General features: G+C 68.4%; 104 protein-coding genes, 3 rRNA genes and 1 pseudogene (1 of these 108 running past the window's edge). 40 read left to right on the plus strand and 68 right to left on the minus strand.

What is annotated here, in order from left to right; translation table 11 throughout:
• From treY to P3102_RS23755, 9 genes are all read right to left on the minus strand, one after another.
• Positions 1 to 2,060 carry the 5' portion of a malto-oligosyltrehalose synthase gene (gene treY, locus P3102_RS23715; RefSeq protein WP_276361864.1) on the minus strand. 223 nt of this gene lie to the left of the window's left edge, so 2,060 of the gene's 2,283 nt are visible here — the first part of the coding sequence; its start codon is at positions 2,058 to 2,060; the stop codon falls past the left edge of the window.
• A complete protein-coding gene (gene glgX, locus P3102_RS23720) occupies positions 2,060 to 4,177 on the minus strand; it encodes a glycogen debranching protein GlgX (RefSeq protein WP_276361865.1) in 2,118 nt (705 codons plus the stop codon). The genes treY and glgX overlap by 1 nt, the downstream gene beginning before the upstream one ends.
• 80 nt (positions 4,178 to 4,257) lie before the next feature.
• Positions 4,258 to 6,213 carry a 4-alpha-glucanotransferase gene (malQ, locus tag P3102_RS23725; RefSeq protein ID WP_276361867.1) on the minus strand — a complete coding sequence of 652 codons (1,956 nt, stop codon included), beginning with the start codon at positions 6,211 to 6,213 and terminating at the stop codon, positions 4,258 to 4,260.
• A gap of 136 nt (positions 6,214 to 6,349) precedes the next feature.
• Entirely contained in the window at positions 6,350 to 7,762 is a 1,413-nt protein-coding gene (locus P3102_RS23730; protein ID WP_276361868.1) for a M1 family metallopeptidase, read from the minus strand.
• Between the two features lie 21 nt (positions 7,763 to 7,783).
• Positions 7,784 to 11,677, minus strand: coding sequence for a Pls/PosA family non-ribosomal peptide synthetase (locus P3102_RS23735; RefSeq protein ID WP_276361870.1), 3,894 nt, complete (start codon positions 11,675 to 11,677; stop codon positions 7,784 to 7,786).
• Between the two features lie 247 nt (positions 11,678 to 11,924).
• On the minus strand, positions 11,925 to 13,433 hold the full coding sequence (der, locus tag P3102_RS23740) for a ribosome biogenesis GTPase Der (RefSeq protein WP_276361871.1): 1,509 nt from the start codon (positions 13,431 to 13,433) through the stop codon (positions 11,925 to 11,927).
• Positions 13,420 to 14,112 carry a lysophospholipid acyltransferase family protein gene (locus tag P3102_RS23745; protein ID WP_276361873.1) on the minus strand — a complete coding sequence of 231 codons (693 nt, stop codon included), beginning with the start codon at positions 14,110 to 14,112 and terminating at the stop codon, positions 13,420 to 13,422. Before P3102_RS23745 ends, der begins: the two co-directional genes overlap by 14 nt.
• Complete coding sequence (gene cmk, locus P3102_RS23750) at positions 14,109 to 14,813, minus strand: (d)CMP kinase (protein ID WP_276371317.1); 705 nt, start codon at positions 14,811 to 14,813, stop codon at positions 14,109 to 14,111. The genes P3102_RS23745 and cmk overlap by 4 nt, the downstream gene beginning before the upstream one ends.
• Before the next feature lie 92 nt (positions 14,814 to 14,905).
• The gene (locus P3102_RS23755) at positions 14,906 to 15,484 is read right to left on the minus strand and encodes a TetR/AcrR family transcriptional regulator (RefSeq protein ID WP_276361874.1); all 579 of its coding nucleotides are present in this window, start codon (positions 15,482 to 15,484) and stop codon (positions 14,906 to 14,908) included.
• A gap of 248 nt (positions 15,485 to 15,732) precedes the next feature.
• Between P3102_RS23755 and P3102_RS23760 the strand changes: the two genes are divergently transcribed.
• Positions 15,733 to 16,215: a cation:proton antiporter regulatory subunit gene (locus tag P3102_RS23760; protein WP_125786286.1), complete on the plus strand. Its 483-nt coding sequence runs from the start codon at positions 15,733 to 15,735 to the stop codon at positions 16,213 to 16,215.
• A 6-nt stretch (positions 16,216 to 16,221) separates the two neighbouring features.
• Positions 16,222 to 17,418, plus strand: a complete 1,197-nt coding sequence (locus P3102_RS23765) for a cation:proton antiporter (RefSeq protein WP_276361877.1) — start codon at positions 16,222 to 16,224, stop codon at positions 17,416 to 17,418.
• 84 nt (positions 17,419 to 17,502) lie between these two features.
• Here P3102_RS23765 and P3102_RS23770 read toward each other — a convergent pair whose 3' ends face one another.
• The 7 genes from P3102_RS23770 to xerD all read right to left on the minus strand — a co-directional run bounded on the left by P3102_RS23770 (position 17,503) and on the right by xerD (position 24,374).
• Positions 17,503 to 19,377 (minus strand): Xaa-Pro dipeptidyl-peptidase, encoded by a 1,875-nt coding sequence (locus tag P3102_RS23770; protein ID WP_276371319.1) that lies wholly within the window; start codon positions 19,375 to 19,377, stop codon positions 17,503 to 17,505.
• 146 nt (positions 19,378 to 19,523) lie between these two features.
• Positions 19,524 to 20,276, minus strand: coding sequence for a pseudouridine synthase (locus tag P3102_RS23775; protein WP_276361878.1), 753 nt, complete (start codon positions 20,274 to 20,276; stop codon positions 19,524 to 19,526).
• Complete coding sequence (scpB, locus tag P3102_RS23780; RefSeq protein ID WP_276361880.1) at positions 20,266 to 21,009, minus strand: SMC-Scp complex subunit ScpB; 744 nt, start codon at positions 21,007 to 21,009, stop codon at positions 20,266 to 20,268. The genes P3102_RS23775 and scpB overlap by 11 nt, the downstream gene beginning before the upstream one ends.
• Complete coding sequence (locus tag P3102_RS23785) at positions 21,006 to 21,941, minus strand: segregation/condensation protein A (protein ID WP_276361882.1); 936 nt, start codon at positions 21,939 to 21,941, stop codon at positions 21,006 to 21,008. Before P3102_RS23785 ends, scpB begins: the two co-directional genes overlap by 4 nt.
• Positions 21,941 to 22,366, minus strand: a complete 426-nt coding sequence (locus tag P3102_RS23790) for a cobyrinic acid a,c-diamide synthase (RefSeq protein WP_276361883.1) — start codon at positions 22,364 to 22,366, stop codon at positions 21,941 to 21,943. The genes P3102_RS23785 and P3102_RS23790 overlap by 1 nt, the downstream gene beginning before the upstream one ends.
• A complete protein-coding gene (locus P3102_RS23795; protein WP_276361885.1) occupies positions 22,363 to 23,379 on the minus strand; it encodes an AAA family ATPase in 1,017 nt (338 codons plus the stop codon). The genes P3102_RS23790 and P3102_RS23795 overlap by 4 nt, the downstream gene beginning before the upstream one ends.
• Positions 23,380 to 23,471: 92 nt before the next feature.
• Positions 23,472 to 24,374: a site-specific tyrosine recombinase XerD gene (xerD, locus tag P3102_RS23800; RefSeq protein WP_276371321.1), complete on the minus strand. Its 903-nt coding sequence runs from the start codon at positions 24,372 to 24,374 to the stop codon at positions 23,472 to 23,474.
• Positions 24,375 to 24,493: 119 nt separating this feature from the next.
• Between xerD and P3102_RS23805 the strand changes: the two genes are divergently transcribed.
• Positions 24,494 to 24,979 (plus strand): DUF1707 domain-containing protein, encoded by a 486-nt coding sequence (locus P3102_RS23805; protein WP_276361886.1) that lies wholly within the window; start codon positions 24,494 to 24,496, stop codon positions 24,977 to 24,979.
• A gap of 105 nt (positions 24,980 to 25,084) precedes the next feature.
• Here the strand turns inward: P3102_RS23805 and P3102_RS23810 are convergent, their stop codons facing one another.
• Positions 25,085 to 25,711: an NUDIX hydrolase gene (locus P3102_RS23810; protein ID WP_276361888.1), complete on the minus strand. Its 627-nt coding sequence runs from the start codon at positions 25,709 to 25,711 to the stop codon at positions 25,085 to 25,087.
• Positions 25,708 to 27,411 (minus strand): CTP synthase, encoded by a 1,704-nt coding sequence (locus tag P3102_RS23815; protein WP_276361889.1) that lies wholly within the window; start codon positions 27,409 to 27,411, stop codon positions 25,708 to 25,710. Before P3102_RS23815 ends, P3102_RS23810 begins: the two co-directional genes overlap by 4 nt.
• A gap of 88 nt (positions 27,412 to 27,499) precedes the next feature.
• Between P3102_RS23815 and aroA the strand changes: the two genes are divergently transcribed.
• Positions 27,500 to 28,789, plus strand: a complete 1,290-nt coding sequence (aroA, locus tag P3102_RS23820; RefSeq protein ID WP_276361891.1) for a 3-phosphoshikimate 1-carboxyvinyltransferase — start codon at positions 27,500 to 27,502, stop codon at positions 28,787 to 28,789.
• Here aroA and P3102_RS23825 read toward each other — a convergent pair.
• From P3102_RS23825 to P3102_RS23870, 10 genes and pseudogenes are all read right to left on the minus strand, one after another.
• Positions 28,786 to 29,721: an aminoglycoside phosphotransferase family protein gene (locus P3102_RS23825; protein WP_276361892.1), complete on the minus strand. Its 936-nt coding sequence runs from the start codon at positions 29,719 to 29,721 to the stop codon at positions 28,786 to 28,788. The genes aroA and P3102_RS23825 overlap by 4 nt on opposite strands.
• A 23-nt stretch (positions 29,722 to 29,744) precedes the next feature.
• Positions 29,745 to 30,026, minus strand: a pseudogene (locus P3102_RS23830) (FCD domain-containing protein); the annotation flags it as partial.
• A 90-nt stretch (positions 30,027 to 30,116) separates the two neighbouring features.
• Positions 30,117 to 31,064: a copper transporter gene (locus tag P3102_RS23835; protein ID WP_276361895.1), complete on the minus strand. Its 948-nt coding sequence runs from the start codon at positions 31,062 to 31,064 to the stop codon at positions 30,117 to 30,119.
• Complete coding sequence (gene steA, locus P3102_RS23840; protein ID WP_276361897.1) at positions 31,061 to 32,245, minus strand: putative cytokinetic ring protein SteA; 1,185 nt, start codon at positions 32,243 to 32,245, stop codon at positions 31,061 to 31,063. The genes P3102_RS23835 and steA overlap by 4 nt, the downstream gene beginning before the upstream one ends.
• Before the next feature lie 103 nt (positions 32,246 to 32,348).
• A complete protein-coding gene (recN, locus tag P3102_RS23845; protein ID WP_276371322.1) occupies positions 32,349 to 34,145 on the minus strand; it encodes a DNA repair protein RecN in 1,797 nt (598 codons plus the stop codon).
• Positions 34,146 to 34,248: 103 nt separating this feature from the next.
• Positions 34,249 to 35,160: an NAD kinase gene (locus tag P3102_RS23850; RefSeq protein ID WP_276361898.1), complete on the minus strand. Its 912-nt coding sequence runs from the start codon at positions 35,158 to 35,160 to the stop codon at positions 34,249 to 34,251.
• Positions 35,157 to 35,972 carry a TlyA family RNA methyltransferase gene (locus tag P3102_RS23855; protein WP_276361900.1) on the minus strand — a complete coding sequence of 272 codons (816 nt, stop codon included), beginning with the start codon at positions 35,970 to 35,972 and terminating at the stop codon, positions 35,157 to 35,159. The genes P3102_RS23850 and P3102_RS23855 overlap by 4 nt, the downstream gene beginning before the upstream one ends.
• A gap of 3 nt (positions 35,973 to 35,975) precedes the next feature.
• A complete protein-coding gene (locus tag P3102_RS23860; RefSeq protein ID WP_276371649.1) occupies positions 35,976 to 36,182 on the minus strand; it encodes a hypothetical protein in 207 nt (68 codons plus the stop codon).
• Between the two features lie 88 nt (positions 36,183 to 36,270).
• On the minus strand, positions 36,271 to 37,260 hold the full coding sequence (locus P3102_RS23865) for an HAD-IIA family hydrolase (protein ID WP_276361901.1): 990 nt from the start codon (positions 37,258 to 37,260) through the stop codon (positions 36,271 to 36,273).
• Positions 37,253 to 37,765, minus strand: coding sequence for a hypothetical protein (locus P3102_RS23870; RefSeq protein ID WP_276361903.1), 513 nt, complete (start codon positions 37,763 to 37,765; stop codon positions 37,253 to 37,255). Before P3102_RS23870 ends, P3102_RS23865 begins: the two co-directional genes overlap by 8 nt.
• Here P3102_RS23870 and P3102_RS23875 point away from each other — a divergent pair.
• Positions 37,757 to 39,244, plus strand: coding sequence for a hypothetical protein (locus P3102_RS23875; RefSeq protein ID WP_276361904.1), 1,488 nt, complete (start codon positions 37,757 to 37,759; stop codon positions 39,242 to 39,244). The two genes, P3102_RS23870 and P3102_RS23875, sit on opposite strands and share 9 nt — an antisense overlap.
• A 186-nt stretch (positions 39,245 to 39,430) precedes the next feature.
• On the opposite strand, the gene rrf is transcribed toward P3102_RS23875, so the two are convergent.
• The 5 genes from rrf to P3102_RS23900 all read right to left on the minus strand — a co-directional run bounded on the left by rrf (position 39,431) and on the right by P3102_RS23900 (position 46,902).
• Positions 39,431 to 39,547, minus strand: a 5S ribosomal RNA gene (gene rrf, locus P3102_RS23880).
• A gap of 82 nt (positions 39,548 to 39,629) precedes the next feature.
• Positions 39,630 to 42,768, minus strand: a 23S ribosomal RNA gene (locus P3102_RS23885).
• 333 nt (positions 42,769 to 43,101) lie between these two features.
• Positions 43,102 to 44,616, minus strand: a 16S ribosomal RNA gene (locus P3102_RS23890).
• Together the 16S, 23S and 5S rRNA genes form the textbook arrangement of a ribosomal RNA operon.
• Before the next feature lie 343 nt (positions 44,617 to 44,959).
• Complete coding sequence (gene tyrS, locus P3102_RS23895; RefSeq protein WP_276361906.1) at positions 44,960 to 46,234, minus strand: tyrosine--tRNA ligase; 1,275 nt, start codon at positions 46,232 to 46,234, stop codon at positions 44,960 to 44,962.
• Between the two features lie 32 nt (positions 46,235 to 46,266).
• Positions 46,267 to 46,902, minus strand: coding sequence for a DNA-3-methyladenine glycosylase (locus tag P3102_RS23900; protein WP_276371324.1), 636 nt, complete (start codon positions 46,900 to 46,902; stop codon positions 46,267 to 46,269).
• Positions 46,903 to 47,015: 113 nt separating this feature from the next.
• On the opposite strand from P3102_RS23900, the gene P3102_RS23905 reads away from it, so the two are divergent.
• Genes P3102_RS23905 through P3102_RS23915 form a run of 3 tightly spaced genes read left to right on the plus strand, consistent with a single transcriptional unit; the run spans position 47,016 to position 48,897 of the window.
• Positions 47,016 to 47,591: an SRPBCC family protein gene (locus P3102_RS23905; RefSeq protein ID WP_276361907.1), complete on the plus strand. Its 576-nt coding sequence runs from the start codon at positions 47,016 to 47,018 to the stop codon at positions 47,589 to 47,591.
• Positions 47,588 to 48,259 carry a DUF4166 domain-containing protein gene (locus tag P3102_RS23910; protein ID WP_276361909.1) on the plus strand — a complete coding sequence of 224 codons (672 nt, stop codon included), beginning with the start codon at positions 47,588 to 47,590 and terminating at the stop codon, positions 48,257 to 48,259. The genes P3102_RS23905 and P3102_RS23910 overlap by 4 nt, the downstream gene beginning before the upstream one ends.
• On the plus strand, positions 48,259 to 48,897 hold the full coding sequence (locus tag P3102_RS23915; RefSeq protein ID WP_276361910.1) for a TetR family transcriptional regulator: 639 nt from the start codon (positions 48,259 to 48,261) through the stop codon (positions 48,895 to 48,897). The genes P3102_RS23910 and P3102_RS23915 overlap by 1 nt, the downstream gene beginning before the upstream one ends.
• A gap of 72 nt (positions 48,898 to 48,969) precedes the next feature.
• On the opposite strand, the gene argH is transcribed toward P3102_RS23915, so the two are convergent.
• The 8 genes from argH to argC all read right to left on the minus strand — a co-directional run bounded on the left by argH (position 48,970) and on the right by argC (position 56,586).
• Complete coding sequence (gene argH, locus P3102_RS23920) at positions 48,970 to 50,385, minus strand: argininosuccinate lyase (RefSeq protein WP_276361912.1); 1,416 nt, start codon at positions 50,383 to 50,385, stop codon at positions 48,970 to 48,972.
• A 27-nt stretch (positions 50,386 to 50,412) separates the two neighbouring features.
• Positions 50,413 to 50,766 (minus strand): argininosuccinate synthase domain-containing protein, encoded by a 354-nt coding sequence (locus P3102_RS23925; RefSeq protein ID WP_276361913.1) that lies wholly within the window; start codon positions 50,764 to 50,766, stop codon positions 50,413 to 50,415.
• Positions 50,756 to 51,277 (minus strand): arginine repressor, encoded by a 522-nt coding sequence (locus P3102_RS23930; protein ID WP_276361915.1) that lies wholly within the window; start codon positions 51,275 to 51,277, stop codon positions 50,756 to 50,758. The genes P3102_RS23925 and P3102_RS23930 overlap by 11 nt, the downstream gene beginning before the upstream one ends.
• Positions 51,278 to 51,350: 73 nt before the next feature.
• Positions 51,351 to 52,277 (minus strand): ornithine carbamoyltransferase, encoded by a 927-nt coding sequence (gene argF / locus P3102_RS23935; protein WP_276361916.1) that lies wholly within the window; start codon positions 52,275 to 52,277, stop codon positions 51,351 to 51,353.
• Positions 52,278 to 52,293: 16 nt separating this feature from the next.
• A complete protein-coding gene (locus P3102_RS23940) occupies positions 52,294 to 53,487 on the minus strand; it encodes an acetylornithine transaminase (RefSeq protein ID WP_276361918.1) in 1,194 nt (397 codons plus the stop codon).
• Entirely contained in the window at positions 53,484 to 54,404 is a 921-nt protein-coding gene (gene argB / locus P3102_RS23945; protein ID WP_276361919.1) for an acetylglutamate kinase, read from the minus strand. The genes P3102_RS23940 and argB overlap by 4 nt, the downstream gene beginning before the upstream one ends.
• On the minus strand, positions 54,401 to 55,561 hold the full coding sequence (gene argJ / locus P3102_RS23950; RefSeq protein WP_276361921.1) for a bifunctional glutamate N-acetyltransferase/amino-acid acetyltransferase ArgJ: 1,161 nt from the start codon (positions 55,559 to 55,561) through the stop codon (positions 54,401 to 54,403). The genes argB and argJ overlap by 4 nt, the downstream gene beginning before the upstream one ends.
• Positions 55,558 to 56,586 carry an N-acetyl-gamma-glutamyl-phosphate reductase gene (gene argC, locus P3102_RS23955; RefSeq protein WP_276361923.1) on the minus strand — a complete coding sequence of 343 codons (1,029 nt, stop codon included), beginning with the start codon at positions 56,584 to 56,586 and terminating at the stop codon, positions 55,558 to 55,560. Before argC ends, argJ begins: the two co-directional genes overlap by 4 nt.
• Positions 56,587 to 56,676: 90 nt before the next feature.
• On the opposite strand from argC, the gene P3102_RS23960 reads away from it, so the two are divergent.
• Entirely contained in the window at positions 56,677 to 57,642 is a 966-nt protein-coding gene (locus P3102_RS23960; RefSeq protein WP_276361924.1) for a YafY family protein, read from the plus strand.
• Between the two features lie 42 nt (positions 57,643 to 57,684).
• Here the strand turns inward: P3102_RS23960 and P3102_RS23965 are convergent, their stop codons facing one another.
• Positions 57,685 to 58,179, minus strand: coding sequence for a helix-turn-helix domain containing protein (locus P3102_RS23965; protein ID WP_276361926.1), 495 nt, complete (start codon positions 58,177 to 58,179; stop codon positions 57,685 to 57,687).
• A gap of 350 nt (positions 58,180 to 58,529) precedes the next feature.
• Positions 58,530 to 60,116 carry an alpha/beta hydrolase gene (locus tag P3102_RS23970; protein ID WP_276361928.1) on the minus strand — a complete coding sequence of 529 codons (1,587 nt, stop codon included), beginning with the start codon at positions 60,114 to 60,116 and terminating at the stop codon, positions 58,530 to 58,532.
• A 194-nt stretch (positions 60,117 to 60,310) separates the two neighbouring features.
• Here P3102_RS23970 and P3102_RS23975 point away from each other — a divergent pair, with 194 nt between their 5' ends.
• Positions 60,311 to 61,003, plus strand: a complete 693-nt coding sequence (locus P3102_RS23975; protein ID WP_276361929.1) for a DNA alkylation repair protein — start codon at positions 60,311 to 60,313, stop codon at positions 61,001 to 61,003.
• On the opposite strand, the gene P3102_RS23980 is transcribed toward P3102_RS23975, so the two are convergent.
• The 7 genes from P3102_RS23980 to infC all read right to left on the minus strand — a co-directional run bounded on the left by P3102_RS23980 (position 60,984) and on the right by infC (position 70,513).
• Entirely contained in the window at positions 60,984 to 64,382 is a 3,399-nt protein-coding gene (locus P3102_RS23980) for a tetratricopeptide repeat protein (protein ID WP_276361931.1), read from the minus strand. The two genes, P3102_RS23975 and P3102_RS23980, sit on opposite strands and share 20 nt — an antisense overlap.
• Before the next feature lie 146 nt (positions 64,383 to 64,528).
• The gene (gene pheT, locus P3102_RS23985) at positions 64,529 to 67,099 is read right to left on the minus strand and encodes a phenylalanine--tRNA ligase subunit beta (RefSeq protein ID WP_276361932.1); all 2,571 of its coding nucleotides are present in this window, start codon (positions 67,097 to 67,099) and stop codon (positions 64,529 to 64,531) included.
• Positions 67,100 to 68,164 carry a phenylalanine--tRNA ligase subunit alpha gene (gene pheS, locus P3102_RS23990; RefSeq protein ID WP_276361934.1) on the minus strand — a complete coding sequence of 355 codons (1,065 nt, stop codon included), beginning with the start codon at positions 68,162 to 68,164 and terminating at the stop codon, positions 67,100 to 67,102.
• Between the two features lie 237 nt (positions 68,165 to 68,401).
• Positions 68,402 to 69,235 carry an RNA methyltransferase gene (locus P3102_RS23995; RefSeq protein ID WP_276371325.1) on the minus strand — a complete coding sequence of 278 codons (834 nt, stop codon included), beginning with the start codon at positions 69,233 to 69,235 and terminating at the stop codon, positions 68,402 to 68,404.
• Positions 69,232 to 69,609, minus strand: coding sequence for a 50S ribosomal protein L20 (gene rplT, locus P3102_RS24000; RefSeq protein WP_125795399.1), 378 nt, complete (start codon positions 69,607 to 69,609; stop codon positions 69,232 to 69,234). The genes P3102_RS23995 and rplT overlap by 4 nt, the downstream gene beginning before the upstream one ends.
• 63 nt (positions 69,610 to 69,672) lie before the next feature.
• On the minus strand, positions 69,673 to 69,867 hold the full coding sequence (gene rpmI / locus P3102_RS24005; protein ID WP_007028043.1) for a 50S ribosomal protein L35: 195 nt from the start codon (positions 69,865 to 69,867) through the stop codon (positions 69,673 to 69,675).
• A 70-nt stretch (positions 69,868 to 69,937) separates the two neighbouring features.
• On the minus strand, positions 69,938 to 70,513 hold the full coding sequence (infC, locus tag P3102_RS24010; protein WP_051071860.1) for a translation initiation factor IF-3: 576 nt from the start codon (positions 70,511 to 70,513) through the stop codon (positions 69,938 to 69,940).
• 268 nt (positions 70,514 to 70,781) lie between these two features.
• On the opposite strand from infC, the gene P3102_RS24015 reads away from it, so the two are divergent.
• The 3 genes from P3102_RS24015 to P3102_RS24025 all read left to right on the plus strand — a co-directional run bounded on the left by P3102_RS24015 (position 70,782) and on the right by P3102_RS24025 (position 72,902).
• Positions 70,782 to 71,141, plus strand: a complete 360-nt coding sequence (locus P3102_RS24015; RefSeq protein ID WP_276361948.1) for a DUF1844 domain-containing protein — start codon at positions 70,782 to 70,784, stop codon at positions 71,139 to 71,141.
• Between the two features lie 121 nt (positions 71,142 to 71,262).
• A complete protein-coding gene (locus P3102_RS24020; protein ID WP_276361949.1) occupies positions 71,263 to 71,910 on the plus strand; it encodes a GntR family transcriptional regulator in 648 nt (215 codons plus the stop codon).
• Positions 71,907 to 72,902 carry a 1-aminocyclopropane-1-carboxylate deaminase gene (locus P3102_RS24025; protein WP_276361951.1) on the plus strand — a complete coding sequence of 332 codons (996 nt, stop codon included), beginning with the start codon at positions 71,907 to 71,909 and terminating at the stop codon, positions 72,900 to 72,902. The genes P3102_RS24020 and P3102_RS24025 overlap by 4 nt, the downstream gene beginning before the upstream one ends.
• A 76-nt stretch (positions 72,903 to 72,978) precedes the next feature.
• Here the strand turns inward: P3102_RS24025 and P3102_RS24030 are convergent, their stop codons facing one another.
• The 3 genes from P3102_RS24030 to P3102_RS24040 are packed head-to-tail and all read right to left on the minus strand — an operon-like array spanning position 72,979 to position 75,097.
• Positions 72,979 to 73,362 (minus strand): Rid family detoxifying hydrolase, encoded by a 384-nt coding sequence (locus P3102_RS24030; RefSeq protein ID WP_276361952.1) that lies wholly within the window; start codon positions 73,360 to 73,362, stop codon positions 72,979 to 72,981.
• Positions 73,359 to 74,123: an IclR family transcriptional regulator gene (locus tag P3102_RS24035; protein WP_276361954.1), complete on the minus strand. Its 765-nt coding sequence runs from the start codon at positions 74,121 to 74,123 to the stop codon at positions 73,359 to 73,361. The genes P3102_RS24030 and P3102_RS24035 overlap by 4 nt, the downstream gene beginning before the upstream one ends.
• Positions 74,120 to 75,097, minus strand: a complete 978-nt coding sequence (locus tag P3102_RS24040) for a sugar kinase (RefSeq protein WP_276371327.1) — start codon at positions 75,095 to 75,097, stop codon at positions 74,120 to 74,122. Before P3102_RS24040 ends, P3102_RS24035 begins: the two co-directional genes overlap by 4 nt.
• 269 nt (positions 75,098 to 75,366) lie before the next feature.
• On the opposite strand from P3102_RS24040, the gene P3102_RS24045 reads away from it, so the two are divergent.
• The 10 genes from P3102_RS24045 (at position 75,367) to P3102_RS24090 (ending at position 87,608) form a co-directional block, all read left to right on the plus strand.
• Positions 75,367 to 76,671, plus strand: a complete 1,305-nt coding sequence (locus P3102_RS24045) for an amino acid deaminase (RefSeq protein WP_276361955.1) — start codon at positions 75,367 to 75,369, stop codon at positions 76,669 to 76,671.
• 34 nt (positions 76,672 to 76,705) lie between these two features.
• Positions 76,706 to 78,301: a D-aminoacylase gene (locus P3102_RS24050; RefSeq protein ID WP_276361957.1), complete on the plus strand. Its 1,596-nt coding sequence runs from the start codon at positions 76,706 to 76,708 to the stop codon at positions 78,299 to 78,301.
• On the plus strand, positions 78,298 to 79,686 hold the full coding sequence (locus P3102_RS24055; RefSeq protein WP_276361959.1) for a gluconate:H+ symporter: 1,389 nt from the start codon (positions 78,298 to 78,300) through the stop codon (positions 79,684 to 79,686). The genes P3102_RS24050 and P3102_RS24055 overlap by 4 nt, the downstream gene beginning before the upstream one ends.
• Before the next feature lie 27 nt (positions 79,687 to 79,713).
• Positions 79,714 to 80,844 (plus strand): lactonase family protein, encoded by a 1,131-nt coding sequence (locus P3102_RS24060; protein WP_276361960.1) that lies wholly within the window; start codon positions 79,714 to 79,716, stop codon positions 80,842 to 80,844.
• A gap of 10 nt (positions 80,845 to 80,854) precedes the next feature.
• Positions 80,855 to 82,138 carry an extracellular solute-binding protein gene (locus P3102_RS24065; RefSeq protein WP_276361962.1) on the plus strand — a complete coding sequence of 428 codons (1,284 nt, stop codon included), beginning with the start codon at positions 80,855 to 80,857 and terminating at the stop codon, positions 82,136 to 82,138.
• Positions 82,139 to 83,098, plus strand: coding sequence for a sugar ABC transporter permease (locus P3102_RS24070; RefSeq protein ID WP_276361963.1), 960 nt, complete (start codon positions 82,139 to 82,141; stop codon positions 83,096 to 83,098).
• Positions 83,089 to 83,973, plus strand: coding sequence for a carbohydrate ABC transporter permease (locus P3102_RS24075; protein ID WP_276361964.1), 885 nt, complete (start codon positions 83,089 to 83,091; stop codon positions 83,971 to 83,973). The genes P3102_RS24070 and P3102_RS24075 overlap by 10 nt, the downstream gene beginning before the upstream one ends.
• Before the next feature lies 1 nt (position 83,974).
• Positions 83,975 to 85,387, plus strand: a complete 1,413-nt coding sequence (locus P3102_RS24080; protein WP_276361966.1) for a beta-N-acetylhexosaminidase — start codon at positions 83,975 to 83,977, stop codon at positions 85,385 to 85,387.
• A gap of 111 nt (positions 85,388 to 85,498) precedes the next feature.
• Positions 85,499 to 86,080 carry a hypothetical protein gene (locus tag P3102_RS24085; protein WP_276361967.1) on the plus strand — a complete coding sequence of 194 codons (582 nt, stop codon included), beginning with the start codon at positions 85,499 to 85,501 and terminating at the stop codon, positions 86,078 to 86,080.
• A gap of 274 nt (positions 86,081 to 86,354) precedes the next feature.
• Positions 86,355 to 87,608: a choice-of-anchor Q domain-containing protein gene (locus P3102_RS24090; RefSeq protein ID WP_276361969.1), complete on the plus strand. Its 1,254-nt coding sequence runs from the start codon at positions 86,355 to 86,357 to the stop codon at positions 87,606 to 87,608.
• 54 nt (positions 87,609 to 87,662) lie between these two features.
• Here P3102_RS24090 and P3102_RS24095 read toward each other — a convergent pair whose 3' ends face one another.
• Positions 87,663 to 88,211, minus strand: a complete 549-nt coding sequence (locus tag P3102_RS24095) for a snapalysin family zinc-dependent metalloprotease (RefSeq protein WP_276361970.1) — start codon at positions 88,209 to 88,211, stop codon at positions 87,663 to 87,665.
• Positions 88,212 to 88,506: 295 nt separating this feature from the next.
• On the opposite strand from P3102_RS24095, the gene P3102_RS24100 reads away from it, so the two are divergent.
• The gene (locus tag P3102_RS24100; protein ID WP_276361972.1) at positions 88,507 to 89,088 is read left to right on the plus strand and encodes a DUF6000 family protein; all 582 of its coding nucleotides are present in this window, start codon (positions 88,507 to 88,509) and stop codon (positions 89,086 to 89,088) included.
• Here the strand turns inward: P3102_RS24100 and P3102_RS24105 are convergent.
• Positions 89,078 to 89,479 (minus strand): helix-turn-helix domain-containing protein, encoded by a 402-nt coding sequence (locus P3102_RS24105; protein ID WP_276361973.1) that lies wholly within the window; start codon positions 89,477 to 89,479, stop codon positions 89,078 to 89,080. The two genes, P3102_RS24100 and P3102_RS24105, sit on opposite strands and share 11 nt — an antisense overlap.
• On the opposite strand from P3102_RS24105, the gene P3102_RS24110 reads away from it, so the two are divergent.
• Complete coding sequence (locus P3102_RS24110) at positions 89,463 to 89,759, plus strand: hypothetical protein (protein ID WP_276361975.1); 297 nt, start codon at positions 89,463 to 89,465, stop codon at positions 89,757 to 89,759. The two genes, P3102_RS24105 and P3102_RS24110, sit on opposite strands and share 17 nt — an antisense overlap.
• On the opposite strand, the gene P3102_RS24115 is transcribed toward P3102_RS24110, so the two are convergent.
• Genes P3102_RS24115 through P3102_RS24130 form a run of 4 tightly spaced genes read right to left on the minus strand, consistent with a single transcriptional unit; the run spans position 89,738 to position 92,180 of the window.
• Entirely contained in the window at positions 89,738 to 90,442 is a 705-nt protein-coding gene (locus P3102_RS24115) for a carbon-nitrogen hydrolase family protein (RefSeq protein WP_276361976.1), read from the minus strand. The genes P3102_RS24110 and P3102_RS24115 overlap by 22 nt on opposite strands.
• 9 nt (positions 90,443 to 90,451) lie before the next feature.
• On the minus strand, positions 90,452 to 90,925 hold the full coding sequence (locus P3102_RS24120; protein WP_276361977.1) for an SRPBCC family protein: 474 nt from the start codon (positions 90,923 to 90,925) through the stop codon (positions 90,452 to 90,454).
• The gene (locus tag P3102_RS24125; RefSeq protein ID WP_276361979.1) at positions 90,922 to 91,632 is read right to left on the minus strand and encodes a zf-HC2 domain-containing protein; all 711 of its coding nucleotides are present in this window, start codon (positions 91,630 to 91,632) and stop codon (positions 90,922 to 90,924) included. Before P3102_RS24125 ends, P3102_RS24120 begins: the two co-directional genes overlap by 4 nt.
• The gene (locus P3102_RS24130) at positions 91,629 to 92,180 is read right to left on the minus strand and encodes a sigma-70 family RNA polymerase sigma factor (protein ID WP_276361980.1); all 552 of its coding nucleotides are present in this window, start codon (positions 92,178 to 92,180) and stop codon (positions 91,629 to 91,631) included. Before P3102_RS24130 ends, P3102_RS24125 begins: the two co-directional genes overlap by 4 nt.
• Positions 92,181 to 92,241: 61 nt before the next feature.
• Here P3102_RS24130 and P3102_RS24135 point away from each other — a divergent pair, with 61 nt between their 5' ends.
• Positions 92,242 to 92,634: a hypothetical protein gene (locus tag P3102_RS24135; protein WP_276361981.1), complete on the plus strand. Its 393-nt coding sequence runs from the start codon at positions 92,242 to 92,244 to the stop codon at positions 92,632 to 92,634.
• Here P3102_RS24135 and uvrA read toward each other — a convergent pair.
• Both uvrA and P3102_RS24145 read right to left on the minus strand, forming a co-directional pair.
• Positions 92,631 to 95,486: an excinuclease ABC subunit UvrA gene (uvrA, locus tag P3102_RS24140; RefSeq protein WP_276361983.1), complete on the minus strand. Its 2,856-nt coding sequence runs from the start codon at positions 95,484 to 95,486 to the stop codon at positions 92,631 to 92,633. The genes P3102_RS24135 and uvrA overlap by 4 nt on opposite strands.
• A gap of 77 nt (positions 95,487 to 95,563) precedes the next feature.
• On the minus strand, positions 95,564 to 96,787 hold the full coding sequence (locus P3102_RS24145; protein ID WP_276361984.1) for an acyltransferase: 1,224 nt from the start codon (positions 96,785 to 96,787) through the stop codon (positions 95,564 to 95,566).
• A gap of 107 nt (positions 96,788 to 96,894) precedes the next feature.
• Between P3102_RS24145 and P3102_RS24150 the strand changes: the two genes are divergently transcribed.
• The 3 genes from P3102_RS24150 (at position 96,895) to P3102_RS24160 (ending at position 98,938) form a co-directional block, all read left to right on the plus strand.
• Positions 96,895 to 97,572, plus strand: a complete 678-nt coding sequence (locus P3102_RS24150; protein ID WP_276361986.1) for an MBL fold metallo-hydrolase — start codon at positions 96,895 to 96,897, stop codon at positions 97,570 to 97,572.
• A 763-nt stretch (positions 97,573 to 98,335) separates the two neighbouring features.
• Entirely contained in the window at positions 98,336 to 98,530 is a 195-nt protein-coding gene (locus P3102_RS24155; RefSeq protein WP_276361987.1) for a hypothetical protein, read from the plus strand.
• A gap of 48 nt (positions 98,531 to 98,578) precedes the next feature.
• Positions 98,579 to 98,938: a hypothetical protein gene (locus P3102_RS24160; RefSeq protein ID WP_276361989.1), complete on the plus strand. Its 360-nt coding sequence runs from the start codon at positions 98,579 to 98,581 to the stop codon at positions 98,936 to 98,938.
• A 57-nt stretch (positions 98,939 to 98,995) separates the two neighbouring features.
• Here the strand turns inward: P3102_RS24160 and P3102_RS24165 are convergent, their stop codons facing one another.
• From P3102_RS24165 to P3102_RS24175, 3 genes are all read right to left on the minus strand, one after another.
• Entirely contained in the window at positions 98,996 to 99,400 is a 405-nt protein-coding gene (locus P3102_RS24165; RefSeq protein WP_276361990.1) for a type II toxin-antitoxin system VapC family toxin, read from the minus strand.
• A complete protein-coding gene (locus tag P3102_RS24170) occupies positions 99,393 to 99,671 on the minus strand; it encodes a type II toxin-antitoxin system prevent-host-death family antitoxin (protein ID WP_276361992.1) in 279 nt (92 codons plus the stop codon). The genes P3102_RS24165 and P3102_RS24170 overlap by 8 nt, the downstream gene beginning before the upstream one ends.
• A 422-nt stretch (positions 99,672 to 100,093) precedes the next feature.
• Complete coding sequence (locus tag P3102_RS24175; RefSeq protein WP_346660143.1) at positions 100,094 to 101,272, minus strand: hypothetical protein; 1,179 nt, start codon at positions 101,270 to 101,272, stop codon at positions 100,094 to 100,096.
• 188 nt (positions 101,273 to 101,460) lie between these two features.
• On the opposite strand from P3102_RS24175, the gene P3102_RS24180 reads away from it, so the two are divergent.
• Positions 101,461 to 101,628: a hypothetical protein gene (locus P3102_RS24180; protein WP_276361994.1), complete on the plus strand. Its 168-nt coding sequence runs from the start codon at positions 101,461 to 101,463 to the stop codon at positions 101,626 to 101,628.
• 517 nt (positions 101,629 to 102,145) lie between these two features.
• Here the strand turns inward: P3102_RS24180 and P3102_RS24185 are convergent.
• Positions 102,146 to 102,403: a hypothetical protein gene (locus P3102_RS24185; RefSeq protein ID WP_276361996.1), complete on the minus strand. Its 258-nt coding sequence runs from the start codon at positions 102,401 to 102,403 to the stop codon at positions 102,146 to 102,148.
• A gap of 320 nt (positions 102,404 to 102,723) precedes the next feature.
• Between P3102_RS24185 and P3102_RS24190 the strand changes: the two genes are divergently transcribed.
• Positions 102,724 to 103,527, plus strand: coding sequence for a MerR family transcriptional regulator (locus P3102_RS24190; protein WP_276361997.1), 804 nt, complete (start codon positions 102,724 to 102,726; stop codon positions 103,525 to 103,527).
• On the plus strand, positions 103,524 to 104,519 hold the full coding sequence (locus P3102_RS24195) for a BtrH N-terminal domain-containing protein (protein ID WP_276361999.1): 996 nt from the start codon (positions 103,524 to 103,526) through the stop codon (positions 104,517 to 104,519). The genes P3102_RS24190 and P3102_RS24195 overlap by 4 nt, the downstream gene beginning before the upstream one ends.
• Here the strand turns inward: P3102_RS24195 and P3102_RS24200 are convergent.
• A complete protein-coding gene (locus P3102_RS24200; protein ID WP_276362000.1) occupies positions 104,501 to 105,298 on the minus strand; it encodes a DUF1684 domain-containing protein in 798 nt (265 codons plus the stop codon). The genes P3102_RS24195 and P3102_RS24200 overlap by 19 nt on opposite strands.
• A gap of 339 nt (positions 105,299 to 105,637) precedes the next feature.
• On the opposite strand from P3102_RS24200, the gene P3102_RS24205 reads away from it, so the two are divergent.
• The 8 genes from P3102_RS24205 (at position 105,638) to P3102_RS24240 (ending at position 113,995) form a co-directional block, all read left to right on the plus strand.
• Positions 105,638 to 106,162 carry a UvrD-helicase domain-containing protein gene (locus P3102_RS24205; RefSeq protein ID WP_276362001.1) on the plus strand — a complete coding sequence of 175 codons (525 nt, stop codon included), beginning with the start codon at positions 105,638 to 105,640 and terminating at the stop codon, positions 106,160 to 106,162.
• 267 nt (positions 106,163 to 106,429) lie between these two features.
• Positions 106,430 to 106,807: a DUF1801 domain-containing protein gene (locus tag P3102_RS24210; RefSeq protein ID WP_276362003.1), complete on the plus strand. Its 378-nt coding sequence runs from the start codon at positions 106,430 to 106,432 to the stop codon at positions 106,805 to 106,807.
• Positions 106,808 to 106,820: 13 nt separating this feature from the next.
• Entirely contained in the window at positions 106,821 to 107,213 is a 393-nt protein-coding gene (locus tag P3102_RS24215) for a YchJ family metal-binding protein (RefSeq protein ID WP_276362004.1), read from the plus strand.
• 145 nt (positions 107,214 to 107,358) lie between these two features.
• A complete protein-coding gene (locus P3102_RS24220; RefSeq protein WP_276362005.1) occupies positions 107,359 to 110,451 on the plus strand; it encodes a CBM35 domain-containing protein in 3,093 nt (1,030 codons plus the stop codon).
• Positions 110,452 to 110,565: 114 nt separating this feature from the next.
• Complete coding sequence (locus P3102_RS24225; RefSeq protein WP_276371329.1) at positions 110,566 to 110,970, plus strand: helix-turn-helix transcriptional regulator; 405 nt, start codon at positions 110,566 to 110,568, stop codon at positions 110,968 to 110,970.
• A 5-nt stretch (positions 110,971 to 110,975) separates the two neighbouring features.
• Entirely contained in the window at positions 110,976 to 111,371 is a 396-nt protein-coding gene (locus tag P3102_RS24230) for a VOC family protein (protein WP_276362007.1), read from the plus strand.
• 41 nt (positions 111,372 to 111,412) lie between these two features.
• A complete protein-coding gene (locus P3102_RS24235) occupies positions 111,413 to 113,290 on the plus strand; it encodes a Na+/H+ antiporter (protein WP_276371330.1) in 1,878 nt (625 codons plus the stop codon).
• 18 nt (positions 113,291 to 113,308) lie between these two features.
• Entirely contained in the window at positions 113,309 to 113,995 is a 687-nt protein-coding gene (locus P3102_RS24240; RefSeq protein ID WP_276362008.1) for a histidine phosphatase family protein, read from the plus strand.
• Here the strand turns inward: P3102_RS24240 and P3102_RS24245 are convergent.
• Entirely contained in the window at positions 113,958 to 114,725 is a 768-nt protein-coding gene (locus P3102_RS24245; RefSeq protein ID WP_276362009.1) for an ABC transporter permease, read from the minus strand. The two genes, P3102_RS24240 and P3102_RS24245, sit on opposite strands and share 38 nt — an antisense overlap.
• 27 nt (positions 114,726 to 114,752) lie before the next feature.
• Complete coding sequence (locus tag P3102_RS24250; RefSeq protein ID WP_276362011.1) at positions 114,753 to 115,241, minus strand: MmpS family transport accessory protein; 489 nt, start codon at positions 115,239 to 115,241, stop codon at positions 114,753 to 114,755.
• Between the last annotated feature and the right edge of the window lie 102 nt (positions 115,242 to 115,343).

Here is a 115,343-nt window from a genome sequence, read left to right on the forward strand (position 1 = left end):
GCGGCGCTGCCCTCCGCCCGCAGCGGCCGGTAACCGGCGAACAGAGCGGGCCGGTCGCGGCGCAGGCGCAACGCCTTGTGCGTGATCAGGAGCTTCGCGGCACCTGATGCGTCGACGGGGGGCTGTTCGCCCTCGGCGATCCGGGCCAGGATGGCGCGACGGGCGCCGTAGTCGACCGGGCGCCGGTTGTCCGGGTCGACCAGTGAGAAGTCCCACAGCTCGGTGCCCTGGTACACGTCCGGGACGCCGGGAGCGGTCAGCTGGACCAGTTTCTGCCCGAGCGAGTTCGACCAGCCGGGGCCGGTGATGCGGCCGACGAAGGCTTCGACGTCCGCGGCCAGCTCGGCGTCGCCGAGGACGTCCTCGGGCCAGGCTGCGACGTCGGCCTCGAACTCCTCGTCATGGTCGGTCCAGCTGGTGCGGAGCTTCGCCTCCTTCGCCGCCTTGTCCAGATAGTCCCGCAGCCGGTCCGGCTCGATCGGCCAGGTGGCGACCAGGGTCTGCCAGGCGAGCAGATTCAGCGACGGCTCGTCGATCCCGCGCCGCGCGCTCCACCGGCGGACCGCGTCGGCGAACTCGCCGGGCACCTCCGCCAGCACGGCCATCCGGGCACGGGTGTCCTCGGAGCGCTTGGTGTCGTGCGTGGTCAGCGTCGTCATCGCGGCCGGATGCCCGGCCTCACGCGAGGCCGCGAGCCGGTGGAACTCCTCGACGTCCAGTCCGAAACGGTCCGGATTGCCGCCGACCTCGTTGAGCGCGGCGAAGCGGGTGTAGCGGTAGAACGTCGTGTCCTCGGTGCCCTTCGCCACGACCATGCCGGAGGTCTGCTGGAGCCGGGTGGCCAGCTCGCCGTCCGGCTCGGCACGCACCTGCGTGTCGAGCGCGTCGAGCGCGGCTTCGAGATCGGGCCGGTTCCGGCGGGCGGCGGCGATCGCGGCCGCCCAATGCGCCTCGCCTTCGGGCAGATAAGAGCGGTAGACGGGGAAGGCGACCATGACTTCGGCGACGGCCGCGCGGGCGGCGTCCGCGTCCACGCCGCGCAGCAGCGCCGCGATCCGGCGCACCTCGGCGACCAGGATGCGGTCGGTGACCAGCCGCCGCGCCTCGGTCTCCACGGCGTGGTAGCCGGTTTCGACGCCGAATTCGGCCGCCAGCGCGGTGAACGTCGGTTCCGCGGCCGGATCGAGGAACACCCCGGCGATCTCACGCAGCGCGTCGTAGCCGGTGGTGCCGTCGACCGGCCAGCTCTGCGGCAGCGGCTCCCCCGGGTGCAGGATCTTCTCCGCCACGATCCAGGCCTCCGGGGCGTTCTCCCGCAACCGCTGGAAGTAGCCGCCCGGATCCGCCAGCCCGTCCGGATGGTCGACGCGCAGACCGGTGACGTCGCCGTCGGCGACCCAGCGCAGTACTTCGCCGTGTGTTTCGGCGAACACCTTCGGATCCTCGACCCGGACCGCGGCCAGCGTGGTGATGTCGAAGAACCGCCGGTAGGTCAGCTCGGCGTTGCCGCGGCGCCAGCCCACCAGCCGGTAGTGCTGGCGCTCGTGCACCTCCCTCGGCGTGCCGTCCCCGGTACCGGGCGCGATCGGGAACCGGTGGTCGTAGTAGACGAGTTCGTCGTCCTCGACGGTCAGCTCGGCCACCGCGTCGTCGTCGCCGAGCACCGGCAGCACCAGCGGGCCGCGGTCCCAGTCGACGTCGAAGAATCCGGCGAACTCCGAGTCCCGGCCGTGGCGCAGTACGTCCCACCACCACCGGTTGACCTTCGGCACTTCGACGGACATGTGGTTCGGCACGATGTCGACGACCAGGCCGAGACCGCTCCGCTTGAGCACCTCGGCCAGCTCCCGGCGAGCGTCCTCCCCGCCGAGCGCGGGCCGGGCCCTGGTCGTGTCGACCACGTCGTAGCCGTGGGTCGACCCCGGCGCCGCGTCCAGCACCGGCGACGCGTAGAGCGCACCGATGCCCAGGTCCCGGAGATACTCCACCAGCCCGGCGGCCTCGGCGAAGGTGAACTCCGGGCGCAGCTGGACACGGTAGGTGGAGGCGGGCACCGCCATCAGGACTCCGTTCGCTGGAGCACGATCAGGGATCGCGCCGGGAGGGTGAATTCGCCGCCACCGGCGATCGGCTCGCGGTCGGCGGGCTCGACCTCGCCCGTGGCGGTGTCGACGACGACGGTCCACCCCCGGCCGTAGCCGTCGCCGGGCAGGGTGGCGTCGATGTCTTCGTAGTGGGCGTTGAAGGCGAGCAGGAAGGAGTCGTCCGTGACCTTCATCCCGCGCTGGTCGAGATCCGGGATCGCGTCGCCGTTGAGGAAGACCACGACGGCCTTGCCGAAGCCGTCGTCCCAGTTCTGCTCGGTCATCTTGGCCCCCGCCGGGGTGAACCAGGCGATGTCGCCGAGCTTGTCGCCCTTGCCGACCGGGCGGCCCTGGAAGAACCGGCGGCGCCGGAACACCGGGTGCTGGGCGCGGAAAGCGGTCAGCCCGGCGGTGAAGCGCGTCAGGTCCGCGTTGCCGGCGGCCGCGTCCCAGTCGACCCAGGACAGTTCCGAGTCCTGGCAGTAGACGTTGTTGTTGCCCTGCTGGGTGCGGCCGAACTCGTCGCCGTGCAGGATCATCGGCACGCCCTGGGACAGCAGCATCGTGGCCAGCATGTTCCGTTGCTGGCGCAGCCGGAGTCCCAGCACCTCGGCGTCGTCGGTCTCGCCCTCGACGCCGCAGTTCCACGAGCGGTTGTCGTCGGCGCCGTCGCGGCCGTCCTCGCCGTTGGCCTCATTGTGCTTTTCGTTGTAGGACACCAGGTCTCGCAACGTGAAGCCGTCGTGCGCGGTGACGAAGTTGATCGAGGCGAAGGGACGGCGGCCGTCGTCCTGGTACAGATCGGACGAACCGGTGATCCGGGACGCGAACTCCCCGAGGGTGGCGGGCTCACCGCGCCAGAAGTCGCGGACGGTGTCCCGGTACTGCCCGTTCCACTCCGTCCACAGTGGAGGGAAGTTGCCGACCTGGTACCCGCCGGGCCCGACATCCCACGGCTCGGCGATCAGCTTGACCTGGCTGACGATCGGGTCCTGCTGCACCAGGTCGAAGAACGCGGACAACCGGTCGACGTCGTAGAACTCGCGCGCCAGCGCGGAGGCCAGGTCGAAGCGGAAGCCGTCGACGTGCATCTCGGTCACCCAGTACCGCAGCGAGTCCATGATCAGCTGCAGCGTGTGCGGGTTGCGCACGTTCAGCGAGTTGCCGGTGCCCGTGTAGTCCATGTAGTACTCGGGCTCCCCCTCGACCAGCCGGTAGTAGGCCTCGTTGTCGATGCCCCGCATCGACAAGGTCGGCCCGAGGTGGTTTCCCTCGGCGGTGTGGTTGTAAACCACGTCGAGGATGACTTCGATCCCGGCCTCGTGCAGGGCCTTGACCATGCCCTTGAACTCCTGGACCTGGCCCCCCTCCCCGGGCATCGCCGCGTAGGCGTCGTGCGGGGCGAAGTAGCCGATGGTGTTGTAGCCCCAGTAGTTCGTCAAGCCCTTCTGCGCCAGGACGTGGTCGGTGACGAACTGGTGCACCGGCAGCAGCTCCACGGCCGTGACCCCGAGATCCCGCAAGTGGTCGATGACCGCCGGATGCGCGAGTCCGGCGTAGGTGCCCCGCAGCGACTCGGGTACGTCCGGGTGCTTGATGGTCATGCCCTTGACATGTGCCTCGTAGACCACCGTCTCGTTGTACGGGCGCTTCGGCGGCCGGTCGTTGCCCCAGTCGAAGAAGGGGTTGGTCACCAGCGAGTAGGGCACGTGGCCGGCGGAATCGTCGTCGTTGCGCTCCTCCGGCTGGTCGAACTGGTAGCTGAACAGCGACTCGTCCCACTTCACCCCGTGCGAAACGGCTTTGGCATACGGGTCGATGAGCAGCTTGGCCGGGTTGCAGCGCAGGCCGCGGGCCGGGTCGTACGGGCCGTGCACCCGGTATCCGTAGCGCTGCCCGGGACCGATGTTGAGCAGGTAGCCGTGGTGGACGAACCCGTCCACCTCGTCGAGGGGGTACCTCGTCTCGGTGCCGTCGTCATCGAACAGGCAGAGTTCGACGCGCTCGGCCACCTCGGAGAACAGGGCGAAGTTCGTCCCCACTCCGTCGTAGGTGGCGCCGAGCGGGTAGGGCGTTCCGGGCCAAGGCCGCACTGAGGTCTCCTCGAACTGGTTCGTGCCGGGAACGTCCGCGGTGAGCGGACGCTCTACTGGGGATTGCGTGACGGAGTCCGTCACCGGGACAGCGGCCGGGCCGCGCGCAGCGGGGCCACCGCGGCGCGCACGCTCTCCGTGGTGAAGAAGCCGTCGACGCTGACGGGAAGGCGGATCCGCCAATTAGGGTACTGGTCGATCGTGCCGGGCAGGTTCGGCTGACGCACCTGGCCGGTGACGTCGGCGGGCGAGGTCAGCACCAGCCGGCACGCCGCCGAGGCCAGGAGGACGTGTAAGGCCACAACGGGATCTTCGTCCTCGATCCCTTGCCGGGCAAGAAGTTCCCGGAGCGCGGCCCGCTCGGCGGCCGCCGCCTCGTACTCGGCGTCCACGCCGCGGTCCAGCAGGCCGAGCTCGGCGCGGACCCGGACGTGCTCATCGGCCAGCCACCCGGCGACCGTCGGCAGGTCGTGGGTGGAGATGCTGGCCATCGCCTCCGGATCCCATTCGGCGGGCGGCACGAACGGCTGTCCCGGCGCGTCGTAGTCGCGTTGGAACCACAGCACGGCCGAGCTGAGCACCCCGCGCTCGTGCATGGTCTCGGTGACGACCTCCTCGACCGTGCCGAGGTCCTCGCCGACGACCACCGCGCCCGCCCGCCACGCCTCCAGCGCGACCACACCGATCATCGCTTCGGCGTCGTAGGAGACGTAGGTGCCGCGGTGCGCGGGCTCGCCCGGCGGAATCCACCACAGCCGCCACAATCCGGCGACGTGGTCGACGCGGATGCCGTCACCGTGCCGCAGTACCCCGCGGATGACGTCCCGGAGCGGCGCGTAGCCGGCTTCGGCGAGCTTGTCCGGCCGCCACGGCGGCAGGTTCCAGTCCTGGCCCTGCTGGTTGAACGCGTCCGGCGGGGCGCCGACGCGTGCCTCGGCGGCGAAGACCTCCCGCTGCGCCCAGGTGTCCGCGCCGCCGGGGTGCACCCCGACCGGGAGGTCGTGCACGATCCCGGCGGGCATGCCCGCCTCGCGTGCCGCTCGCCGGGCGGCGCCCAACTGGACGTGGCAGAGGTGTTGCAGCCAGCCGTGGAAGCCGATCCGGTCAGCGAGTTCTTCGCGCGCCCGCGTGACGGCGGGGCTCGCCGGGTCACGCAGTTCCTCCGGCCAGTCGCGCCAGTCCGCGCCGTGCCGCTCGGCCAGTGCGCAGAACGTGGCGAAGTCACGGAGGCCGGAAGTGTCGGGCAACTCTTCGACACGGTGCGGCCACAGCAGTTCCAGCGCCGCCCGTTTGGCCGTCCAGACGGCGTCGTAGTCGATGAGATCGCCGTCACGATCCGGGGCGAGCGACAGGACGGCTTCCCGCGTGGCGGGGTCGGCCCGCTCGAACGTCTCGGTGGCGGTGACGCGCAGGTAGATCGGATTGGCGAAGCGACGGCTGGCCGGGGAGTACGGCGAGCGTTCCACGGGATGCGCCGGGCTGATCGCCTGGACGGGATTGACCAGCAGCACACCGGTACCGAGCTCGCGGGCCGAACGCCCGGCGAACTCGGCCAGGTCTGCGTAGTCACCGATCCCCCACGAGTCGGCCGAGTGCAGGGCGTAGAGCTGCAGCATCCAGCCCCAGGCCGGCGGGGCTTCAGGCAGTTTGGCCGGCACCACCGCCAGCACGACCTCCTGGTCGGCCGTGACGACGCGGTGCCAGCCGAGCGGCAGATCCGCCGGCAGTTCGTCTTCGACCCGGCGCCGGGCACCGTCCTCCAGCACGACCTCGGCGGCCACGCCGAGCGGGTGAGCGGCGCCCTCCCGCACGACGATCGTCGGCGGCAGCGCCGTCGCGGCCCTGGCGGCTTCGACAGCGGCGAGGGCCCGCTCGACGGCGGCCTCCCCGGAGGCGTCCACGTCGAACTGGGCGAGAACGGCGACGACGACATCGTCGGCCACCTCGACCCACTCATGGTCGGAATTTTCGTAGCGGGTGGCTATGCCGTAGGCGTCGGCGAGCCGGGCAAGGGGGCGGGTTTCGTCTCGGGCCACTGGACAAGCATCACGGTGCGAAGGTGATCGCGCCATCTGCGCGAGCGAAGTCACTCCGCGCAGCGCCCGAGTCGCCCTGGGTGGGCAGTGCCGAGACTCGGAGACCCGCCCGCGGAAGCCTCGCCGGGAGCCGGTCTCAGGGAACCGGAAGAGGAGGCATCGCGGGTTCGTGAAGCCACCGTGAGAAGAAGGCGTCCAGCGAACGACCGGTGCACCGTTCGGCCAGCGCGACGAAGGCCGCGGTGGTGACCAGACCATGCCGGTTCTCCACCGTCCAAGCCTTCACCAGCGGGAAGAACACCGCGTCACCGACGGTACAACGCAAGGCGTGCAACAGAAGGCCGCCGCGTTTGTACACCCGCTCGTCGAACATCCGCGCCACCCCGGGATCGGAAAGACGCAGATCCGCGGGCTTCGCCTCCATCCGCGCGTGCCAGGTCTTCGCCGAGTCGTGCGCGCTCTGCCCGCCGGATTCCTCGGACCAGAGCCATTCCGCATAGGTCGCGAAGCCCTCGTTCAGCCAGATGTGCCGCCAGTCGGCGACGGTCAGGCTGTTGCCGAACCACTGATGCGCCAGCTCGTGCACGACGAGCCGTTCATGGGTGCGCCGCCCGTCGACGTGGTTGGCGCCGAAGATCGACATACCCTGCGCCTCGATCGGGTCGTCGAGGTCGTCGTCGGTGACGACGACGACGTACTCGCCGAAGGGGTACGGCCCGAACAATCGCTGCAGCGAGTCCATGATCCGCCCCTGCCGCCCGAAATCACGCGCGAACGCCCGGCGCAGGCGCGGCGGTACGGCGGCCCGTTGCGGGACCGAGGTGACCACGGAGCCGCCGTCGAGGTTGATCCGGAACGCCTCGACGGCGGGTTGCGAGAACCAGCCGGGCTGGGGACCGGAGACGAGTTCGACGTCGTCGTACCGTCCTATTTGGACACTCATCAGGTACGTCGCCGTCGGCTCTGGCCGTTCGAAGACCCACTTCGTGGTGCTGGCGCGCTCGTGTCGCGCCACCAAGTTCCCGGTGACCGCCACGAGATAAGGCGACGACGTCGTCAGCGAGACGCGATAGGTCGCCTTGTCCGAGGGGTGGTCGTTGCACGGGAACCACGACGGCGCCCCGACCGGCTGGCTCGCGACGATCGAGCCGTCGGTCAGTTCGTCCCAGCCGATGTCGCCCCACAAGCCGGGAAGCGGCCGGGGGTTGCCGACGTACTGAATCTCGACCCGGAACTCGCTTCCGGCGGCCAACGACTTCGCGGGCTTCACGTACAGCTTGTGCGCACGCCGCGTGTACTTGGCCGGTTTCCCGTTGACCAGCACGCGACTGATCCGGAACTCGCCGAAGTCGAGTGTGAGCCGCGACAGCGCCTGCGTCGCCTCCGCGGTGATGGCCGCGAAGCCCGCCAGCCGGTTGGGACCGATCTTGTAGTCGAGTTCCAGATCGTAGTGCCGGACACGGTAACCACCGTTGCCGTGCCGGGGCAGATAGGAGTCGCCGGAAATGTCCGAGCCGGGCGAGGGCTGCGCGGAGGCCTTCGAAATCACCCGCGAAAGAACCCCGCTTCCCTACTTCGTCCAGGCCGAGATGGGATTGCCCAGCCAGCGCGAGTCGGCGGGAACCGCGTCGCCCCGGGTCACCAGTGAGCCCGGTCCGACGGTCGTCCGCGCGCCGATGCTCGCACCAGGCAGCACGATACCGTGCGGTCCGAGCGTCGCTCCCTCGTCCAGGGTCACCGGCGACATCGTCATGATCCGGTCGTGGAACAGATGGGTCTGCACGACGCAGCCACGGTTGATCGTCGCGCCGTCACCCAGGCTCACCAGGTCCGACTCGGGCAACCAGTAGGTCTCCAGCCACACCCCGCGGCCGATCTCGACGCCCATGGTCCGCAGCCACGCCGGAAGCAGCGGTGTGCCGCCCAGCGAACCGATCAGCCACGGCACCGCGAGCGCCTCGACGAAGGTGTCGGCGAGTTCGTTGCGCCAGACGAACGAGCTCCACAACGGATGATCGACGGCGCGGAACCGGCCGACGAGCAGCCATTTCATCGCGGTGGCGGTCAGCGCGGCGACGGCACCGGCGGCGAGCAGCAGCGGCCCGCCGAGCAACACCGCGACCAGGAAGCCGTACGCACCGGCCAGCGCGAAGATCCCGGCGGTCACCAGCACGGTCAGCGCGACGCCGCACATCACCGGCACGAGGCGGCACAGTTCGACGAGCGCCCGCGCCGCCTTCAGCCGCAGCGGCGGCGTGTACGTGCGGCTCGTGTCGGCCGCCCCGACCGACCGGCGGACCGGCAGCGGCGGCATCCCGAGGTACGAGGAGCCCTTCTTCGCCTTGAGCGGAGCCGACGACAGCACGCCGACGAGGCCGCGTTTCGGCACCGAACGTCCCGGCGCGGCCATCCCCGAGTTGCCGAGGAACGCCTGCTTGCCGATCCGCGCCGGCGCGACGTGCAGCCAGCCGTGACCGAGTTCGTAGGTGGCGACCAAGGTGTCGTCCGCGAGGAACGCGCCACTGTCCACCTGGGTCATCTTCGGCAGCGCGAGCACGGTGGACGCCTCGACGTTGCGGCCCACCTTCGCGCCGAGCATCCGCAGCCACACCGGGGTGAACAGACTGGCGTACAGGGGGAACAGCCCTTCCCGCGCCATGCCCATCAGCCGTTCGGTCGCCCAGACCTGCCAAGCGACGCGGCCGTGCACGGGGTGGTAACCCTCGACCATGCCGATGCTCAGCGAACGGACGCCGGCGAGCACGAGCAGGGCGTAGCTCACGAAGTACGCGATGGTCGCGAGCGGGGTGAACAGCAGCGCCTGGCCGAGCGCGGCACCCAGCGAAGCCGTCCCCGTGATCGCGTAGCCGAGCACCGCGACCGCCGGAAGCGCGGCGACAGCCGGCAGAAGCCCGAGAGCGACCGAGGTCACGCCGTAGACCGAAGCCCAGGAACGCGAACGTGGCGGGCGGCTCGACGGCCACTTGAGCGAGTCCTTGGCGGCACGCGCCGCGGGCGCACCGGCCCAGCGCTGTCCGGCGGGCACACTGCCGCGCACGGTCGACCCGGCCGCGATCTCCGCGCCCTTGCCGATCCGCGCACCGGGGAACAGCGTGCTGCGCGCGCCGATCCGCGCGTCGGCGCCGATCCGGATCTTGCCGATGTGCACCAGGTCGCCGTCCACCCAGTGCCCGGTCAGATCGACCTCGGGTTCGATGGCGGCACCACGGCCGAGTTTCAGCATGCCGGTGACCGGCGGCGGCGAATGCAGGTCGACGTCCTTGGCGATCCGCGCGCCGAGCGCCTTGGCGTACGTCGTCATCCAGGAAGCACCCGCGACACTGTCCGCACCGCTGAACTCGGCGAGCTTCTCGGCCGTCCACAGTCGCAAGTGGACACTCCCGCCCCGCGGGTAGCTGCCGGGACGGACGCCGCGCAGCAGCAGCCGCGACCCGGTCGCCGAGATCGCGATGCGGCCCGCGGGGCTGAACAGCGCGATCCACGCGACGGCGATCCACGCCCAGCTCAGCGTGGGAGCCCAGGCGAACCCGGCCAGTGACAGCACGTTCGACACCGTCGCGGCGATCGTCGTCCAGCGCAGGCCGACCAGGCCCATCAGCGGGATCATCAGCAGCGACTGGATGATCCCGGCCTTGCGCGGGGTCGGCGCGATGTCGCGGCGTTCGGTCTTCTCGCCGCTCAGCGCGTCCAGCAGCGAGGCCAGCGCGCCGAGCTTCGGGTTGGCGTAGATGTCGCTCACCGACACCTGCGGGTGCCGGGTGCGGATCCGCGCGATCAGCTGCGCGGCCGTCAGGCTTCCGCCGCCGTTGGAGAAGAAGTCGGCCTTCGGGCTGTCGACCGAAACGCCCAGGATCTCGGCCCAGCCTTCGGCGAGCCAGCTCTCCGTCGGGGACAGCCCCGATTTGGCGGCGTTCACCGTGGACAGTGGCCAGGGCAGCGCAGTGCGGTCGACCTTGCCGGAGGTCCGCGTCGGCAGATCGTCGATCAGCGCCAGCAAGGGGACGAGCGCGGCGGGCAACTGCTCCCGCAACCGGGTCGCGGCCTCGTCGTGGTCGAACTCGACACCCGCGGCGGGCACGACGTATCCGACCAGCACCTGATTGCCCGCCTTGGTGCGGCGGACCGCGGCCGCGGCGCCCTGCACTCCCGGCAACGCCTGGAGTGCGGCGTCGACCTCCCCGAGCTCGATCCGGCGGCCGCCGAGTTTGACCTGTTCGTCGAGCCTGCCGAGGAACAGCAGCCCCTCGGCTTCGGCGCGGACCAGGTCACCGCTGCGGTACGCGCGGCGCCAGCCCAGCGAGGGCAGCGGCGCGAACTTCTCGGCGTCCTTCTCCGGGTCGAGGTAGCGGGCCAGGCCGACGCCGCCGATGACCAGCTCACCGGTGTCCCCCATCGCGACCGGCTCGCCTGCCTCGTCGACGACGGCGAGCTGCCAGCCGGCGAGCGGCAGGCCGATGCGGACCGGGCCCTCGCCGGTCATCTTCGCGGCGCAGGCGACGACGGTGGCCTCCGTCGGGCCGTAGGTGTTCCAGACTTCGCGGCCTTCGACGGCCACGCGTTCGGCCAGCTCCGGCGGGCAGGCTTCACCGCCGAAGATCAGCAGGCGGACGTCTTCAAGCGCGTCCCCGGGCCACAGCGCGGCCAGCGTCGGCACGGTCGAGACGACGGTGATGCCCTGCGCGACGAGCCACGGGCCGAGGTCGACACCGGTCCGCACGAGCGAACGCGGCGCCGGGACCAGGCAGGCACCATGGCGCCAGGCGAGCCACATCTCTTCACACGACGCGTCGAAAGCGACGGACAAACCGGCGAGCACGCGGTCGCCGGGGCCGATCGGCTCCTCGGTGAGGAAAAGCCGGGCCTCGGCATCGACGAAGGCCGCGGCGGACGCGTGCGAGACGGCGACGCCCTTCGGCTTACCCGTCGAACCGGAGGTGAAGATGATCCAGGCGTCGTCGGTCGGCGCGGGGCCGCCTTCGACGCCACCGGGCGAACCGGGCACGGTGATCGCGCCGCCATCGCTGACGACGGCGGCGACGCCGGCCTCACCGAAGACCAGTTCGGCGCGCTCGTCCGGGTCGTCCGCGTCGACCGGCACATAGGCGGCGCCGACGGACAGGATGGCGAGGATCGCGACGTAGAGTTCCGCGGTGCCCGAGGAGATCCGGACGCCGACCCGGTCACCGACGCCGACCCCGTTGGCGGTCAGCTCGCGGCCGTAGGCGTCGACCTCCTCGACGAGCTTGCGGTAGGAAAGCGAGGTCTCGCCGTCGTCGATCGCGCCCGCGTGGGGATGGCGGGCGGCGGTCTCGGCGAGGATGTCGACCAGGGTGCGCTCACCGGCACCGAGGCCGGACCAGAACAGGGCGCGGTCGGCGGCGGGCGCGGACGGCGGAGCGACGGTGACCTCGGCGACGGGCCGGGAATCGGCGGTGAGGGTCATCGGGCGGTCACCACGGGCAGGACGGAACCATGGGCGCTCAAGCCCATCACACACCTTTCGCGAAGTGCGTCATTCGGGCTCGCTCTCCGAATGAGGCGCCCGCTAGCGGACCTTCGACTTTACCCGCCGGTGCGCGACATATCTCGGAAGGGTCTCGACAGAGTGTCGAAGCTCACCAGGGGACACACCGAAACCCGAGGTCATCGGCGCGTCCACCCAGTGAACTATTCACCTACATGGTGAGAAATCAGCGCGTCTTCGGTTTTCCTGCCGCTTTTCCGCCGACCTTGGGCCGTTGTTTCTTTTCCCGTACTCGGACATTCACCCGGACAGGGGTGCCTTCGAATCCGAACCGCTCACGGAACTTCCGTTCGATGAACCGCCGGTAACCCGCCTCGAGGAAGCCGGTGGTGAACAGGACCAGCGTCGGCGGGCGGATACCCGCCTGCGTCGCGAACAGCACCTTCGGCTGCTTGCCGCCGCGCACCGGCGGCGGGGTCGCGGCGATGAGGTCGGCCAGCCAGCCGTTCAGCTGACCGGTGGGTACCCGCTGGTCCCACGACTTCAACGCGGTCCGCAGCGCGGGCGCGAGCTTGCGCACCGACCGGCCGGTGAGCGCGGAGATGTTGACCTTGTCCGCCCACGGCACCCGCACCAGGCCGCGGTCCAGTTCGCGGACCATGGCGTGGCGGCGGTCCTCGTCGACGAGATCCCACTTGTTGAAGGCGAGCACGCAGGCGCGCCCGGCTTCGACGACCATCGTCAGCACCCGCAGGTCCTGCTCCGAAAGCGGCTCGGCGGCGTCCAGCAGCACGATCGCGACCTCGGCCGCGTCGATGGCGGTCTTGGTCCGCAGCGACGCGTAGTACTCGGCGCCGTTGGCCGAGTTGACCCGCTTGCGCAGCCCCGCCGTGTCGACGAACCGCCAGGTCTCGCCGTCCAGTTCGACCAGCGAGTCGACCGGGTCGACGGTGGTACCGGCGACCGAGTCCACGACGGACCGCTCCTCACCGGAGATCTTGTTCAGCAGGCTGGATTTGCCCACGTTCGGCTTGCCGACCAGCGCGACGCGGCGCGGGCCGGTGGTGGCGCGGTCGCCGTCGCGCGGCATCTCCGGCAGCGCCTTGACGATCGCGTCGAGCAGGTCACCCGAGCTACGCCCGTGCAGCGCGCTGACCGGGTGCGGTTCGCCGAGGCCGAGTGACCACAGGGACGCGGTGTCGGCGAGCAGGCGGTCGTCGTCGACCTTGTTGGCGACGAGCAGCACCGGCTTCTTCGAGCGGCGCAGCACCTTCGAGGCGGCCTCGTCGGTCGCGGTCGCGCCGACACTGGCGTCGAGGACCAGCAGTACCGCGTCCGCGGTGGCCATCGCGATCTCGGCCTGCGCGGCGACGGAGGCCTGCAGCCCGGTCGCGTCCGGCTCCCAGCCGCCGGTGTCGACGAGGGTGAACCGGCGGCCCGCCCAGAACGCGTCGTAGGCGACGCGGTCCCTGGTCACGCCGGGAACGTCCTGCACGACCGCCTCCCGGCGGCCGAGGATGCGGTTCACCAGGGTCGACTTGCCCACGTTCGGCCTGCCGACGACGGCGAGGACCGGCTGCGCGAGCTGCGCCTCCTCCTCGGCCTCGCCCGCGGCGATCTGCGCGTCGAGCGCGGTGAATTCGGATTCGTCGGACCAGGAGCCGTCGATTTCGCCGACTCCGTCGAGTCCCGCCGACGTATTTCCCCCCGCGGAGGCGGAGTCAAATCCAGACATTCGTTGCTTCTCGATCCTGTCGCGTGTCTCGGAGCCCGTGCTCCGAGCGCCATTCGTCCAGTGCCTTCACGAGGTCCGCGAGCGCGACGCGAAGCCGCTCGGTTCCCTCCTCCAGCCCTGTCCTTCCCTTCCCGATCGCGGGAGTGAAAGGTTCGCCGACCAAAATGTCGACGCGTGGCCGCCAACGCCTCTTGGCGCCGGCGGGTTTGTACGTCCCCCGAGTGGCGACCGGAACCACGGTCGCGTTCCCGGCGCGGACCAGGAAGGCCGCGCCGCGCTCGAAGTTTTCGGCGTCACCGAGACCGCGGGTGCCTTCGGGGAAGATCCCCACCGCACCGCCGTCCTCGAGCACCTTCACCGCCGTCATCAGCGGTTTGCGGTCCACCGCACCCCGTTTCACCGGGATCTGGCCCAGCTTCGGGAAGAACCAGCCGACGAACCCCCGGAAGAGTTCCGCCTTGACCAGGAACGCCGTGCGCCGGGCGAACATTCCGAACAACAGCTGCGGTTCGACCATCGAGCTGTGGTTGGCGATGAACACCACCGGCCCGGACGGCGGCACGCGGTCGGCGCCGTGGACCCGGACGCGGAACGCGGGCCGGACGACGAACTTCGAGATCCCCCTGCCGAAGGTGTGGATCGGGCCGCTCGCGCCTTCGGGCAGTCCCTTCGCGCTCACCTGGCGGCCTCGGCGGGGCAGCCTTCGAGAAGACCGCGGTGCAGCGCCAGTTCCGCCAGCGCGACGATCACCTGGTCGATGTTGAGCGCCGAGGTGTCCACCTCGACGGCGTCTTCGGCCGCGCGCAGGGGTGAAGCCGCTCGTGTGGAATCCAGGCGGTCACGCCGTTGCACCGCCGCCTTCGCGACGTCATGAGTGGTTTCGCGGCCGGCGGCGGAATCCTGCGCGCTGCGGCGCGCGGCGCGAACCTCGGCTGAAGCGGTGAGGAAGATCTTGAGCGGCGCTTCGGGCGAGACGACGGTGCCGATGTCGCGGCCTTCGACCACGATGCCACCGACCCGGCCGAGCACCTCGGTGATGAGGTCGCGCTGCCGGGCGACCAGCAGTTCGCGGACCGCGGGGACGGCCGAAACGGGCGACACCGCCGTGGTGACGTCCGCACCGCGGATCTCGGCGGCGACGTCTTCTCCCGCCAGGGTCACGGTCGCGTCGTCGGGACTGGTTCCGATGCCGAGTTCGGCCTTGCGGGCGACGTCGGAAACCGCGTCCGCGTCGGCCGGGTCGACCCCGGCGCGCAGGACGGCGAGGGTGACCATGCGGTACATCGCGCCGGTGTCGAGGTAGCCGGCGCCGAGTTTGGTCGCGAGCTTCCGCGAAACCGTGGATTTCCCGGTTCCGGACGGGCCGTCCATCGCGACCACACCACGCAGGGCTCCCGTCACCGAAACTCTCCTCAGCTCATTCGTCGCTCATCTGATCGACGACCATTCTGCCTGGTGGCGCACGACCCGCCTCAGCCGCCCACGGCGAACCGGTCGACGAGCATGCCGACCCGTTCCGTGCGCGCGTCCGCCGGGAGCCGTCGGCCGCGTTCGAGGGTGACCAGGCCGTGCAGGGCGGCCCAGAACGTCTCGGTGTAGAGGCCGGGGTCGTGCTCACCCGCCACCGGGCCCACGATTTCGAGCAGGGCACCGAAGGCGTCCTGCACCGGCTCGGGACTGTCCGGACCGGCGAAGTCCAGCTCACTGGCGAGGGTGAAGATCGCGTCGTAGAGCGCGGGTTCGCGGTCGGCGAAGTCGAAGTAGTTCTCGGCCAGTCTCCGCAGCGCGCCGCGCGAGTCCTCCGCCGTGCCCGCCCCCTTCCGGAGCTGGGCGGCCATTTCGGCGCAGCCCTCGAGCGCCGCGGCCGCCATGATCGCCCCCTTGCCGGAGAAGTGGCTGTAGAGGACCGGCTGGCTGTACTCGATCTTCGCCGCCAATCGCCGGGTCGTGACCGCGTCCCAGCCTTCCTCTTCGGCGATCTCGCGGGCGGCGGTGACGATCAGCTGTTCGCGCCGCGAGCGATCCCGCTCGCGGCGGGGGTTCGTGACCATCCGAACATCCTAGCATCGCTAGGCAAGCTAGCGTTGATAGCACTGAAGTCCCCGCCATATCCAGCGGTCACGTGTTCCTCCGCAGACCCGGACGGGCGGTTTCGGACTGCCGGTGACGCCGTCCGAGGGTGATCCGATCCTCGCGGTCGAGGGCGTTCCGGAATGTCCGCGCACTGGGCTGGGCGATGCTCCCGGTGCCGTTTCTCGTCCGCCCGAAGCAAAACGGACAGTGGGTTACTGTTGACGTCGTGAACGTCGAAGTGACCCCGCTCCCCGGAATAGGCGTCCGCAAGGACTTCGCCACCCGCAACGGCCGCCGCGTGGGCGTGGTGACCCATCGCGACGGACACGTCGAGCTGATCGTGTCCAAAACGGACGATCCCGACGCCTGCCTGGCCTCACTTCCGCTCACCACCGACGAAGCGGGCGCGCTGGCGAACCTGCTCGGCGCGCCCCAGCTGGTCGCCCAGCTCACCGAAGAGCACCGGGATCTGCCCGGTATCAACACCAAGCAACTGCCGATCAAGGCGTCGTCGCCGTTCGACGGCCGGACGCTGGGCGACACGGCCATGCGGACCCGCACGAGCGTCTCGGTCGTCGCGGTGATGCGGGCCGGGCAGGTCCACCCCTCCCCCACGCCGGACTTCAATCTCACCGCGGGCGACGTCCTCGTCGCGGTCGGCACCTCGGAAGGTCTCGAGGCCGCCGTCAAGATCTTGAAGTACGGCTGATCGCGGATGGACCACACCGCACTGTCCTTGATCGAACTCGGGGCGGTCTTCTTCGGGCTGGGCGCGCTCGGCCGCCTCGCCGGGAAGATCGGGATGTCCCCGATCCCGCTGTACCTGATCGGCGGCCTGTGCTTCGGCCAAGGCGGCCTGATCCCACTCGGCGACATCGGCGACTTCACCCACCTCGCCAGCGAGATCGGCGTCGTGCTGCTCTTGCTCCTGCTGGGCCTGGAGTACTCGGCGGCCGAGCTGTTCACCGGGCTGAAACGCTCGTGGACGGCGGGGGTCGTGGACATCGTGCTCAACGCCGCGCCGGGAGCGATCGTCGCGCTCATCCTCGGCTGGGGGCCGATCGGCGCGATCGTGCTGGCGGGGGTCACCTACATCTCGTCCTCCGGGATCATCGCGAAGGTGCTCGGCGACCTCGGCCGGCTCGGTAACCGGGAAACGCCGGTGGTGCTGTCGATCCTGGTGTTCGAAGACCTGGTGATGGCGCTGTACCTGCCGATCCTCACCGCGGTCCTCGGCGGTGTCAGCTTCCTCGGCGGTATGAAGGCGGTCGGGATCTCGCTGATGGTGATCACGGTCGTCCTGGTGATCGCGCTGAAGTTCGGCCGGTACGTCTCCGCGGCGGTGGACAGCCCGGACCGCGAGGTCTTCCTCCTCAAGGTCCTCGGCGCGGCCCTGCTGGTCGCCGGCCTGGCTTCGGCGATGCAGGTGTCGGCCGCGGTCGGTGCCTTCCTGCTCGGCATCGCGATCTCGGGCTCGACGGCGGAGAACGCGACGCACCTGCTCGAACCGCTGCGAGATCTGTTCGCGGCCGTGTTCTTCGTCGTGTTCGGGCTCAACACCAACCCCGCGTCGATCCCGCCCGTGCTCGGCTGGGCCGTCGTCCTGGCGATCGCGACCACGCTCACGAAGGTCGGCACCGGCTGGTGGGCCGCGCGACGGCAAGGCATCGGGAAGATGGGCCGGGCCCGCGCCGGAGCCGCGCTGGTCGCGCGAGGAGAGTTCTCGATCGTCATCGCCGGACTGGCGGTGGCGGCGGGCGCGGTGACCGGCGAACTAGCGGCCCTCGCGACGGCGTACGTACTCCTGATGGCGATCCTCGGCCCGACGGCCGCGCGGATCGTCGAGCCGGTGGCACGCGCCCTGCAGCGCCGTCCTTTCGGGTCGAAGACCCCCGCTTCCCAGACCGGCTGATCTCCCACCCCCCTCACGCAATTCGGCACCTGATTGCGATCTGCGCACACGCATGGGTCGCAATCAGGTGCCGAATTGCGTTGTCTAGCCGCGCTCAAGCCCCGAAACGGTCGCCGGTGCGAGCTGCGCCGGAGCCGCCGGAAGCGGAGCCGGAACCGCCGACGGTCCCGCGCCCGCGACGGGCAGGGCCAGCGAGGTCTTGCCCAGATCCACCGTGATCTTCGGGTACTGCGCCGGACCCGAGATGAACGAACCGTCCGTCCCGCCGATGATCAGCGCCAGCTGATGTCCTTGGGGGACGACATGATCCGTACTCGCCAGCCGGAACGTCATGGTGTACGGCTGCCCCGGCGTCAGCGGCGATTCCTGGCTCAGTGAACGATGGTTGGCCAGATCCGCCCAGCCGCGGCTGATGATGTTCAGCCCGACCGAGACCGCGTCGGTGCTCGTGTTCAGGTAACAGGCGTCATTGCCGGGAGCGCTCGCGCCCCAGCACGACTGCGTCAGCTCGTTCTTGATGCCTTCCTTCGGTCCCGTGTGGTTCCGGATCGTCGCGGGGCCGTAGTCCACGAGGATCGCCGAGAGCCGCGCTGTGGACGTCGACGGTGTCGCGGTCACAGTCACCTTCGCCGTCCCGGAGACGTGCAGATCCTTCGCCAGCGCGCCGGTGCTGAACAGCAGGCGTCCGCTCGCGGTCTCCGTCGGCCTCGCCGCCCAGCTGTTCGAGGACTGACCGGACGAGTCCGTGAACGACGCCGTACCCGTCCCCGCCGTGGTGCCGAGTGTGCCGACGCCCGGCGTGCCGCCGGCCGCGGGACGCAGGGTGACCGCGCTCCCCGCCGGCCACGCCGCCTGGTCCACCCAGACGTCCGGTTCGCGTTCCACGCTCGCGCCCGGTGTCTTCTCGATGCCGTTGTCCACGCCGAGCAGGTAGTGGTCGAACCACTTGTGCAGGGTGTCGACCCACGCCGACCGCCGGTAGTCGAACGGATCGACGTGACCGGCCTGCGTCAGCCAGAGCTTGCGCTCGACGTTCAGTGCTTCCCACCACTGCCCGAAGTTGATCGTCTTGACGTTGAGGTCGCCCAGGCCGTGCGAAGCGAGCACGCTGGCCTTCACCTTCGACGCGCTCTGCACATGGTCACGGTCGAGCCAGAAGGCGTTGTAGTCGCCGTTCGCCGTCGCACCCGCGGTGAGCTTCCGGTTCGCCGCGCTGCAGTTCTGCCCGCCGTTGCGCTGGGAAACGGTCTGCGCGAGCCCCGCGGGGCTGCCCTGACGCAGGTTCGCGCCGTCGGAGCGGTAGTAGTCGTACCAGGAGCTGATGGCGCCGATCGGCACGATGGTCTTGAGCCCGTCGACACCGGTCGCGGCGACACCGTTGGCGATCGTGCCGTCGTAGGACTTCCCGATCATGCCGACCGCACCCGTCGACCAGGTCGCGTTCGTCCTGGCCGATCCGGTCGCCGTCGTGTAGCCGTTCGCGCGGCCGTTCAGCCAGTCGACGACCTTGCGCGCCGAGTTGACGTCCGAAGGCCCGCCGACGTCGGTGCAGCCACGGGACTTGTTGGTACCGGCCAGATCCACCAGGACCACGGCGTAGCCGCGCGGGACGAAGAAGTTGTCGTAGTAGAGCGGGAACCCGACCGGCCTGCCCGCCGAGTCGTAGGTCTTCAGCTCGCTCTCGTTGCCCCGCCCGCAGCACGAGTAGTACGGGCTCGCGTCCATGATGACCGGGACCTTCTTGCCCTGCGCCGCCGGTTCCTTCGGTCGGATGATGTCGGCGGCGACCCGGTCCGGACGGCCGTCGCCGTCCCCGTCGAGACCGATGTCCACCCAAGCCGTCTCGCGGACGGCCTGGGCGAAGTCGTAGACCGGTTCGCTGCCCCGCGGCCCCGCCGCGGCCTGCGGTGCCGCGACGGCACCGCAGGCCGCGGCGACCGCCAAGATCCCTGCCAGCACAACTCTTCTCACGGTCGAGCCCTTCCCCGTCGGCTGAAAGCCCGTCAGGAAGAGCTAAACGCGAGGATCGCCCGTGCAGTAGAGCGGAAAGTCTTACAGTCAGGCGCAGCCAGTCCGCCGAGGGTGGCGGCGGAGCGAGTCCTGGCTCACAGATCGACGGCGCGGTAGAGCGAACCGACCTCGCCGCGGTTCAGCCGCCGGATCGAACCCGACCGCTGGGCACCGAGCTGGACGTCGCCGAGCGCGGTCCGGACCAGTTTGCGCACCGGGTGCCCGGTGGCCGCCATCAGCCGCCGCACGATGTGCTTGCGGCCCTCGTGGATGACCAGTTCGATCTGGGTGCGACCGGCCAGCATGTCCTTGACCCGGAACTGGTCGACCTTGACGATGCCGTCCGGCAGCTCGAAACCGGCCCGCAGTTCCTTGCCGAGCCCGCGCGGGACGATGCCCTCGACCTCGGCGAAGTAGGTCTTCAACACGCGGAACGACGGGTGCATCAGCCGGTGGCCGAGGTCGCCGTCGTTGGTGAGCAGCAGGAGCCCCTCGGTGTTCTCGTCGAGCCTGCCGACGTGCACGATGCCGGGCGTCTCCTCGTACCGGCCGCGCAGGTAGTCGCCGACGCACGGGCGGCCGCGGTCGTCGCTCATCGTGCTGTGTACGCCCTTGGGCTTGTTCAGCAGGAGGTAGACGAGGTCCTCCCGGACCTGGACGCGGGTGCCGTCGACGTGGATCACGGAGCTGTCCGGATCGACCCGGCGGCCGAGTTCGGTGACCACCTTGCCGTCCACGCTCACGCGACCGCGCACGATCAGGTCCTCGGCCGCGCGGCGCGAGGCGACGCCGGCCTGCGAAAGGACCTTCTGCAGCCGAATGCCGTCGGGATGCGGGTCAGATGTCATCGATGGTGTCCACTTCGGGTAGCAACGGAGCGATGGGCGGAAGGTCGGCCAGGGACGAGAGGCCCAGTCGCTCCAGGAACAGCTCGGTCGTCACGTACAGCGTGCCTGTGGTTTCGGGGTCGGTCCCCATCTCCTCGATCAGGCCGCGTGCCAGCAGCGTCCTGATCACCCCGTCCACGTTCACCCCGCGGACGGCGGCGACCCTGGCCCTGGTCACCGGCTGCCGATAGGCGATCACGGCGAGGCTCTCCAGTGCGGCTCGCGTCAGCTTGGAACGCTGGCCGTCGAGCAGAAGCTTCTCCACGAACGGGGCATAGACGTCCCTAGTGTAGAACCGCCACCCTTCGCCGACTCGGCGCAGGTCGATTCCGCTGGCCCGCTCGGTGAACTTCTGCGCCATCGTGCGCAGCGCCACGGTGACCCGCGACACGGGCTGCCCGACGGTGTCGGCGAGCGACTCCTCGTTGATCGGCGAGTCGACGACCAGGAGCAACGCCTCGAGCGCCGCTTCGAGCACCTCGTCGGAGGTGACGTCGGGGTAGTCGCCGTCACCCGCCGCCACGAGCCCCTGGTCGGCAGGCGGCTCCTCCCCTCCCGCCTCCGGCTGGTCGGCCTCCGGCGGGTTGGAAGCGTCCTGTACCTCGTCGGACTCGGTGATGGAAGCTTTCCGCCCGTCACCGGTCTCGGGGATCTCTTCGGTCTTCTGGATCTCTTCGGTGTTCTCGGGGTTCACCCGTACTCCTCGTCCTCCGCGGCGGCGAGGTCCTGTTCGGCCGCCACCGACGCCTGCGTCACGGACCCGCCGGTCCAGCGCACGTGCAGTTCGGCGAGCGCCTCCAGCTGCTCGAACTGGACCGAGGCCTCCCGGTACAGCTCCAGCAGCGCGAGGAACCGCGCCACGATCTCGACGGTGTGCTCGCAGTCCTCGACCAGCTCGCCGAAGGTCGCTTCACCCAGTTCCGCGAGCTTGAGCCGCAGAAGCGCGGCGTGCTCGCGCACGGAGACCCGGCCCATGTGGATGTGCGCGATCGACACCGTCGGCGGCGGCTTCGGCCGGAAGACCGCGACGGCGATCTCGGCGAACTTCGCCGGGTCGACGCCGAGCATCACCTCGGGCAGCAGTCCCATGAACCGGTCTTCGAGCGCGACCGACCGCGGATACCGTCGCAGCGCGCCGGCCTCCAGCTCACCGAACAGCGCCGCGACCTGCTTGTACGCCCGGTACTGCAGCACGCGCGCGAACAGCAGGTCCCGCGCTTCGAGCAGGGCGAGGTCGTCTTCGCTCTCCACCTCGGCGGCGGGCAGCAGGCGCGCCGCCTTGAGGTCGAGCAGGGTCGCCGCGATGACCAGGAACTCGGTCGTCTCGTCGAGGTTCCACTCCGTGCCCAGTGCACGGGTGTAGGCGATGAAATCGTCCGTGACCTGGTGCAACGCGACTTCGGTGACGTCGAGCTGGTGCTGTGAGATCAGCTGGAGCAGCAGATCGAAGGGGCCCTGGAAGTTCGACAGGTTCACCTTGAACTTGGACGTGCTCAGCTCTTCGACGGCCAGTCCTTCGGGGACCATCCCGCCGTGCACGGTCTCGTGCACGACGGGGGTCTCGTCTGCCTCTGTCCGCTCGACCGGCGCTGAACCGCTGGGAGCAGCCGCGGCCGGGTCGTCCATCAGCTCTCGGTCTCTTTCCCGTCCTCACTGCCCGCCCGCAGACGCTGGACGAGCACCGACTCCTCGCCCGCCGCGTCGAAGTCGGCCAGCAGAACGGCCACCGCCTCGCGGACCAGCCTGCCGCGGTCGAGCACGAGCCCGTGCTTCGCCCGGAGGTTCAGCCTGGCCTGCTCCATCGCCAGCAGTTCGTCGCCGGAGACGTAGACGGTGATCTTCGCGTCGTGTTTGGTCCTCCCCGAGCCGCTGCGCGCGGCACGGGTCAGCTGTTCCTTGTGCGCGGGCCCCGGCTCGTTCCCGGATCCGTTCCCGTTGCCGTTCCCCGTCGCGGGGGCGGGCGGTTCGGGCGCGGGCGGGAGATCGAGGGCAGGACTGGAGGTGATCCTGAAAAGTTCGGACGCTCCGGGCAGGGAAGCTCGCCTGCTCACCGGGCGATCACCTCACGGGCCAGCGCTCGATAGGCGGCCGCGCCTGCCGATTTGGGGGCCCACGTCGTGATCGGCTCGCCCGCGACCGTCGTCTCGGGGAACCGCACGGTGCGGTTGATCACCGTGTCGAACACGATGTCGCCGAATGCCTCCACCACTCTCGCCATGACCTCCTTCGAGTGCAGGGTTCTCGGGTCGTACATGGTGGCGAGAATCCCGGTGATGTCCAGTTTGGGGTTGAGGCGTTCCTGCACCTTCTCGATGGTGTCGATCAGGAGCGCTACGCCTCGCAGACTGAAGAACTCGCACTCCAGCGGGATGATCACACCGTCCGCGGCGGTCAGTGCGTTCACCGTCAGCAGGCCTAGCGAGGGCTGGCAGTCGACAAGAACATAGTCGTAGTCGTTCATGACCGGACGAAGGACCCGTAACAACGTGTGTTCGCGCCCTACCTCTGCGACCAACTGGACCTCGGCCGCGGACAGGTCGATGTTGCTCGGCAGCAGGTCGACGCCGTCCACCCGGGTCTTCCGGATGGTGTCGGTGATGCTGACCGAGCGCTCCATGATGACGTTGTAGACCGTCTGGTCCAGCTCGTGCGGCTGGATGCCGAGGCCGACCGAGAGAGCGCCCTGGGGATCGAAGTCGACCAGCAGTACCCGGCGGCCGCATTCGGCGAGCGCCGCACCCAGGTTGATGGTCGAGGTGGTCTTGCCGACGCCGCCTTTCTGGTTGCACATGGCCATCACCAGTGCGGGGCCGTGCCGTTCCAGCGGCGGCGGATCGGGGATCTCGCGGTACGGACGGCCGGTGGGGCCGATACCTTCCCTCTCGAGTTCCTGCTGCTTGGTTTCTTTGGCGCGCTTGGCCTTGCGGCCGCGGGAAGAGATCGTGTCCTCCGACGGTTCGTCGCCGTCGTGTTCGGCGGGGGTTGCGATGGTCACCTGGCGGAGGCTCGCCGCGGCCGAACCGGCGGACGCGGACGGCTTCGCCGGCTCGTTCGGTGTCGACATGACGCGAAAGCTCCTCTTCGGCAGGATCCTCGGCAGCCTATGCGCGATGCGTGAGTCGAGCCAACGAGGCACGCCGGGACCGACCGGGTCGATTAGCCGAGCGCGCGGGGATGTGCTGTGGCGTAAACCTCGCGCAGCGTGTTGACCGTGACCAGCGTGTACACCTGCGTGGTCGTCACCGAAGCGTGGCCGAGGAGTTCCTGCACGACGCGGACGTCGGCGCCGCCTTCGAGCAGATGTGTGGCGAAGGAATGGCGCAACGTGTGCGGGGAAACGCCCGCCGTGATCCCCGCGGATTCCGCGGTGTCCTTGAGAACCTGCCACGCGCTCTGCCGGGAAAGCCGGGAGCCGCGGGCGTTGAGGAACATCGCCGGCGTCCCCCTGCCGTGGGTGGCGAGCGCCGTCCGCGCGCGGACGAGGTACGCGTGCACCGCTTCCAGCGCGGGACGGCCGATCGGCACGATGCGCTGTTTGCCGCCCTTCCCGTCGAGCAGCACGGTGCGTTCGGCGTCGTCGATGTCGTCGACGTCGAGCCCGACGGCCTCGGAGATCCGCGCGCCGGTGGAGTAGAGCAGTTCGAGCAGCGCCCGGTCCCGCAGCGGCCGTTCTCCCTCGGGCGGCGGGGTTTCGAGCAGTTTCAGCACCTCGTCCACCGGCAGCGCCTTGGGCAGCCGTTTCGCCGCGGCGGGTGGGCGGACCTCGCGGGCCGGGTCGTGCTCGGTGATGCCGTCGGCGTGCGCGAACTTGTGCAGCCCCCGCACGGCGACCAGTGCGCGAGCCGCCGAGGACGCGGCGAGCGGCCGATGCTCTTCGTCGCCTTCGCGCAACGCCGCGCCGAACGAGGTGATGTGCGCCGAGGTGACGTCGGTGAACCGTTCGACGTCGGCACCGCCGAGGTAGGCGGTATACCGGCGAAGGTCCCGGGAGTAGCTGTCGAGGGTGTTCCTCGCGGTCCCGCGTTCGACCACCAGGTGGTCGAGGTATGCGGCGACCACCTGGGCGACTCCGGTACCCCCGGCCCGTGACACACGGACACTCTAGGACCAGCACGACCCGTTCGGGGGTAAGCCGCGCGTACCCGCGTCGCGGATGTGAAACGGGCTACCTTGGAATCATGTCCCAGCGACCGGACCCGGACGAGCTGCGCGTCGGCACCGCCGAGCGCGAAGAGGCGGCGCGGCTGCTCGCCGACCACTACAGCCAGGGGAGGATCACGCCCGACGAGTACGAGGGCCGTGTCCTCGCCGCGTACGAGGCCGTGACGCTCGGCGAACTCCGGCCGCTGTTCCAGGACCTGCCCGCCCCGCATCCGGCATCCCTGGCGCCGCGGTCCGACCCACCGCCGTTCATGCCCGTGTATCAGCAGCCCGCCGCGGTCATGCCGTACTCACCGAAGTCGAAGATCGCCGCCGGGGTGCTGCAGATCGTGCTGCCGTTCGGGATCGGCCGGTTCTACACCGGGCATGTCGGGCTCGCGTTGGGGCAACTGGCGGTCGTGCTGGTCACCTGCGGCGTCGGGGTGGTCTGGCCGATCGTCGACGGGATCGTGCTGCTGGCGAACGGCGGCACCGACGCGCAGGGCCGCCGTCTCCGCGACTGAGCACCGGTACGTCACCGGCCCGCTGACTCCCCTCCCGGATGCTATGAAAGGTCCTTTCCTTGCAAATTTTGCAAGGAAAGGACCTTTCATAGCACGCGAAGGGGATCAGAGGCCGCGCGAAGCGAACTTCGTCGGCCGATCCTCCCAAGGCGCGTCCGAAGGCCGCGCCGAAGCCACTCCGGAAAGCACCGCGTGCGCGGCGAGCACGCCACCGACGGTCGACCCGTTCACCAGCTCACCGGCCAGCGCCATCCGGACCGCCTCGGCGAGCGGGAACTTCCGCACGACGAGGTCCGCCTCCTCGTCGCCGAGGACCTCTCTGTCCACTTCGGACAGTTCACGGGCGAGGTAGACGCGGACGACCTCGTCGGTGAAGCCGGGCGAGGCCGCGACGTCGACCAGGGTCTCCCAGCGCTCGGCGCTGAGCCCGACCTCCTCGACCAGTTCCCGTTTGGCCGCGCCGACGGGGTCCTCCCCCGCCTTGTCGATCAATCCCGCGGGCAGTTCCCACAGCCGTCGCCCGAGCGGGTGCCGGTACTGGTGGATCAGCGTGACCGCGTCGTCCTCGTCGAGCGCGACGACCGCGACCGCGCCGAGGTGCTCGACGACCTCACGGCGGGCGGTGCCGCCGCCGGGCATCACGACCTCGTCGACCCGCAGCCCGACCACCCGTCCGATGTGGACGTCCGATGTGGACGCGACGGTGAATTCGTGTTTGCCGGGTTCGGTCACCGGGCCACCGCCTGCGGGGTCTCGGGCAGCTCGACCGGCAGCCGCTCGGCGACCTTGCGGTCCACGACGGCCTTGACGAACGCGCTGAACAGCGGGTGCGGCCGGGTCGGGCGGCTCTTGAGCTCCGGGTGCGCCTGGGTGCCGACGAAGAACGGGTGCTGGTCGGCGGGCAGCTCGACGAACTCGACCAGGTGGTCGTCGGGCGAGGTGCCCGAGAACACCAGGCCGGCCTCGGAAAGGCGCTTGCGGTAGGCGTTGTTGACCTCGTAGCGGTGACGGTGCCGCTCGGAGACCTCGGTGCTGCCGTACGCCTTCGCGACCTGCGAACCCGGCTTGAGCTTGGCGACGTACGCGCCGAGCCGCATCGTGCCGCCCATGTCGCGCTCGCCGGCGACGACGTCGCGCTGGTCGGCCATCGTGGAGATGACCGGGTTCGCGCTCTCGTCGTCGAATTCGGCCGAGTTGGCGTCCTCGATCCCCGCCAGGTTCCGCGCCGCGTCGATCACCATGCACTGGAGGCCGAGGCACAGGCCCAGCAGCGGCAGTCCGTGGGTGCGGGCGTAGGCGATGGCGCCGACCTTGCCCTCGATGCCGCGGATGCCGAACCCGCCGGGGATCAGCACACCGTCCACATCGGACAGAGCGGCCCCGGCGCCTGCCGGGGTCTCGCAGGAGTCCGAGGGGACCCAGGCGATCTGGACCTTGGCACGGTGCGCGAATCCGCCCGCGCGCAGTGCTTCGGTCACCGACAGGTACGCGTCCGGCAAGTCGATGTACTTGCCGACGACCGCGACCCGCACCGTCTCCGACGGGTTGTGCACCCGGTCGAGCAGGTCGCCCCACACGGTCCAGTCGACGTCGCGGAACGGCAGCCCGAGACGGCGCACCACGTAGGCGTCGAGTGCCTCACGGTGCAGCACCTTCGGGATGTCGTAGATCGACGGCGCGTCGGGACAGGCGATGACGGCCTCGGTGTCGACGTCGCACATCAGGCCGATCTTGCGCTTGAGGTCCTCCGGCAGCTCGCGGTCGGCACGGCAGACGAGCGCGTCGGGCTGGATACCGATGTTGCGCAGCGCGGCGACCGAGTGCTGGGTCGGCTTGGTCTTGAGCTCACCCGACGGGGCGAGGTACGGGACCAGCGAGACGTGCAGGAAGAAACACTGGTCACGGCCGACGTCGTGGCGGACCTGACGGCAGGCCTCCAGGAACGGCAGCGACTCGATGTCGCCGACGGTGCCGCCGACCTCGGTGATCACGACGTCCGGGCTGTTCCCGTCCTCGTCCGCGCCCGCCGCGGCGGTGATCCTCGCCTTGATCTCGTCGGTGATGTGCGGGATGACCTGCACGGTGTCGCCCAGGTACTCCCCGCGACGCTCCTTGGCGATGACCTCGGAGTACACCTGCCCGGTGGTGACGTTCGCCTTGCCGTCGAGGGCCCGGTCGAGAAAACGCTCGTAGTGCCCGATGTCCAGATCGGTCTCGGCGCCGTCGTCGGTGACGAACACCTCACCGTGCTGGAACGGGTTCATGGTGCCTGGATCGACGTTGAGGTACGGATCCAGCTTCTGCATCGTGACCCGGAGCCCACGTGCGGTAAGGAGCTGACCCAGGCTGGAAGCCGTGAGTCCCTTACCCAGAGAGGAGGCAACGCCTCCGGTGACAAAGACATACTTGGTAGCCCGCGACTGAAGTCCCACGGGCTTCCACCTTATCCCACGCCCGCCGGAGCGCTCACCGGCCACGCCGCAAGCGTCCGATGGAGTGGAAAACCGCTACCCTCGCGGCGTGACAGACGCGCACGACACCTGGACCGCACCGGTCGCGGAAGGCCCGCTCGACGCGGACGTCCGTGTCCCCGGCTCGAAGTCGATCACCAACCGGGCCTACGTCCTGGCCGCGCTCGCCAGCGCGCCGACGCGGGTGAGGACCCCGCTCGACTCCCGGGACGCGCGGCTGATGCTCGGCGCCATCTACGCCCTCGGCGCCCATTCGCAGGAAAGCATCTCCGGTTACCTCGTGCACCCGCTCGGACCCGGGCGGGTGCACCCGAACGACACCGTCCGGGTCGAACTGGGCAACGCGGGCACGGTCGCCCGGTTCACCCCCGCGCTCGCCGCGCTGGGCACCGGCCCGGCGCTGTTCGACGGAGACGAGGCGCTCCGCCGCCGTCCCATCGGCCCGCTGCTGAAGGCGCTGCGCGGCCTCGGCGCCCGCATCGACGACGACCGCCGCGACGCGGTGCCGTTCACCGTCCACGGCGAAGGCGGCCTGCGCGGCGGCAAGGTCGACCTGGATTCGTCGGCGTCGAGCCAGTTCCTGTCCGCGCTGCTGCTCGCGGGCCCGTCGTTCCAGCAGGGGGTCACCGTGCGCCTCGTCGGCGGAGGGGTGCCGAGCGAACCGCATATCGCGATGACCGTCGAAATGCTCCGCCGCTTCGGGGCCACTGTGGAGCGCGAAGGCGCCGAGTTCCACGTCGCGCCCACGAGGCTTTCCTGCCCCGAGTACATCGTCGAGCCGGATCTCTCGACCGCCGCCCCGTTCGTCGCCGCGGCGGTCGTGACCGGCGGCACGGTGCGGATCGCGGGCTGGCCGCAGCGGACGACCCAGCCCGGGGACTGGCTGCGCAGCCTGGTGCCCGTCCTGGGAGCCGCCGCCGAACTCGACGCGGGCGGCCTGACGGTCACCGGCGGCGGCACGATCCCCGGCGTCGAACTGGACCTGCACGACGTCGGCGAACTGACACCGGTGATCGCGGCGCTGCTGTGCTTCGCCGAGGGGCCGTCGGTCATCTCCGGCGTCGCGCATCTTCGCGGCCACGAGACCGACCGGCTGACCGCCCTCGCCACCGAGCTGTCGTCGCTCGGCGCCGACGTCCGCGAGACCGAAGACGGGTTGCGGATCACGCCGGCGCCGCTGCACGGCGGGAAGTTCCACACCTACGACGACCACCGGCTGGTGATGGCGGCCGCGGTGCTCGGCCTGAGGGTCGAAGGGATCGAGGTGGAGAACCCGGGGACGGTCGGGAAGACCTTCCCCGGATTCGCCGAGGCCTGGACCTCGATGCTCGTCGGCTAAGCGAGCCCTCCGGCGAAGGGGGTTTCCCGCCACTGGTCGATCATCGGTTTCATGCCGTCCACCAGCATCGGCAAAGCGGGCGCCATCGACAGGCAAGCGACCACCTGAAGCAGGCCCAGCGCTTCGAAGGTGCGCAGCACGCCTTCGTCGACCTCGCGCAGGCCGAGTTCGACGGCGGCGGCGTTGTAGGCCGCGATGCCCTCGGGACCGGTGAAGGCGAGGTCGCGTTCGATCGGGCCGCGGTTCACCAGTTCGAAGTCGGAGTAGAGCTCGCCTTCGCCGGTGACGATCAGGTTGTAGCCCGGCGCGTCACCGTGGACCGGCTGGACGGTGGCCCCGGGGAACGCCTTGGCGAAGGCCTCCTCCGAGGCCAGCAGCGGCCGGAGGGCCTCCCATTCGCGGCGGGCGCGGTCGTGGTCGGCGGGGGCGAGCAGCTCCGGCCTGCCATCGAGTTGGGCGAGGCCGTCGGGAATGAACGGGTCCAGGCCGTTCAAGAACGCCAGATCCCCGGGATAGTCGCGAAGCGCGGCGTGCAGCTTCGCCACGAGCTTGGCCGAGTGCTCCACGGTGAGGTTCGCGTCCTCGACGAACTCGACGAACTCCCAGAAGGTCATCGAGAAACCGTCGCACCGCACGGGCTCCGCCGGGACCAGCGGGCTCGGCTTGACGACCGGGAGCCCCTTCTCGCCCAGCCAGGCGGCGACGGCGAGTTCACGCCGCTGGTCGGTCGACTGCGTCTCCAGCGTGGTCGTACGCGGCAACACGGTCGGCACGCGCACGACGACGGGCGAAGGCGCCAGCCGCACGATGACGGAGAAAACGTCGTACAGGACTTGGGGTTCGGTGACGGTGATGCCGAGGTCGCGGCTCGCGGAAACCGCGGCGGCCACCGCCCGCGCGGTGCGGGCGGCCCGTTGTTCGTCGGTGATCATGCCGCGAGTCTGGCATGTCCGGTTCACCCGTCTTCGGGGAACAGCGCCTTCAGCGTGACCTCCCGGTTCACCCGCACATGTTCGACGGCGTGGGCCCGCGCTCGGTCCGCGTCGCCCGAAGCGATCGCGTCGTGAAGGCGGCGGTGCTCGTCGAGCAGTTCGCCCCAGCGCTCGTTCTGGCTGGTGAGCCGGCGCAGCCTGCCCTCGAACGGGCGGAGGATCTCATGCAGGAGCCCGTTCCCCGCCAGCGCGACGATCTCGTCGTGGAGGCGGGTGTTGAGCAGGGTGATCCGGGCCGCGTCACCCGGTGATCGCCCGCATGACCGCCACTCCCGCAATTCGGCACCTGATCGCGATGCTCACGATCGCAATCAGGTGCCGAATTGCGATGCGGGCTAGTTGCCGGCGGCGGCGATGCCGGGTGCGGGAGCCTGGGCGTTACCCGCGATGCCGTAGCGACCCGCGCCGCCTTCGAGCTGCTCGCGCAGCGCCATGATCGTGGTGACCCGGCCTGCCGCGGTCTCCGCGTTGTCCACGGTGGACAGGATGGAGGTCGACGAGGTGTCGGCGCGGACGACGCCGATCGCGCCGGTGCCGTCCGCGGATCCCGCGTCGCCCGCCAGGACGGTGCCCGCGCCGGAGCGGTCGAGTTGCGCGGCGAACCGCGCGATGGTCGAGGCGCGGTCACCGGCGCCGTCCCCGGTGTACTTGGAGCCGGTGAGCACGATCGCGAGCTGCGCGGGCTTCACCTCCCCGCCGGTCTTGAGGAAACCGCCGTCGGTGAGCCCGCCGAGCGCGGCCGCCAGCTCCACCGGCGTGGACTGCGGCTGCGCGTTGTCCTTGTTCAGCAGTGCCACCGAGCCGAGCAGGGCGCCGGCGAGGGTGCCGGGGTCACCTGCGGTCGGAAACTGCACACCGGCGGGCTGCAACCGCGAAACGACGTCACGCAGCTGATCCGACCGCATCGGGTCGGAGAACGCCTCGGTCAGCTGGATCTCGCCGGTGACGGCGGCACCCGCCTGCCCGACGAGTTGCTTGAGCGCGTCGCGGTCCGCGGGCTTCGCGTCCTCGGTGGTCACCAGCACCACCGAACGCTTGTCGAGCTGCCCGGCGACGACCTTCGGCCCCATCGCACCGGCGAACGCGTCCGCGTCACCGAGCCTCGCGTTGAGCGAGTTGCGCTGCGCTTCCAGATCCGCGACCTGGGAACCCAGCTCTTCCTTCTGGCCGGCGAGTCCCGACAGCAGTGAACCGTTCAGCGCCGTGGACCCGAGCACCACTCCGATGGCGAGTGCCAAAAAGCAGGCGGCGATGGAAACGACGTGGTACCGCAGTGAAATCACGTGAAAAGTCCCTTGGCCCAGACGATGAACGAGTTCCAGGTGTCGCGGATCCAGTCGAGGTAGACCGATCCCACGTCGGACACCAGCAGCGCGGCGGCGACGGCCACCAAGGCCGCCAGCACCAGCAGGACGATGGCGCCGAGGGACACGCGGCTGCGGTGCAGGGTCGCGACCGCCTTGCCGTCGACCAGCTTCGTGCCGAGTTTGAGCCTGGTGAGGAACGTCGACGGATTCGACCCGGAGCGGCCGTGGTCGAGGAACTCCCGCAGCGTCGCCTGGAATCCCACGGTGACCACCAGGCTCGCCTCGTGCGCGTCGGCCAGCAGCAGCGCGAGATCCTCGGCGTTGCCCGTCGCGGGGAAGGTGACCGCGCCGATCCCGAGGTCCTGGATGCGCTCGACACCCGGCGCGTGCCCGTCCGGCTGCGCCGGGACCACGACCTCGCCACCGCTGCGCAGCGTCTCCGCGCCGATGCCGTGCGGGTCGCCGACGATGACGTCCGGCTGGTACCCCTGCGCGCGCAGCGTGTCGGCCCCGGCGTCGACCCCGATCAGCACCGGACGGTGCTCGGAGATGTACTTCTTCAGCTTCTTGAGGTCTTCGGCGTGCCCGTTGCCGCCCGCGACCACGAGGGCGTGCCGGTCCTTGAGCGGCACCCGGATCTCCGGGACGCCGACACCGTCGAGGATGAGACTGCGTTCCCGGCGAAGGAATTCGATGGTGTTCGCGGAGAACGCCTCCAGCTGGGTGGACATCCCCGCCTTGGCCTCGATCATCTGGTCCGCGACGCTCTCGCGCGTCTGCTGGACTCCCGAGCCGAGCTGCCGCTCCCCGATGTAGACGACGCCTTCGTGCACGCGGAGTTTCGTGCCGTCCTTCACCTTGCGCAGCAGCTCGCCGCCGACCGAATCGACCAGCGGAATCCCCGCCTCGAGCAGGATCTCCGGGCCCAGATTGGGAAAGCGGCCGGAGATCGACGGCGAAGCGTTCACCACCGCCGCGACTTCGGCCTCCACCAAGGCATCCGCCGTCGGACGGTCGAGATCGAGCTGGTCGAGGACGACGATGTCGCCAGGGCTCAGCCGGCGGAGCAGCTCACGCGTACGCCTGTCGACCCTGGCGACGCCGGTGATCCCGGGGAGGGTCTCTTGGTTACGCGAGAGCAAGCCGGTGAGCTTCATGCGACCGATAGTGACAAATTCGCGTGGCCTACCGTGTCCGCCACGCCGAAGGAAACACGCCGATTAACCCACACCGGATCGGGTCACCCGGTCGTGTGTGGCGCTACTTCGCTTTCTTTCGCTTTCCGCCACGACGCGCTTTGGGCTTGTCCGGCGCGCTCTTGTCGGCCTCGGCGACGGCGAGCAATTCCTCCGCGTGCGCGCGGCCGGTCTCGGTGCTTTCCATTCCGGCGAGCATGCGGGCGAGTTCGACGACGCGCTCCGATTGTTCGAGTACGCGCACGCCACTGCGGGTCACCCCGCCGCTGGTGCCCTTGTCCACCACCAGATGCTGATCGGCGAACGCGGCCACCTGCGGCAGGTGCGTGACCACCAGGACCTGGTGACTGCGCGCCAACCTCGCCAGCCGCCTGCCGATCTCGACCGCGGCCCGGCCGCCGACCCCGGCGTCGACCTCGTCGAACACCAGTGTCTGCACGGTGTCCGCATGCGCGAGGACGACCTCGATCGCCAGCATCACACGGGAAAGCTCACCGCCGGAAGCGGCCTTGTGCACCGGAAGCGGCGGTGCCCCGTTGTGCGCACGCAGCAGCAACTCGACGTCGTCGACCCCATCGGGGCCGGCGTGCACGAGCCTGCCTTCGATTTCCACCGCGTGCGAATCGCTCTCGTCGACGGTGCGCCGCTCGACGGTGATCTCGATCTCGGCCTGTCCCATGGCGAGCCCGGACATCTCGGCGGTGATGGCCTCGGCCAGTTCGGCGGCGGCCTCGACGCGCGCCTCCGACAGGATGAAAGCGTGTTCCGCCAGCGTGACGGCGAGTTCGTCGCGGCGCTTGGCCAGTTCGGCCAGTGCCTCCTCGGAAGTGTCCATCGTGGACATCCGGCGGCGGGCGTCGTCGGCCCAGGCGAGCACGCCGTCCACGTCGGCCGCGTACTTGCGCGTGAGCCGCTTCAAATCAGCCTGGCGTGCGAGCACTTTCTCCAGCAACGCCGGATCGGCGTCCAGGGTTTCGAGGTAGCTGCCCAGCTCGGTGCCCACTTCGGACAGCAGTACCGAGGCCTCGTCGAGCCGGGGCCCGAGTTCGCGCAGCACGGCGTCCTCGGAACCGGTCAGGTGGCGGCTCGCCTCCCCGATCAGCCCCAGCGCGCCGGGGGCGTCCGGATCCCCGTCCGCCGAACCGGCGACGGCGGCGTGCGCCGCGCTGGCCGCCGCCCGCAGTTCGTCGACCGCGGCGAGCCGTTTGATCTGCTCGGTGAGCTCGGTGTCCTCGCCCGGTTCGGGCGCGACGGCGTCGATCTCGGTGAGGCCGTGGCGCAGCAGGTCGGCCTGCTGGGCCATCTCACGGGAACGGGTGGACCGCTCGGTCAGTTCGGCGACGACGGCGAGCCATTCGTCCCGCACCGCGCGATATCGCTCGAGCGGTTCGGTGACGGCCTCACCGGCGAACCGGTCGATCACCGCGCGCTGCTCGGCTGGCCGCAGCAGCCGCAGCTGATCGTTCTGCCCGTGGACCGCGATCAGCTGCTCGGACAGGTCGGCCAGCACACCGACCGGCACCGACCGGCCGCCGAGGTGGGCGCGGGACCGGCCGTCGACCGAGACCGCGCGCAGCGCGATGACGCTGCCGTCCTCGTCGACCTCCGCCCCGGCGTCGGTGACGATCCGGGTGGCACCCTCGGCGCCGCCCAGCTCGAAGCGGCCTTCCACGAAGGCCTTCAACATTCCGGTCCGCACCTTGGACACTTCGGCTCGGCCGCCGGAGAGCAGGTGCAACCCGCTGACGACCATGGTCTTGCCCGCACCCGTCTCACCGGTGACGACGGTGAAGCCCGCGTGCAGTTCCAGCAGGGCGTCCTCGATGACTCCGAGGCCCTGGATGCGCATCTCGGCCAGCACGACGCCCACCGTAGCGGCCCACCCCGACCATTCCCGCACCCGGCACGTCCTGAACGGGTCGTTCAAGCCGAAAATGTACTGAACGACCCTTTCGGCACAGCCGTCAGCGGGCGTGCCGCTCCCGCCAGCCCTTGATCGGCAACGAGAACTTGTGCACCAGCCGGTCGGTGAACGGGCCTTCCCACAACCGGATCAGGCGCACCGGCACCCGGCCGCAGGTGACCCGCACGGCCGCGCCGGCTGGAAGATCGAAGGTCCGCGATCCGTCGCAGGTCAGGACGGCGGGTGAGCCGTCCGGATCGATGGCGACGGTGATCTCCGAATCGCGCGAGACGACCAGCGGCCGCGAGAACATCGCGTGCGCGTTGCTCGGGACCACCAGCAGGGCCTGGACGTCCGGCCAGATGATCGGCCCGCCCGCGGAGAACGCGTACGCCGTCGAGCCGGTCGGCGTGGCGCACAGGACACCGTCGCAGCCGAAGGAGGACACGGGCCTGCCGTCGACCTCGATGAGCGCGTCCAGTACGCGCTCACGCGAGCTCTTCTCGACACTGGCCTCGTTGAGCGCCCAGGTGTGGACGGTCTCCTCACCGTCGACGCTGACCGTGACGTCGACGGTCATCCGCTCTTCGACCTGGTAGTCACCGTCGACGGCGCGCTGGACGGTGTCGGCGAGCTTGTCGGAATCGGCTTCGGCAAGGAAGCCCACCCGGCCGAGGTTCACGCCCAGCACCGGCACGCCGTTCGGCCTGGCCAGTTCCGCGGCCCGCAACAGCGTGCCGTCACCGCCGAGCACGAACACCAGTTCGGTCCCGGCGGCCGGGTCCTGCTCCGGCGCCATGACCGTGCATGGCCCGCCGATCCCGCCGTCCGCCTCCAGCATCTCCTTCACGTCTTCGTCGAGCACCCGCAGCCGCACACCGGCCTTGGCGAACCGGGCCGACACCTCGCGTGCCGCGTCCCGGGTCGCGTCCCGGTCCGGGTGCACGACCAGCAGCACCTCGCGATCGCTCATTGGGGTCCCTCCAGGACTGCGGTGCGGACGAGCCGCTCGGCGTCGGTGCCGGCGGTCTCTTCCCTCCCGCGGGTAAGCCAGACGAAGTATTCGACGTTCCCTGACGGCCCGGGAAGCGGGCTCGCCACGACGCCGCGCAGACGCAGGTCCAGCTTCTCGGCTTCGGCGAGCACGCCGAGCACGGATTCGGCCCGGAGGTCCGGGTCACGAACGACGCCACCGCTGCCGAGCCGGTCCTTGCCCACTTCGAACTGCGGTTTCACCATCGGCACCAGGTCGGCGCCGTCCCGCGCGCACGCGGCCAGCGCGGGCAGCACGAGTTTGAGCGAGATGAACGAGAGGTCCCCGACCACGAGGTCGACCGGCCCGCCGAGATCTTCCGGGGTCAGGTTGCGGACGTTCGTCTTGTCGAGCACCACCACGCGGTCGTCGGTGCGCAGCCGCCAGTCCAGCAGGCCGCGGCCGACGTCGGCGGCGAGCACCGTGGCGGCGCCGTTGCGCAGCAGGACATCGGTGAAGCCCCCGGTCGAGGCGCCCGCGTCGAGGCAGCGCTTTCCCTCGGTGGAGAGGCCTTGCGGGGTGAAGGCTTCGAGCGCGCCGAGCAGTTTGTGCGCGCCGCGGGAGGCCCAGCCGGGGTCGTCGCCGTCGCGCACCACGATCGGCGCGCCGGATTCGACTCCTGTCGCGGGTTTGGTGGCCACCATCCCGCGCACACTGACCTTGCCCTCGGCGATCAGAGTGGACGCCTGCTCCCGGGAGCGGGCGAGACCGCGCCGGACGAGCTCCGCGTCCAGGCGGGCGCGTTTGGGCACGGGTCAGACCTTGTCGATGGTGGACAACGCCACCGTCAGCTCGGTGTGCACGGCTTCGAAGCGGTCGACGTGCTCCGAAAGCGGAAGCGCGGCGAGGTCGTCGAGACCCGCCACGGCTTCGTCGATCCCGGCTCGGGGATCGGTGTCCTGCTGCGCGTACAGCGCTGAGGGTCCCTCGGTGGGAAAGCGTGCCTCGGTCTGGTCCGGCACCGGTCCCGGGCTCGGCGGGGGGCCGGGCACCGGGGGTCGCGGAACGGGGCGGAAGTGGTCTTGCACCCCACCAAGTTAGCAGCGCTGGTCAGGCGAGGCGCAGCTCGCCGAGCGCGGCACGGGCGGTGTCGCCCACACCACGGACCTCGGTGATCCCGGACTCCCAGGCCGCCGCGCACAACGCGCGCAACAGGTCCAGGGAGTCGCCTTCACCACCGGCCTCGAGCACGTCACCCTGTGCGGTGACGCGCCAGCCGTCCTTGGGCCCGATTTCGAGCACCTCCGCCCGGCTGCTCAGCCCGGACAGATCCCACGCGAGGTAGCGGGGGCGCTCCTCGGGCCTGGCCTTGATCAAGGACGCCGCGTCGGCGACGCCGGTCAGGACGCAAAGCGCGTCGATCCCGGCCGCGACCGCGCCCTCGATGTCGGTGTCCAGCCGGTCGCCCACGACGAGCGCCCGCTCCGCGCCCGCGTCCCGCGCCGCCGTCGTGAACAGCCCCGGCGCCGGTTTGCCCGCCACCAGTGGTTCGGCGCCGGTGGCGGTGCGCAACGCGGCCACCATCGACCCGTTGCCCGGCAGCAGTCCGCGTTCGCCGGGCAAGGTCGCGTCGATGTTGGTCGCCACCCACAGCGCGCCCGCGCGGATGGCGAGGCACGCCTCCGCGAGAGCGGCCCAGGTGTTGTCCGGGGAATGCCCTTGAACGACGGCCGCCACTTCCGGACCGGCTTCCCGGACCGTCCGCAGCCCGGCCGACTCGAGCTGGGCGGCCAGCGAATCGGTGCCCACGACGAGCACCACGGTGCCCTGAGGCAGCCGCTCACCCAGCAGGGTGGCGGCGGCCTGAGAGCTCGTGTGGACCTCTTCGGGGGTGGCGGGGAGTCCGAGTGCCTCCAGGTGTGCGGAGACCTCCGCGGGCGCCTTGGAGGCGTTGTTGGTCACCCACCGGACGGCGGTGCCGTGGTCCCGAAGCGCCCGGAGTGCTTCCGGTGCGCCCGGGACCACGATGCCGCCGTGGTACACCGTGCCGTCGAGGTCGAACAGGACCGCGTCGTACCCGGCGGAGAGAGCGTCAGCCATTCGTGAGCTCCGCGGCGCGCTCGGCGGCGTCGGTCTCGTCCTCCTCGTCGGCCTCTGCCGCGTTCAGGAACCAGCGGATCGCCTCGTCCTTGCGGTCGGCGGCGGCGAGGTTGTCGGCGTAGGCGTAGAACAGCCGGGCGCTCCACGGGTCGCGTTTCTCCGCCTTGAGGTCGTCACCCTGCAAGGAGACGACGGCGGCGTCCAGCTGACCGAGGTCGCGCCGGGCACCGGCGGCGACGATGGCGAGTTCGATCTGGGTCGCCTTGGCCAGACGCTCCTTGTCGATCTCCTTCGCCAGGTCGAGTGCCCGCTCCGGACGGCCGATGGCGCGCTCCGCGTCGGCGATGATCGCGATGTGGTCGTCGGTCCGGGTCATCCGGCGGACGGCCCGCAGCTCGGACAGGGCCTCGGCCCAGTTGCCCGCGTGGTAGGCGACCAGGCCGAGCGCCTCACGGACGATCGGGACCCGAGACGCCTTGGCCTTCGCGTACTTGGCGTGTTCCATCGCGGCTTCGGGGTCTTCGTCGACGAGGCCACCGGCCGCGACGAGGTGTTTGCCCACGGTCTCCGCGAGCGCCTTGGGCAGCGTGCGGAGCTCCCGGCGGACCTCTTCGTCGAGATCCGAGAACTCGATGCCTTCGGGCAGCTCCGGGGCCTCGAGCAGCTCACGCGCCAAGGTCTCGTCGTCGACCGGTTTGTCCTCGGTGCGCGGAGAGGAACGGAAGTCCTTGCGGCCTTCGGAACGGTCGCGCTGGGGACGGTCGTCACGCTTGCGGTCGAAGCCGCCGCGCTTGTCGTCGTAGCGCTTCTCCGGCCGGTCGGACGAGCGACGGTCGGGACGATCGCCGGACGGCCGGTAGGAACCGCGCTTGTCGTCACCGCGGTCACTGCGGTCACTGCGGTTGTCACGGTCGCCGAAGCTCTTGCGCTCGTAGCCACCACCGCTGGGGCGGCGATCGCTCGAGGAAGGACCACGACGGTCACCGCCACTGTGGCCACCGGAAGGAGAGCCGCCGCGGTCGTCGCGATAGGACGGACGCCGCTCGTCGCCGCCGCGGTTGTCGCGGTCACCGTAGGACTTGCCCTGGGGGCGTCCTTCGTAGCGGTTGCCGGCCAGGCGATCGTCGGAACGGCCGCGGTTGTCCGAGCCATAACCGGAACGAGCCGGGCGGCTGTCGGAACGCTTCTCGTACCGGCCTTCGGAACGGCTGTCCGAACGATTGTCGGAGCGACTGTCCGAACGACTGCCGGAGCGGTTGTCGTAGCGACGCTCGGGACGGCTGTCCGACGAGCGGTACCCGCCGCGATCGCCACCCCGGTTCTCGGACCGGTAGCCACCGCGACTGTCAGCGCCGCGACTGTCTCGGTTGTCGCCGCCGCGGTATCCACCGCGGTTGTCGCTACCTCGGTTGTCCGAGTGGTAGCCACCGCGGCTGTCGCTACCCCGGTTGTCCGAGCGGTAACCACCACGGTTGTCGCTACCCCGGCTGTCGTGGCTGTCGGATCGGTAACCACCGCGGCTGTCGCCGCTCCGGTTGTCGGAGCGATAACCGCCGCGATCGCCGCCCTTGTTGTCACGGTTGTCACGGCTGTCGCGCCGGTCGTCGGAGCGGAAGCCGCCACGACGGTCGTTGTCGCGGCCACCGGACCGGTCGTCACGACGGTCGACGGCACCAGGGCCACGACGGTCGTCGTTGTTGTAACGTGGGCGGCTGTCGTCACGTCCCTGGCCCGCGAACCGGCTGCCACCGGGGCGCTGGTCACGGGGGCCGTCGCCGCTGCGTGCGGGCTTGCCGGAATAGCTGCCGGTACCGCGTGTGCCGCGGTCGTCGCGACGCGGCCTGCCCTGGTAGCCGCCATCGCGGCCGCCTCGGTCCTGCCTGCCGCCGGCGGAACCGCGCCGGTCACCTCGCTGCGCGTCAGACCGGCCTCCGCGGGGACTGTCGTCCCGGCGACCCGACCGGCCGGACGCGCCATCATCTGAGTCACGTCGACCGAACTCGGACACCTGGCCTCCTGCCACTATTGAAAAGTTTCGACACTTGGGCCCACCCGACAGGTGAGCCAACGGACCATTCTAGTCGGTCCATGGACATGAAAAGAGACAGGGCCCTGACCGGGGAGAACCTGTGGGGTTCTCAACCCTGGTCAGGACCCTGTCCTGAAGTTAGTCCGGCGGTGTCCTACTCTCCCACAACCCTTCGGTTGCAGTACCATCGGCGCTGTCAGGCTTAGCTTCCGGGTTCGGAATGGGACCGGGCGTTTCCCTGACGCTATAACCACCGAAACACTACGAAACAACACACACTGAGTCTGTTTCCAGATCGGTGTGGTGTTTCAGAGCTGTAGAGTGGATGCGTAACATCTTCGTGGGCAAGTCCTCGGCCTATTAGTACCAGTCAACTCGACAACACATTACTGTGCTTCCATTTCTGGCCTATCAACCCAATGGTCTGTTGGGGGCCTTAACCCACAAGGGGTGGGATACCTCATCTTGGAACAGGCTTCCCGCTTAGATGCCTTCAGCGGTTATCCCTTCCGAACGTGGCCAACCAGCCATGCCACTGGCGTGACAACTGGCATACCAGAGGTTCGTCCGTCCCGGTCCTCTCGTACTAGGGACAGCCTTCCTCAAGTATCCTACGCGCGCGGCGGATAGGGACCGAACTGTCTCACGACGTTCTAAACCCAGCTCGCGTGCCGCTTTAATGGGCGAACAGCCCAACCCTTGGGACCTACTCCGGCCCCAGGATGCGACGAGCCGACATCGAGGTGCCAAACCATGCCGTCGATATGGACTCTTGGGCAAGATCAGCCTGTTATCCCCGGGGTACCTTTTATCCGTTGAGCGACACCCCTTCCACCAGGTGGTGCCGGATCACTAGTCCCGACTTTCGTCCCTGCTCGACATGTCTGTCTCACAGTCAAGCTCCCTTGTGCACTTGCACTCGACACCTGATTGCCAACCAGGCTGAGGGAACCTTTGGGCGCCTCCGTTACTCTTTAGGAGGCAACCGCCCCAGTTAAACTACCCATCAGGCACTGTCCCTGAACCAGATCATGGTCCGAGGTTCAGATTCCCAATCCGACCAGAGTGGTATTTCAACAACGACTCCACCAACACTAGCGTGCCAGCTTCACAGTCTCCCACCTATCCTACACAAGCCGAACCGAAAACCAATACCAAACTATAGTAAAGGTCCCGGGGTCTTTCCGTCCTGCCGCGCGTAACGAGCATCTTTACTCGTAGTGCAATTTCGCCGGGCCTGTGGTTGAGACAGCCGGAAAGTCGTTACGCCATTCGTGCAGGTCGGAACTTACCCGACAAGGAATTTCGCTACCTTAGGATGGTTATAGTTACCACCGCCGTTTACTGGCGCTTAAATTCTCAGCTTCACCCCCGAAAGGGTTAACCGGTCCTCTTAACGTTCCAGCACCGGGCAGGCGTCAGTCCATATACATCGTCTTGCGACTTCGCATGGACCTGTGTTTTTAGTAAACAGTCGCTTTCCGCTGGTCTCTGCGGCCACGATTCCCTAGCTTGCAAGAAGCTTCAAGAACCCTGGCCCCCCTTCTCCCGAAGTTACGGGGGCATTTTGCCGAGTTCCTTAACCACAGTTCACCCGATCGCCTTAGTATTCTCTACCTGACCACCTGTGTTGGTTTGGGGTACGGGCCGTGCACGCACTCGCTAGAGGCTTTTCTCGGCAGCATAGGATCACTCTACTTCACCTCAATCGGCTACGCATCACGTCTCAGCCTATATAGAGTGCGGATTTACCTACACTCCGGCCTACACGCTTACACCAGTACTACCACTCACTGGCGGAGCTACCTTCCTGCGTCACCCCATCACTCGACTACTACGGAATCAGATCCCACGCTCCACACAGCAACCTCCATCCGAAGACTTCAATCACTGGCTTTGGGTGGTTAGTATCAACCGCCTCATCCTGGGCGCACGTGCTCGGGTACGGGAATATCAACCCGTTATCCATCGACTACGCCTGTCGGCCTCGCCTTAGGTCCCGACTTACCCTGGGCGGATTAGCCTGGCCCAGGAACCCTTGGTCATCCGGCGGCAGAGTTTCTCACTCTGCATTCGCTACTCATGCCTGCATTCTCACTCCCACACCCTCCACGACTGGCTTCCGCCGCCGCTTCCCCGGATGCAGGACGCTCCCCTACCCATCCACACCACTGCATCACACTCTCAAGGAGGTGATGGATGTATATGTGCGAATGACACAGCTTCGGCGGTGTGCTTAAGCCCCGCTACATTGTCGGCGCAGGACCACTTGACCAGTGAGCTATTACGCACTCTTTCAAGGGTGGCTGCTTCTAAGCCAACCTCCTGGTTGTCTGGGCAATCCCACATCCTTTCCCACTGAGCACACACTTGGGGGCCTTAGCTGGTGTTCTGGGCTGTTTCCCTCTCGACGACGAAGCTTATCCCCCGCCGTCTCACTGCCACACTCTCACACCACGGTATTCGGAGTTTGGTTGATTTCGGTAACCCGGTAAGGCCCCTAGACCATCCAGTAGCTCTACCCCCGTGGTGAAACATGTGACGCTGCACCTAAATGCATTTCGGGGAGAACCAGCTATCACGGAGTTTGATTGGCCTTTCACCCCTACCCACAGCTCATCCCCTCAGTTTTCAACCTAAGTGGGTTCGGCCCTCCACGTCGTCTTACCGACGCTTCAGCCTGGCCATGGGTAGATCACTCCGCTTCGGGTCTAGACCACGCGACTCATTCGCCCTATTCAGACTCGCTTTCGCTACGGCTACCCCACACGGGTTAACCTCGCCACGCAGCACTAACTCGCAGGCTCATTCTTCAAAAGGCACGCCATCACCTCAACACCACAAGGATGTACTCGGGCTCTGACGGCTTGTAGGCACACGGTTTCAGGTACTCTTTCACTCCCCTCCCGGGGTACTTTTCATCTTTCCCTCACGGTACTAGTCCGCTATCGGTCTTCAGGAAGTATTTAGGCTTACCGGGTGGTCCCGGCAGATTCACAGCAAATTCCACGAGCTCGCTGCTACTCGGGAACACCACCAAGATTCACAAACATGTGTTTTCGCGTACGGGACTCTCACCCACTCCGGTCGCCCATCCCAAGGCGTTCCACTAACACACGCGTAAACCCGAGAACCTGTCAGAATTCTCAAGGCGGGTCCCACAACACCACACACACAACGCCTGACAGCTTGACATGTGCATGGTTTAGCCTCTTCCGCTTTCGCTCGCCACTACTCACGGAATCACGGTTGTTTTCTCTTCCTACGGGTACTGAGATGTTTCACTTCCCCGCGTTCCCTCCACACACCCTATATATTCAGATGCGGGTAACACCACATAACTGGTGCTGGGTTTCCCCATTCGGAAATCCTCGGATCACAGCTCGGTTGACAGCTCCCCGAGGCATATCGCAGCCTCCCACGTCCTTCATCGGCTCCTGAAGCCAAGACATCCACCATGTGCCCTTAACAACTTGACCACAAAGATGCTCGCATCCACTCTACAGTTCTCAAACACCACACCAGAAACAAACCACTCCCGGAGCTCGTGTGAACCCCTCGGCGTGTTGCCTCAGGACCCAACAGCATGCCAGCGAACAATCTCCCCGACTTCCCGGAAACACCCGTTCCACGAACTCGTCTCACGACTCGTCCAGTACTTGAGCGTCCCAGCAAAAGCCGGCGACACCATAACCAGTAGTTCCACAATTCCTTGAGCAACCAGTGCCAACACACGGTCGGTGCTGAAACCCTGGCCACTCCATCGTTCTGGTTCCGGGTATCCCGGGAACGATGGATGTGTTGCTCCTTAGAAAGGAGGTGATCCAGCCGCACCTTCCGGTACGGCTACCTTGTTACGACTTCGTCCCAATCGCCAGTCCCACCTTCGACCACTCCCCCCCTTGCGGGTTGGGCCATGGGCTTCGGGTGTTACCGACTTTCATGACGTGACGGGCGGTGTGTACAAGGCCCGGGAACGTATTCACCGCAGCGTTGCTGATCTGCGATTACTAGCGACTCCGACTTCACGCAGTCGAGTTGCAGACTGCGATCCGAACTGAGACCGGCTTTAAGGGATTCGCTCCACCTCGCGGTATCGCAGCCCTCTGTACCAGCCATTGTAGCATGTGTGAAGCCCTGGACATAAGGGGCATGATGACTTGACGTCATCCCCACCTTCCTCCGAGTTGACCCCGGCAGTCTCCCACGAGTCCCCGCCATGACGCGCTGGCAACGTAGGATAAGGGTTGCGCTCGTTGCGGGACTTAACCCAACATCTCACGACACGAGCTGACGACAGCCATGCACCACCTGTACACCAACCACAAGGGAAGCCCTATCTCTAGGGATGTCTGGCACATGTCAAGCCCAGGTAAGGTTCTTCGCGTTGCATCGAATTAATCCACATGCTCCGCCGCTTGTGCGGGCCCCCGTCAATTCCTTTGAGTTTTAGCCTTGCGGCCGTACTCCCCAGGCGGGGCGCTTAATGCGTTAGCTACGGCACGGACAACGTGGATGTCGCCCACACCTAGCGCCCAACGTTTACAGCGTGGACTACCAGGGTATCTAATCCTGTTCGCTCCCCACGCTTTCGCTCCTCAGCGTCAGTATCGGCCCAGAGACCCGCCTTCGCCACCGGTGTTCCTCCTGATATCTGCGCATTTCACCGCTACACCAGGAATTCCAGTCTCCCCTACCGAACTCAAGTCTGCCCGTATCGCCCGCACGCTCCACGTTAAGCGTGGAGTTTTCACGAACGACGCGACAAACCGCCTACGAGCTCTTTACGCCCAATAATTCCGGACAACGCTCGCACCCTACGTATTACCGCGGCTGCTGGCACGTAGTTAGCCGGTGCTTCTTATCCAGGTACCGTCACTTGCGCTTCGTCCCTGGCGAAAGAGGTTTACAACCCGAAGGCCGTCATCCCTCACGCGGCGTCGCTGCATCAGGCTTGCGCCCATTGTGCAATATTCCCCACTGCTGCCTCCCGTAGGAGTCTGGGCCGTGTCTCAGTCCCAGTGTGGCCGGTCACCCTCTCAGGCCGGCTACCCGTCGTCGCCTTGGTAGGCCATTACCCCACCAACAAGCTGATAGGCCGCGGGCTCATCCTGTACCGCCAGAACTTTCAACCACCCCCCATGCGAGGAATAGTGATATCCGGTATTAGACCCAGTTTCCCAGGCTTATCCCAAAGTACAGGGCAGATTGCCCACGTGTTACTCACCCGTTCGCCACTAATCCACCCGAAGGCTTCATCGTTCGACTTGCATGTGTTAAGCACGCCGCCAGCGTTCGTCCTGAGCCAGGATCAAACTCTCCAACAATGTCAAATTTGATCGAGGCAAATACTTGCTCTCAAAGGAACCTCAAACGAGGTTCAAATACATAAGCTCTACTGGCTTAGTTCACTAGCACACTGTTGAGTTCTCAAGCAACACACCCCGAATCGCACCGCACGCGGCCTCATCCGAAGCAGTCATTCCTAGCAGTTTTTGGTAGGACACCCACTCAATCGCGATGAGCGAGAGCTTGGTTCGTGTCCCGGTCGGCCACCCGGTTTCCCTGGCGACTTGGAGAACTTTACATGGCCCACAGGGGCCCGAAACAGGGGGGTACCTTAACTGCGTTTCCGCAGGTCAAGCCGCCTGTCTCGGGCCGGGGCGGCGATCAGCCGCCGACGCGCACGCCGGCGACGTTGCGCTTGCCCTTGCGGACCACGAGCCAGCGGCCGTGCAGAGCGTCGCCAGCGGACGGCTTCCACTCTTCGTCGGCGATCTTCATGTTGTTGACGTACGCACCGCCTTCCTTGACGGTGCGGCGCGCGGCGCCCTTGCTGTCGACGAGCCCGGCGGAGATCAGCAGGTCGACGATCGTCGACTCGCCGTTCGGGTCGATCTCGCCGTTGGGCACCTCGGCCATGGCGGCGTCGAGGGTCGGCGAGTCGAGTTCACGCAGCTCTCCCCTGCCGAACAACGCCTGACTCGCGGCGATGACCTGCCGGGTGGCGGCCTCGCCGTGCACCAGCGTCGTGAAGTCCTCCGCGAGCTTTCGCTGTGCGGACCGCAGGTGGGGGCGCTGTTCGGTGTCTTCGGCCAGCGCCGCGATCTCCTCCTGCCCGAGGAAGGAGAACATCTTCAGGTAGCGGATGACGTCGGCGTCGGCGACGTTCAGGAAGTACTGGAACCACGCGTACGGCGAGGTCATCTCCGGGTCGAGCCAGACGCTGCCGCCACCGGTCGACTTCCCGAACTTGCGTCCCTCGGAGTCGGTGACCAGTGGCGCGGTCAGCGCGTGGGTGTGCCCGCCGTCGGTCCGGCGGATCAGGTCGACACCGCCGACGAGGTTGCCCCACTGGTCGGAGCCGCCGATCTGCAGCTTGCAGCCGTACTCGCGGTACAGGTGCAGGTAGTCCTGCGACTGCAGCAGCAGGTAGCTGAACTCGGTGTAGGAGATGCCGTCGGTTTCGAGGCGGCGCTTCACCGTCTCCCGGTTCAGCATCATGTTGACCGGGAAGTGCTTGCCGACGTCGCGCAGGAACTCGACCACGCTCTGCTTCGCGGTCCAGTTCAGGTTGTTCTCGATGACCGCGCCGGTCGGCGAATCGTCGAAGTCGACGAACCGCTCCAGCTGACCGCGGATCCGGTCGGCCCACTCGGAGACGGTGTCCACCGTGTTCAGGGTGCGCTCACCGGTGTCGCGCGGGTCACCGATCATCCCGGTGGCGACGCCGGCCAGCACGATCGGCCGGTGCCCGGCGCGCTGGAAGCGGGAGAGCATCAGCAGCGGGACCAGGTTGCCGGCGTGCAGGCTCGGCGCGGTCGGGTCGAATCCGCAATAGAGCGTGAGGGGTCCTTGGTCGAGGTCTCGCCGCAGTGCGTCGGTGTCGGTGGATTGCGCGATCAGGCCGCGCCAGGTCAGCTCGTCAAGGATGTGCTCGCTCACGCCTGTAGATCCTCCCGCACCAGGTCAACCGACTATCGGCCGGGGGCCGCCGCTCGTCGCTTGCCTCCCCGGCGATAGGCGGAGACCGCGGGAGAGCCGTCCAGCCAGAACCGCCAGGGCGTGTCCATCGCCATGGCGACACCGACGCGCGGCCCGGTGCGGATGTCCGCTTCGGGGACACGGTCGCCGGTGAACAGCCGGACCGGTGACGCGGAGTCGGTCAGGTCGACACCGTTCTCCGCCCGGGCGATGCCGAGAATCGAGGTGAGGATGGCCGGGCCTTTGGCGAGTTCGCCGTTGCCCCGAGCGGAGGGCCGGCGCGCACGGGCGATGTCCGCGCCGGACACCACCTCCCCGGCCCGGAGCAGCACTGCGCCCGGCTGCCCGTCTTCGGTGCCGACGACGTTCGCGCAGAAGTGCATCCCGTAGACGAAATACACGTACAGATGCCCCGCCGGCCCCCACATGACTTCGTTGCGGGGTGTCTTGCCGCGATAGCAGTGCGACGCGGGATCGTCGAGCCCGCGGTAGGCCTCGACCTCCACCAGCCGGACGGCCACCGTGCCGTCGGGACCGGTCGACTCGATCACCGCCCCGAGCAGGAGTGTCGACAACTCCACCGGATCCAGCGCCAGTTCTCGCCGGGTGAACTGTCTCCCGGTCGCCAAGTTCCGCACGCCCCGACCTTAACCGCAGGCTCCGACGGATTCAGTATTGAGCGATCGCTCAAACCTGGTCTACAGTGCTCTTGAGCGGTCGCTCAAACTGGAGGGGAGGCTCGATGAGCCGGAGAGCGCTGTACGTCGAAACGGTGATCCGCACGGAACTCGACACGCTGTGGCGGTACACGCAGGAGCCGGATCTGCATGAACGGTGGGATCTTCGCTTCGCGCGGATCGAGCCGATCGCGGGTTCACCGGGACGGTTCCGCTACGCGACGAGGTTCCTGGGGCTCGTCATCACCGGGACCGGGACACACGCCGGGGAGAGTGAACGGCCCGACGGCGGCAGGACGTCGGCGTTGCGGTTCGCCTCCGCGGACCCGCTGTCTCTCATCAGGTCCGGTTCGGGGTACTGGCGCTACACCTCTGCCGACGACGGCGTCCGCTTCGTCACCGGCTTCGACTACACCACCCGGTGGGGTGTCTTCGGCAGGTTCGCCGATCTGCTGTTCCGGCCGCTTTTCGGCTGGATGACGGCCTGGTCGTTCGACCGGCTCCGGCTGTGGCTCGAAACCGGCACCCCACCGGAGGAACTCCCCCTGTTCTCCCCCGCGGCGAGCCGCTGTCGCCGGAGCCCGCGGCCGGGCAAAGACGGCGTCGCACCTCGCGTTCTCGACACCCTGGAGCAGGCATGATCTTCCGAAAGGCCCTGGGCGAACAGTTCGCGTCACTGCATCCCCGCATGCGCGAACGACTGTCGCTCAGCACGGCGAACGGCGTCGGGATGATCGGCGTCGGCGTGATGGACGAGATCTGGCGCGGAGCCGCGTTCACCACACCGTTCCTGCGGCTCGGCGCGTCGAGGCACATCCTGTTCCCCGAACGGGGCCACGACGTCCCTTTCACCATCGAGAACTACCCGTACGTCGATTCCCTCGGCAGGGAGACGGTCTCGTTCGTCCGCACCTTCGATCTGCCAGGGAGACGGCGGCGGTTCGACGCGCAGATGATCTACAGTGCCGAGCGCGGGACGGTCGTCGACTACTTGGGAACACATCAGCACATCGCCGTCGATCTCGAGTCGACGGTGCGGCCCGACGGCGGCTTCCACCTCCGTTCGGAGGAGTTCCGGCTCTGCGAAGGCCCGCTTCGGTGCGTGGTGCCGCGTTCCGTCGTCGGGGTGGCCGAGGTCGACGAGTGGTTCGACGAGGAGAGCGGCCTGTTCCGGATCGAGGTCCAGGTGACGAACCGGCGATTCGGCCCGCTGTTCGGCTACCGGGGAGCGTTCGAGGCGCGGTTCGTCGACCTGCGGGCGGGGGTGAGCGGAGCGGTGAAGCCGTTGCGTGAGAAGGTCCTGGACTGATGAACGGGCCCAGCACGAAACAGCGGTTGATCGACGGCGCGCTGGAGACGATCCGCACCGGCGGCGTCACCGCGGTTTCGGCCAGGACCGTCGCCGCGGCGGCGGGCACCAATCAAGCCTTGATCTTCTACCACTTCGGCAGTGTCGAGGAGTTGCTCGCGCAGGCCTGTGTGACGGCGACCGAAAGCCGTGTCTCCCACTATCGTGACCGGTTCGCCGAAGTGAGCACGCTGGGCGAACTTCTGGAACTGGGCCGGACCATCCACGCGGAGGAACGGGCCGAGGGGAACATGGCGGTCCTCGCCCAGACGCTCGCCGGTGCCCAGGCGGGCGGGCGGCTGGCCGAGGCGACCCGGCAGGCGCTCGACAAATGGGTTCGCGAAGTCCAAGGCGCGCTCGATCGCGTCCTGACCGGTTCGCCGGTGCTCGACCTTACGGAGACCGACGGGCTCGCCCACGCGATCTCCGCCGGTTTCCTCGGCCTGACCTTGTTCGAGACGGTCGATCCGGCAGGTGCCGAGCAGGCACTGGCGGCGCTGGGACAACTGGCTGTCCTGGTCGACGTCCTCGAGGGACTCGGCCCGGTCGCGACCCGTGCGGTGCGCGCGAAGCTCCGGAAGACCGCGAAGCGATCTTGAAAGAACGTGAAGGCCTCCTTCCTTGCGTCAGGCGCCGCGTCAGGCACAAGGAAAGAGGCCTTCACGCACTTCTCAGCTCAGCCAGGCGCGGTGTTCGGCGACCCGTGCGACCAGCCGGTCCCGCTGCTCGGCGACGCGTTCCGGAGCGGTACCGCCACGAGCGTCGCGTGAATTCACCGAGCCCTCGACGGTCAGCACCTCGCGTACGGCGGACGTCAGCGCCGGGTCGATCTTCTCGAACTCTTCGTCGGTCAGTTCGTCCAGGCCGACACCGCGGGCTTCGGCGACGCGGACGCTTTCCCCCGCCGCTTCGTGCGCGACACGGAACGGAACACCCTGGCGCACCAGCCATTCGGCGATGTCCGTGGCGAGGGTGAAGCCGGCGGGCGCCAGTTCGGCGAGCCGGTCGGTGTGGAAGGTCAGCGTTTCGAGCATGCCCGCGATCGCCGGGAACAGCAGTTCCAGCTGCTCGACGGAGTCGAAGACCGGTTCCTTGTCCTCCTGCAGGTCACGGTTGTACGCGAGTGGCTGCGCCTTGAGCGTCGCGAGCAGACCGGTCAGGTTGCCGATGAGGCGCCCGGCCTTGCCGCGGGTCAGCTCGGCGACGTCCGGGTTCTTCTTCTGCGGCATGATCGAACTGCCGGTCGCCCAGGCGTCGTCCAGGGTGACGTAGCCGAATTCGGCGGTGTTCCAGATGATCACCTCTTCGGCGATCCTGGACAGGTTGACCGCGAGCATCGCGACGTCGAAGGCGAACTCGGCGACGAAGTCCCGCGAGGCGGTACCGTCGATCGAGTTTTCGACGCTGGTGTCGAAGCCCAGTTCCGCGGCGACGGCCTCGGGGTCGAGGCCCAGCGAGGAGCCCGCGAGCGCGCCGGAACCGTAGGGTGACTCGGCGGTGCGAGCGTCCCAGTCCCGCAAGCGGGTGACGTCGCGCAGCAGCGACTGGCCGTGCGCGAGCAGGTGGTGCGCCAGCAGGACAGGCTGGGCGTGCTGCAGATGGGTGCGGCCGGGAAGGATCGCGTCCGGGTGCCTCTTCGCCTGGGAAACGAGCGCGTCGACGACCCCGAGAGTGCCTGTGACCACCCGGCGGGCGGCGTCGCGCAGCCACATCCGGAACAGCGTCGCGACCTGGTCGTTGCGCGAACGTCCCGCCCGCAGCTTGCCACCGAGTTCGGTGCCCGCCCGCTCCAGCAGGCCGCGTTCGAGCGCGGTGTGGACGTCCTCGTCGGCGACGGTCGGCGTGAACGCGCCCGACTCGACGTCCCGCGCGAGGGCGTCCAGGGCGGCGAGCATGCCGGTCAGCTCGTCATCGGTGAGCAGCCCCGCCTTCCGCAGCACTCGCGCGTGGGCCCGCGAGCCGGCGATGTCGTACGGCGCCAGCCGCCAGTCGAAATGGGTCGACGCGCTCAGCGCCGCCATCGCCTCCGCCGGCCCGCCGGCGAACCGGCCGCCCCACAGCTGCACCGGCTGCTCGTTCCCGCTCACGAAACTCCTCGAATCCTTTGTTGTCTTTCAGGCGACTGACCGGTCGAAGGTAGCGCCTGTGGTGAAGTCGTACAGCGTGCGCTCGTCGCGCGCCGAGTTCACGACCGCGGTCCCGCGGTGCAGGACCAGGCGGACCTCGCCGGACACCCGCTCGGAACCGACCTTGTGCAGTTCCTCGTGCGCGGTGACCAGCGCGAGCGCGCCGGGCCCCTCGTAGATTTCGCGTCCTCTGAGCCCGAAGGCGCCGACACGTCGGTTCAGCTGCTGGAAGGCCTCCAGCAGCGTCACGGTCTCCCCGTCGATGGCCACCGGCACACCTTCGTCGAAGGTGATGACCAGCTTCTCCGGATCATCCGGGAAGGCGAACCCGTCAGGCGTCACCTTCGGTCTCCTCACCGCCGTCCACTGTGGACGACCGTCGGGCCAGCGCCAGGAAACGCTCGGCCAGGTCTTTGCCGGACAACGGTTCCCGCGCGATCACCGCGACCGTGTCGTCGCCGGCGATCGAACCGACGACCTCCTCCAGCGCCGCCCGGTCGATGGCGCTGGCCAGGAACTGCGCCGCGCCCGGCGGGGTGCGCAGCACCGTCAGGTTCCCGGACGAGTCCGCCGAAACGAGCAGTTCGGCGAGCAACCGGGAAAGCCGGGACGTGCCGCCCTGCACCCCGCGCACCGGACTGCCGTCCTCCGGGATGACGTACACCGGCGCGCCGGAGTCCGCACCCCGGAGCTTCACCGCGCCCAGTTCGTCGAGGTCCCGTGACAACGTCGCCTGGGTGACGTCGATCCCTTCCGCCGCCAGCAGCTTCGCCAGCTCGGTCTGGCTGCGGATGGCCATCGTGGACACGAGTTCGGTGATCCGTGCCTGCCGGGTGACCCTGCTGCCGGTCATCGTCGCTTCCCTGGGCCAGTGCGGGACACCCACACCCGGTCGGCATCCGTGAGCGAGGCTTCGCCGGTGTGGCTCACGATGCCTGCTTGTCCATGAGCCACACCAGCAGCGCCTTCTGCGCGTGCAGCCGGTTCTCGGCCTCGTCCCAGACCGCGCTCGCCGGTCCGTCGATGACCTCGTCGGTGATCTCCCAGCCTCGGTGCGCGGGCAGGCAGTGCAGCACGATCGCCTCGTCCGCGGCGCGGCGCATCAGCGCGGCGTTGACCTGCAGCTCGCGAAACGGGCCGACGCGGTCGAGGCCGTCGTTCTCCTGGCCCATCGAGGTCCACGTGTCGGTGACGACGACGTCCGCGCCTTCGACGGCGGCGTGCGGATCGGTGAAGACCGTGGTGCTGCCGCCGGTTTCACTCGATCGGTGCTTGGCGTCGAGCATGACCTGCTGATCGGGCTGGAAGCCTTCCGGCGAAACGACGCGGACGTGCATCCCCGCCGTCGTCCCGCCCAGCAGCAGCGAATGCGCCATGTTGTTGGCGCCGTCCCCGAGGTAGACCAGGGTGAGCCCCGCGAGCTTGCCCTTGCGTTCGCGGATGGTCATCAGATCGGTGAGCACCTGGCACGGGTGGAACTCGTCGGTGAGCGCGTTGATCACCGGGATGCTCGACGCCGACGCCATCGCGTCGATGCGCTTCTGGGCGAAGGTCCGCCAGACGATCGCGTCCAGGTACCGCGAAAGCACCCGCGACGTGTCCTCGATGGTCTCTTCGCGGCCGAGCTGCATGGAGCGTCCGTCGACGATGACCGGGTTCCCGCCGAGCTGGGCGATGCCCACCTCGAAGGAGAACCTGGTCCGGGTGGAGTTCTTCTCGAAGATCGCCGCGACGGATTTGCCCGCCAGCGCGCGGGAGCCCAGCGGCTCTGCTTTCAGCTGGTCGGCGAGGTCCAGGATCTCGGCCTGTTCGGCGGGGCTGAGATCGTCGTCACGAAGGAAGTTGCGGAGCATGCGTTTGGTCTCTGTCCTAGGTGGTGGTGGAATCGAGTGCCCCGGGAAGGGCTTCGAGGAATCCCGCGGCCTCGTCGGCGCTCAGGATCAGCGGAGGTGCCAGCCGGATGGTGTCCGGGGCGATCGGGTTGACCAGGTACCCCGCTTCCTGCGCGGCCTTGGCGACCGTGGCCGAGACCGGCTCGCGCAACGCGATGCCGAGCAGCAATCCGGCCCCGCGGACCCCGGCCACCAGCGGATGGCCGAGTTCCTCGACACGGGAGGCGATGTCCTTGCCCAGGGCGGAAACGTGGTCGTTCAGGTTCTCCTCGGCGATGGTCTTGAGCACGGCGAGCCCGGCGGCACAGCAGATCGGGTTGCCGCCGAAGGTGGTCCCGTGCTGGCCCGGCTTCATCAGCTCCCCCGCCTCTCCGACGCCGATGACCGCGCCGATCGGCAGACCGCCGCCGAGCCCCTTCGCCAGTGTGATGACGTCCGGGACGATGCCGGTGTGCTGGAAGGCGAACCACGCGCCGGTGCGGCCGATGCCGGTCTGCACCTCGTCGAGGACCAGCAGGGTCCCGGTCGCCTTGGTGATCTCCCGCGCGGCCTGGAGGTAGCCGTCCGGCGCCGGGACGACACCCGCTTCCCCGAGGATCGGCTCGAGGAACACCGCCGCGGTTTCGGTGTCCACCGCGGCGCGAAGCGCGCCGACGTCACCATAAGGAACGTGAGTCACGCCAGGGACCAGCGGCGCGAACGCGTCCCGTTTCGACGGCTGGCCGGTCAGCGACAAGGCGCCCATGGTGCGACCGTGGAAGGCGCCCTCACCGGCGACGACCTTGGTCCGCCCGGTGAGCCTGCTGATCTTCAGCGCGGCTTCGTTGGCCTCCGCGCCGGAGTTGACGAACAGGACCTTCGCGTTGCCGGACAGGCCCGCGACGTCCAGGAGGGTCTCGGCCAATTCGACGGCAACCGGGTTCACGTAGAGGTTCGAGGTGTGCCCGAGTTTCGCGACCTGTTCGGTGACCGCGGCGACCACGGCGGGATGGGCGTGCCCGAGCGCGTTGACCGCGATCCCGCCCAGCAGGTCGACATACGGCTTGCCGTCGGCGTCCCAGACCTTCGCGCCCTCACCGCGGACCAGGGTCAGCGCCGGGGTGCCGTAGTTGTCCATCAGGGACGACGTCCAGTGCTCCTGGCCGTCTACATTGGACTTGAGGGAGGTCACGGAAGCTCCGTTTCGGGGAAGACCATGGTACCGATGCCGCGGGAGGTGAAGACCTCCAGCAGTACCGAATGGGCGATGCGGCCGTCGATCACGTGCGCGCGGCGGACACCGCCCCGGATGGCGCGCACACAGGCCTCCATCTTCGGGATCATGCCGCTGGCGAGGCCGGGGAGCAGGGTTTCGAGGCGGTCCACGCGGATGCGGTCGACCAGCGAACCGCGGTCCGGCCAGTCGGCGTAGAGACCTTCGACGTCCGTGAGCACGACGAGCTTCTCCGCGCCCAGCGCGGCCGCCAGTGCGCCGGCGGCGGTGTCGGCGTTGATGTTGTGCACCACGCCGTCGACGTCCGGGGCCACGGTGGACACCACCGGGATCCGGCCCGCGTTGACGATGTCGAGGACCGCGTCCGGGTTGACCTCGGAGACCTCGCCGACGAGCCCGATGTCGACCGGCACACCGTCCACGGTGGCCTGTTTGCGCTCCGCGGTGAACAGCCGCGCGTCCTCGCCGGAGATCCCGACCGCGTACGGGCCGTGCGCGTTGATCAGGCCGACCAGTTCGCGGCTGACCTGGCCGGTCAGCACCATGCGGACGATGTCCATCGTCTCGGGCGTGGTGACCCGGAGGCCGCCCTTGAACTCGCCTTCGACGCCGAGCCGGTTGAGCATCGCGGTGATCTGCGGACCGCCGCCGTGCACCACCACGGGGCGCAACCCGGCCATGCGCAGGAAGACCATGTCCTCGGCGAAGGCCTGTTTGAGGCTTTCGTCGATCATGGCGTTGCCGCCGTACTTGACCACGACGGTCGCGCCGTGGAAACGCTGTAGCCAGGGCAGGGCTTCGATCAGGATCGCGGCCTTCTCCGCGGCCGTCGCGAGCCGCTCGTCCGCGGGGACGGTGGATTCGGACGGACTCATGACGAGTACGCGCTGTTCTCTTCGACGTACGCGTGCGAGAGGTCGGTCGTGTAGATCGTCGCCCCGCCTTCGCCGACCCCGAGATCGACGACGATCTGGATGTCACGCCCCGAGAGATCCGCCGCGGAGCGGTCCGCCGCGGGAGTGCCGTTCGCGAAGAGGGTGACGCCGTTGATCGCGATCGCGACCTTCTCCGGATCGATCTTCGCGGGCACCCGGCCCAGTGCCATGGCGATCCGGCCCCAGTTCGGGTCCGAACCGAACAGCGCGGTCTTGACCAGGTTGTCCTCGGCGATCGTGCGGCCGGCGGCGATGGCGTCGGCCTCGCTCGCCGCACCCGCGACCGTGACGTCGACGTGCTTGGTCGCGCCCTCGGAATCCGCGCGCAGTTGCAGCACGAGGTCGAGGCTGACCGTGGTGAGCAGTTCGGTCAGTTCGGCCTCGGTCGGTTCGACGCCGCTGGCGCCGGAGGCGAGGACGAGCACCGTGTCGTTGGTGGAGGTCCCGCCGTCGACGTCGAGCCTGTCGAAGGTCACGCCGGTGGCGGCGCGCAGCGCCTTGTCCAGGACTTCGGGGGTGACGACCGCGTCGGTGGTGAGGACGGAGAGCATCGTCGCGAGGTTGGGGGCGAGCATGCCCGCGCCCTTCGCGAATCCGCCGACACGCCAGCCGCTTTCGTGTTCGGCGACCGCCTGCTTCGGCTTGCTGTCGGTGGTCATGACCGCGGTGGCGGCGTCGAGATCGGCTTCGGCGCCGGTGCCGAGCCGGCCGAAGGCGGCATCCACGCCGGCAAGCAGCGCGTCCATCGGCAACCGCTCGCCGATCAGACCGGTCGAACAGACCGCGACCTCGATCGCACCGGCTTCGCACAGCCCAGCGACCTTCTCGGCGGTCCGGTGGGTGTCCTGGAAACCGCCGGGGCCGGTGGCGGCGTTCGCGCCGCCGGAATTGAGCACGACGGCCTTGAGGCGCTGCTGCTTGAGCACCTCTTGCGACCACAGGACGGGCGCGGCCTTGATCACGTTGCGCGTGAACACGCCGGCCGCGACCTGCAGCGGCCCGTCGTTGACGACGAGCGCGAGGTCGAGCTTGCCCTCGGCCTTGATCCCGGCGGCGACGCCCGCGGCACGGAATCCCTTCGGCTGGGTGACGGTCACGGAGCGACTCCTACGGTCGGTAGTCCGGTGGTTTCCGGGAGACCCAGTGCGATGTTCATCGACTGGACGGCGCCTCCCGCGGTGCCCTTGGTCAGGTTGTCGATGGCCGCGACCACGATCAGGCGCCGGGTGTCGGCGTCGACGGTGACCTGCAGCTGGACGTTGTTCGAGCCGACGACCGAAGCCGAAGAGGGCCACTGGCCCGCGGGCAGCAGCTGGACGAACGGCTCGGTGGCGTACGCCTTTTCGTAGACCTCGCGGGCGCCGTCGGCGTCCGGATCGGTTTTCAGCGAGGCGCTGGCGGTGGTGAGGATCCCGCGCGACATCGGGGCCAGCACGGGGGTGAACGAGACCCTGACCCGTTCACTCGAGATCGCCGAAAGGTTCTGCGCGAATTCGGGGGTGTGCCGGTGGGCGCCGCCGACGCCGTACGCGGTGGCCGAACCCATCACCTCGGACCCGAGGAGGTTCGGCTTGAGGCTCTTGCCCGCGCCGGAGGTGCCGGTGACGGCGACGACGTTGACCTCCGGCTCGACCAGGCCCGCCGCGAAGGCCGGGGCGAGGGCGATCGAGCCACCGGTCGGGAAGCAACCGGGGACCGCGACACGTTTGGTGCCGGCGAGGCGCTCACGGGCGCCGGGAAGCTCAGGGAGCCCGTACGGCCATTGCCCGGCGTGGTCCCCGCCGTACCAGCGCCGCCAGTCGGCCGCGTCGGACAGCCGGTGGTCCGCGCCGAGGTCGACCACCAGGACGTCCGGGCCCAGCTGCGCGGCGATGGCGCCGGAATGGCCGTGCGGCAGGGCGAGGAAGACGACGTCGTGCCCGGCCAGGGTCTCCGGGGTCGTCTCCAGCAGGACACGGTCCGCCAGCGGCGCGAGGTGCGGCTGGTGCCGGATCAGCGGCGTGCCCGCGGAGCTGGCCGCGGTCAGCGCGCCGATCCGGACTTCGGGATGGTTCAGCAGCAGGCGCAGCAGTTCGCCGCCCGCGTACCCGCTGGCTCCGGCCACCGCGATCTTCACCGTCATACGCATGATTATGCACTCCTATGCAAGTTCAATCAAACAAAGTCGGGTGGCTCACCCCGTCCGGACATTCATCCGGGCATCCTTGGCCGCATGACCGACACGCCCGCCCGGCTGCTCAGCCTGCTGTCCCTGTTGCAGACCCCGCGCGAGTGGCCTGGCAGCGAGCTCGCGGAGCGGCTGGAGGTCAGCCCGCGCACCATCCGGCGCGACATCGACCGGCTGCGTGAACTCGGCTACCCGGTCGAGGCGACACGCGGCGCCGAGGGCGGCTATCGGCTGGGCGCCGGCACGGCGATGCCACCGCTGCTGCTCGACGACGAGGAGGCCGTCGCGATCGCGGTCGGTCTCCGTGGCGCCGCCGGGCAGGCGATCTCGGGTATCGAGGAGTCTTCGGTGCGGGCACTGGCGAAACTCGAGCAGGTGCTGCCCTCGCGGCTCCGTTATCGCGTCGGCGCACTGGGCGCCGCGACCGTGCCGCTACCCGGCACCGGCCCCGCGGTGGATCCGGAACACCTGACGATCTTCGCCGGCGCGGTCGCCAACGCCGAACGGACCCGGTTCACCTACCGTACGGGCGACGGGACCGAATCCCGGCGGCACGTCGAACCGCACCGGCTCGTCTCGGCCGGGCGCCGCTGGTACCTGCTCGGCTACGACCTCGACCGGGACGACTGGCGGATCTTCCGCGCGGACCGCGTCTCGGCACCGCGGGCGACCGGCGGCCGGGCCACCCCGAGGCAGCCACCCGCGGAGGACGTGGCGGCCTATGTCACCGACAGGATGTACAGCCTCCTTCCCATCTACCGCGCCCGTGTGACCTTGCACGCGCCGATCAGTCAGGTCGCTCCCGCGATCGGCGAGAGTTTCGGCGAGCTGAAACCGATCGACGACGAGACCTGCGTTTTCCACGCGGGCACGGACACCCTGGACTGGCTCGCGTTCCGGATACTCGGGCTCGGCTGCGAATTCACCGTGCACGAACCACCGGAATTGATCCGCCACCTCCGGGAGATGGCGGCGCGGGCGAATCGCGGCATCGCGTCCACAGTGGACTGACGGCGGTCGCGAGGGCCTGCTGACCCTCGCGACCGCCGGGATTCAGGCGAGTTCACCCACCTCTCGCTGACTCGGCGGGATCGGGAGGTACGCGCCCCGGCGCTCCGGGTCGCAGCCGACCCTCGGCAGCCGGGCCCGGATCCCGCCCGGTGTCCGCTCGAACCGCCGCGCGATCTCCTCGACGCTTTCTCCGGCCAGCCAACGGCCTTCCAGTTCCGCGTCGAGCTCGTCGGACCACGGCAGGCCCTGCCGCGCGGGGCGATCCGCCGATCTTCGACGGCCGTTCCGGCCGGTGCCCCGCCCGGCGAACGCCAGCAGCGTGTCGGAAAGGACGGTCGCCAAGGCCGGTACGGCTTCGGCGTCGATGTCGATCCTGCCTTCGGCGACAGGCTCCTCCTGCGGTCCGGCTCCGCCGACCATTACGGTCACCCAGCGGTCTTCCCCGGCCGCGCCGCCACCCTGACGGGCGGCGACCTCGATGCGATAAACGATGTCCTGCACGCGGATCTCGGTCCGGTGCTCTTCGACGATGGTCATGCCGGGGACGTTAACGGGCGGCCCCGACAATTCCGTGGCGCGGCGAGGGGAGACCGGTCCGGGATGGCGCGTGACCGGTACTTTCCTCGTTTCCCGAATCGAGAGGGTGCCGGTCATGCGCGTTTCCGGGCACGAGTGGTGACGATGTGCGGCTGTCGAGCGACCGGATCGCGCGCCGTGCCGAACCGAGCCGAAGTCGTCCTCCCCCACATCTGTTGCGGCGAAGGACGCTTTCACCCCGCGTAGCAGGCCGACTTGCCTTGTCCCTCAAAGATCGCGGAACCGGGCCACCCGGCCGAAGGAAACGCCCCGGTCCGGAAATCCGGACCGGGGCGTTCTCGGCGAAGAACTCAGAAAGGCAGCGCCTGAGCCAGCGCCTCCTTCTTCACGTCGGCCACCGAAGACGGCACCTCGGACTTCGGTGCCGCGGAAGCACCGGCTGGCACCGGCTGCGGGACCGGGGTGCACTGCACGTCCGAACCGTTGCCCGGCTTGCGCGCGGGCAGCTTCCCGGTCAGCAGGTAGTCCGCGATCTTGTCGTCCACACAGGACACACCGGACAGCGAACCCGAGTGCGTCGTGCCGCCCGGAGCGCTGATCAGGCTGGAGTTCGGGTAGCGCTTGCGGACCTCGAGGCTGCCGGGGTACGGCGTCGCGGCGTCGTTCTCCTCGTTGACCAGGAGGATGCCCGGGACCTTCCTCCCGTCGATCTCCACCGGCTTGCCCGGCTTCGCGGGCCAGTCGAGGCACGGCGCGTTGAACCAGGCGTTGCCCCAGGTTTCGAACGGCGCCCGGAAATGCGTGACCCAGTTGTCGAACTTCCAGCGGGACCAGCTCCGCGGCCACGCCACGTCAGTGCACTGCACGGCCGCGTACACCGCGTAGCCGTTGTCCTGGCCCTGCGGGTTGGAGGCGTCGTACAGGCCCTTCAAGGTCTGCCAGTCACCCTTGTGCACCCAGCCGGAGAAGGCGTTCGCGATGTCTTCCCAGCCGAAGACGTAGTAGCCGGCCTGCAGGAAGATGTCCGTCCACTCGGAACCGCCGATGACGCCGCCCGCGGGCTGGTCGTACAGCTTCTTCTGCTCGGCGTACCACAGCTTCTCGACCGCGGACGCGGTCTTGCCGAGGTGATAGACGTCGTCGTACTTCGCGAGCCAGCCGAAGTAGGTCTTGATGTTCTTGTCGAAGGCGATGTCCTGGTTCAGGTTCGCCTTGTACCAGACGTCGCGCGGGTCGACGGTGCCGTCGAAGACCATCCGCCGCACGTTCTGCGGGAACAGCGTGCTGTAGACCTGCCCGAGGTAGGTGCCGTAGGAGAAGCCGTAGTAGTTGATCTGCTTCTCGCCCAGCGCCTTGCGCAGGCTGTCGACGTCCTTCGCGACGTCGATGGTCTTGATGTGGTCGAGGATCGCGCCGTTCTTGGCGCACGCCTTCGCGTAGCCCTTCGCCTTCTCACGCCACGCCGTCTCGATGGCACGCGTGGTCGGCACGTATCGCGGGCGGTTGTAGGAGGCGTAGTTCCCGTCACAGGTCAGCGACGGCTTGCTCTCCCCGACACCGCGCGGGTCGAAACCGATCCAGTCGTACTCCTCGCCCGCCTTCTGGGGAACGGCCCGGCCGAGGGTCGACAGGCCGAGGCCCGATCCTCCCGGTCCGCCCGGGTTGACCAGCATGACGCCCTGTGACCGGGCGGCCTTGTGCTTCACGCGCGAGACGGCGATCGAGATCTTCTCCCCGCCGGGCTTCGCGTAATCCAGCGGGACCTCGAGGAAGCCGCATTCCGCGCCTGCCTTGACCAGGCTCGGGCGGGTACAGGCTCCCCAGGAGATGGGCTTCGGATCGAAGTCCGACGCCGGGGCGGCCGTGGCGGAGGGAGCGAGCGCCATGGTGCCGACGCCGATCCCCGCGACCGCCAGGGCGGCAACGAATTTCTTCACTGTGTTCCTTTTCGTCCGCGTTCGACCGGTCGGGCCGAAGCTACCGAGAACCGGCTTCAATCTCGCTGACCGACACGTCGACCGCCATCCCTCTTTAGTCGGTATCCGGGTGGAATCCAGGGTCCGATCCGGGCATATCCGTCTTGTCGGTGCCCTGTCGTACGCTCGCGGCGCGGACGGGGAAAGGAGAACGCGTGGACGAGGTGAAAAGCCTGGTTTCGGCGGTTCGCAACGGTTTGGCCGGACTGGCCGATCCGGGGAAGGCACCGTCGATGCGGGCGTACATGAAGTCGGAGATGCCGTTCCTCGGTGTCGCGTCCCCGCCTCGGACGGCCTTGCTGAAACGGGTCTACGCCGAGCATCCGCTACCCGATCGAGTGAGTTTCTCGACGGCCGTGCGCACCTTGTGGCGCGAAGCGGAATTCCGTGAAGAGCGCTATGCGGCGATCGCCCTTTCCGGCCACCGCGCCTACGCCCACTGGCAGGACGGCGCCCTGCTCGGCCTGTACGAAGAGATGATCGTGACGGGCGCTTGGTGGGACTACGTGGACGAAATCGCCATCCGCCGGGTCGGGCCCATCCTGCGCGCGGAGCCGGAGACGGTGACCACGCTGATGCTGACCTGGGCCTACGACGAGGACAGGTGGCGCCGCCGCACCTCGGTGATCTGCCAGACTGGCGCGAAGGGCGGAACGGACACCGACCTGCTCACCCGCGCGGTGGAGGCCAACCTCGACGACAAGGATTTCTTCCTGCGCAAGGGAATCGGCTGGGCCCTGCGCGAGTACGCGAAGACGGAGCCGGACTGGGTACGCGCGTTCGTCGCCGCGCATCCGGCCCTGTCCACCCTGTCCCGGAAGGAGGCGCTCAAGCACCTGGGCGGTTGAGCACCGGTCTCGGGACGAGGGCGACGAGCTCGCCGATCACCCCACCGAGTTCGGGCAGCAGCTCTCGCAACTCTTGCAGATCGCGATGGAGATCCAGTCTTGTCACCTGCGGCGGACCTTCCTGAACCAGCTCTGTGAGAGTGCGCCTGGCTTCCAGGTGCCGCCCGAGGACCAGGAGGTAGAACACCGGCTGGACCTTGTCATCCCAGTCCGATGAGCCGGCCTCGGCCTTGACGACGGCTTCTTCGAGGGCTTCTTCGAGGGCTTCGACGAAATACCGCTCGGCCTCTTCGGTTCGCCCCGACTTCAGGTCGGCCAGCGCGACGAGGTCACGGACCCAAGAGAACTCGGCCGCCAGCGGACGCAGCAACTCCAGCGCCTCGTCCGGCCGCCCCGCGAACAGCAATGCCTCCCCGAGGTCCGCGCGGTAGGCGTTGTCGTCCGGATCCAGGGCGACGAGTTCGCGCAGTTCCCGGACGGCTTCCTCGTGCTCCCCCTTCCGGCGGCGGATCTCCGCGCGCAACGACCGGCCGCTTTCGTCGTACCCACCGGCGATCGCCTCGGTCACATCGGACAAGGCGCCGTCGAGTTCGCCGAAGCGAAGACGATGACGCGCCCGGCGATAGTAGGCGTATCCCGTGTCCGGCCCCGACCGGGTCGCCTGGTCCAGTTCGGCGCGGGCTTCGTCGTGGCGATCGAGTTCCGCCAGGACCTGCCCGCGGGTGGCACGGAGGAAAGCGTTCGAGGGATCCGACTCGAGCGCGACGTCGAGGTCGGCCAAAGCTGCCGGATGGTCGGCTGTCCTCTGGTGGGCGATCGCCCGCCAGGTGTGCGCCCGTTCGCCGGCGCGATCGAATTCGATCGCCCGGCTCAACGTCTCCACCGCTTCGCCGTACTTCTTCAGCGACACGAGCAGCATTCCCCGCTGCAGGTGATTTTCGGGGTCCTCGGGAGCCAGCTCGATCGCCCGGTCGAAATCCGCGAGTGCCGCTTGAGGATCACCTTTGTCATCGTGTGCACGACCACGCATGTAGTACGCCCACTCGTAGTCCGGGTCGAGCCGGATCGCCACGGTGAAACCGTCGATCGCCTGCCCGTACCGCTCCTTGAGGTGGTGGAACGCCGCACGGGCCGCGTGCAATCCGGCGTTGTCCGGATCCGCCGCGATGGCCGAATCGTAGACACCCGCCGCGGCCTCCTCGTCTCCGGACTTCTCGAGGAACTGCGCGAGCTCGGTCACGTGGTAGACGCTTTTGGGACGCAACGCGGCCGCCGCCCGGTACCCCGCGAGTGCTTTCTCGTCCTCCCCCAGTTCGGCCAGCAGCGTCGCCCGCCGGCCGATCGCCCAGGCGTAGTCGGGATCGAGCCCGATCGCGATTTCGAGCTCCTGGATCGCCTTCCGCGGTTCTCCGCGCTTCCGGTACACCTCGCTCCGGGCGGTGTAGGCCCAGCGGTGATCGGGTTCGAGGCGGACGGCCTCGTCGAGGTCGGTCATCGCCCCGTCGAGGTCGCCCAGTTCGGCACGCGCCGAGCCGCGTCCGCGCCACGAGTAGGCGTAGGTGGGATCGAGTTCGATGGCGCGGTTCAGATCCGACAGCGCCCGTTTCCAGTCGCCCTCGTTGTGCAACAGGTTTCCCCGATCGCTCCAAGCGTTGGCGTCGGCGGGGTCGAGGTCGAGCGCCCGGTCGTAATCCCGTTTCGCCGCCTCGATCTCGTCCTGGCTCTCGTGGGCCCACGCGCGCCGTCTGATCACCTTCGAGAGGCGGGTCGCGTCGAGCTCTCCGGCACCGGCGAGCAGGTCGAGCACGGGAATCTCGCGCCGGCCGTCACCGTCTCCGACCGCGTCGGCCAGCCGCTGCGCCCACCGCAGGACGGCGGGCGCGTCCGCGTCGATGCCTGCCTGCTCCATCATCCGCGCCCAGGCGCGCGCGGAGGCGGTACTCGTGGTGATCGTCTCGGCCGCGCCGAGCAGGGCTTCCGGCAACGCGTCGGCCGGATCGCCGCACAACCGGTGGTAGGTCTGTTCGAGTTTCCTCAGCTGCCAGCGTTCGTCTTCCCAAGCCTCGCGAGGACGGCTGAGTCCGAGTTCGGCGCACCGGCCTTCGTAGTACTCACTGAGCTTGCGGTGCCGCTCGGCGAACGCGGCGGGCGATCGGCCGCGCTCCAACCGCACCATCGGCCCGCGGACGACGGAGTGGTAGCGCATCGGCAGTTCACGGCGCCCGACGAACGGCAGCTCCCGCAACCAGCGAAAGGTCTCCCCCGCGGTTTCCTTTCCGGTCAGCACGCCGATGACGTCCTCGTCCAGGACGCGGGGCAACGACGCCGTGGCGGCGATCTTCTGCTTGGCCTTGTCGGGAACCCAGCGCAGGAACCGCTTGACCGCGTCATCGCCGGGATCACCGACGGCATCGGCTTCGGCGGGGTTTCCCTGTGCCAGCATGGCGACCAGCACGGGCAGGCCGTCGGTCAGCCGCAGCACGGTCTCGATCACCCGCTCGTCGGTGATCCCGTGCTCGGCGAGCAGGTGACGCGCCTCCGGCTCGGTGAAGGGCCGGAGTTCGATCTCGCGCACCAGCGGCGCGTGCCGGTTCCATTTCGCCTCGTCCAGCGGGAACTGGCCCGCCACGGTGCACACGAGGTTCTGCGGGAGGTCGCCGTACAGTCCGCCGAACAGGTCGAGCAGCCAGGTCTCCAGTACCGGCGCGGTCCGTTCGAAGGTGTCGAAGAACAGCGCGATCTGCCGGGTCTCCGGAATGCGCCAGAGATCCTCGACGAACGGTTTGGTCAGCTCTTCGGCCGGTTCCAGGAGCAGCTGGACATCGGCCTTCCGCTTGAACTTCGCGGCGAGGTAGACCTGCAGCTGCTCCAGCTGTTTCGCCGTCGCGTCCGCGTCGATCGCGTCGGCGGCGATGCTTCCGCCGGGCAGGGTCTTCGCCACGCCGAGACCCGCCTTGACCACGGCCTTCGTCACGAGTTCGCGGCCCGCCGCCGGAGCCTGCGGATCGTTGTGGAGCCGGTCCCTGGCCTTGAGGTAGGACTCGTGGCGCTTCTCGAACCGGCGCATCTCGTGCCCGCCACGAGCGAGGTCCTTCGCCACTTTGACCAATGTCGCGGGCAAGTCCTGTTGCCGGTCGTCCGCGAAGCCGACCACGGCGCGGGTTTCCTCGGCGATACCGCGAAGCTGTTCGAGGAGGAAGGACTTGCCGACCCCGGCGAGACCGTGCACCGAGTACAGGTACCGGCGACGCCGGTCGCTCCCCGGCAGCCCGAGATTGCCCCGGAAGTCCTCGCGTTCCCCGACCCTGCCGACGAAACCGTCGCTCAGCCGGGCACGGGCGATGTCTTGGATACTGGGCCGACCGTCTGGACGTGACACGAGTCCTCACTTTGCCACATTCCGCGACGCGTGAAGGCCCCCTTCACTCGGTGGAATCCAGTCATGCCGCGCGCCAGCGCGTCCGTTGAGGGCGGTGGCGGGGGCATGGATGGACGAGTGAAGGGGGCCGCAGGGGACTCTTCGGGTCAGGCTCGCAGGCTCGCGCCGAAGCGTTCACCGGCGACCGCGACCGCGGCGTCGCGGGCCTTGGTGGCCTCGTCCACGGTCAGCGTGCGGTCCGGGGCGCGGAACCGCAGCTTGTACGCCACCGAACGCTTGCCCTCACCCAGCTGTTCACCCTGGTAGGAGTCGAACAGCGTGATGTCCTCGAGCAGTTCGCCCGCGCCTTCGCGCAGCGCCTCGGCCAGGTCGGCCGACGGCACGCCGGCCTCGGCGACGAGGGCGACGTCGAGCAGCACCGGCGGGTACGCCGAGATCCGCGGCGCCGGACGGCCGTCCGGGATCGGGATCGCGTCCAGGTCGAGTTCCATCGCGACGGTGCGCGGCGGCAACCCGAGCGCCTCGACGACCTTCGGGTGCAGCTCACCGGCGTAGCCGACGGGCCACTGCCCCACCCGCAGCTGCGCGCACCGGCCGGGGTGCCACGGCGGCTGATCCGCCGCGGCCGTGGTCAGCTCGGCACCGGCGGCCTGCGCCACCAGCCGCGCGGCCTGCACCGCGTCGGCCCAGTTCGCCTGCTCGCCCTCGCCCCACCAGCCTGCGCGGCCACGCTGGCCCGCGAGCACGACGGCGACGTGCAGCGGCTGCGGCGGGACCGCCGCCTCCAGCACCGCGAGCTCCTCGTCGCTCGGCCGCCGGTCCACCCCGAGTGACGGCATCGGGATCGGGTTCGGCCCGGGCAGCACGACCTGTCCGATGTGGAACAGCGCGACATCCTTGAAACCGCGGGAAATGTTGCGCTGCAAGATCTCCAGCAGCCCCGGCAGCAGGCTGCTCGCCATCCGGTCCTTGTCCGCCTCCAGCGGGTTGCGGACCTTCACGGTGCTGCGGCGGACGTCGTCTTCGGGCAATCCGAACGCGTCCCAGACCGAGTCCGAGATGAACGGGAAGGGCAGCACCTCGACGTAACCGTTCTCCGCCAGCGCGCGAGCGACCGAACGGCGACGACGCTGCGTGTCCGTCAGGCCACGGCCGGCCGGGGCTTCGGGAAGCACCGACGGGATGCTGTCGTAGCCCTCCAGCCGGAGGACCTCCTCGACCAGGTCGGCGGGCTGCACCAGGTCACCGCGCCAGCTCGGCGGGACCGCGGTCACCAGCGCGGTGCCGTCCTCGGCGGTGCCCACGTTGACCTTGCACCCGATCTGCGAGAGCCGTTTGACCGTGACACCGCGCTGGTAGCGCACCCCGGCCACCTGGTCGGGCAGGCTGATCGGCATGGTCACCGGCGGGTTCGGCTCGACGCCGCCCTCGTCGGTGCGGCCGGGCAGGATCGAGCCTTCGCCGTACTGGCGGAGCAGGCGCGCCGCGAGTTCGACGGCCACCGCGCACAGCTGCGGGTCGGTGTAGCGCTCGAACCGCTTGGCCGCCTCGGAGAACAGCTTGTGACGGCGGGCCGTCCGGCTGATCGACGCCGGATCCCAGTGCGCCGCTTCGAGCAGCACGTCGGTGCTCTCCGGCGTGATCTCCGTCGACGCGCCGCCCATCGTGCCCGCCAGCGAGATGACGCCGCTGTCGTCGGCGATCACCACGTCGTCCGCGTCGAGCGTGCGCTCGACATCGTCCAAAGTGGTCAGTTTTTCGCCCGGCTTCGCCTTGCGCACCACCAGATCGCCCTTGACCGAACCGGTCGCGAAGGCGTGCAGCGGGTGCCCGAGTTCGAGCATCACGTAGTTGGTCACGTCGACCGCGAGGGAGATCGAGCGGATACCCGACAGCATCAGGCGGCGGCGTATCCACCACGGCGTCGGCGCGGTCGCGTCGAGGTTCTTCACGCGGCGCAGCACGAACCGCTTGCACCCCTCGGTGTCTTCGAGGTGCACCGGCCAGACGTCGCTTTCGGCCTGGGGGACCTCGACGGACGCCGGGTCGCCGAACGGGACGTCGAGCGCGTTGGACAGTTCGCGGGCCAGGCCGCGGACCGACAGGGTGTATCCGCGGTCCGGGGTCGGCGTCACCTCGAGGACGGTGTCTTCGAGACCGAGCAGCTTGTTCGCGTCTTCGCCCGGGCTGGCCGTGCTCGGCGGCAGCACCAGGATGCCGGAATGGTCGTCACCGATGCCGAGTTCGCTCGCGGAGCAGATCATGCCGTCACTGAGCCGGCCGTAGGTCTTGCGCGAGCCGATCTCGAAACCACCGGGCAGCACCGTGCCGGGCAGCGCGACGACGACCAGGTCGCCCTCGGTGAAGTTCGTGGCACCGCAGATGATCCCGCGGGTCCTGATCCCCGAGGGGCCGTCGTCCTCGAAGGGGCTTTCGTCGTCGTCATCGGCACCGTCGGCGGCGACGCTCTCGTCAGGCTTGGCGGCGCTCTCGGGTTCACCGACGTCGACGCGGCAATAGCGCACCGGCTTCTTGAACTCGGTGAGCTCCTCGATCTCGGCGACCCGGCCGACCACGAGCGGGCCGGTGACCGGTTCGAGCTTCCGGACGTCGTCGACCTCGATGCCGATGCGCACGAAGGCGTCGGCCAGATCCTGGGCCGTGACCTCCTCGTCGACGTCGAGGTGTTCGATCAGCCAGCTGGCTGGGACCTTCACTCAGGCCTCCGTTCCGAAGGGCAGGGTGAACCTGATGTCGCCCTCCACCATGTCGCGCATGTCCGGGATTCCGTTGCGGAACTGCAGGGTGCGCTCGATACCCATGCCGAAGGCGAAGCCCGAGTAGACCTCGGGGTCGACGCCGCAGGCACGCAGGACGTTGGGGTTGACCATGCCGCAGCCGCCCCATTCGACCCAGCCGGCGCCGCCCTTCTTCTCCTCGAACCAGACGTCGACCTCGGCCGACGGTTCGGTGAACGGGAAGAAGTGCGGGCGCAGGCGGGTCTTCGAGCTCTCACCGAACATCGCGCGGGCGAAGGCGTCGAGGGTGCCCTTGAGATGCGCCATCGTCAGGCCCTTGTCCACCGCGAGGCCTTCGACCTGCGAGAACACCGGGGTGTGCGTGGCGTCGAGCTCGTCGGTCCGATAGGTGCGGCCGGGGCAGACGACGTACACGGGCAGGTCACGGTGCAGCAGCGTGCGGGCCTGCACCGGCGAGGTGTGCGTCCGCAGCACCAGGCCGGAGTCCTCCTCGCCGAGGTAGAACGTGTCCTGCAGCTGGCGCGCGGGGTGGTCCTTGCCGAAGTTCAGCGCGTCGAAGTTGAACCACTCGGCTTCGAGTTCCGGGCCGTCGGCGACCTCGTAGCCCATCGCGATGAACGCGTCGGCGATCCGATCCGACAGGGTCGCGATCGGGTGCCGGGCGCCACGGGGCACCCGGTCCCACGGGAGCGTGACATCGACGGTCTCCTCGCGGAGCACCTTTTCGTCACGCTCGACCTGGAGCACGGCGCGGCGGGCGTCGAAGGCGGCCTGGATGCCCTGGCGCGCTTCGTTGACCCGCTTGCCCGCTTCGGCCTTCTCCTGCTTCGGCAGGGCGCCGATCTCGCGGCGGGCGAGCAGCAGCGGAGACTGGTCCCCGAGGTGAGCGGGTTTGACCGCGGCCAGCGCGTCGAGATCCGCCGCGGCCGCGAAATCGGTCTCGGCCTGTTCGACGGCGACCGTCAACGTTTCCGGCGCGAGCGTTCCCGCCTGGGGGGCCTGCTTGTCGTTGGCTTCGGACATAGCTCCTCGGCGTCCGCTGGGACTGGTCCGGTGCACGCGAGCGCACACATGGGTTTGGCAGCTGCTGAATTCTATGGGACAGCGAACGGTGGCTCCCGATCACCCTCGGGCGGGGCACACCGTCACTCGGAAGTGCAGAAAACGCGCTCTACGCCGTAAACAAGGTGCTGGAACGAACAGTGCGTTCCATGAGAGCTCCCTTGATGTCGTGGTGCGGACGGCGTGCTGCCCGCGACTCTACGTGGTCACGGCCCGGGAGGCCATCGCATTCGTGTACACGCAGATCGCGGCGGCCGTCGCGAGGTTCAGGCTCTCCGCCCGGCCGTACATCGGGATCTTGACCGCGAGATCGACCGTGTCCAGAACTTCCCGCGGCAATCCGTGCGCTTCGTTGCCGAAGACCCACGCCGTGGGCTCGTCGAAGGTCACCTGATCGAGCTCGGTGTCGGCGTAGCCGTGCGCGCCGAAGGTGCGGAGTCCGGCGGCGGAGCAGGCCGTCAAGGCCGCGTCGACGTCCCGGATCCGGGTGATGGCGGGGTGGAACAGACTACCGGCGGCCGCGCGGACGCATTTGCCGTTGTGCGGGTCGACGCTGTCCCCCGCGAGAACGACCGCGTCGGCACCGGCGGCGTCCGCGACGCGGATCACGGTGCCCGCGTTACCGGGGTCCGCGACGTCGACGAGGACGACGACAAGCTTCGCGCCCGCCTTCAGGACGGTCTCTTGTGGACGGTCGACGAGCGCGCAGACGGCGACGATGCCTTGCGGCGTCACGGTCTCGGACAATCCGCCGGCCGCGCGATCGGTGATCGGCGAGACGGGGACGCCCGCCTCGCGCGCGGCGACGAGCAGGCTCTCCTGCTGCGCGGCGGCGCGTTCGGTCACGAACAGCTCGTACACCTCGCCGCCGTGGTCGAGCGCGGCTTCGACCGCGTTCGCGCCTTCGGCGAGGAACCGGCCGGTCTTCTCACGCTCGGCCCGGCGGGTGAGCTTGCGCGCAGCAACAACCCGGGGCGTCCGTTCGGTGAACGGAGCGGCCCCGGGTCGGGGAAGTGCGCTGTCGCCGGTCAGGCCGACTTCTTCTCTTCGGTGTTCACGTTCGCCTTGGCCAGCTCGGCCAGCGCGGTGAAGGCGGCGGCGTCATTGACCGCGAGTTCCGCGAGGATCTTGCGGTCCACCTCGACACCCGCGGCCTTGAGGCCCTGGATGAGGCGGTTGTAGGTGACACCGTTGGCGCGGGCGGCCGCGTTGATGCGGGTGATCCACAGCCGACGGAAGTCACCCTTGCGGGCACGACGGTCCCGGTAGGCGTAGTTCAGCGAGTGAAGCGTCTGCTCCTTCGCCTTGCGGTACAGCCGCGAACGCTGGCCGCGGTAGCCGCTGGCGAGCTCGAGAGTCGCGCGACGCTTCTTCTGGGCGTTGACAGCCCTCTTGACGCGTGCCACTGGGTCCATCCTGTCGATCTGGGGGCGCGCTGGCGCGCCCGGCGTTTACAAAGTGCGGGGGGGTCAGCGGCCGAGAAGGCGCTTGACGCGGCCGACGTCGTTCTTGGCGATCTCGGTCGTGCCTTCGAGGCGCCGGGTGAGCCTGTTGGACTTCTTCTCCATCAGGTGGCGGCGGCCGGCCTTCTGGCGGCGCAGCTTGCCCGAACCCGTGACGCGGACACGCTTGGACGTCCCGCTGTGCGTCTTCATCTTCGGCATTACGTTGTCCTCTTCCGTGCGGCGGCACACCGGCTGTTCCCGGTGTGCCGCTGACATGTGCTGGTCGGCGCTACGCGTCGGCGGGCGGCTCGGACGACTCGTCCTTGGCTGCCTTCGCGGCCTTCTGCGGCTTCACGTTCTTGTGCGGGGCCAACACCATGATCATGTTGCGACCGTCCTGCTTCGGCGACGACTCGACGAAACCGAGCTCGGTCACCTCGTCGGCGAGCTTCTGCAGCAGGCGGAAACCGAGTTCCGGCCTGGACTGCTCGCGACCGCGGAACATGATCGTGACCTTGACCTTGTTCCCGGCGGCCAGGAACCGCGACACGTGACCCTTCTTGGTCTCGTAGTCGTGCTGGTCGATCTTCGGCCGCAGCTTCTGCTCTTTGATGACGGTGAGCTGCTGGTTGCGGCGGGACTCGCGGGCCTTCTGCGCGCTCTCGTACTTGAACTTGCCGAAGTCCATGAGCTTGCATACGGGCGGGCGTGCCTGCGGAGCAACCTCGACGAGATCGAGATCGTTCTCCTGTGCCAGCCGCAGCGCATCTTCGATCCGGACGATGCCGACCTGTTCACCGGCCGGCCCGACGAGGCGGACCTCCGGTACCCGGATTCGGTCGTTGATGCGTGTCTCGGAACTGATGGGGCCTCCCTGGTTCGAGGTAAATTCTTCTACCGTTTCGACCTGGTGCCCACATACCTAAGGCCCCGGTACCGTGCGGTACGCGGGGCCCACTCTTTCCGATCGTGCTCGATCTCCAGAATCGAACACACCGCCTCGACGCCCGAAATCGTCTTGGCGAGACCGGACCCGGACACCTGGTGTTGCGGCGGTGACACGGGTGGGAGCGGGGCTCCACTTGCCGCCCCCGATCGCTCGGAGGCTGGTCGCTCGTGGAAGGGTACCAGACGTGTCAGACGAACCAGTTCAGCAACCCCCGTATTCCCCGGACGTCCGCGATCTGGAGGACATCCCGAGCGTCGAGGTGATCAGCAGGGCGGCCGTCATGCTGCTCTCCGCCGGCGCGGAACGCCTCGGCCTCGCGGACGAGGACCCGGCCGGGTCGCCCCACCGCGACCTCGACGAAGCCCGTCGCCTGATCACCGCCCTCGCCGGGTTGGTCACCGCTTCGGCGGAGTACCTCGGCCTGCACGCGGGCCCGTTGCGCGACGGCCTCCAATCGCTACAGAAGGCGTTCCGCGAGGCTTCGGCCGTGCCGGACGCGCCAGGGCAGGGGCCGGGCGAGAAGTACACGGGACCGGTCTACTAGGTCGCCCCTCCCCCCGACCCAAGCGCAATGAAGGGACCTTTCCTTGCAAATTTTGCAAGGAAAGGTCCCTTCCTTGCACGCCCGGCTACCCGGAGCCAAGTGGACAGCTAACATTTCAGATATGAGTGGGTTGGCGAAGGTGTCCAGGTCCCTTCTACGGGACGAGGCTTACGAGAGCATCCGGCGGGCGATCATCGACGGGACGCTGCCGCCGGGGACGAACCTGCGCGACGGCGACCTCGCCGAGCAGCTGGGGCTTTCCCGGGCGCCGGTGCGCCAGGCGTTGCTGCGGCTCACCGAGGACGGCCTCGTCGAGTCGAAACCGCAGAGCTACACGCGCGTGGCCGGTTTCGTTCCCGACGACGTCCGCGACGCGCTGGAGCTGGTCCGAGCACTGCACGAGTTCGCCGTCCGGACGGGCGCCCCGCGGATGGGACCGGCAGAGGTCGCCGCGATGCGCGCGGCCAACGCCCGGTTCGCCGACGCGATCGCCGCCGGGGACATCACGGCCGCCATCGCCGCCGACGACGAACTCCACGACGTCCCGGTCGCCGCCGCGCGCAACCGGGCGATCGCCGCGACGCTCGCCCGCTACACCCCGCTGCTGCGCCGCCTCGAATACGCCCGCTTCGGCTCCCTCCCCGCGCACCGGTCGGTCCAGCGTCACGCCGAGCTGGCCGACGCCATCGAAGCGGGCGACGTCGACGCCGCCCGCGCGATCACCACCACGATCTGGACCGAGCTCGAAGACCTTCTGGAGACGCCATGACCCTCGCCGATTTCCCGCGCTACCCGCTGCTGTTCGGCCCCTCCCCCGTGCACCCGCTCGAACGGCTCACCGCTCATCTCGGCGGCGCGAAGGTCTGGGCGAAACGCGAGGACGTCAACTCCGGGATTGCGTTCGGCGGCAACAAGACCCGGAAACTCGAGTACCTGGTCGCCGACGCGCTCGCCTCGGGCGCGGACACGCTGATCTCGATCGGCGGTGTCCAGTCGAACCACACCCGCCAGGTCGCCGCGGCCGCCGCGCGGGCCGGGCTCAAGGCCGTTCTGGTGCAGGAGAGCTGGGTCGACTGGGCCGACCCGATGTACGACAAGGTCGGCAACATCCAGCTCTCGCGTGTCCTCGGCGCGGACATCCGGATGGCCGAGGCCGGATTCGGCGTCGGTTTCAAGGAAAGCTGGGAGAACGCGGTCAAGGAGATCGAGGCAGGCGGCGGAAAGCCGTATGCGATCCCGGCGGGCGGGTCGGACCACCGGCTCGGCGGGCTCGGTTTCGCGAACTGGATCGTCGAGCTCGAAGCGCAGGAGGCCGAACTCGGCATTTTCTTCGACACGGTGGTCGTCTGCTCGGTCACCGGCAGCACGCAGGCCGGGATGGTCGCCGGAGCGGCGCTTTCGGGCAAGCCGCGCCGGATTCTCGGCATCGACGGGTCGGCGAAACCGGCCGAGACGCGCGACCAGGTCACCCGCATCGCCCGTGCGACCGCGGAGCTGATCGGTGCCGGTGGGATCGGCGAGGTCGAACTGGACGAGCGCTACCACGCCGGGGTCTACGGCATCCCGGACGAGTCCACGCTCGACGCGATCCGCACACTGGCGCGGCTGGAGGGCGTGCTCACCGACCCGGTGTACGAGGGCAAGTCCATGGCGGGGCTGATCGACCTCGTTTCGCGCGGCGAGATCGCGCGGGACTCGAACGTGCTCTTCGCGCACCTGGGCGGGCAGCCCGCGCTGAACGGGTACACGAGCGTGCTCTAGCGGCCGCCCCCGGACGCAATGAAAGGTCCCTTCATTGCAAAATTTGCAATGAAGGGACCTTTCATGGCACGCGGGATCAGTCCGTCACGGCCAGGACGTCGATCTCCACCAGCAGCCCGGCGGGCAGGCCGACGTACACGGTGGTGCGGGCGGGGTGCGGCGCCTCGCCGATCAGCTTGTCGTAGACCTCGTTGAACGCGCCGAAGTGGTCGACGTCGGTCAGGTACACGCGCACCATCATCGCGTCGGCCAGGCTCGAACCGGCGGCCTCGAGCACCGCCTCGATGTTCTTGAAGGTCTGCTCGGTCTGCTCACCGACGGTCTCGCCGACGATGGCGCCGGTGGCCGGGTCGAAGGCGACCTGGCCGGCCACCTGCAGGATGTTGCCCTTGCGGACCGCCTGCGAGAACGCGGCCACCGGCTTCGGCGCGTTCTCCGTGCTGATCGCGGTCTTGCTCATTCCAACTTCCCCTTTCGGTTCCCCGTCCATCCACTGTGGACGGAAGCTTCTTCGGCGGCGGCGATCAGCTCCGGCACGAGCGCCATCAGGCCGTCGTAGTCGAGCAGCACCTTCGGCACCGACACCGACGCGGCGGCGAGTACGACGCCGCCAGGGCCGCGGACGGGCGCGGCGACGCAGTGGATGAAGTCCTCGTGCTCGGCGTTGTCCACCGCGTAGCCGCGGTCGGCGACGAGCGCGAGTTCCTTCCCGTAGGCCGCGGGCGTGGTGATCGTGTTCGGCGTGCGGACGAAGAAGTCGATCCGCGAGACCACGTCCGCCTGCTTCTCCGGCGTCATCGCCGCCACCAGCACCTTGCCGACGGCGGTGCAGTGCAGCGGAGCGCGTTTCCCGATGCGGGAGTACATCCGCACCGAATGCCTGCCCTCGAACTTGTCGATGTAGACGACCTCTCCGTCCTCATAGGACGCGAGGTGCACCGTGTGCCCGGTGCGGGCGTTGAGCCCGGCGAGCGCGGACTGCGCGGTGCGGCGGACGTCGCGGTCTTCCAGCGCCTGCTGCGCGAGGTCGAACAGCGCGCTGCCGAGCCGGTAGTACCGCTGCCCTTCCCTTCGCACGAAGTGATGCGTTTCCAGGGTGCGCAGCAACCGCAGCACGGTCGACTTGTGCACACCGATCTCCTCGGCGAGCTGGTCCAGCGTCTTCGGCTCGCGGGCCAGGCCGCTCAGCAGCGTGAGCGCCCTGTCCAGGCTCTGGCTCATCCGCCCACCAATCCCTTGTCCGTCAGCTTCGCCGCCGCCCATGCTGCCTCATCCGCCCCGAGGAGCGCTTCGACGACGGATCCGGGCAGCGGCCGACCCACGTCGTCGTGGGTCAGCAAGGTGGCCGCGGCCTGCAGGTGACCGCGCCGCAACCGGAGCGCGGGCTCGTCGCCGCGCAGGGTGGCGGCGAGAAAACCGGCGGCGAACGCGTCACCGGCGCCGACCGGCTCCACGACGTCGACCCGGAGCGCGGGCGAGAACAGCGGTGCCTCGTCGCCGTCGACGAGCGTCACCCCGCGTGCCCCGTGCTTGACGACCAGCGTCTTCGGCCCGGGCAGCGCGGCGCGCAACCGATCCGGGTCGCCGGTCCCCCACACCCGCTCGGCCTCGTCCTCTCCTGCCAGCACGATGTCGGCGCGAGCCGCCAGCCCGGCCAGTACCGACGGGTCACGCCCGGTCCACAGCGCGGGCCGGAAGTTCACGTCGAACGACACCAGCGTGTCGCCACGCGGTCGTTCCATCAGCGCCCGCACCAGGTCGAGACAGCCGTCCGACAGGGCGGGCGTGATCCCGGACAGGTGGATCACGCGCACCCGGTCGAGATCGAGTTCCCCCAGCAGGCCGGCGTCCATTCCGGACGCCGCCGAACCTTTGCGGTAGTAGCGCACGGGGCTGCCGTCCACCCCGCTTTCCTTGATGTAGAGCCCGGTCGGCCGCGTCGGGTCGACCACGACCGCGCTGACGTCCACCCCCGCCGCGCCGATCTCGCGCACGAGAGCGCGGCCGAACGGATCGTCGCCGACGGCACTCACCCACGCGCTGGCGAAACCCAGCGCCGGGAGATGGCAGGCGACGTTCGATTCGGCTCCGCCGATGCTTCGCACCCACTTCCGTACCTCGTCGGGCGGCCCGGATTCGGCCGGTACGAACAAGGCCATCGACTCCCCGATGCACAACACGTCAGTGCTCTTCATCGCGCCGACCGCCATCCCGCTGCCAGGGCGCATCTCGCGGGATCATGCCGCCCCACGACCGAAAAGCGCCCCGCCATCGCGATGGCGGGGCCTCCGGCCGAAAAGGCGCGATCCCAAAAGATCAAAAGACTCCCGGGCGGCCGAGGCTCGCTTGTCACCTTCGCGTCTCCTAGTCGTCACGCCGTTGACCTCTAGCGGACCGGATGCTACACCTATCCCACGCAATATGCGCAACGTCCGTTGCAAGATACGCAACCGAGGTGAACCTCATGTTCGAAGCCGGCACCATCGATTCCGCCGCGGTCGCGGCCGTCCGGGAGGAGCGCGTCGACTGGCGCTTCCGCTCGGTCGCGCCGTCGTTGTCCGGTCTCACGATCGGCGAGGCCGCCGCCCGCGGCGCGAAGCTGTTCGAAGACGGCTTTCTCGGCCCGTTCGTCGTGCTCGACGAGGAAGCCGTCGAGCACAACCTGCGCACGATGGCGGATTGGTGCGCCGAGCGCGGGATCGCGCTGGCCCCGCACGGCAAGACGACGATGGCGCCGCAGCTGTTCGAACGGCAGCTACGGCACGGCGCGTGGGGCATCACCTGCGCGAACGCCGGCCACCTGCGGATCTATCGGGCGTTCGGCGTTTCCCGGATCCTGCTGGCGAACCAGCTGCTCGACCCCTCGGCCCTGAAGTGGCTCGCCGCGGAGCTGGACGCCGACGACGACTTCGAGTTCGTCTGCTGGGTCGACTCGGTCCGCGGCGTCGAGCTGATGACCGAAGCCCTGCGCGGTGCCCGCCGCAAGGTGGACGTCCTGGTCGAACTCGGTGCCGGGGGCGGCCGCACCGGCGTCCGTGACACCGAGACCGCACTCGCCGTCGCCGAGGCCGCGCACGCGAGCCCGGCTCTGCGGCTGCGCGGATCCGGCGGCTACGAAGGCGCGCTTTCCCACCACACCGACGAGAAGTCGCTCCAGCTAATCAGCTCCTATGTGGACGGCTTGCGCGAACTCGTCTTCGCGTTCAACGACAAGGGCCTGCTCGACGACGCCGGCCGGATCATCGTCACCGGCGGCGGCAGCGCGTACTTCGACCGTGTCGCCGACGAGCTCACCAAGGACTGGGGTGATCTGGACGTCCTGCCGATCCTGCGCAGCGGCGCCTACGTGACCCACGACGACGGTTTCTACCGCGTGATCTCGCCGCTGGGCGAACATCCGCGCATCGACGGCGTCGCCTCGTTCCGTTCCGCCCTGCGTGCCTGGGCGCAGGTCACGTCGAAGCCGACGGACGGACTGGCACTGCTCACCATCGGCAAACGGGACGCCTCCTTCGACGAAGGCATGCCCGAGCCGCGCCTGCTCCGCAAGGGCGACGGGCAGGCGTCCGTGCTCGAAGGTCATTCCATCCAGAAGATGAACGACCAGCACGCCTTCCTCACGCTGCCCCCGTCGTCGCCGGTCGAGGTCGGGGACTGGATCGCCCTCGGTCTGTCGCATCCGTGCACCGTCTTCGACAAATGGCCCCTCATCCCGGTCGTCGGCCCCGACGGCGAGACCGTGCTCGATTTCGTCCGCACCCATTTCTGATCCGTCCTCCACTCCCCGCAGAGGAAGAATCATCATGGACATCGTTGTCCGCTCCGCACTGGTCGCCGACGGCACCGGGGATCCGCTCACCCGGCACGACGTGGGCATCACCGACGGCCGGATCGCCAGTGTCGCCGAACCCGGCTCGCTCGCGGGCCGCCGCACCATCGACGCCGAAGGACTCGTGCTCGCACCCGGGTTCATCGACATGCATTCGCATTCCGATCTCCAGCTGCTCGCCAATCCGGAGCACCTCGCGAAGCTTTCCCAGGGCGTCACGACCGAGGTGCTCGGGCAGGACGGGCTCTCCTACGCACCCGTGGACGACGACGTCCTCGCCGCCCTGCGCCAGCAGCTCGCGGGGTGGAACGACGATCCGGCCGGATTCGACTGGAACTGGCGCTCGGTCGGTGAATACCTCGACCGGCTCGACGCCGGGGTCGCGGTCAACGCGGCCTACCTGGTGCCGCAGGGCACCGTTCGCATGCTCACCGTCGGCTGGGACGACCGGCCCGCGACCGAAGCCGAGATGAACGCGATGAAGGAACTCATCGCGACCGGGCTGGCCGAGGGCGCGATGGGCATGTCGTCGGGGCTCACCTACACGCCGGGCATGTACGCGACCACCGAGGAGCTCGTCGAGCTGTGCCGGGTCGTCGGGGAGAACGGCGGTTTCTACAGTCCGCACCACCGCAGCTACGGCAAGGGCGCGCTCGAGGCGTTCGGCGAGATGGTCGACGTCTCCCGCCGTTCGGGCTGCCCGTTGCACCTCGCGCACGCGACGATGAACTTCTCGGTGAACAAGGGCAAGGCGCCGGATCTGCTGGAGCTGCTCGACCGGGCGCTCGACGACGGCTGCGACATCACGCTGGACACCTATCCCTATCTTCCCGGCGCGACGTACCTTTCCGCGCTGCTGCCGAGCTGGTCCACCGAAGGCGGGCTCGACGCCACGCTGGCCCGGCTGTCCGATGTGGACAGCCGTGAGCGGATCCGTGCCGAGATCGAGGAGACCGGCTCCGACGGCGCGCACGGGGTGCCGATCGACTGGGAGGCCATCGAGATCAACGGCGTCCGCCGGGACGAGAACGCCCATCTGGTCGGGCATTCCGTCGCAGCTTCGGCGCGACATGCCGGGAAGCCGGCCGCGGAGCTGTACTTCGACGTCCTGATCTCGGAGAAGCTCGGCACGTCCTGCCTGATGCACGTCGGGCACGAGGAGAACGTCCAGGCGATCATGCGTCACCGCACGCACACCGGCGGCAGCGACGGGCTGCTCGTCGGCGCGCGGCCGCATCCCCGCGCCTGGGGCACGTTCCCGCGGTACCTCGCGCGCTACGTCCGCGAACTCGGCGTCCTCGACCTCGCCGAATGCGTCGCCCACCTCACCGGCCGCGCGGCGGACCGCCTGCGGCTGACCGACCGGGGGCTCGTCCGCGCCGGCTACGCGGCGGACCTCGTGCTGTTCGACCCGGAAACCGTCGCCGACACCGCCACGTTCGACGAACCGCGACAGCGGGCCGCCGGTATCCCCTATGTCTTCGTCAACGGTGTCGCCGCCATCGACGATGGTCAACCGACCGGCGCCCTCGCCGGCCATTCACTGCGGAATCCCGGGAGTGCCCGATGATCGATTGGCTCCAACATTCGACGGGAGGTCTCCTGACCCTCGCCGCCGTCTCGATCGCGGTTTTGCTGTTCCTCATCATCAAGGTCAAGCTGGAACCCTTCATCGCCTTGATCGTGGTCGGCCTGCTGACCGCGCTGGCCGCGGGCCTGCCGGTCGGCCAGATCGTCGGCTCCGCGCAGAAGGCGTCCGATTCCCTTCTGGAGAAGGGGTTCGGCGGGATCCTCGGCCATATCGCCGCGATCATCGGACTCGGTACCATCCTCGGGTCCATTTTGGAGCGTTCCGGCGGAGCGCGAGTGCTCACCGGCGCGTTGCTGCGCGCCATCGGTGAGAAGCGGGCCCCGTTGGCGATGGGCCTCGCGGGTTTCGTCTTCGGTATCCCGGTCTTCTTCGACATCGGCATCTTCGTGCTGGCACCGCTGGTCTACGTCGCGGCCAAACAGGGCGGCCGCTCGCTGGTGCTGTACGCGTTGCCCCTGCTCGCCGGCCTTTCCATCACCCACGCGTTCCTCCCGCCGCACCCCGGCCCGGTCGCCGCGGCGGGCCTGCTGCACGTGGAACTCGGCTGGATCATCCTGATGGGCCTGGTCTGCGGTGTCCCGGCGTTCCTCGTCGGCGGCGTCGCGTACTCGACGTGGATCGGCAACCGCGTGAACGTGCCGGTTCCCGCGGAGTTCCTGATCGCGGAGGAAGAAGGCGAGGCGGAGCAGAACCCGCCGTCGCTCGGGCTGGTGCTGGCGATCATCGCGGTCCCGCTCGTGCTGATCCTCGCCGGGACCTTCGGCAGCATCTGGCTTCCCAAGAACTCCCCGGCCGCCGGTGTAGCCGCGTTCATCGGCACCCCGGCGGTCGCGCTGACGATCTCGGTGCTGCTCGCGTCCTGGCTGCTCGGCCTGCGCCGCGGCCTGACCGGCAAGGATCTGAGCGAGCTTTCGGCGAAGTCGCTCCGCCCGGTCGCGATGATCCTGCTGGTGGTCGGCGCGGGCGCGTTCTTCGGCGCCGTGTTGTCCGCCACCGGGATCGGCAAGGCCGTCGCGGGGTCACTGGACAACGCCGGTCTCCCGGTCATCCTGGCCGCGTACGTGATCAGTTGCGGGATGCGGATCGCGCAGGGCTCGGCGACCGTCGCGATCGTGACCACGAGCGGCATCGTCGCGCCGACGGTGGCGACGCTGGGTTACTCGCAGATGCAGCTCGCCTTGCTGGTCGTGGCGATCTCCGCCGGTTCGATCATCGCCTCGCACGTGAACGACGGCGGTTTCTGGATCATCTCGCGGTACTTCAACCTGACCGTGCCGCAGACCCTGAAGACCTGGACGGTATTGGAAACCGTCCTTTCCGTTTCCGGTTTCGGCGTGGCAGCATTGCTCATGGCAGTGGTTTAAACCACCTGACGACGGGGAGAGATCACCATGACCGGACTCGATCGACGCACCTTCCTCGGCGCAGTCGGAGCGGCTGGACTCACGACCGTTTTCGGCTCCCACCTCGCGAACGCCTCCGAACAATCCTGCGGACCGAAGGGAACCGGGGCCATCTACCTCAGCAGCTACACCAGTTCCGGGCACGGGCTCGATGTCGCTCACCGGGACGCGGTGACCAACGCGGTCGTCGTCGACCGGACGATCCCGGGAGTCAGCAACGCCTCCTGGTTCGACATCAGCGCCGACCGCAAGACGCTCTACGTGACCAACGAGGACGAGAACGGCCAGATCTCCGCGTTCAGCCTGGCCGATCCGGTGAAACCCAGGCTGCTCAACAAGAAGTCGGCCAAGGGGAAGCACCCGACCCATCTGAGCGTCCACGCGAGCCAGAAGTACGTGCTGGCCGCGAACTACAGCAGCGGCAGCGTCGTCGTCCTCCCCATCCTCGCGGACGGGAGACTCGGCGACGTCGTCGATGTGGCTCAGCACAAGGGCGCCGAGCGTCAGGCGCACGCGCACCAGGTCGTCAACGATCCCACCGGCAAGTGGGTGCTCGCGGTCGATCTCGGCGCGGATTCGGTCTACGTCTACGAACTCGACACCGCGACCGGGAAGCTCAAGCTGAACCAGCAGCTGAAACTCCCGTCGGGCGCCGGGCCGCGGCATCTGGCGTTCCACCCGAACGGCAGGTACGCGTACATCCTCGGGGAGCTGCGTGCCGAGGTGACCGTCGCGGCGTGGAACCCGACCACCGGGAAACTCACCGCCGGACAGGTCGTTCCGGCCGTTCCCGCGGGCACGCCGGGTGAGCAGTACCCGGGCGAGATCGCCACGTCCAAGGACGGGAAGTTCGTCTACGCCTCGGTGCGTGGTTCCGACACGATCGCGTCGTTCGGCGTCGGCGAGGACGGGAAATCCTTGAGACTGCTGAACAACGCGCCCGTCGGCGGGGTGTATCCGCGGCACTTCACCCTCGACCCGACCGAGCGCTGGTTCTACGTCTCGAGCGACAAGTCCGGCACGCTCAGCTGGCTGCCGCGCGATCCCGCCACCGGTCTTCCCGGGGCCGTCGCCGGGAAGCTGGCGCTCCCCCAAGTCAATTCCGTCTTTTTCGCTTAAGGAGAAACCCATGAGAACTCGCGTCCTCATCGCGGGCCTCGCGGCTGTCGGCCTCGTCACCGGCTGTGCACCGGCTCAGAACGCCCCGGCCGCGGGCGGCGGTGACGAGAAGTCCGGCACGGTCCGGGTCTGGCTGTTCGACGAAGCCAACCGCGCGCCGAAGGAGGCGGCGGTCAAGGAGGCGATCGCCGAGTTCAAGGCGGCGCACTCGGGCGTCGAGGTCGACGTCCAGTGGATTCCGGTGGAAGGCCGCGCGGACAAGTTCTCCGGTGCCTTCAACGATCCGGCCAGCGCGCCGGACGTCGCCGAATTCGGCAACACCGACGTGTCCAGCTACGCCGCCACCGGCGCGCTGGCCGACCTGACCGGCGACCTTTCGTCGTGGAAGGAAGGGGCGGACGTCCTGCCCGCGGTACTGGAGACGGCGAAATCCGGCGGCAAGACCTACGGGCTTCCGTGGTTCACCGGCATCCGCGCGTTGTACTACCGCACGGACCTCTTCGCCGAACTCGGCCTCAAGCCGCCGGCCACGCTGGCGGAGCTGACCGAGACCGCGAAGACGATCCGCGCCAGGAAGCCGGAGCTGTACGGCATCTCCGTCGGCGGCAAGTACACCTACGCGATGCTGCCGTTCCTGTGGGCGCACGGCGGTGAAATCGCCAAGCAGGACGGCGACAAATGGAAGTCGGCCCTGGACTCCGAGCAGGCCAAGGCCGGGGTGGCGGCGTACGCGAATCTGCTGAAGGCGGACATCTGCCCGCCCGAGCAGTGCGCCAACCTCACCGGGACGCAGAGCATCACGGCGTTCGCCGGCGGCAAGGCCGGGATGGCGATCGGTGGTGACTTCAACCGCAAGGCCGTCGAGGCGGGCCAGGCGAAGGGCAAGTACGCGATCATCCCGATCCCGGGCACCGAGGCGGGCAAGATCGCCCCCGCGTTCGCGGGCGGCAACCTGCTCGGCGTGTTCAACGCGACGAAGCGCAAGGGCCTCGCGGTCGAGTTCACCCAGCTGCTCGGTGGCGCCAAGTACCAGGAGAAGATGTACGTCGCCATGGGCAACCTGCCCACGCTCGGCAGCGTCCAGCAGAAGCTCGCCGCGAGCGACCCGTCGGTCAAGCCGTTCGTCGACACGCTCACCGCGGGCACCAAGTTCGTCCCCGCCACCGCGGCGTGGTCGAAGATCGACGCGCAGAACGTGCTGCCGACCGCGATCCAGCAGATCGCGACCGGCGGCAAGGATCCCGCCGCCGCGCTGGCCACCGCGTCCGCCGAGATGAACAAGGCGTTCGGCTAAGTGGTCACGAAGGAGATTCCCCGCACCACGGCTCCGGCCGTCCCGGCACGGCGGTCGCCCCGCCGTCGCCGGGACGGGCGGGCGGCCCTGCTCTATCTGGCGCCCGGCGGCATCCTGCTGCTGGCGATGCTGGTGTACCCGATCTACCAGCTCGTCCTGATCTCGTTCTACGACTACGGCCAGCCGCAGGCGGTCGGCAACGCGCCGCTGGTGTTCCTCGGTCTCCAGAACTACGTCGATCTGCTGGAGAACGTCCAGTTCTGGGAAGTGCTGGCCAAGACCCTCGGCTTCACCGCGGTCTGCGTCGTCGGCAGCCTCGCGCTCGGGACGGGGCTCGCCGTGCTGGCGACCCGGGTCCGCGCCTGGGCACGGGTCCCGCTGTTCCTGGCGGCGCTGGCCGCGTGGGCGACGCCGGCGATGGCGGGCTCGTACGTCTGGCTGTTCCTGTTCGACGCCGACTTCGGGCTGGTCAACGAGGTGCTCTCGGGCCTCGGGTTCACCGGGATGGCGAACCACTCCTGGACCTTCGACACCTACAGCACGTTCGGGCTGGTGGCCGCCGAGGTCATCTGGTGTTCGTTCCCGTTCGTCATGGTGACGATGTACGCGGGACTCAAGGGAGTGCCGGAAGAGGTCGTCGAGGCCGCGTACCTCGACGGCGCGTCGACCTGGCGCACCACGTGGTCGATCACGCTGCCGATGGTGCGGCCGCTGCTGACCATCGCCACGATCCAGTCGATCATCTGGGACTTCAAGATCTTCACCCAGATCTACGTGATGACCAACGGCGGCGGCGTGGCCGGGCGCAACCTCGTGCTCAACGTCTTCGCCTATCAACAGGCCTTCGCCGGACAGGAATACGGTCTCGGCGCGGCGCTCGGAGTCGTGATGACCTTGCTGCTGCTGTCCATCACCGGGCTGTACGTCCGGTCGCAACGCCGGAGCGCGGGATGGGTGTGACGACAGCGCCTGCCCGGCCGAGGTCCGGCCGGGTCAAGAAGCCCGGCAGGCTGATCGCCGAAATCCTCTGTGTGGTCATCGCGGGAATGGTCGCGTTCCCCGTGTACTGGATGGTGCTTTCGGCGTTCAAGCCCACCGGGCAGATCCAGGCGGAGAACCCCCGCCCCTGGACGCTCACACCGACCCTGGAGCACTTCGAACGGGTGCTGAGCGGCGAAGGGTTCGCGTTGTTCTTCCTGAACAGCGTGATCGTGGCCGTCGTGGTGGTGGCGTTGTCGCTGCTGCTCTCGTTCCTTTCGGCCGTCGCGCTGACGCGGTTCAACTTCAAGGGCAGGACCGTCCTGCTGGTGATGGTGCTGGTGGCGCAGATGGTGCCGGTCGAGGCGCTGACCATTCCGCTGTTCTTCCTGATGCGGTCGGTCGGCGACGTGGCGCCGGCGTTCGGCACCAACCACCTCGGCTCGCTGATCCTGGTGCACCTGGCGTTCAGCCTGCCGTTCGCGATCTGGATGCTGCGCGGCTTCGTCGCCGCGGTGCCGCAGGAACTGGAAGAGGCCTCGAAGATCGACGGGGCGAGCCGGATGCGGTTCACCTGGCAGATCCTCTTCCCGCTGGTGGCGCCCGGGCTGGTGGCGATCAGCGTGCTGGCGTTCATCCACGCCTGGAACGACTTCCTGTTCGCCAAGACGTTCATCATCTCCAACACCGAGAACCAGACGCTCCCGCTCGCGATCCTGGTGTTCTTCAAACCGGAGGACACCGACTGGGGCGCGGTGATGGCCGGCTCGACCCTGATGACCATTCCGGTGCTGGTGTTCTTCATTCTCGTGCAACGACGACTCGTGTCCGTCATGGGCGGCGCGGTGAAGGGCTGACATGCCTGGCTTCGAAACCTTGCTCCCTCGTCCGGTCTCGGTGGAAACCTTGCCGGGACGCTGCCCGGTACCGTCCGAAGTGGACGTCCGTACCGACGCCGCACTGCCCGCCGAGGGTTACCGGCTGGAGATCGACCCGTCGGGCGTGACCCTGCACGCCGCCGACGCGGCAGGCGAGTTCTACGGCCGTCAGACCCTCCGGCAGCTCGTCGGACCGGACGCGTTCCGGGCCGCGTCCATCCACGGTGGACAGCGGGAGATCCCGTGCGGGGTGGTGACCGACCATCCCCGATTCGCCTGGCGCGGCTGTCTGCTCGACGTGGCGAGGCATTTCCGGACCAAGGCCGAGGTGCTGCGGTTCGTCGACCTCATCGCCGCGCACAAGCTCAACGTGCTCAACCTGCACCTGACCGACGACCAGGGCTGGCGGATCGAGGTCCCGGAGTTCCCCAGGCTGACCGAGGTCGGTGGCTGGCGGAAGTCGTCCATGGTCGGGCGGCACGACGGGCCGGAGCGGGACGGGCGGCCGCACGGCGGGTGCTACACGACCGACGACCTCCGCGAGATCGTCGCGTACGCCGCCGCGCGTTCGGTGACGGTGGTCCCGGAGGTCGACATCCCCGGGCACGCGCGGGCCGCGATCGCCGCCTATCCCGAACTCGGGCCGGAAACCGCCGAACCGTGGGAAGTATGGACGAGCTGGGGCATCAGCACGTCTCTGCTCAACACGAAGAAGTCCACAGTGGACTTCTTCAAGAGCATCTTCGACCACGTGCTGGACGTCTTCCCGTCGGAGGTCATCGCGCTCGGCGGCGACGAAGTACCCGGCGCGACCGAGGAGCACGGCTGGTTCGTGCGCGAGATCGCGCGGCATCTGGTCGAACGAGGACGTCGTCCGCTCGGCTGGGACGAGGTGCTCGAGGCGGGAGACCTGCCGCCGATGGTCATCGGCTCGTGGCAGAGCGAGGCGGCCGGGGTCCGCGCGGCGGCCGCGGGGCACGAGGTCGTCATGTGTCCCGAGGACCACGTGTACCTGGACCACCGGCAGTCCGACCATCCCGACGAACCGATCCCCGTCGGCTACCTGAGTACGCTGGAGAGCTTCTACGGCTATGAGCCGGTGCCCGCCGACTTCCCCGACGGGAAGACGATTCTCGGCGCGCAGGCGCAGGTGTGGGCGGAGCATCTCGACACCGTTCGGCGGGTGGACTACGTCGCCTTCCCGCGACTGTGCGCTTTCGCCGAGGTGGCGTGGAGCAGCCCGGAGGGCCGGGACTACGCGGAGTTCCTGCCGCGTCTGCGGGACCACCACCTGCCGCGGCTGGACGCACTCGGCGTCGAATACCGGCCGCTCGACGGGCCGCTTCCCTGGCAGACGCGGCCTGGAGTTCCGGGACGGCCGCGACAGCGGTAGCGGGCGTTTCCTGCGGGATGCCGGTCGTGGAGTACATGAAGGCCCCCTTCCGGTACCCAGGCGCAAGGATGGGGTCCTTCATGTACCGGGGAAAGGGGCCATCATGGGGTGATGAGTGATCAGTCCGGGCGATGGGTCGACGCCTCGCAGCTTCCCGAAGAACTCGTAGCGCTCATCGAAACCCTCCGCCCTGGTGAAAACGTGCTCGTCATGCGGAACGGCGAGACCATCGCGACGATTTCCGGCGCCGCCCGTGAAGAACCGGTGCGTTCGACGGACTCCGACGACATCACGGTGGTGGCCACCGCCATGAAGCTGTCCGCGTCGGCGCGGGACTCGCTGTCCGAGCGGCTCGGCCCCGGCTACCTCGTCCTGGACCTGCGCTCGGCTCCTCCGAGCGTCGACGTCCTGCTGGTCCCACCGGGCAGCCCGCAGTTGATCGGCAACTTCCGCGCGCTGTACCCGAGGGCGCGGATCGTGATCACGGAGATCGAGGACGCCGAACTCGGCGTCAGATACGAGGGCCCGGTGCGCCGTCTCCTCGACGCCGGCGCCGAGGCCTACCTGCCGTCGAGCACGATCCCGCGGCTGGCGGAGCAACTGGACCGGACCATGACCCAGCTGCGGCAACTCACCGGTGACACGTCGGCTCCCCTGACCATCGAAGCACCGGGAGGCCGCGCACTCGAGTGACTACCCGTCGGCGGCGGGTGGAGACCACACTCGATGCCGTACAGGGCGAAATCGGTGACCATCCCTCCGAAGACCCGGTAGCCGAACTTGTCGGCGAAGTGCACTACACCGTCGCCCTCCAGACCGGTGCCACCGCGCCGGCCGTGGACGATCGGCGAAAGGGTGACCTCGATGACGCGATCACGGGCGACGGTGCCGGCGGCCGGACGGATCACGCCGAAACCACCGTGGTCTTTGTACGGACCTTGTGCGGCGGGTGGTTACGGTCCGCGGAATGTCCTGGAAACTCCTTTCCGTGAGCGTGCTCGCCGCCCTCGCGTGCACCGGGTTCACGACGCCCGAAGCCGCGCCGAAGACCTATTACGTCGACCAGGTCTCCGGCAGCGACACCGCGAGCGGCACTTCGCAGCAGACTCCGTGGAGAACCCTGGCGAAGGTCTCCGCCACCACGTTCGCCGCGGGCGACACCGTCCTGTTGCGGCGCGGTCGTGCCTGGTCCGGCGGCCTCACCGTCAAAAGCTCGAACGTGACGATCGGCGCGTACGGCAGCGGCGCGCGGCCGATCGTCAAAGGCAACGGTGAGGCGTGTGTCGACCTCGTCGGCAGCGACATCGTGGTGAAGGACCTCCAGGTCGGCGTCGCGGCCGACGCGGGACGCTGTTCGTGGGCCGGGGTGAAGGTGTCCGGCGACCGCGACAAGGTGCTGTCGAATCTCATCACCGGCGCCGGCGCCGGCGTGTACATCGCGCCGTCGGCGGAGGGCACCGAGGTCACGCAGAACGACCTCGTCGACAACAACCACATGACCGTCGTGACCCCTGGCGGCAACGACGACTCCGGTGCGTTCGCCGTCCTGGTCCAGGGCAACGGCTCCGACATCGGCTGGAACCGGATCAGCGGCTCGATCGCGAAAGCCGACGACTTCGGCGGCCTCGACGGCGCGGCGGTCGAGATCTTCTACGGCTCCCGCAACGTCATCCACCACAACATCTCCGAAGACAACGAGACCTTCACTGAACTCGGCACGGACGCGAAGGACCCTGACGGCGTCTCGACCGGCAACGTCTTCGAATACAACGCGGTCTTCGGTGCCAAGACGCGCGGCGGGATCATCACGCGCGGCGCCGAGGACGGCAACGGACCGGTGCTCGGCACGGTGTTCCGCAACAACTCGCTCCGGCTCCCGAACGCCGAGTCGGAAGGTTTCGTCTGCTACGGCGGCTGCACGAACCAGCTGCTGACGATGACGCAGAACGTCGTCCAAGCGGCGTACAAGGTCGGCTACGCGGACGCGACCTTCACCGCGACCGGCCACAACGTGTACTTCGGCGGGCTCCGGCAGTTCACTTCCGGCGCGACGGACAAGATCGCGGATCCGAAATTCACCTCGGCGACGAACCTGATCCTGCGGGCGGGAAGCCCGGCGATCGACCTCGGCACCACGAAGTACGACGACCGCGACGTCGACGGCAACCCGGTCTTCGCCGGCGCGCGGGTCGACGCGGGCGCCTACGAGTTCCAGGGCTAGAACGCCGTGAAGGCCTCCTTCCCCACCGCGAGAGCGGGGAAGGAGGCCGGAGGGTCAGTTGTAGATGCGCTGCACGGTGCCGTTCGACAGCAAACCGTTGGCCCACAGCGAGTTCACCCGCGAGACTTCCTGGGCGTTCGGCTTCGCGTTGGTGCAGGACGGGCCGGCGCCGCCGCCGGACATCAGTTCGGAGCACGGGCCCTGGTAGTGGTCCGGCAGGCCGAGCGCGTGGCCGGTCTCGTGCGCGGCGATCCGTGTCTGGTCGTACTGCTGCGCCTGCGTGTAGTCGATGAAGATGGTGCCGCGGCCGTGGCCGTCGGTCTCGGCGTACGAACCCGAGGGGTCGTTGCCTTCGGTGTAGCGCAGGGTGGCGCCCGACGAGCTCTCCTGCAGCTTCACGTTGGCCACCGAGTTGTTCCAGTTCGCCACGCCCGCCCGGATGGCGGCGCGGAAGCTGGGCGCTCCCGAGGCGTCGTAGTAGACCGTGGTCGCCGCCGCGGCCTGCTGAGCGGGCTGGACCGCGGCCGTGGCCTGACCCGCGGTGACCGGGACGGCCAGCAGCGCCAAGCTGACGGACGCGGAGACGAAGAACTTCCTAGCCATGGACCCACTCCTTGTCAGGACAACGGAATGGTTCGTGAATCTAGGAGCCCCGGCCGAGGTCCGGCACCAACTTTCGTCGCTTCCGCCCGCTGGTGATTTACCAACACTTTCGACCTCTTGACATGCCCGCGTTCGCATACGACAGTGTTCGACCGCGAGTTGCCGTATAGGTCGTTATACGGTCTTCGGTTCGTACCAGACCTCGGGACGGCCGACCTGACCGTAGCGGGGTTCGCGCTGGGCGAGGATCCCCCGTCCTCGCACCGCGGTTTCTTCGTTCCGGCAGACTGGACGCATGCCGGACGCCATCGACCGCTACGTGCTCGCGCGGTACTCGAAGCTCCTGCACGGCAACTTCGCCGGGATGATGAGCGGGCCCGAACGCGAGACGTTCCTGCGCGAGCTGGTCGAGGACGCGCGGGCGATCACCGACGACGAACTCGAAGAGCTGCTCGCGGCGGACTGGCGGCCGCGGATCACCGCGGCCTGGCTCATCGGGGTCGACCGCCGAACCGCGTGGCGCGGGCGTATCCGGGAGCTGTTGCTGGAGAGCGGCCTGGTGTTCGCCGGTCAGGGCTACTGCTTCGCGCTGGCGAGGTTCGGCACCATCGCCGACGCCGAACTCCTCGTGTCCTATCTGGACCATTACCTCGCCCGGCCGGACCTGCGTTACGACCAGGAGTGGGCGCTCGCGGCCCTGCACCACATCGACGCCGACCTCACCACCGCGTACACGTCACGCTATCTGCGGCCGGGCGGCCTGTGGGAAAGCTGGTCCGCGAAGAACAGCACGGATCTGCCCTTCCACAAGATGTACTTCGACCTGCTCTGTTCCCACGTCCAGCGCGCCGCGCACGCGGCAGGCCTCAGGCGCTGACCTTCTCGTCGTAGACCACGCGGGACTCGGCGATCGAGTCGCGGTGGCGCTCGGCCCAGCTCAGCAGACCGCTCAACGACGCATAGAGTTCCTTCGCCATCGCGGTGGCCTCGTACTCCACCTTCGGCGGCACCGTCGGGTACACGGTGCGCACGAGCAGGCCGTCGCGTTCGAGGTTCCGCAACGTCAGCGTGAGCATCCGTCTGCTGATCCCCTCCACCGACCGCTCCAGTTCGGTGAACCGCACCGGACCGCGCGTGGCCTCCAGCAGGATGCCGATCGCCCACTTCCCGCTGATCCGGTTGAGCACCTCGAGCACGGTGCACACCTCGAGCTTCTCCGGGTCGACGACCCTGGCCTCCGCGGTCGCCTCGGTGTTCCCCTGGGACATGCAAGTGCCTCCTTCCGGCAGGGAAGAGAGTCACACAGCATGGCCGCTGTCACAAGTGATGCACCAAGGCATCACCTGGGGATTTCAGGCCGCAGCGCGCTCTCCCCTCGCCGACACCGGCGTCGCTTCGGGACTGATCGACACCACGCAGCAGATCGGCCGAAGCCCTCACGGGTGGTCGCAGGACCGTACGTCGAGCGTCGGACTGCTCGCTTTCGCCGTCTTCGTCGCGGCCGTGGCGTCGCGTGACCGCAAGACTCAGGAACTGATCGTCGCGTAGGCCCATTCGGAGACCTCGGCGCCGAGCCGCACCGCGACGGCGCCTCCGGGTTTCCAGACGCCGCTGCCGCCGAACGCGGTCATCCCGCCGGTCTTGCCGGAATACTGGGAAAGCACGACCCACATCCCGTACCCGGCCGCGACGCCGACCTGGTCGAGCAGCCGCTGTTCCTGGCCCTCGCCGAAGAGCGCGCTGAGGACGTACACCTCGGCGCCGGCCTCGGCGAGTTCTCTGGAATGGTCCGGATTCGCGGCATCGAGACAGATCGCGAGGCCGAGACGCCTGCCTCCGACCTCGACGATCACCTGGCGACCGCCCGGCTCGAACAGCTCTTCCTCGCTGTTGTGCAGATTGCGTTTCGCATAGGTGGCGACGTTTTCGCCGTTCGGCCCGAGGACGAGCGAACCGAGGTACCGCCGCCCGTCCGCCACGAGCGGGAGCCCGATGACGGCGTGGACACCACTGGCTCGGCACGCCTCCCGAAGTGGATCGAGGCGGGGGTCGTCCTGAGACAGCCACAAGCCGGGGTCGGCGGCAAGCGCCGCGAACTCCAGGCCGGTCAAGGAAAGTTCGGGGAAGACGCAGAGATCGGCTTTCGCGATCCGGAGGAGCCTCGCGTGTTCGGCGATGTTCGCGGGAAGGTCAGCGGGAACGGTGAACGGCTGCACGGTGGCGACACGCATGGCGGGAGCTTAACCCGCGGACGAACCCAAATACCCCTGTAATCCGTTTCGCCCGCGCCGCATCATGAGCGCGTGGTTGATCCGGAAAACCGGCCTCGCGACCCGATCGAGCTTGCGCAGCAACGGTTTCCGCGCCTCGACCTCCTGGGTGATGTCCAGTCTGGTGCCGCTTTCCACCGCGACGAGAGCGCCCGCGAGCGTCCCTTCCAGATCGCCGCTGAGCAGGACCCGGACCCGGCCCTCCCGCTCGTCCTGCCGGTCCCGGTGCATCCGCACGGTCAACGCGTACGGCAGCCTGGACCGGCAGACGAGTTCGGCGGTGTCCTCGTCGACCTGGTTGACCGAACGGACGTCACGCCACCACAGCGGATACGCGGCCAGGTCGACGACGGCGTCGAAGACCGCCTTGGGCGAGGCGGGGAGCAGCCAAGTGTCGCGGAAGCGGTACCGACCGCCTCCGCGACCCGCGAGCGAACCCGTCATACCTGCGCCGACACCAGGTTCCGGCCGTCCATGGTCACGATCTCGACCGAGGCCACGTCGTCGGGGGCGACCAGTGCCGAGCCGTCGACCCCGGTGCCCTCGCGCTGTCCCTTCTCCGAAACGAGCCAGCTCCCGGCGTTGACCCGCTCACCGCTCCTGGTCACCACGACGAGCGCACACTTCTCGCCTTCGCGGACTCCTGTCGCCTTGGCGTGGAGCCGCACCCAGCCCGCGGCCGGAACCACCCGGACCGCCAACTGCACCCCGGTGATCCGGTTGGTGGCCGCGAGATCGCGGGTGCCCGGCACCGGGGCGGTCACCGCGGGCACCGGCAGGGCCACCGTCGACGGCTCCGGCGTGCTCTGCCTGCCGACCAGCACCCCGGCGCCCAGCGCCAGGACGACCAGCGCGGCCGCACCGGCCACGGCGAGAAGCCTGCGGGGCTTCCGCTCCTGCGCACCTTCCTCGTCGCGAACCTGACGCAACGTGCGCCGCAGCAGCAGATCACCGCCGTCAGGCGGACCTTCGAGGAACGCCTCCGGCGGCACTTCGTCGAGGTGATACCGCAGCTCCGACAGCTCGCGAACCTCACGACGGCACGTGGGGCAGGTCGCCAGATGCGTCTCGAACGTGGCCGCTTCCGCCTGGGTGAGCCCACCGAGGACGTAGGCGGCGAGCCGGCCCTGGTCGTGTCCGACCGCACTCATCGCGCCACCTCCTTCCCCGGTCCCGACATCACGGCTCTGAGCGCCCGTAACGCGTAATAGGATCTCGACTTGACGGTACCCGGGGCCACGCCGAGGGATTTCGCCGCTTCGGCCACCGTCCGGCCCCGGTAGTAGATCTCCACCAGTACCTCACGATGTTCCGTGGAGAGACCGTCCATCGCCCCGAGCACGGCCATGGAGTCCACGACGCGCTGCGCGTGGTCCCGCTCCACCGCCGGGGTGGGCACGCCTTCCTCCGGCTCCGCCACTTCCGGTGGCCGTGCCGCCCTGGCCCGCGCGCGGTCGGTGATGATGTTGCGGGCGACGGTGAGCAGCCAGCCCCGCACCGATCCCTTCGCGTCGTTCCGCAGGTCTTCGGCGTGCTTCCAGGCCCGGACCAAAGTCTCCTGCACGACGTCCTCCGCGGCCGCGCGGTCCCCGGTCAGCCTCGTCGCGTACGCCAGCAGGCTTCGCCCGTGTTCGGCGTACAAGTGCCGGACCAAGTCCTCGCCGTTGACCTTTCTGGGCCGCCGGCCTCCGATCGCCACTCGCGTCCTCCCGACGGTCTTCTGGGTCGGCGAGGACAGTACTGCAACCCGCAGGGGCGGAGTGGATCCTTCGGCGCACGCCGCGATCGAACTGCGCATCGGCACCGGCCTCTCCTCGGTTCTCCAATGGCCGCTTCCTCTTGCCTCCCACACGGACGGCGGCGCGGAACGGTTCACCCGGGCCGCGCCGAAGGGGATGGCGCGGTTCGGCTGGACGGACCGTTCCACTGACGAGGACGAGGTCCTTGTGGAGATCAAGAAATCCGGCGCGGTCGACTTCGTGCCGATCGAGGTCTCGGATCCGGCGACGACATCGGCAAGGCTCGCTTCGATGCCGGGCAAGGAGGGCGCTTCGTATCGGCTGCGCGTTCTACTACGGGTCCGCCTCGCCGGCGCTGGACCTGGTGTGTGGCAAGGACGGCTGGAACCGTCCCCACCACTTACCAGCCCCTAAACGAGAACGGTCTTCAAGAACTGCCCGGTGTAGCTCTCCTCGACCGAAGCGACGTACTCCGGCGTGCCCTCCGCGATCACGGTGCCACCGCCGGAACCGCCTTCGGGACCCATGTCGATGATCCAGTCCGAGGTCTTGATGACGTCGAGGTTGTGCTCGATGACGATCACCGTGTTGCCCTTGTCCACCAGGCCGTTGATCACGCCGATCAGTTTGCTGATGTCCTCGAAGTGCAGACCGGTGGTCGGCTCGTCGAGGATGTACACCGTCTTGCCGGTGGACCGTTTCTGCAGCTCGCTGGCGAGCTTGACGCGCTGCGCCTCACCGCCCGACAGCGTCGGCGCGGGCTGCCCGAGCCGGACGTAGCCGAGGCCGACGTCGACGAGCGTCGCGAGGTGCCGGTGGATCGCCTTGATCGGCTCGAAGAACTCGGCCGCCTCCTCGATCGGCATGTTCAGCACGTCCGCGACGGTCTTGCCCTTGTAGTGCACCTCGAGGGTCTCGCGGTTGTACCGGTCGCCCTTGCAGACCTCACACGGGACGTAGACGTCGGGCAGGAAGTTCATCTCGATCTTGATCGTGCCGTCACCGGCGCAGGCCTCGCACCGGCCGCCCTTGACGTTGAAGGAGAACCGGCCCTGCTGGTAGCCACGCACCTTCGCCTCGGTGGTCGCGGCGAACAGCTTGCGCACGTGGTCCCAGACGCCGGTGTACGTCGCCGGGTTCGACCGCGGGGTGCGGCCGATCGGCGACTGGTCGACGCGGACCAGCTTGTCGACGCCCGCCAGCCCGTTCACCCGGGTGTGACGGCCAGGGACCTGGCGCGCGCCGTTGAGCTTGTTCGCCAGCACGGTCGCGAGGATGTCGTTGACCAGCGTGGACTTCCCCGAACCCGAGACACCGGTCACCGACACGAGGCAGCTGAGCGGGAACGCCACGTCGAGACCGCGCAGGTTGTGCTCGCGCGCGCCGACGACGGTCAGCTGCCGCTTCTTGTCGATCGGGCGCCGGATCGCCGGGACCTCGATCTTGCTGCGGCCCGAAAGGTACGCGCCGGTGATCGAGTCCTTGTTCCGCAGTATCTTCTTGTACGGTCCACTGTGGACGATGTGGCCGCCGTGCTCACCGGCGCCCGGGCCGATGTCGACCACCCAGTCGCTGGAGCGGATGGTGTCCTCGTCGTGCTCGACGACGATCAGCGTGTTGCCGAGGTCACGCAACCGGACCAGCGTCTCGATCAACCGGTGGTTGTCCCGCTGGTGCAGCCCGATCGACGGCTCGTCCAGCACGTACAGCACGCCGACCAGACCGGAACCGATCTGCGTGGCGAGCCGGATGCGCTGCGCCTCGCCGCCGGACAACGTCCCGGAAGCGCGGTCGAGCGAGAGGTAGTTGAGCCCGACGTCGAGGAGGAAGCGCAGCCGCGCCTGGATCTCCTTGAGCACCGCGCCGGCGATCACCGTCTCGCGTTTGCCGAGCTCCAGCTCGTCGAGGAACTGTGACGCCTCCGCGATCGAGAGGGCGCAGACCTCGGCGATCGACCGGTCGCCCTTCGTCTTGTGCTCCAGGGTGACGGCGAGGATCTCCGGCTTGAGCCGCGTGCCCTGACAGGCCGGGCACGGCACCTCGCGCATGTAGCCCTCGTACCGCTCGCGCATGTACTCGGACTCCGTCTGCTCCTGGCGCCGCTCGAGGAACGGGATGACGCCCTCGAAGCTCGCGTAGTAGGACCGCTGGCGGCCGTAGCGGTTCTTGTAGCGGACGTGGACCTGATCGTCGACACCGTGCAGAACGGCCTTCTGCACCTTCGCCGGCAGCTTGCGCCACGGCGTGTCCATCCGGAAGCCGATGGTCTCCGAAAGCGATTCGAGCAGGCGGATGAAGTAGTCCGCGCTCTGGCCGCCCGCCCATGGCGCGATGGCGCCCTCGCCGAGGGACAACTCGTCGTCCGGGACCACGAGTTCCGGGTCGACCTCCTTGCGGACGCCGATACCGGTGCAGTCGGGGCAGGCACCGTACGGGGCGTTGAACGAGAACGACCGCGGCTCGAGGTCCTCGATCGCCAGCGGGTGGCCGTTGGGACAGGCCAGGTTCTCGGAGAAGCCGCGCACGCGATGCGGGTCGTTCTCCGGCAGGTCGACGAATTCGAGCTCGATCAGGCCGTCGGCCAGCCGGAGCGCCGTCTCGACCGAGTCGGTGAGCCGCTGCCGCGAGCTGGTCTTCACCGAGAGCCTGTCGATGATGACGGCGATCTGGTGCTTTTCCTGCTTCTTCAGCTTCGGCGGGTCGGTGAGCGGGTGGACCGTGCCGTCGACCACGACCCGCGCGTAGCCCTGCTGCTGCAGGTTCTCGAAGAGGTCGAGGTACTCGCCCTTGCGCCCGCGCACGACCGGCGCGAGCACCTGGAAGCGGGTGCCCTCCTCCATCGCGAGCACCTGGTCGACGATCTGCTGCGGGGTCTGCTTGCTGATCGCCTCGCCGCATTTCGGGCAGTGCGCCTTGCCGGCGCGGGCGTAGAGCAGACGCAGGTAGTCGTAGACCTCGGTGATGGTGCCCACGGTCGACCGCGGGTTGCGCGAGGTGGACTTCTGGTCGATCGACACCGCGGGCGACAGGCCCTCGATGAAGTCGACGTCCGGCTTGTCCATCTGGCCGAGGAACTGGCGCGCGTACGCCGACAGCGACTCGACGTACCGGCGCTGCCCTTCGGCGAAGATGGTGTCGAAGGCGAGGCTCGACTTCCCGGACCCGGACAGACCGGTGAACACGATCAGGCTGTCGCGGGGCAGGTCGAGATCCACACCGCGGAGGTTGTGCTCGCGGGCGCCGCGAACAACGAGGCGATCAGCCACGCCAGGGTCCCTTCAGGTTTCATTCTCAGCTGTGGTCGCCGTCCCGGTCGATAGCTGCACGGGCGGCCTCCTCCATGCTACGAGGCACCACCGACAGAAACTGTTTCCGAGTCTTTGACCTGCGGTTTTCCCGGCTTATCGGGTCGATTCCGGCGAGCGGTGAACCACCGGTGGACCGGTCGTTCCACGCCCGCGGTGATCGCCCAGCCCCCGACCACGGCGGCGGCCAGCACGATGGGGAGACGCAGCCAGCCGGGGACACCGACGTTCAGCAGGGCACGGGCCAGGATGTAACCGAGTTCCTGGTGCACCAGATAAAGACCATACGAGATGCCCGCGAGCCAGGTGACAGCCGGGGCGATCCTGGACAGACCGGGGAACCGCCAGTCCGGCCCGCGCGCGGCCAGGCACACCAGCAGCAGCATGATGGCGAACCCCACGGTCGACGGCCAGCGCTCGGGATCGTTCGGCAGGGTCTGGTGGAACGGGAAGACCTGCAGATCCTGCGCCGCGCAGGCGGCGAGCACGAACAGCGCCAGATGCCAGTGCGCGAGCCGTCGTTTCGCCCACAGCCAGATCGCGATCCCGATCGCGAACACATGGACGCGATGCAGGCCGAGGCCGTAGTAGAAGGTATCGACGAGCTTCGGCGTGGAAGCCGGGTCGAACACGACGAACCGGAGGACCAGCGGGACCAGGATCAGCGCCCACAGCAGCCCGACGGTGAGCCGATGGGTGCGCCACCGGCGTGGCCACAGCAGGGCCGCGACGGTGAACGCGACGAGCTGGACCGGCAGTGTCCAATAAGCGCCGTCGAGGTAGTAGAAGAGTTCGTACCGCCAGCCCCATTCCTGGACCATGCCCAGGTTGGCGAGCAGATCGGCGCCGGTGGGGACGTACCAGGGCGACGGATCGGACGGCGGGCCGGGCGGAACGCCGAACAGGAATCCGGTGAGGCCCGGCGGGAACGGAAGACCGCTGAACCGGATCGTCGCGTACCGCGCGACGACATAGGTGACGACCACCGCCACCAGGTACGCGGGTACCAGCCGCGCCACGCGGTTCCACAGCCACCGCCCGGGCCGCCCCTTCCGGAGGCTCGCGCAGACGAAGAACGCGGAAATCACCAAAAGGATGGCCGCACCGAACTGTGCGGTCACCTGAAAGGGGTACCCCACCAGTTCCGGATGCAGAAGTGCACCCTGATGGGTGATGTGCCCGAGCATGACCGCGAAGACGGCGACGACGCGAAGGACGTCCCAGCTGATCTTGCGCGGGGCGCGTGGCGAGGCGTCGGGCACGAGCGTCCTGTGGTTCGGCTGGCGGGGCAACGGGAGCCTACGTCCCGCCCCTGTGCGTCGCCTGTGCGGGTGGAACCGATTGCAGGCGAACGACTACCGTGTGCGGTGTGAACATCGTCGAGACCTACACCGGGCACGTCGACCCCGGCGGCGACGCCGCCCGCCGTACCCTGGACGCGCTCACCATCACCAAGCTGTCGGTCGGCCCGATGGACAACAACGCGTATCTGCTCGTGTGCCGCGCCGAGAACGAGGCGCTGCTGATCGACGCCGCGAACGACCCGGAAAGGATCTCCGACCTCATCGGCCACGGCCCCGACCGGCCCGCGCTGAAGACGGTCGTGACCACCCACCGGCACCAGGACCACTGGCAGGCCCTCGGCGCCGTCGCCGGCGCGAACGGCGCGAACACCGCCGCCCACCCGCTGGACGCCGAGCCGCTGCCGATCCCGCCGGACTTCCTCGTCGAACACGGCGACACGGTCAAGGTCGGGCAGGTCAGCCTCGAGGTGATCCATCTGCGGGGCCACACCCCCGGCTCCATCGCGCTGCTGTACCGCGACCCGGCCGGGCCCCCGCACCTGTTCACCGGCGACTCGCTCTTCCCCGGCGGTCCTGGGCGGACAACAAGTCCGGAGGAGTTCGCCAGCCTGTTGGACGACCTGGAAGCACGCATCTTCGGCGAACTGCCGGACGAGACGTGGTTCTATCCGGGACACGGGGACGACTCGACGCTGGGTGAGCAGCGTCCGCACGTCGCGGAGTGGCGCGAACGCGGCTGGTGAACTGACCAACGTTCCTGAACGGGGTTTGCGAACTAGCTGGATCCCTCGCGGGCTGAGACACTGAAGCGTGGATCTTGATCAGGCGCGGAAGGTCGTCGGTTCGTACTCCTACTTGCGCGGAGAAAGCAGTCACGGACTCATCCACCGCGTCATGAACGCGCCAGGCTTCGTCAACCCCGGCAAGACTCTGTCGCCGGCCGGTAGCCTGCAAGGAGGTGTAGTGCTTCGACCGGTCGATGCACTACACCAACTCGTTTATGCGACAGCGCCTCGCTACCAAGACGATGTGCTCGACATGTACACACAATGGGGACTTCTCCGCTATTTGGGCTTTCTTCGATGTCGCCAGCGATAAATCTCAATCACGACGACTCAACGTAAGCGGCGCGGCTTGCCGCATTGTAGGCAACCCGCGACGCGTGACGTCCGAAGAGATAGGGATCGCGTTCGGTGGTCTCCTGGCTCGCCGATGGTTCGCCTGGACAGGAGCAGGCCGCGCCCCCGTCAGCATCGTCGACGTGGATGTAGCATTAGACGATCGCCATGTTTTCGCCGGAGGAGCATGGCGTCCAGTACGGAAAATCGGAAAAAATCGCCCCGGCCATCTCCTTATCGCAGCCGATCCCCAAGCTCGCGGGAAGTATCGGATCCGCGCTCGAATGCAAGGGGACCAAAAATCCTGGTACAGCAATAAAACAGCTCTAAAACAGCTCTAAAAGCTGTCCGGCAAATCGACGGCATCACCGTCAACGGGAAAATTCCCGTGGGCCTCACCATTTCCACAGTCGCCTCCAACGATGCGCTTTCGTACCTCGCGATCGATCCCGCCGACGAGAACGAGCCCATCCACGAAGTGGACCTGGCCACGATAAACGAGGCTCGTCACTTTCGACCAGGAGAAGACATCAAAGACCTGCCATCATCCAGGCTCATAAACGCCGCATTGAACGCATCGTGAGCAACGCTCGCCGACTTTGGCAGTAACTTCGACGCGCTCGAACACTGGATGCCCGACGTCATGCGCGCCCGGCTCATTCGTCGCCCACGAGACCGCGAGCATTTTGATACACCCTTCGGAGCCGCCGTCGGCACCAGCGTTACGTTCGGTTTCGCGGGCAGGCAGATCACTGTCAGGCATGCGATCAGCAAACCTGTCGACTTGAACCTCAGCCAGGGCGAAGCCGAACGTGTCATCGGCGCTCAGGTCACATTCGCCGAACAATTACCCCAGGCCGAGTATCTATACGCCAAGAAATTGCCTGACCGTGAAGATCACGCGGAACTGGACGACTCAAACGAATTTTACTCGGCCACGACCGACGGGTCGATCTTCTCACTGAGCTTCCGACAGGAGATCGCACGGTAAAAAAACAGCACGACCCACGACCCACGACGCCAGATCGGAGGATCAGGTCAACGCCGCTCAGATGCCGACGACCTCGACAATGCCGCCCAAGCCCTTGAAGTCGTCTTCATTCCGGGTATACAACGGCAGCCCTCGTGACGACGCGATAGCGGCGATCATCAGATCCATTCGCCGAGGTCGTGAATCCCGCTTCGCCGCGAGGACCAGCGCGACCAGCGTCCCGTACCGGGCAGCGGCATCACCGTCGAACGGAAGCGGGGCGAAGTCGACGATCGCAGCACCCAGCTTCTCAGTGCGCGCCGCGCGGACCGCGGGATCCTTCGCCATCGCCACCCCTTGATGAAGCTCAGCCATAGTGACAGCGGTGAGCTCCGGGATCTTGGGCAGCGTCGCAGAGTCGAGCAGACCAAGATCGATGTAAGTGCGGGTGTCGAGCACACCTGCCTCGTCCCGCTCAGCCACGACCATGCTCCCACGCGTCGTCTGAGCCCACACGGTCCTCAGTGCCGAAGAACTCATCGGCTTCCAGCCGCATCTGAGCCGCTTCGACCTTCGGCAACCCTTGATGCCGTTGGACCAGCTCCTCAGCGGTCAGACGCCGCCTACGAGGTATCGGCCGCAGCTCAGCCACCTCGACACCGTTGCGAGTGACGTGGTAGACCTCGCCGGCCTCCACAGCGTCCATAACGGCTGCGGAGTTGTTCCGAAACTCGCGCTGGGTGATCACCTTCACGGGCCAAGTGCAGCCAGCCGTAGCACACAGGGCTACATCTGACTCTGCATTTCGCCGACGAGTTGTTCCGGTGGTGCGAGGAAGACGATCTTGGATCTTCGCCGATTTCCGGACGAGACTCGCCTGGGTCACCACTGACTGCTCCCCCCTCGCAGGGCGACGTCCACCCATCAGGACCGCAGGGCCCAGGCGGCCGAGGTCCACCGAGAACACCTAGGATAGCGAAGCCGGATTACTCAAATGACATGACCCGCTACCTCCAGTTACGGTCACTGTGTGTAGTTTCATCGCGTTCGCACCTATTGATCAAGGAGGTTCTCGATGGCGATTCATGGCGACGACGGCAAAGGCGGAGGTAACACCGGCAACTAGCCGCCGGTGACGAAGCGGGCCATGTCGACACCCGATGTGGCTTCGCTCCGTCAGGGTCGCGGCCAGCGAAAAGCGATGCCATATGACTCTCGCGGATGACACGGAGCCAAGAACGTGTGCTCGACGACGCCTCGCCGGATCTCGAGCAGATGCCGGTCACCGGCGGGCGGCCGGACCATCCGCTCGTATTCGGTTTGTTCCGCGTACCACCAGCAGGCCTCCGGAACGCAATCGTCGAAGGTGATGCTGATACTCAGTCCTCCGGTCACCCTGCCGTTACCGTCGACCACCCCCGGAGCGATCCCGTGGTGGTCGACGGCGACATCGATCCATCTTCGCTCCGCATCAAGGTCGTCATCGCACGCGAGGGAAATGAACTCGTGCTGCTCGCCTTCGCGCAGCGGTTTCGGGAAGCGCAGGTTCACGATCAACGGGTCTCCTGGTTGGGCCCCCGGCGAAGTCTCGACGCGGCAACCGAAGACGGCTTTGATGGGAATCGCCGCGAGAGCACCGGCCTCCCCGGTCAGAGCCCAGGCCCTATAGCCGTCGACGCCATTGTCCTTGGCGACGACGTTTCGCACCGTCAGCCGGCGAGATGCCGTTCTGTGCCGCATTTCCACGGCCACCAGCAAGCGTTCCACGAAGACGGGCTGTGCTCCGTCCGAGGGCACCCTGCCGCCGGACGCCCGGGTTCTTGGAGAAGCGTCCGCGGCCCGGGCGATCTCGACATAGGACTGCCACGCTTCTCCCTCGATGGTTTCCAGATCCCTGGCCAGACAGGGCGCGAGCTTGTCGCTCACCGCGCGTCGCCAAGCCTTGTGCATGGGGGTCGTCGTGCTCGGTGGTGGATCTCCGAACACGCCGGGCAGCTCCTTCAACTGGCCGAAACGGTCGTCGAGCGTCGACTTCCATTCCACCGGCCCCAGCCGGAACGCGGCGTTCAACGTGTTACGGCGGCGAGACTCGCTCGCCGAGCCGATCTTTTCGATCTCGTCGAGGATCAGCCCCCAGACCGCGAGCGCCCGTACTTCCGGAGGCGCCGTGGTCATCGAGTCCGTCGGCCGGACCAAGCAGCCGAGGACGGTGGCCGACTCACTCGCCGGGTCTTCGATCGCGTACCGCAGGAACCTGAGCGGTCTTCCGTCCTTACGGACCGCGAGCCAGCGCAGAGCGCCTTCGACCGCGGCCACCGAACAGGAAACCCGCTCCCCCTCCACCTGAACAGTCACGACGTCCTCCACCATTCGTGGCGATGATCGACAATTCGCTGCACGGCAGGGCAACGGCCGGCGATCGGAGAGCCCGCCCTCGACGACAAGAAACTCCTCCTGACCGGGAAAGATCAGAACCGGCGAAGGCTTTCGCCGGTCATTGCACCCTACGGTGTACTAGTACACCATATGCGAAGGGTTCGACAATGGGCAAAGACGCCTCCGACAAGGAGCACAGGGGAACCATAAAGCTGATCAAGACGACCTTGGCGGGAGTGGGCGGACTCTATTTGATCACCGGATCCTTGATGGCGACGACTCTCGGCACGGTAACCGCGGTCACCGTGCTCTATTTGAGCGGAATCCGCCGCTAGCCCCGAAGTGGGCCACATCTCCGCAGTACGGCCACGTCCCTCACCGGCGGAGTTCCGGTTGGGCCTACTCTTTCCAGGGCACTGCACGGCAGATGTCGGCCGGGCGACTTCTTCCGCAAAAGCGCGTCAGAATCCGTTTACCCCTATTCCGTGATCGATAAGAACAACGCGAAGAATACGACCTGCTCGACGCGCACTCGCTGCCACCGGCTCGATGCTGATCTGTGCCGTCGCCGCGGCCGCACCGGTATCCGTGACGAGCCGATCGCCGACGGATCGGACGAAATCGTTTGGCTGGCCGGAGAATTCTTCACCGCGGTCTCCGTGACTCCGGCTGCCGCACCACGACGCCGGGGACCGACCTAGCCCGGGCCGCAGAAGTTCCGGCCGCGCGCCTGCGTACCGTCATGGCGGTCACGGGCGACCACCAAGGCACCTTGTCGATCGGCCTCGGCGTCCGGTCGAGGACACCGGTCACCGTGTTCACCTTGACATCGCCGAACCGGGTCGTCTTCGATCACGAGCGAGCACCCGTGAACGTCACCATGACGCCGGTCGTCCCGGCGGGCTGGACGCTGCAGGATGCTCCGGCCAGTGCGGCGTCCATGCGGGTCAGGGACGAACTCGCGGCCTCCTGGACCCTGGTTTCCCCGAAGGTGCCACCGCGGCCGACCTTCCGGTCACCGGTCACCGCGTCGTTCGACCTGCTCGGACGCGTGAAAACGGTGAGCGAACCGGTGCGGGTGAGCCCACGGCCCGCGGACCGGGTCTTCATGCGGGAGGCCGAAGACTCGGCGAACGATGTCGGTGGCGCGGGCGTCCCGAACTGCGGAGTTGTGCTCGGACGGGCAGAAGGTCCGCAACATCGGCGGCGACCAGGACTCCTCCGTGCGGTTCGACGACGTCACCGTGCCCCGGCACCGGCCGCTACACCCTGTACATCGACACTACCATTAACGGCCTCGCTCGTACTCCGTCACGGTCACCGGTGGCACACCGATCGAAGTGAAGGTCGACGGAGCGGGCGACAACACCCGGCTCACGACTGAGGTACCGGCTTGACCCTCTCCCCGGGAGAGGGTTCAGGCTGTCCCCATGACGACCTTGATGCCGATCGGGGTGTTCGCGCACGCCACGAGGCTGTCGGTCCGCGCGCTGCGGAATTACGACCGGATCGGGTTGCTGGTGCCCGCCGAGATCGATCCGAGCACCGGGTACCGCCGGTATTCGCTCGACCAGTTCGCCCGCGCGGGCCTGATCCGGCGGCTGCGGGAGCTGGAGGTTCCGCTGGCGGAGATCGCCGAAATCCTCGACGCGGGTTCGCCGGACGAGGTGCGGGCCGCGATCGAACGGCATCACGGCCGGGTGGCCGCGCGGGCCGCGGAACTCGCGGCGATCAGCGGCAGGCTCGATTCCGTGCTCGCCGAACCGACACGGTGGCTGCACGTCTACGAACGCGTGCGCACACCACAGCCGATCGGCCGCCTGTCGATCCGGACACCGCTGGGCCGCCTGGCCGAACTGATCGGCCCCGCGTACGGGCGGCTGTTCGCGGCGCTCGACGCGCAAGGAATCGCGCCGTCCGGCCCGACGGGGACCCGCTACCTCACCGACGATCCCGATGAGTTGACCGTCGAACTGTTCGTCCCGGTGGACGGGCCGGTGCGGGACGAAGGCGAGATCGGCGCGGGCGAGCTTCCCGGTGGCCTGCTCGTCGCGACGATCCACGAGGGTGGCTACGAGGACGTCGAGACCGCGTATCGATCACTTGGCCGTTGGATCGCCGAACGCGACCTCGCCCCGGCCGGGCCCGCCGAGGAGTTGTACCTCGTGGCACCCGGGCCATCGGTCGCGCCCGAGTCCTACCGCACCGAGATCGCCTGGCCGGTGCTCTCGTGATTCTCGACGGCATCGACACCGCGGGTGGAGAGCACTGCGAGACCAGCACTCTCCGCATCCTCCTGCGGCACGCCGGGATCGAACTGTCCGAACCGATGCTGTTCGGACTCGGCGAAGGCCTCGGCTTCATCTACTGGGACGGGAAGAACCTGCCGTTCCCTTTCCTCGGAGGGCGCAGCAAACCTTTCGAGATCACCCGGAAGCTGAGCGACCGTCTCGGGATTACCCTGCGGGCCAAGGAAACGACGTCGGCGCGAACGGCGTGGCAGAACGCGGCGGAGGAGATCGAGGCCGGTTTTCCTGTCGGTCTTCAACTCGATTCTTACCACCTGGAGTACTTCACGTCGAAGGTCCACTTCGGCGGGCACTTTACTGCCTTGTACGGCTACGACAAGGGAACCGCCTTCCTTGTCGACACGGCACAGCAGGGTGGCGCCGTGTCGACCTCACTGGAGAGTCTCGAACGTGCCCGTGGGCAGAAAGGCCCTATGACGGCGAAGAACCGCTCGTTCACTCTTCGCGCGCAGGTGCCTCTTAAGTCGCTTCCGGATGTCATCCGGGCGGCAGTGCGGGCCAACGCGGCGGAATTCCTCGATCCGCCCATCGGAAATCTCGGGTACCGCGGGATCGGCAAGGCCGCCGTCCAGGTGCGGAAGTGGCTGGACCGCAGCAGCGATCCGGCACGCGACCTGCCACGACTCGCCGCCCTGATGGAACGGGCAGGAACCGGTGGCGCACTCTTCCGCCGGATCTACCGCGAGTTCCTCGAAGAATGCATGGCCCTCGTCGACGACATCGGTCTCCGCACCGCACATGAGAAGTATGGCGAAATCGCTCCACTGTGGACCGAAGTCGCGCACTTGTTCACACGGGCGGGGGAAACCGGTGACGCCCGGTACCTGTCCGACGCGTCCGTCGTCCTGTCCGAGCTGGCTCGGTGCGAACAGGAAGCGATGACGGCGCTCGCGAAGGTTCAGCCCTGCCGCTCGTAAGGCAGCTTCTCCCCCGCTTCCACCGCGAACGGGAGATCGTTGCCCGCCGGCGGTAGCGGGCAGGTGGCGAAGTCGGTGAAGGCACACGGCAGATTCGTCGCGCGGGTGAAGTCGAGGATGACGGTTCCGTTCTCGGCGGGCGGCGGCACCGCGAGCGACCGGTTCGCCGCGTAAGTGGTGACTCCGCTCGTGGCATCGGTGAACAGGATGAGCAGGCCGTCCTTCTTGCCGTTGAACGCGGTGAGCGTGTGCTCCACGCCGTCGTGCTCGAAACGCACGATGCCCGGAGAGACATAGACGTGGCTGAGGCCTTCGACGACCGCGCCGACCGTGGTCGGCCGTGGCTCGTCGAAGGGCTCGAAAGTCCCGGACAGCACCCAGGCCGCGTCCGGCTCGTAGGCCGGCACACCGCGGAAAGCGGTCAACACCGGCGCCTTCGGGTCATGCGTCCGGATCAGATATCCGCCGCGCCGTGCGACCTCGATCTCGATGTCGCCGGCGACGATCCGGGTGGTCGCGCCACTGTTGACCAGCTCGAAGCGACGAACTCCGGTGACCCGTTCGCCGTCGTACGACAGATCCGCGCCCTGCGGGTCGAGGTACGCCGCGTCGGCGTCCTGCCACCACACGCCGGGCAGCCCCTCGTACGCGCGCGGCTTGTCGTCGAGCCAGTCGAGCGAGACCAGAGCGAGCCAGCCGAGCGGGTCGGCGAGATCGCGCTCACGCTGGGTCTTCCAGCTTTGCCAGTCCCGCGTGAACGTGTCCGGGCTTGTGCTCATCGCCGATCCCTTCCGTGACCTTGCTCGTTTCCCGGGTCAACGGCTCGACGGCGGCGATATTTCCCGTCCCGGCATGTGGACCAGGACCGATAGTGCCTCCTCGGCAGAGACCGACCTACTGATCGAGGCGAGGAAGTCCTCGGACAAAGGCCACCACGACGTCGAGCCACGTCTCGTCGTCGACCCAAATCAGCTGGGCGTAAGGTTCCTGCTCGCTTTCGTACGCGAGCCGCATTCAGGTGACTAATTGCCTCGCCCGATTGCCGCATTCAGGCGACTAGTTGCAGCGCGCTTTCTTTGCGCGGCGTCCATACTGGGTGGCGCACGGAATTGGACCGCGTGATCAAGGGCAGGGGGATCACGACGCTCGGCGACTATGTCGCGGTGCCGCGACGCGGCCGTGTCCTCCGGCTCGACGCGAGCCGGAAAGCACAGGTCTGGGCCCGGTACGAGCACTACCAGCGGAGACTGGCGGAACGGGACGTGCACGACTACAACGACCTGATCGAACTCGGCCGTGCCGAACTCGGGGCACGGCCGCTCGAAACGCCGTACGCGGGGGTCGTCGTCGACGAGGTACAGGACATCCCCCTGTGCGGCCTGCGCCTGCTGCGTGACCTGGCCGGCGACGGCCCGAACAGACTTTTGCTGGTCGGCGACGGTCAGCAGCAGGTGTACCCCGGCGGCTGTCCGACGCCGGTATCCGAACGTCCTTTTCCACGGCTACCGGACCTCCGGCGGAAACGCGTACCACAACGATCCGGACTGCACTTGGCTGCGGAAGGGCCAGGGACGCGCACATCGGCAGAGGATGAACGTCCACGACGTCACCCGGCTCGCCTGGGGTTCCGTGGCGCCGGGTGAGCCCGAACCGTGCGAGTTCTGTTGCAGTCCACCATGGATGCGACGGCACGGCCACTGACCCATGAACGACCTGCCGCCCAGCAGCGGCGATCCGGCGACGCAGGCCTTGACCGGCGCCGGTTACCCGCGCCACCGAAAGCCAAGCTCGTGAAGCTTTGACATCGCAAATTCGAACCTCTCGGCCCACCGACTAATTTTTTTGTCTTGACAACTCGAACCTTCGGGCGGTTGACTGGACGCAGCACACCGACCGAGGGAGAACCAGTCATGGCCAAGTTCGCGACCGTCGACGACTACATCGCCGCCCTGCCCGAGAACCTGCGGGAAGTCGCCACCACGCTGCGCCCGATCGTCAACGCCGCGCTGCCGGGTTCCGTCGAGGCGATGTATCACGCCTCCCCGACCTGGAGCGCGGGCGAAGCCGCCGGCAAGAAGCTCGTCTGTCTGATGAAGGCGTACTCGTCGTACGTCACCTTCGCCCTGTGGAAGGGGCAGCTCGTCGACGACGAGTCCGGCAGGCTGGAGGTGAGCGCCCGGGAGATGGCGCACGTCAAGCTGCGTTCCGTCGAGGACATCGACGCCGACCTGTTCGCCGGCTGGCTCAAGCAGGCGCGAGACCTCGAAATCACCGCGGTGGCGCGATGACACAATCGGCGTCATGTCTGCGCTCACCGACGATTCCCGCTGCCCGTGCGGCCTGGGCGAGCCCTACGGCGTTTGCTGCGGCCGCTTCCACCGGGGAGCAGCGACCGCACCCACCGCCGAACTCCTGATGCGGTCGCGGTTCAGCGCGTTCGCCGTCGGCGACACCGCGTACCTCACGAAGACCTGGCATCCGAAGACCCGGCCCGCCGGGCTCGCACTCGATCCGGGACAGCGCTGGACGTTCCTGGAGATTCTCGGCAAGACCGGCGGCGGACTACTGGAGATCGAGGGCACCGTGGAGTTCCGGGCCCACTACCGGCAGGATCGCCGGCCCGGCAGCATGCACGAGAACAGCCGCTTCGTCCGCATCGACGGGCAATGGATCTACGTGGCGTCCGCAGACTGAGCGAACGCACCGGCGAGCGCTGACAAATCCGGCGCGAGGGTCTGTTCCCGGCGTGGTGTGGCGGCTACTATCTCCCCACATTGTTAGGGAACTTTCTTAACGATTTCGCCAAGGTCCGCCGCCGTGTGCCCAAGGAGGCGCGCTCGTGAGTTTTCGGCAGAAGAGAACCCGGATCCCCTTACTGGCCATGACCGTCACCGCGCTGGCCGCCGCGGTCTGCGGGGTGACCACCGCTCCCGCCGCCACCGGCGCGGAGGTCGCCGTGCCGCTGTCCGTCGGCGCCGCCGCGGGCGAGGCCACCCCGATCCCCGGCTACGCGATCCAGTCCTCGGCACAGGTCAGCGACGACTCGGCGGTCTCGAAGCCGGGATTCCCCGCCACCGGCTGGTACCCGGTGTCCTCACGCTCGACGGTCTACGCCGGATTGCTGCAGAACGGCAAGTACGCCGACCCGTTCTACTCGACGAACATGAAGAACGTCCCGACGGCGCAGTTCGCCGTGCCGTGGTGGTACCGCGCGGACCTGACCGTCCCGGACACCTCGAAGCGCACTTACCTCGACTTCAGCGGTGTGCTCTCCAAGGCCGACGTCTGGGTCAACGGCACCAGGATCGCGACGAAGGACCAGGTCAACGGCGCCTACACCCGCCACGACCTGGACATCACCGCGCACGTGCGCCAGGGCGGCAACAGCGTCGCGTTCAAGGTCTATCCCAACGACCCCAACAACGACCTCTCGATGGGCTGGATCGACTGGGCGCAGACCCCGCCGGACCAGAACATGGGCATCGTGCGCGACGTCCTCGTCCGCCGCGGCGGCCCGGTCGCGCTGCGCAGCGCCCACGTGGTCCAGAAGCTGAACTCCTCGCTCGACCACGCCGACCTCACGGTGAAGGCCGACGTCCGCAACGACTCGGCGACCGCGGTGCAGGCCACCGTCGCCGGCACGGTCGCGGGCAAGCCGATCACCCAGACGGTCTCGCTGGCCGCCAAGGAACGCAAGACGGTCACCTTCGGCGTGGTCGGCCTCGACAAGCCGAACCTCTGGTGGCCCGCCGGGATGGGCGGCCAGCACCGGTACGAACTCGATCTGACCGCGAGTGTCGGCGGCACGCCGTCGGACACCTCGAAATCGAAGTTCGGCGTCCGTGACGTCAAGGCGCCGCTGAACTCCAGCGGCGGACGGCAGTACAGCGTCAACGGCAAACCGCTGCTGATCCGCGGCGGTGGCTACACGCCGGACCTGTTCCTTCGCTGGAACGAGACCGCGGCGGCCGACAAGCTCAAGTACGTGCTGAACCTCGGCCTCAACACGGTCCGGCTGGAAGGCCACATCGAGCCGGACGAGTTCTTCGACCTCGCCGACGACCTCGGCGTGCTGACCATGCCGGGCTGGGAATGCTGCGACAAGTGGGAAGGGCACGTCAACGGCGAGGAAAAGGGCGAGCCGTGGGTCGAGTCGGACTACCCGATCGCCAAGGCGTCGATGTTCTCCGAGGCCGAGCGCCTGCGTGACCACCCGAGCGTCATCTCGTTCCACATCGGCAGCGACTTCGCGCCGGACCGGCGGATCGAGCAGGGCTACCTCGACGCGATAAAGGCCGCCGACTTCACCCTGCCGGTGATCCCGTCGGCGTCGAAGAGGCCGTCCCCCATCACGGGCGCTTCCGGCATGAAGATGAACGGCCCGTACGACTACGTCCCGCCCGTCTACTGGTACGACAAGTCGCAGAAGGACCGCGGCGGCGCGTGGAGCTTCAACTCCGAGACCAGCGCGGGCGTCGACATCCCGACGATGGACACGTTGAAGCGGATGATGTCGGCGAGTGAACTGGAAACGATGTGGAAGGACCCGTCGGCACCCCAGTACCACCGCTCTTCGTCGACGACGTTCGCGAACCTGAAGCTGTTCGCCAACGCGCTCACCAAGCGCTACGGCGCGCCGGCCGACCTGACCGACTTCGTGCGGAAGGCGCAGCTCGCGCAGTACGAGAACGTCCGCGCGGAGTTCGAGTCGCACTCGCGCAACTACACCGATTCGACCAACCCGTCGACCGGGTTGATCTACTGGATGCTCAACAGCCCGTGGACCTCGCTGCACTGGCAGCTGTTCGACGCCTACATGGACCAGAACGGCGGCTACTACGGGGCGAAGAAGGCCAACGAGCCGCTGCACATCCAGTACTCGCACGACAATCGCTCGGTCGTGGTGATCAACCAGACGTCGAACGCGGCGAGCGGGCTGACGGCGACCACGAAGCTGTACAACCTCGACGGCACCGAGAAGTACAGCAACACCAAGACCGGCCTGTCGGTCGGCGCGCTGGGCGCCAAGGCCACCGCGGTCACCGTCCCGGCGGTGAGCGGGCTTTCGACGACCTACCTGGCGAAGCTGGTGCTCACCGACTCCTCCGGCAAGGAGGTCAGCCGGAACGTGTACTGGCTCTCCACCAAGGCCGACACGCTGAACTGGGCCGGTAGCGACTGGTACTACACGCCCCAGTCGGCCTACGCCGATCTGTCCGGGCTGAAGAACCTCGGGCAGTCCGCGGTCAGCGCGACGGCGAAGTCGGTCGCCGGCGGCGACGGCACCACCACGACCACGGTGACGTTGAAGAACACCTCGGGCGGCAAGCTCCCGGCGTTCTACGTCGACTCGAAGGTCGTGGACGCCGCGGGCAAGCCCGTGCTCCCGGTGGAATGGAACGACAACGCGGTCAGCCTGTGGCCGGGTGAGACGACCACGCTGACCGCGAAGTACCGCACCGCCGATCTCAAGGGTTCCAAGCCTTCGGTGCGGGTCTCGGGCTGGAACACCGGCACGCAGACCGTTCCCGCCGACGGCTCCGGGCCGGGCGACCCGGTCGACTACCAGGCCGAGGACGCTTCGATCGCCCAGGGCGCGGTGGAGTCCAACCACGCCGGGTTCACCGGCACCGGGTTCGTCAACTACGACAACGTCGCGGGCAGCTCGGTCGAGTGGACGGTCGACGTGCCGTCGGCGGGCACCTACGACGTCGTGGTCCGGTACGCCAACGGCACCACGGCGAACCGGCCGCTGGACTTCTCGGTCAACGGCGCGATCAGCGCGTCCGGTGTCGGCTTCGGCGGCACCGGGGCCTGGCCCACCTGGGCGACCAGAACCGTCAAGGTCACACTGGCGGCGGGGGTGAACAAGATCAGGGCGGTCGCCACCACGGCGAACGGCGGTCCCAACATCGACAAGATCACCCTCTAGACCGGGAGTCGCTCGAGGCCCCCTTCGCCCGGCGAAGGGGGCCTTTCCCGTATCCGGGTGGGTTACGCTTTCCGGGTGACCGGCAGACCCGACCCGCGCCTGCGCGACCTCGCGATGCTGCGCCGTGTCCGCGACCGGATCGATCGCGACTACGCGCAGCCCTTGGACGTCGAAGCGCTGGCCCGCGGCGTCCACGTCTCCGCCGGGCACCTGAGCCGCGAGTTCCGGGCCGCGTACGGCGAATCGCCGTACAGCTACCTGATGACCCGCCGGATCGAGCGGGCCATGATGCTGCTGCGGCGCGGGGACATGTCGGTCACCGAGGTCTGCTTCGACGTCGGTTTCTCGTCGCTGGGCACCTTCAGCACGCGCTTCTCCGAACTGGTCGGCAGCTCGCCGAGCGCGTACCGCAGACAGGCGGCGGAGGACGGCCGCGGCATGCCCGGCTGCGTCGTCAAACAGGTCATGCGACCGATCAGGAATCGAGAAGCGACCCCACCGCGCGCCGACCTACCTTGAGTCGCATGCCCCTTTCGATCCGAGCGTCCTACCTCACCGTCGACGATCTCGAGGCTTCGCTCACCTTCTATCGCGACATCCTGGGCTTCGAAGTTCGTGCCGAAGGTCCGCTCCAGGTCACGGTCGGCCCGCCAGGGCGGCCGGAGCCTTCGCTCGTGCTCCGTTCCCCGGCCGGCGGCCCCGAGATCACCGACGAGGAACGCGTCACGATCACCGGACTGATGGCCAAGGGCGTGCACGGGACCATCGTGCTGTCCACCCCGGATCTGATCGGCACCTTCGACCGGATCCAGGCGGCCGGTGCGGACGTCGTCCAAGAACCGAAGAAGCAGTCCTACGGTGCCTTCGACTGCTCTTTCCGCGACCCGGCGGGCAACCTGGTGCGGTTCGAGGAGCGGTAGCCCGGCCCTCGGTGCGCGCGCACCCGGGCTTCCGGGTGATGATGAGCGGCGTGGAGATCGCGGTGGAACTCGTGGCATTGGTGGTGGCCGTCCTCCTGGTGACCGCCGCGGCGCGGAAACTCGACTGGTCGGCGCCCCTGTGCCTGATCGCGGTCGGGGTCGTCGCCTCGTACGTGCCGGGCGTCCCGGCGTACGAACTGGATCCGGAGGTCGTGCTGCTGGGGCTGCTGCCCCCGCTGCTGTACGCCACCGCGATCCGCACGTCGCTGATCGACTTCCGGCGCAACCGCGGGCCGATCCTGCTGCTTTCGGTGGGGCTCGTCATCTTCACGACGGTCGCGGTCGGTGTCGTGGCGTGGCTGGTGATCCCCGGTCTGCCGCTGGCCGCCGGGCTCGCGATCGGCGCGGTGGTCGCACCGCCCGACGCGGTCGCCGCCACCGCCGTCGCCCGCAGGGTCGGGATGCCACGCAAGCTGACCAGGCTGCTGGAAGGCGAAAGCCTGTTCAACGACGCGGCCGCGCTGGTCGCGTTGCGGACCGCCATCGCGGCCATCGCGGGCTCGGTGAGCTTGCTGCAGGTCGGCGGTGATTTCCTGCTCGCCGCCGGTGGCGGGCTGGTGATCGGCTTCGCCGTCGGGGTGCTCGGCGCGCTGATCCGCACCCGGCTCGAAGATCCGGTCACCGACACCGCGCTGTCGCTGGTGGTCCCGTTCGTCGCCTACCTGGCCGCCGAGGCCATCCACGGTTCCGGGGTGATCGCCGTGGTCGTCGCGGGACTGATCCTCGGGCACAAGTCGCCGAGCATGCTTTCGGGCCGCTCCCGGCTGGCCAGCAGGCTGAACTGGCAGACCATCCAGTTCCTGCTGGAGAACATCGTCTTCCTGCTGATCGGGCTGCAGGTCCGCCGGATCATGACCGAGGTCGGCGACAGCGGGCTGACCGCGCTGGAACTGGTCCTGATCTGCGCCGCCACCCTGGCCGCGACCATCGTCACCCGGATCATCTGGATGGCGGGCATCGGCCTGGCCCGCCGGCTGTTCCGCCGGCACGCCTGGCCATGGCGGTATTCGGCCGTGATCGCCTGGGCGGGGATGCGCGGGGTCGTCACGCTCGCGGCGGCGTTCGTGCTGCCCGCGGACACCCCGCAACGGGCCGTGCTGGTGCTGGTCGCGTTCGTCGTGGTGGCGGGAACGCTGCTGCTGCACGGGACGACGCTGCCCGTGCTGGTCCGCCGCCTGAAACTGCCGCCCCCCGACCCGGCGGAGGACGCGTTGCAGGAGGCGGCCGTGCTCCACGACATGACCAGGGCCGCGCTGGAAGAACTGGAAAAGATCCGGACTCCCGAAGATCCGGACGACATCGTCGAACGCCTGCGCAGCCGGCTCCAGCACCGCTCGGACTCGGCGTGGGAGGAACTCGGCAGGCAGAGCACGCTGACCGAAACCCCGAGCGACGCCTATCGGCGGCTGCGGTTGCGGCTGCTCGAGGTCGAACGGGCGAAGTTCCTGGAGGCGCGTGACTCCGGAATGGCCGACGACGACGTCCTGCGCCGGATCCTCGAACGCCTCGACATCGAGGAATCCATGCTGGACAGGGAGGAGGAGGCCGTGCCGGACTCCGATCGGGAACTGCGCACCCCCGCCGCGACGGCGGGATCCTGCAAGCATCTGACCAAGGAGTGGCCCGCGGTCGAACCCGGCTCCCCCGATGTCTGCGCCGTCTGCGCCGTCTGCGTCGAACACGGGATGACCTGGGTGCATCTGCGCGAATGCGTCAACTGCGGGAACGTCGCCTGCTGCGACTCCTCACCGGGCAAGCACGCGACCGAACACTTCCACGAGACCCTGCACCCGGTGATGCGCAGTCACGAACCCGGCGAGACCTGGCGTTGGTGTTTCGTGGACAAACAGCTCGGCTGACTCGGTAGGGTCCGGGGCATGAGCACCCCTGAGCAGGAAGTCGAATACCGCCAGCACCGGTTCTCACCTCCCCCTGGTGCGACCGAGATCTTCCTTGTCCGCCATGGAGAATCGGCCCCGGCGAAAGGCAACGCGCCGTTCGACCTCGTCGACGGGCAGGCCGACCCGGACCTCGCGCCCGAAGGCAGGGACCACGCCGAGCGGGTGGGCCGCCGGCTGGCGGACGAGCGGATTTCGGCGTTGTACGTGACGACACTGCGCCGGACGTCGCAAACCGCGGCACCGCTGGCCGCGAAGCTCGGGCTCACGCCGGAACTCGAAGCCGACCTGAGGGAGATCCACCTCGGCGACTGGGAGAACGGCCTTTTCCGGCGCTACACCTACGAAGGCCATCCGATCATCGATCAGCTCTGGCGCGAGCAGCGCTGGGACGTCATCCCGGGCGCGGAGACGATGGAGTCGTTCGGCGGGCGGATCCGGGGCGCCATCGGCAGGATCGCGGCGGCCAACCCGGACCGGAGGATCGCCGTGTTCACCCACGGCGGCGTCATCGGCGAGGTCTTCGCGCAGGCCAGCGCCGCGAAGAACCGGTTCGCGTTCCTCGGCGTCGACAACGGCTCGATCTCCCATCTGGTGGTGTCGGGCGACGACTGGATGGTGCGGCGGTTCAACGACACGTCGCATCTTCAGTCGCCTTTCGGCTGATCCGGTCCGCCGCGACCAGGTGCACGACGACCAGCACCGCGACGGCCTCCGCGGCCAGCAGCCCGACGAGCACCAGCACCTGGGTCACCCCGGCCTGCAGCGGCCCGGCGCCACCGAGGAGGACACCGACGTAGGCGCCGGGCAAGGTGACCAGGCCGACCGTCCGGGTCTGGTCGAGGGCGGGGATCAGCGCGTGCCCCGCCGAGGGGCGGCAGATCTCCAGTGCGGCCGGGCGACGCGGGAAGCCCAGTGCCAGCGCGGCTTCGTACTCGCCGTACCGGGACACGAGTTCGTCCAGGGCACGCCTCGCCGCCTGGGAGGTCGCGGACATCGCGCCGCCGATGACGATCCCGGCGATCGGTACGACCGCGATGGGCCGCCACGGGACGACCCCGGTCGCGAGCACGAGCGTCAGCACGGGCACCACACCGGAGGCGATGGCGAGCGCGACCCACGCCAGCTCCTTCACCACGCCGATCCGACGTGCGGAGGTGACCGCGGCGACAGCGAACATCAGCAGCACGAAGACACCGGTCAGCCAGCCCGATTCCAGGATCCCGACGATCACCAGCGACACGACGGCGAGCTGCACGACGGCACGCGCGGCGGCGAACAGCACCGCTTTGCCCTGTCCCAGCCGTCCGAACCGCACCACGGCCGCGCCGAAGATCGCCAGCCCGGCCAAGACCACGGCGAGCACCGGGCCGAACGCGATCGCACCATCCGTCATGCGGATGATCCTGCCCCAGGGCCGGGATCAGGACGTGCAGGTCACCGAAGCGCCGGCGGCGGGGGCGGTGCGGTCGCTGACGACCTCACCGTCGACGAGGATCCGGCACCGCAGCGCGCCGTTGCCCGACCCCTGCGCGGAGACGCTGTAGAACTCGTCGCGGCCTTCCTGGCTCTCGCGCTCGAAAGTGGTGCTCCACGGCGCCGTCACCTCGGTCTTCTGCCTGAGTTCCGAACCCTGCGCGACGTAGGTGACGTTCTGGGCGCCCTTCGCGCCGGAGAGTTCGTAGACGACCGAGTGGAGCACGGTGCGCACGGCGGCCGCGGCCTGTTCGACCCGCGGCGCGGGCGGGCTCTGCACCGGCCGCGAAGAGGCCTTCGACAGTACGTAACCGGTCAGCGTGACGGCGACGGCCATCACGCCCAGCACGACCACGACCGTCCCCAGCGGCTTCAGCCTGCCGGGGGCACCCTGCCCCGGCGCCGATGCCGAAGGGGTCGCGGTGGGAACACCCATGGAGAGGTCTTCTCTCGTCCGAGCGCACTTCCGTCGAGTGCGTCGCTTACTTCTCGTTCGAAGGTGACTCCGCGTTAGCCGTTATCGGGAAGAAACCCGATA

This window comes from Amycolatopsis sp. QT-25 (assembly GCF_029369745.1).
In the GTDB taxonomy this organism is placed as follows: Bacteria; Actinomycetota; Actinomycetes; order Mycobacteriales; family Pseudonocardiaceae; genus Amycolatopsis.

Bases quoted from the DNA above. Each gene is read 5' to 3' on its own strand.
- P3102_RS24035 (WP_276361954.1), bottom strand. From the start codon at position 74,123: ATGAGCCAGAGCCTGGACAGGGCGCTCACGCTGCTGAGCGGCCTGGCC.
- P3102_RS23785 (WP_276361882.1), bottom strand. From the start codon at position 21,941: ATGGACGACCCGGCCGCGGCTGCTCCCAGCGGTTCAGCGCCGGTCGAG.
- P3102_RS24120 (WP_276361977.1), bottom strand. From the start codon at position 90,925: ATGACGGGTTCGCTCGCGGGTCGCGGAGGCGGTCGGTACCGCTTCCGC.
- P3102_RS24075 (WP_276361964.1), top strand. From the start codon at position 83,089: ATGGGTGTGACGACAGCGCCTGCCCGGCCGAGGTCCGGCCGGGTCAAG.
- der (WP_276361871.1), bottom strand. From the start codon at position 13,433: ATGTCTGGATTTGACTCCGCCTCCGCGGGGGGAAATACGTCGGCGGGA.
- P3102_RS23735 (WP_276361870.1), bottom strand. From the start codon at position 11,677: ATGACCCTCACCGCCGATTCCCGGCCCGTCGCCGAGGTCACCGTCGCT.
- P3102_RS24125 (WP_276361979.1), bottom strand. From the start codon at position 91,632: ATGAGTGCGGTCGGACACGACCAGGGCCGGCTCGCCGCCTACGTCCTC.
- P3102_RS23930 (WP_276361915.1), bottom strand. From the start codon at position 51,277: ATGACCGGCAGCAGGGTCACCCGGCAGGCACGGATCACCGAACTCGTG.
- P3102_RS23915 (WP_276361910.1), top strand. From the start codon at position 48,259: ATGAACGGGCCCAGCACGAAACAGCGGTTGATCGACGGCGCGCTGGAG.
- P3102_RS24085 (WP_276361967.1), top strand. From the start codon at position 85,499: ATGAGTGATCAGTCCGGGCGATGGGTCGACGCCTCGCAGCTTCCCGAA.
- P3102_RS23850 (WP_276361898.1), bottom strand. From the start codon at position 35,160: ATGAGCGATCGCGAGGTGCTGCTGGTCGTGCACCCGGACCGGGACGCG.
- P3102_RS24040 (WP_276371327.1), bottom strand. From the start codon at position 75,097: ATGAAGAGCACTGACGTGTTGTGCATCGGGGAGTCGATGGCCTTGTTC.
- P3102_RS24200 (WP_276362000.1), bottom strand. From the start codon at position 105,298: ATGAGCACAAGCCCGGACACGTTCACGCGGGACTGGCAAAGCTGGAAG.
- P3102_RS24240 (WP_276362008.1), top strand. From the start codon at position 113,309: ATGAGCACCCCTGAGCAGGAAGTCGAATACCGCCAGCACCGGTTCTCA.
- P3102_RS24090 (WP_276361969.1), top strand. From the start codon at position 86,355: ATGTCCTGGAAACTCCTTTCCGTGAGCGTGCTCGCCGCCCTCGCGTGC.
- P3102_RS24065 (WP_276361962.1), top strand. From the start codon at position 80,855: ATGAGAACTCGCGTCCTCATCGCGGGCCTCGCGGCTGTCGGCCTCGTC.
- P3102_RS24025 (WP_276361951.1), top strand. From the start codon at position 71,907: ATGACCCTCGCCGATTTCCCGCGCTACCCGCTGCTGTTCGGCCCCTCC.
- P3102_RS23825 (WP_276361892.1), bottom strand. From the start codon at position 29,721: ATGATCACCGACGAACAACGGGCCGCCCGCACCGCGCGGGCGGTGGCC.
- P3102_RS24235 (WP_276371330.1), top strand. From the start codon at position 111,413: ATGAGCGGCGTGGAGATCGCGGTGGAACTCGTGGCATTGGTGGTGGCC.
- P3102_RS24245 (WP_276362009.1), bottom strand. From the start codon at position 114,725: ATGACGGATGGTGCGATCGCGTTCGGCCCGGTGCTCGCCGTGGTCTTG.
- P3102_RS24160 (WP_276361989.1), top strand. From the start codon at position 98,579: ATGCCCGACGTCATGCGCGCCCGGCTCATTCGTCGCCCACGAGACCGC.
- P3102_RS24230 (WP_276362007.1), top strand. From the start codon at position 110,976: ATGCCCCTTTCGATCCGAGCGTCCTACCTCACCGTCGACGATCTCGAG.
- P3102_RS23870 (WP_276361903.1), bottom strand. From the start codon at position 37,765: ATGGAACACGCCAAGTACGCGAAGGCCAAGGCGTCTCGGGTCCCGATC.
- P3102_RS23965 (WP_276361926.1), bottom strand. From the start codon at position 58,179: ATGACCATCGTCGAAGAGCACCGGACCGAGATCCGCGTGCAGGACATC.
- argC (WP_276361923.1), bottom strand. From the start codon at position 56,586: ATGACGGTGAAGATCGCGGTGGCCGGAGCCAGCGGGTACGCGGGCGGC.
- pheS (WP_276361934.1), bottom strand. From the start codon at position 68,164: ATGTCCGAAGCCAACGACAAGCAGGCCCCCCAGGCGGGAACGCTCGCG.
- steA (WP_276361897.1), bottom strand. From the start codon at position 32,245: ATGAAGCTCACCGGCTTGCTCTCGCGTAACCAAGAGACCCTCCCCGGG.
- P3102_RS24185 (WP_276361996.1), bottom strand. From the start codon at position 102,403: ATGAAGACCCGGTCCGCGGGCCGTGGGCTCACCCGCACCGGTTCGCTC.
- P3102_RS24180 (WP_276361994.1), top strand. From the start codon at position 101,461: ATGGGCAAAGACGCCTCCGACAAGGAGCACAGGGGAACCATAAAGCTG.
- P3102_RS23960 (WP_276361924.1), top strand. From the start codon at position 56,677: ATGACCGACACGCCCGCCCGGCTGCTCAGCCTGCTGTCCCTGTTGCAG.
- P3102_RS24055 (WP_276361959.1), top strand. From the start codon at position 78,298: ATGATCGATTGGCTCCAACATTCGACGGGAGGTCTCCTGACCCTCGCC.
- P3102_RS24190 (WP_276361997.1), top strand. From the start codon at position 102,724: ATGACGACCTTGATGCCGATCGGGGTGTTCGCGCACGCCACGAGGCTG.
- P3102_RS24210 (WP_276362003.1), top strand. From the start codon at position 106,430: ATGGCCAAGTTCGCGACCGTCGACGACTACATCGCCGCCCTGCCCGAG.
- P3102_RS23865 (WP_276361901.1), bottom strand. From the start codon at position 37,260: ATGGCTGACGCTCTCTCCGCCGGGTACGACGCGGTCCTGTTCGACCTC.
- P3102_RS24115 (WP_276361976.1), bottom strand. From the start codon at position 90,442: ATGCGTGTCGCCACCGTGCAGCCGTTCACCGTTCCCGCTGACCTTCCC.
- argF (WP_276361916.1), bottom strand. From the start codon at position 52,277: ATGCTCCGCAACTTCCTTCGTGACGACGATCTCAGCCCCGCCGAACAG.
- P3102_RS24095 (WP_276361970.1), bottom strand. From the start codon at position 88,211: ATGGCTAGGAAGTTCTTCGTCTCCGCGTCCGTCAGCTTGGCGCTGCTG.
- P3102_RS24250 (WP_276362011.1), bottom strand. From the start codon at position 115,241: ATGGGTGTTCCCACCGCGACCCCTTCGGCATCGGCGCCGGGGCAGGGT.
- P3102_RS23775 (WP_276361878.1), bottom strand. From the start codon at position 20,276: ATGACATCTGACCCGCATCCCGACGGCATTCGGCTGCAGAAGGTCCTT.
- P3102_RS23905 (WP_276361907.1), top strand. From the start codon at position 47,016: ATGAGCCGGAGAGCGCTGTACGTCGAAACGGTGATCCGCACGGAACTC.
- P3102_RS24060 (WP_276361960.1), top strand. From the start codon at position 79,714: ATGACCGGACTCGATCGACGCACCTTCCTCGGCGCAGTCGGAGCGGCT.
- P3102_RS24080 (WP_276361966.1), top strand. From the start codon at position 83,975: ATGCCTGGCTTCGAAACCTTGCTCCCTCGTCCGGTCTCGGTGGAAACC.
- P3102_RS24105 (WP_276361973.1), bottom strand. From the start codon at position 89,479: ATGTCCCAGGGGAACACCGAGGCGACCGCGGAGGCCAGGGTCGTCGAC.
- argB (WP_276361919.1), bottom strand. From the start codon at position 54,404: ATGAGTCCGTCCGAATCCACCGTCCCCGCGGACGAGCGGCTCGCGACG.
- P3102_RS24045 (WP_276361955.1), top strand. From the start codon at position 75,367: ATGTTCGAAGCCGGCACCATCGATTCCGCCGCGGTCGCGGCCGTCCGG.
- P3102_RS23795 (WP_276361885.1), bottom strand. From the start codon at position 23,379: ATGTCGACACCGAACGAGCCGGCGAAGCCGTCCGCGTCCGCCGGTTCG.
- P3102_RS23805 (WP_276361886.1), top strand. From the start codon at position 24,494: ATGTCCCAGCGACCGGACCCGGACGAGCTGCGCGTCGGCACCGCCGAG.
- P3102_RS23910 (WP_276361909.1), top strand. From the start codon at position 47,588: ATGATCTTCCGAAAGGCCCTGGGCGAACAGTTCGCGTCACTGCATCCC.
- P3102_RS23755 (WP_276361874.1), bottom strand. From the start codon at position 15,484: ATGGTCACGAACCCCCGCCGCGAGCGGGATCGCTCGCGGCGCGAACAG.
- P3102_RS24215 (WP_276362004.1), top strand. From the start codon at position 106,821: ATGTCTGCGCTCACCGACGATTCCCGCTGCCCGTGCGGCCTGGGCGAG.
- rpmI (WP_007028043.1), bottom strand. From the start codon at position 69,867: ATGCCGAAGATGAAGACGCACAGCGGGACGTCCAAGCGTGTCCGCGTC.
- P3102_RS24225 (WP_276371329.1), top strand. From the start codon at position 110,566: ATGCTGCGCCGTGTCCGCGACCGGATCGATCGCGACTACGCGCAGCCC.
- P3102_RS24100 (WP_276361972.1), top strand. From the start codon at position 88,507: ATGCCGGACGCCATCGACCGCTACGTGCTCGCGCGGTACTCGAAGCTC.
- P3102_RS24050 (WP_276361957.1), top strand. From the start codon at position 76,706: ATGGACATCGTTGTCCGCTCCGCACTGGTCGCCGACGGCACCGGGGAT.
- P3102_RS24030 (WP_276361952.1), bottom strand. From the start codon at position 73,362: ATGAGCAAGACCGCGATCAGCACGGAGAACGCGCCGAAGCCGGTGGCC.
- P3102_RS24020 (WP_276361949.1), top strand. From the start codon at position 71,263: ATGAGTGGGTTGGCGAAGGTGTCCAGGTCCCTTCTACGGGACGAGGCT.
- P3102_RS23765 (WP_276361877.1), top strand. From the start codon at position 16,222: ATGGACCACACCGCACTGTCCTTGATCGAACTCGGGGCGGTCTTCTTC.